Raw genomic sequence first — 115343 nt, 5'->3', positions numbered from 1 at the left:
GACGTGACCGACGCCGAAGCCGTGGCACGGGCGGCGGCCGACCTCGGGGACGTCGACGTGCTCGTCTTCACGGCGGCCACGAACGTGCGCAAACGGGTGCTCGACTACACGGCAGAGGAGTTCGACCGCGTCGTCGGGCTCAACCTGCGCTCCTCCTTCGAGCTCGTGCGCGCGTTCGGTGCCGGCATGGCCGAGCGCGGGCGGGGCAGCATCGTCGGCTTCAGCTCGATCCGTGCGGTGACCGTCGAGCCGGGGCAGGGCGTCTATGCCGCCACCAAGGCCGGTCTCGTCCAGCTGCTGCGTGCGGCCGCAGTCGAGCTGGGGGAGCAGGGGGTGCGCGTCAATGCCGTCGCGCCCGGCATCGTCGACACGCCGCTCACGGCGCAGATCCGTGCGGTGCCGGAGTGGTCCCAGGCCTACGCGAACAAGAGCGCGTTGGGCCGGTGGTCGCGGCCGGACGAGCTGGTGGGCGCGGTCGTCTATCTCGCCTCGGACGCGTCGTCCTTCGTCACCGGGAGCCAGCTCTTCGTCGACGGCGGGTGGACCGTCATCGACGGGCGGTACACGCCGCCGATGTGACGTGCAGCTGCGAGTGGGTCGGCTGCGGTCGGTCCGACGGGGGCGTGTGGACAACGCGCACCGACTGTCACCGGTCGCAGCCATGCTCGACCCATGCACTTCGAGGAACTCCCGCGGGACTGGGCCCAACGACCGATCACCGACCCCGACGTCTTCGAGGGGGTGGTCGACCTCATCGTGCCGGAGCAGTCGCGGTCAGACGGCGCCACCTACCTGCTGCTCTGCCACCCCAACCTCCACCTGCTCCAGCCGATCTGTCTGCCGGACGACCCGCGGCGCCTGGGCGTGGGTGAGGTCCTCGAGGGCGTCCGCCTGCTGCTGACCGAGGTCTCGCGCCATGATGTGCACGACGTCGTCATGGTGATCGCGCGACCGGGCGGCGCGACGCCGACCCCACGAGACCGGGATCTCCGTGCCGCCTTCGAGGGTGCCTGTCGCGAGACGGGTCTCACGTTGCACGCCGTGGCGATCGCGGCGTTGGACGACGTCGCGGTGCTGCCTCCTGAGGGAGACCGCGCAGCGGCCTGAGGGGCAGGGGGACGACACGGCGTGGGGAAGATGCCGTGGCGTTCCCTTGCGCCCCGGGTGCATCGGGGTAGCGTCCAAGTCGTGGTCGCGACTGCGGCTTGGACGTCCGAACCTCGGAGGACCCATGGCCCAGCAGGTCCCCAGCGGTGGGAAGACGGTGAAGCGCGCCTACCGACGCGATGTCGGCGGCGCCTGGTGGACGGCGCTCGTCGTCGTGACGGTGCTGATCGGCTTGATCGGACGCAGCGACAGTGGCTTCTGGAGCGTGTTCCTGTGGAGCATCGTGGGGTTTGTCGTGGGTTCGCTCACGGCGATCGCGGTGGCTGGCCGTGTGGTGGCCGCGAGTTCGGAGGATGAGGCGTTCGCCGGTCTCATCGGGGTCCGGCCGGAGACCGCACGATGAAGTGGCTGCTCCTGGCCGTCGCGTTCGTCCTCGGGGCAGTGACCACGTGGTTCCTCACCGTGAAGCGGGTGACTCGGGTGGTGTCGGCAGAGGACCAGGTGCCGGGGGGCGCCGACGGGCAGGCTGCGGAGGGCACGGGCAGCTCCGCAGACGTCGAGGTCGACGACCTCGAGGACGCAGCGAGCGCTTTCGGTGGGGCTCACACCGCCACGTCCGACGCCTCGGGTGCTGCCGAGGCATGGGATCGCGACGCCGAGGACGAGGATGCGCTCATGTCGGGCCGGGCGGACGATGCTCCTGAGCTGAGCATGCCGCCCGTCGCGGATGCGACACCCAACGGTGACGTGGCGGGCCTCGGCGACCCTGACGGAGTGGCGGCCATCGACGAGCAGGTCGAGCAGCACACCGAGACCCCGAAGACACCGTGACATGAGGACGCCGTAGCGGATTTCCGTCAGTGGTTGACGAGCACTCCCTTGGCCTCACGAACTGTGATGGTCGTCGACGGGCCCGGCACGGTGACGGTCGAGGGGATCTCGTCCCACGTGGAGCCGTCCAGGCTGAAATCGGCCCCGAAGGTCGTGTCGACGCGGACCGGGTACTCGCCCTTCATTCGGTAGACGTGCGTGATGTCTCCGCTGGGGTAGACGCCGCCCGTTGATGTGGTGGGACCCACGGTCGAGCCGTCGCCGAACACGTAGGTGAACCCGACGAGCTTGGGGCGGATCTGCACGGGGATGCCGCGCAGCACGGCCCGGTCGACCTCGCCGGGCTGGAATCCTTCGACGGCCCAGTTGACCTTGTAGAACGTCGTCAGGTTCACGAGGGTCGTGTTGCCGGCCGGCTGGCTCGAGACCTGCGGCTTCGACCACGGCGTCCGCATGAAGGCAGCCTTCAGATCAGCCATCGTCAACGTCGGCCGAGACCCCGGCGCCACGTCGGTGTGACATGTGAGGCCCACACTGTTCCAAGGCTCAACGACTCGCCCGTCCATGACTGCTCGTCTCCATACTCGGGCAAGCGGGCCGACCGTGTTGGGCGGACAAGCCTTTAGCGCTTTGCTGCAAAGGACGTCCTGGTTGGGAGTACCTGGCAGAGCCTCATCGCAATCCGCCAGGGTTCGGTACTCGTAGTTCGGTCGCTTCTCATCCGCTTCTATGACTGTTGCCCCGTCGTCACCTGGGAATTTCGGTAAAGCCTTTAGTTGCTCGCGACTCAGCAGACCGACCGTTGCATAATCATTCGTGGTCTCGCACCCGACAACGTCCTTCCCGCTGCAAGCGAACGCGTCGTCGGGTAGTAGGACGATGGACAGGGCGGCGAGGCACGCTACCAACGCCAAGCGTGCCCTCCTCATGAAGGCCGGCCTAAGTCGGTAATCACCCAATGGTCTTTGTAAGTCACGACGGCCACAAATGCTCCAGAACCGGCCTTTGTAGTGTCAACCCGTTTGCCATGACTATCCACGATGGGCACGGCGAACTGGTCGAGTTTCACTAGGACTTGGCGCTGGCGCGAGTTAAAGATCGTCGCCGAGGAGAACGTGACCTTGAGCGTGTCACCGTCATGATGCTGAGAGGCGGCTTTGAGCTCGCTTGCGGACTTGTGCAGGTCGACACAGATCTTGCATGACGACTCAAAAAGTCCCTCGAGAAGTTCCGGCGACGCATCCTTGAATGAGCGGTTCAATTGCTCAAAATAGAACTCAGAAAAAGCGGCAGCGCCTGCTTGTGTTTCCGGGCGGGCGTTGGCTGGGATTTTCGCGATTACCGGGTCGACGGAGGTCGTTGGGCTGGGGACGGGCGTGGTTGTCGTCGTCGTGGGCGACGCCGACGTGGTTGTGCTTGCCGGGGGAGTCGTCCTGCTCGGTCCGGGGTCTCGGCCCGTGCACGCACCCAGCGTGGCGACCGCAATGAGCGCTGCGGCATACGGAAGGAGCGTGCGGTGTCGGTGCGGTGTGGCGGCTGCGGTCATCGGCGTCCCCTGTTGATCGTCGACCTTCGTGCGGTTGCATCGTCTGACGTGCGTTCACGCCGTCGTCCCTCGTCGGCAACCTACGACGATCGTCTCGCACCCGCATCCCGAGCGTGGTCCGTCATCCACAGGGCCTTCGGATATATGGGCCGTCAGGTCGCAGCCCCAGTGCACCGCTGTCCCGTAGATCACATTCGAATGGGTGGCGGCTGTCCAGAGCGACTACTACGCTGTGTAGTACCGACAGAGAAGCTGCCGGAACACATATCGAGTTCTGGAGTTGAGTTCAATGGGCACCATCCCCCGCGACACGCATGCGCAAGGCACCGCGCCAGTCACCGCGCATGACCCCACCAAGGGCGTCGTCACCTTCCAGGAGGAGGTGGTTCGGTCGTCCCTGGCTCGCAAGTTCCTCGCGGGTCTGCGCATCGTGCTCGGCTTCACCTTCCTCTGGCCCTTCCTCGACAAGATGTTCGGCTTCGGCTACATGACCCCTGCGGCCAAGGCCTGGATCCACGGCGGCGCGCCCGCCCAAGGATTCATGAAGGGTGCTGAGGGTCCGTTCGCCAGTTTCTTCAAGAACATCGCCGGCCCGTGGGCCGACTGGCTGTTCATGGCCGGCCTCCTCGGCATCGGCATCGCCCTCCTCGCCGGCGCCGGCCTCAAGCTCGCAGCCTGGACTGCCGGCCTCCTTCTCGCGCTGATGTACCTCGCCGAGTTCCCCCTCGGCACCACCGGCGCCTACACCAACCCGCTCTTCGACAGCCACTGGATCGAGGCACTGGGCATCGCGGTTCTCGCCACGACGCTCGCCGGGGACACCTGGGGCCTTGGCAAGTGGTGGGGCCGCCACGTCGGTAACGGCTTCCTGCGGTGAGTGGGTCGGTGACCGCGATCCCCTGACACGGTCACCAGCCCGGGCCTCGAGCCCGAGCAGCAAGGCGGTCCTCCTCGGAGGGCCGCCTTCCTGCTGCGCCGGGCGCGCTGGTCAGTCGGGCGTGAAGGCGCAGAACTCGTTGCCGGCGGGGTCGGCCATGACGGTCCAGCCGATGCCGCCGTCGCCCTTCTCCCGGACCGCCGTCGCGCCGGCGACCACGAGGGCCCCCACGTCGTCGGTCGTCACGTCGATGTGGATGCGGTTCTTCGTCGTCTTGTCCTCGGGCACGGGCTGAAAGACGATCGCCTCGAACGGCAGCCCCGACACGTTCTCGACATGGCTCCAGCCCTCATCGCGGACGACGTCGCCGCCGAGGGCCTCGCCCCACCAGCGGGCGAGTCGGTGGGCAGCGTCCTCGTCGCCCGTGACGTCCCAGACGAGCTCGTAGGCAGGCTCGCTGACCGGCCTGTCCCGGACGAAGACGCAGAACTCCTGTCCGTCGGGGTCGAACAGCACCGTCCAGCGCGGCTGCTCGTCGTGGACCACGGCGCCGGCGTCCAGTGCGGGCTGCAGCGAGGCGGCCCGGATGTCCAGGTGGAGACGGTTCTTCGCGGTCTTGGGCTCCGGCACCTGGTTGACCCACACCCGGACCTCGTCACCGACGCGCAGGCACGAGCCGCCGTCGTCGTGCGGGTGTGCCTCCCAGTCCAGGAGCGGGCCCCAGAACGCGGACAGGGCATGCGGGTCGATGGCGTCGATGCACAGGTCCTTGTACGTCGCGAGCGGCATGGGATGACCGTAAACCCATGCGGCACCTGGCCTTCCCATCCTCAGGGACGACACGACGAGGAGCCTGTCGGTGCCGGGCGGCATACTCGGCTCCATGCAGCGCATCGACGGCCACCTCGTCCTGAGTCCCACGGACCTGACGAAGCACGTCGCCTGCGCGCACATCACGACCCTCGATCTCGAGGCGCTCGATGCCGCGCCCGCTCGGGGCGGCAGCCCGCGGGTGGCTGCGACCGGCGCCGACGACTCGCTCAACCTCGTCTTCGCCAAGGGTCTCCAGCACGAACGCGCCTACCTCGACCGACTCGTGGCCGAGGGGCGGGTCGTCGAGAACATCGCGTCGCTCGGGCTGCGCGGTGTCGAGGCCGAGGCTGCGACCGTCGACGCGATGCGCCGCGGCGTCGACGTCATCTACCAGGCGACGTTCTTCGACGGTCACTGGGTGGGGCTTGCCGACTTCCTGCTGCGCGTCGACGAGCCGAGCGACCTGGGTCCCTGGCGCTACGACATCGCCGACACCAAGCTCGCTCGTCGGCTCAAGGTTCCCGCCCTGCTCCAGATGGCGACGTATGCCGCCCGCCTCGAGCTGCTCCAGGGCGTCCCTCCGCAGTGGTTGACCGTCGTCACCGGTGACGCCGAGTCGCACCCGTGGCGTCTCGTCGACGTCGCCCCCTACGCGCGCCGTCGCCGTGCCGAGCTTCACGACGCCATCGCCCAGCCGCGCGAGACCGAGTCGGCGCGGGTGCAGCACTGCGGGCAGTGCCGGTGGAAGGAGCGCTGCGCGCAGGAGTGGCTTGACCGCGACGACCTGATCCAGGTCGCGGGCATGCGTGCGGACCACCGGTCAGCGCTGATCGACCTCGGCATCCCGACCCTGCGGTCGCTGGCGCAGTCGACTGAGGAGCTGCTGGCGCCGGCCCTGTCGATCGCCACGCGACGTCGGCTGCTCCAGCAGGCCCGGCTGCAGCTCGCCGAGCGTGAGACGGGTCAGGCGCAGTACGAGCTGCTCGACCCCGAGCCGGGTCGGGGTCTGCAGATGCTGCCTGAGCCCGACGAGGGCGACGTCTACCTCGACTTCGAGGGCGACCCGTGGGCCGAGGGCGGCGCGGGGCGCGAGTACCTCGCGGGCCTGTGGACCCGTCAGGGAGAGTTCGTCGAGTTCTGGGCGCATGACTTCGCCGAGGAGGGACGTCTGACGGCCGGGCTGCTCGACTGGCTCACCGACCGGTGGCGGCGTCATCCCGACATGCACGTCTACCACTACGCGCCCTACGAGACGACGGCCCTGAAGCGGCTCGTCGGGCAGCACGCCACCCGCGAGGCCGAGCTCGACCAGCTGTTGCGGCACGAGGTGTTCGTCGACCTCTACGCCGTGGTGCGACAGGGCGTGCGCATCAGCAAGGGGTCCTACTCGATCAAGAAGCTCGAGGAGTTCTACTGGGGCCACACGAGATCCGCTGACGGCGCAGGTGTGGCCGACGGTCTCTCGTCCGTCGTCGAGTACGAACGCTGGCTCGCCGGACGGGACGACGGTTCGGCCGACCAGGCCATCCTCGACGACATTCGCCGCTACAACGAGGAGGACGTCCGTTCGACGCTGGCCCTGCACGAGTGGCTCGAGGACCGGCGGGCCGAGCTCGAGCGGTCCGGTCTTGCGTTGACCCGGCCCGTGCCGGAGAAGCTGCGCGAGATCTCCGACGAGGAGCGCGCCGAGATCGCCCTCGCGGACCGGCTCGTCGGCCGCGGGCACGAGCTCCTCGCCGGACTCGTGGGGTGGCATCGGCGCGAGAAGCGCCCGGAGTGGTGGGACTTCTTCCGTTACAAGGAGCTCGAGACCCCTGAGCTCGTCGAGGACGGCACCGCGATCGGTGACCTCGGGGAGCCCGAGGAGATGCGCGTCGTCAAGCTCTCCAAGGTGTGGCGCTACCCGTTCCCACCCCAGGACTGCAAGGTGGCGGTCGGCAAGTACGTCCCCGACGTCGACACCCACGCGCCGGTCGGCAAGGTCGTCGCCATCGACCCGGTCGAGGGCTGGGTCGAGCTGTCGATGAAGAAGTCTCTCGCGCCGCCACGACCACGCGGTCTCGGCGGGCCCGGGCCCGTCATGGACGCCGTGCTGCGCGCCAGCATCGCCCGCACCGCAGAGCTGGTGCTCGCCGGGGGAAGCAACCTCGCGACGCGACTCATCGAGCGTCTCGTCCCGACCGGCGACGTGCTCACGGCTCGCCGCGACGAGACCCCCAAGGACGTCGTCGTCCGGGTCGGACGCACGCTCAAAGGCGAGGTGCTCGCGGTCCAGGGCCCGCCCGGCACGGGCAAGACGTATGCCGGGTCGGCCCTGATTCGCGAGCTGCTCGACGCGGGGCTCCGAGTCGGTGTCACGGCGCAGTCGCACGCCGTCGTGCTCAACCTCCTCGACGAGGTGGCGCGACCCGCATGGCACAAGGACGGCAGCAACGTCGAGGAGGGAGTCGAGCCCGACGATCCCAACGCCCTGATCCATCACACCTCCGACAACGCCGCGATCGCGGCCGCCCTCGCGAGCGGCGAGGCCACGCTCGTCGGTGGCACTGCCTGGCTCTGGTCCCGTGACGACATGGTCGAGGCGGTGGACGTGCTCGTCATCGACGAGGCGGGTCAGTTCTCGCTCGCCAACGCCGTGGCCGTCGCCCCGGCCGCGCGCTCGCTCGTCCTGCTCGGCGACCCCCAGCAGCTGACCCAGCCGACCAAGGCGGTCCACCCGTACGGATCCGGCGTGTCGGCCCTCGACCACCTGCGCACCACGGACGACGGTCTCGTCCACGACGTCATCCCCGCCGACCGGGGCGTCTTCCTCGACCGCACGCACCGCATGCACCCGAGTCTGACGGCGTTCGTCTCCGAGCTCGCCTACGAGGGTCGCCTCGAGTCGGCGCCCGGCCGGGAGCGGCTCTCGGTGGAGGCGCCGGGCGCGCTTTCGGGAGATGGCCTCCGCTGGGTGCCGGTCGAGCACGAGAGCCTCGCCGAGCAGTCGAACGGCCAGGAGGCCGTCGTCGTCCGCGCCCTCGTGGACGACCTGTTGCGCGGCAGCTGGACCACCGCAGAAGGGGACTCACTGCCCATCGAGCTCTCCGACATCCTCATCGTCGCCCCGTACAACGCGCACGTCGCAACGCTGAGCGCCGAACTGCCTGATGGCGCGCGGGTCGGGACGGTCGACAAGTTCCAGGGACAGCAGGGCGCCGTCGTCATCTACTCACTGGCGAGCACGACGGCGGCACTCGCGCCCCGCGGCGTCTCGTTCCTCTACGACCTGCACCGACTCAACGTCGCCATCTCGCGCGCCAAGGCCATGGCCGTCATCGTCGGGAGCCCGCTGCTGACCGACGCGGAGGTCCACACGCCCGAGGAGCTGCGCGCCGTCAACGCGCTCTGCCGTTACGTCGACGAGGCCAAGACCGTCTGACCGCGTCCTCGCCGACGGGACGACCTCACGGACGGCGGGGGAGCGTCGCCAGGTCTGCCTCGACGACCTCGCGGTCCTCGGCGTCGGTGACCCGCATGCAGACCTGCCGGGCCTCGGCCTCGAAGCGGTCGGAAGCGTCGAAGTCGCCGCCGACGGCCGCGGCCCGCGCCGAGGCCTCGAGGGCCGCCGCGAGGTCCCAGTCGTCCACGTCCCCTGCGCGCGAGATCGCCACGTATCGCGCCGCGTGGTAGGCCGCCGTGTCCGCCTGTCCCAGGACGGCGTGTACCCGCGAGCACAGCCAGTGGCCACGGCCGACGTTGGCGGGGCGGACGTCCTCCACCTGGTTCCAGTGGTGGAAGGACGCGTGCGCCCGCGCGATCATCGCGTCGTCGTCCTCGACCGACCGGTCATCCCGGTCGAGCAGCTCCCAGGTCGCGTTGTAGAGGTCCACGCCGAGGCGCCGGTGGTCGATGTCGCTCATGGCGGCAACCTAGCGCGGTGGTCCGGCGTCGGAGAGAGCGTGCGGAAGTGCCTCCCACGAGGTCGGCACGGGCAGCCGCCCTCAGGCGCCGTGGGCGGCGACCTCCCAGAGGCGGCCTTCGCCGCGGATGCCGGGCAAAGCGTCCCGGATGGACCGCTCGGCGAGCTCGGGGGCGACACCGAGGTCGACGGCATACCGCAGGGCAACGGCCGGGGTGCGCTGGACGCCGTGGCGGCAGTGCACGAGCACTCGCTTGCCCTCGGCCCGGAACTGGCGCAGCGCCGACGACGCGTCGTCGAGGACGAAGTCGAGGTGCGGGTTCGTCTCCTCCTGCTCCTCGTCGTTGATCCAGAACTCGATGTGGTCGCGGGCGGTCATCCCGGTCGCCGGGATGTCGTCGAGGCCGAGCGCGCACAGGGAGACGATGGCCTGGACGTCGAGCTCGCGGACCCGGCCGAGGTCCGAGATGGTGCCGAGGACGATGTCCGGGTCGATCGGGTGCGGGATCCCGAGGGTGGGGATCTGTGGGTCGCCCATCGAGGTGACGGACGGCCAGTCGTCATGACGACGGCCACCCACCGAGGTCGAGACGGCAAGCTCGACGAGATCGTGCGCGCGCAGCCCGGGCCAGCCGTGCACCATACGGCGCCACTGGGTCGGGACGGCCGAGGCGCCGTACCGTGCCCCGAGCAGCGCGCCTGCGACGGCTGCGACCGTGTCCGTGTCGTGTCCGGCCCGCACCGCCGCCTGCAGGCCGCGCTGCAGGTGCATGGCGGAGCCGTCGCCCCGGTCGGTCGTCGTGATCGCGGCCCAGGCGTCCTGCAGAGCGGTCACGGTGAAGCCGTTGTCGCCGAACCCGCCCGGCTCCGCTCCGGTCGCAGCCTCGATCCAGTCGCCCCACCGGCCGACGTTGGCGGCGCTGACGAGGTCGAGCCCGGCGGCGAGGTCGAGACGTCCCTCGGTGACCGCGACCCGGATCGCCTCCGACCACAGCACGGCGGAATCCCCGGCCAGCGGGTCCGCGTGGGTCAGCAGGGCGATGGCCCGCGCGGCCCGCGCGGTCGCGTCGCGGTCCTCGAGCGCCGACAGCCCGACGATCGACGTACGCATCAGGGCCCCGTTCCCGGCCGTCAGCCCGGTCCGCGCGTGCAGCGCCTCGCTGGCGCGGGTCAGGCGGTCGTGCGGTGCGCCGGCGAGGTGCTTCGCCTCCGTCAGGACGGAGCGCGTCTGGGTCCCCACGTCCGTGGCGCCCCCGTCGAGCCACGCCGTGAAAGCCTCGGACACGGCGTCCAGTCCCGCGGGCGAGGCGAGGTCGGCGCCCTGGGCTGCCACCCGAGCCACACAGAGCGTCATCTGCGTGTCGTCGCTCCACTCTCCCGGCTCGTACGGGCCGAGGCCACCGCCCTTCATCACGGCCTCACCGACCGGTGGTGCGGCCATCTCGTAGGGCACGCCGAGGGCGTCGCCGCAGGCTTCACCGAGCAGCACCCCCGCCGCACGGTCGACAGCGATGGGGCGGATCGGCACGGCTGCTCCTCGGTGGCGTGGATGACGGTCGGTCACGTTGGGGGTGGCGCGCCTCGGGGGCGGCGCACAGGAAAACTACCGTCCGGCGCGATCCATCCGGACGTGCGGTCCAGCCCTCGACGCCGGTGCGGACGGCGCGGCCCGACCCGTGGCGCCCCAGGGCGACGCCGTAGGCTTCTCGCGTGCTGCAACCCCTGACCGTCGTGCTGCTCGTCGCGAGCGGCGTGCTGGCCCTGATGGCCGCGCACCACCTTCTCCGGGGCCGTCTCGTCGACGACCCGGTCATCGTCGTCGGCGCCGCCATCGAGCTCGCGCTGCTCGTGCAGCTCGTCGTGGGCCTGGCCAAGGCGTCTGCAATCGGCAACGGCGCCGAGCGGGCGACCTTCATCGCCTACCTCTTCACGGTGCTGCTCGTCATCCCGGCCACGATCGTCATCGCCGTCAAGGAGAAGACGCAGTGGGCGATGGGCGTCGTGCTCGGGGGCGCCTTCGTCGTCGCCATCCTCGTCGCCCGTCTGCAGCAGGTCTGGAGCCTCAATGCCTGAGCCGCAACGCCAATCTCCGCCCGACTCCCAGCCGGAGCCGCACGACGAGTCGCAGCACGAGTCCCCGCACACCGGGCACGGCTTCGGTCGTCTCCTCGTCGCGGTCTACGGCCTCCTCGCGCTCGCCGCCACGGGGCGCTCGATCCTGCAGATCAGCGAGTACTTCGACCGGGCCCCGGTGCCCTACATCCTCTCGGCGGTCGCGGCCGTCATCTACCTCGTCGCGACGGTCGGGCTCGCACGGGGTGACCGGGCGTCGGTGCGCCTCGCGACCATCGCCCTGTCCGTCGAGCTGGTCGGCGTCCTCGTCGTCGGGACTGTCTCGGCGCTCAGACCTCAGGCGTTCCCGGACAAGACGGTCTGGTCACACTTCGGGCAGGGCTACGGCTTCGTGCCGCTCCTCCTGCCACTCGTCGGCCTGTGGTGGATCCGCCGCACGGCCCGCGCCAGTGCTGCTTCCGCCGCCGAGGTGGCGCAGTCGGCGGACTGACGCGTCGCCGATAGGGTTGCCGCCATGACCGAGCAGACCCCTGCCCCTGCGCCGACGACGCAGGCGACACCCGTCGCCGGCCCCCTGACGGTTCGCGAGATCAGCGCCGACGAGGCCGTCGAGACCCTCCTCGAGCTCGGCGGCAGCTTCCTCCAGACGCCCGCCTGGGGCCGGGCCAAGGCGGGCTGGCGCCGCACGCACCTCGGCTGGTTCGACGCCTCGGGCCGCCGGGTCGGTGCGGGCCTCGTGCTCTCACGCACCATCCCGCGCCTCTCCCGGTCCTACGCCTACCTGCCGGAGGGCCCCGGCCTGCCCTGGGACGTCGTCGCGACCGACCCGTCGGCCTGGATCGACCCGCTCGTCGCGTGGGCCAGGAGCACCAAGGCCTTCGCGCTGCGCCTCGGCTACCCCGTCGTCTCGCGCATCTGGGACCGCGAGCCGGTCAAGAAGCAGGTCGTCGACAACGGCCTGCTCAGCTTCACGAGCCTCCCCGCCGCTGTCGACAACCCCGCCGCCCGCCGCCTCGAAGCCTGGCTCGACCGCAACCAGTGGCTCGCCCTCGGTGCCGACGGCGTCGCGGTCGGCCAGCCCCGCCTGCTCTGCGTGGTCGACTTGCGCGACCGCACGGACGCGGACCTCCTCAAGGGCATGAACCAGCAGTGGCGCCGCAACGTCAAGAAGGCCGAGAAGGCCGGGGTGCAGGTGCGCACCGTCGGCCCGGAGGGTCTGGACACCTTCCACGCTCTCTACGTCGAGTCGGCCGAGCGCGACCACTTCCTGCCCAGGCCCAAGGCGTACTTCGAGGTCATGGCCAACTCGTTCACGTCCGACGGCGGCAGAGACGGGGCGGCATCGGCGTGCTTCTACGAGGCCCACGTCGACGGCGACGTGCTCGCGTCGGCGCTGATGATCCGGTTCGGCCGCACCTTCTCCTACCTCTACGGGGGCTCGACCGAGCGCAACCGCGACGCCCGCGCCTCGAACGCCCTGCAGTGGCAGGCGATGCGCGACGCCGCGGCAGCCGGGTGCGAGGCCTACGACTTCCGGGGCTTCAACACCTCGCTCGGGGCCACGAGCCCCCTCACCGGGCTGCTGCTCTTCAAGCTCGGCGCCGGCGCCGACGTCGTCGAGATGGTGGGGGAGCGCGAGCTCGTCCTCAGCAGGTTCTGGCACTTCGCCTTCGCCCGCGCCATGGCTGCCCGCATCGCGATCAACAAGCGCCGCAACGGCGCTCGCGCCGCGGAGGACGGCGCCGACATCTGAGCTGCCGCCACCGTCACCGCCGTCTGATGTCGAAGTAGGGGCTGATGGAGCAGGTCGCATAGTCCTGGCCCTGTTGCGCCGTGACGACGACCCCGTCGACCACGATGCGGCACGACACCGCGCCGGTGACCCCGGACCCCGTGGGGTCACTGATCCGGACCCGGAGGCTGAAGTAGTCGTTGTTCGTCGCCCCCGGGTCGACGGGTGTCTCGAAGGCGAGCGGTGCGGCCTGCGCGGGGTAGTCGTAGCGGTGGTGAGCCGCGTCCGAGAGCGACACCTCGATGCGGGCGCCCTTCTCGGCATACGCCTCGAAGCGGATGGTCCGGGCGTTCGCCGGAACGGGTGTGACGGGGATGGCCGGGACCGTGACGCCCCTGGGCAGCGGCATCGTGCCCGACCGGGTCGGCATGGGGGCCGTCGGAAGTGGAGCCGTCCGGGTCGCCGTGGGCCGGTGTCGGGTGACGCCGACGGCGGGCCGGGCCACCGGGTCGAGGTCGTCCGCGAGGCCTGACGCAGCCCAGAAGCCGATGGGCACGATGACTCCGACGACGATCGCCACGACGTGCCACGCCTGGAGGCGTCCGCCGAGCAGCCGGGCCGCGTGACCGCCACCAAGCTCCACCGTGCGAGGGTCGGGGGGCACGGGCGGGCCGGGCTGCGGAGGCACGTGGCCGCGGGGCTGAGCCGCGGAGCGCTGCGGCACCCAGCTGGGCTCGGCTGGCGTCTCCCGCCCGAAAAACGTGTCGTATGCCGGCGGCCCCGCAGGTGCGCCCTGCCCGTAGACATCGTCGGGCGTGTCAGGTGGGTCGACGGGGGGCGCGGCGCCCACAGCCGGCATCGTGCTGGGCGCATCTGTGATGGCTGCGACGGTGGCATCGCGTGTCGGGTCCGGACGGTTGCCCAGTGGTCCTGTGGGCTGTTCTGACACGTCGTCCCCCTGTCTGTTCCTGCAGTCTGCACCGCTGGTCAGCGGGCGTTCTCTCGCGTTGCTCGGCGGCGTCTCGTCACATCTCGGGCGTGCAGGTCACCGTGGCGCCTCCGGTGCTGATGGCCACCAGCCGGCTCCCGGCATACACGCGGCACTGCAGCTGGCCCGTTCCGGACACCACGCTGGCCGTCACGTGAAGGCGCGACGGCCGCTCATTCAGGTGCACCGTTGCGGCGAAGGGGAGCGCACTGGACGACGTGTCGGTGGCGGAGTCGTTGGCAAACGTCTGGACCAGAACGTCCGCCGAAGGGGCGGCATCGGCCGTGGGGAGGCTCACCACCTCGACGCGAAGCGCGGCGGCACCGCCGGGCACCGCCACGGTCTTGGGCTTGCCTGGTAAAGCCGGGAGAACGCCCGACGTGTCGCCCGCCAGCTCGACCGTCACGGGGTCGACCGACATCGGGTCGACCCCGGCCGGCAGGTCTCCGCCCATGGGCACCTCGATGCCGGTGCTGCTGCCACCGGTGTAGGAGTACTCGTCGGAGCCGCTCGAGAAGTGGCCGAGCAGGAGCGGCACGAGCAGCAGCAGCCAGCCCGACCGACGTCGACGGCGAGCCGGCCTGGTCGGTGGCGTGGTGAGCGTCGGCGGCACCGGTGCGGACCATGCCGTCGGCTCGTGCCTCGCGGGGTCCTGACTAGTTGGCTGGGGCGCCCAGGCCTCGGGCGGCAGGGCCGGGCCCGACGGAGCCGGACCGGAGCCCGGCGCACGGTCGGGGGCCCCGTTCGACACATCGTCCGGCGCATCGTCCGGGAAGGAGACGTGCCGGTCCTGCTGCGGGTCCGGGAGGACCGGACGCAGGCGATCTGGATCGGACAACAGTGCCTCGCTTCGACGGGTGGGACCACGGTAGGTCCTCTGGAGCCCCGTCGTCGCACCTCGGACCACTCGGGTCGGCGCGGCGTTCCCATGCCCGCGACCGATCCGCGGCGCCCGGCATCCGGAGACGGTCAGTCGGCACGCGGGATATCGGTTCGGAGCGTGCCGCGTCGCGCGCCTATCCTGTCGACCATGCCCGACGAGCCCGCGAACGCACCCGCGCGCTCGCGGCCACCCCGACGTCGCGGTCGCCGCCGACGGGCCACGGGGGAGACGGCGTCCCAGGCGGCCGCGAGGTCCCAGACGTCCGTGGAGCCGAGCGAGCGTCGCAGCTCCGGTCGCGGCCCGGCTCCGCACCGCCAGGGTGGCCCCAGCCTGACACCGGAGCAGCGGGAGGCCCGCCGCGCCGCGCGGGCGGCCACGGTTCCGCCGATCACGTATCCCGAGCACCTGCCCGTCGTCGACCGGCGTGAGGACATCGCGGCCGCGATCCGCGACCACCAGGTCGTCGTCATCGCCGGAGAGACCGGCTCGGGCAAGACGACCCAGATCCCGAAGATCTGCCTCGAGCTCGGCCGGGGCCTCGACGGCGTCATCGGCCACACCCAGCCGCGGCGCATCGCGGCCCGCGCCGTCGCCGAGCGCCTGTCCGAGGAGCTGGCCGTCGAGCTCGGCACCGCCGTCGGCTACCAGGTCCGGTTCACCGACCAGAGCAGCCGCGACACCCTCGTCAAGGTCATGACCGACGGCATCCTGCTCGCCGAGATGCAGCGCGACCGCGACCTGCGCCGCTACGACACGATCATCATCGACGAGGCCCACGAGCGCAGCCTCAACATCGACTTCATCCTCGGCTACCTCAAGCAGCTGCTCCCTCGGCGCCCGGACCTCAAGGTCATCATCACCTCGGCGACGATCGACCCCCAACGCTTCGCCGAGCACTTCGCCGACCCTGCCACGGGGGAGCCGGCCCCGATCATCGAGGTCTCGGGCCGCACCTTCCCCGTCGAGATCCGTTACCGCCCGCTCGTCGACCCCGACCGTCCCGAGGCCGAGGAGCGCGACATGGTGACCGGCGTCTGCGAGGCCGTCGAGGAGCTGTGGACCGAGCGGCACTCCGGGACGAGCAGCGACATCCTCGTCTTCTTCTCGGGCGAGCGCGAGATCCGCGATGCCGCCGACGCCCTGAACGGGATGAAGTTGCCCGTCACCGAGGTGGTCCCGCTCTACGGACGCCTCTCGGCCGCCGAGCAGCACCGCGTCTTCTCCTCCCACACCGGCCGCCGAATCGTCTTGGCCACCAACGTCGCCGAGACCTCGCTCACGGTCCCGGGCATCCGCTACGTCATCGACACCGGCACGGCGCGCATCAGCCGCTACAGCCAGCGCACCAAGGTCCAGCGACTCCCCATCGAGCCGGTGAGCCAGGCCTCCGCCAACCAACGCTCAGGCCGTTGCGGCCGTGTCTCCGACGGCATCGCGATCCGGCTCTACTCCGAGGACGACTACGCCAGCCGCCCCGAGTTCACCGACCCCGAGATCCTGCGCACCAACCTCGCGTCCGTCATCCTGCAGATGACGAGTCTGGGGCTCGGCGACATCGCCCGCTTCCCGTTCGTCGACCCGCCCGACAGCCGCCAGATCACCGACGGCGTCCGGCTCCTCGAGGAGCTCCAGGCCTTCTCGCCCGAGGACGACCAGCCCGCCGCGGGAGGTCGGCGGCGCCCGGGACGTCGCCTCACGGCATACGGCCGCACCATCGCAGCCCTGCCCATCGACCCCCGCCACGCCCGCATGGTCATCGAGGCCGACAAGCGTGGGGTGCTGCGCGAGGTGCTCGTCATCGTCGCCGCCCTGTCGATCCAGGACCCGCGCGAGCGGCCGCAGGACAAGCAGGAGCTCGCCAACGCCGCGCACAAGCGCTTCGCCGACGAGACGAGCGACTTCGTCACTTGGCTAGGCCTCTGGGCCTACCTCAAGGAGCAGCAGAAGGAGCTGAGCAGCAGCGCCTTCCGCCGGATGTGCAAGGCCGAGTTCCTCCACTACCTGCGCATCCGCGAGTGGCAGGACCTCCACAGCCAGGTGAAGCAGGCGGCCAAGTCGGCCGGGCTCGACGTCAGCCGCGGGACCGTCCACGTCGGCGAGGGCGAGATCGACGCCGACGCGATCCACCAGTCGCTGCTCGCCGGCCTGCTCTCGCACGTCGGCGTCCGCGACGAGCAGAAGCGGGAGTATGCCGGCGCCCGCGGCACGCGGTTCGGCATCAGTCCCGGGTCGGCGCTCTTCCGCAAGCAGCCCCAGTTCGTCATGGCCGAGGAGCTCGTCGAGACGAGTCGCCTGTGGGCCCGGGTCAACGCGCGCATCGACCCGGTCTGGGCCGAGCAGCTGGGCGAGCACCTCGTCAAGCGGCAGTACTCCGAGCCGCGGTGGTCGGGCAAGCGCGGCTCGGCCGTCGCGACCGAACGGGTCACGCTCTACGGGGTGCCGCTCGTCGTCGGACGCGTCGTCGGCCTCGGTCGCGTCGACCCCGAGCTCGCCCGCGACCTCTTCATCCGTCACGCCCTCGTCGAGGGGGACTGGCACACCGAGCACGCCTTCCTCCGCGACAACGCGGCCCTCGTCGAGCGGCTCGGCGAGCTCGAGGCCCGCACGCGAAGGCGCGACATCGTCGTCGACGACAGCACGTTGATCGCGTTCTACGACAAGCGGATTCCCGCCGATGTCGTCTCGGGACGTCACTTCGACACGTGGTGGAAGAAGGCACGGCGCCAGACGCCCGACCTGCTGACCTTCACCGAGGAGCTGCTCCTGCGCGAGAGCGCGGGCAGCATCGCCGACGAGGACCACCCGACGACGTGGACCCAGGGCGAGAACGTCCTGCCGGTCACCTACCAGTTCGAGCCCGGGTCGGCACAGGACGGCGTGACTGTCCACATCCCCGTCGAGCGGCTCAACCAGGTGACGCCCGAGGGCTTCGACTGGCAGGTGCCGGGCTTCCGCGAGGAGCTCGTCACGGCCCTGATCCGCAGTCTCCCCAAGGGGATCCGCCGCAACCTCGTGCCCGCGCCGGACCATGCGCGCGCCGTCCTGCCCGACCTCGACCCGACGTCGGGCCCGCTGCTCGTGGCGCTCGCGACGGTGCTGCGACGCCGGGCCGGGGTGGCCGTCACGCCGGCCGACTTCGAGACCGACCGTGTGCCGCCGCACCTGCAGGTCACCTTCAGCGTCGACGGCGCGGACGGCCGACCCATCGCCACGGGCAAGGACCTCGAGGCCGTTCGCGACACCGCGGCGCCACAGCTGCGTCGTCAGGTGAGCCGGGCGGGGTCCGGCATCGAGCGCCCCGGCCTCACGTCGTTCCCCGACGAAGGGGTGCCCGAGTCCTTCGAGGGCGCTCAGGGCATCCAGGGCTTCCCGGCCCTCGTCGACACCGGGGCTGCCGTCGACCTGCGCGTGCTTCCGACCCGGGCCGAGGCCGACGCCGAGCACCGCCTCGGCGTGCGACGACTGCTCCTGCTCGGCATCAGCCCGCCATGGAAGCAGATCCTCGCCCGCCTGACGAACAGCCAGAAGCTCGCACTCGGGCACAACCCGCACGGCAGCGTCCCGGCACTGCTCGACGACTGCCTGGCCGCCGCCGTCGACGCCATCCGCGACGACGCGGTCACTGATCGCGCCGACCACACCGTGCGCAGCCGCGAGGACTTCGAGTGGGCCCTGTCAGCCGTGCGCACCCACACGAGCGCCAAGGTCGTGCAGGTCGTCGGCCTCGTCGAGCCGATCCTCGCCAAACACCTCGCCCTGACCAACCGCCTCGCCGAGCTCGACCGCTCGAGCAGCCCTGCCATCCGCCCGATGCTCGCCGACGTCCGCGCGCAGCTGCGCGAGCTCGTGCGGCCGGGGTTCGTCGCCGACACGGGCTTGCGCCGGCTCCCTGACCTCGACCGCTACCTGCGGGCGATCGCCCACCGGCTCGACAAGGCACCGGCCAACCTGGCGCGCGACGCACAGGCCCTCGAGCAGGTCGACCTCGTCGAGGGCCGCTACGCCGACCTGCTCGACGCGCTGCGGCCCGCCCAGCGCGGCGCAGCCGACGTCGTCGACATCGGCTGGATGATCGAGGAGCTGCGGGTGTCGCTCTTCGCGCAGACGGTCGGGACGGCATACAGCGTCTCGCCGCAGCGCATCCTCAAGGCGATCGCGAAGGTCCGCGGCTGACCCGTCCCGCGTCCCGCGCCGACGCCCTGCGCTGGGGAATCATGGGATGGAGCGGGGCGTTGCACCCTTCGACCCCGTACGACGAAAGGCCAGACCCGTGCAGGACCCGACCGAGCTCTTCCAGTTCGAGAGCGACACCTCACCCAGCCAGCTCCAGGAGCTGCAGGCATCGGTGCTCGTGGTCGCCCTCGGCGGATTCATCGACGCCGGCCACACCCAGCGACTGATGGCCGACCACATCCTCGAGACGCACGACTCGCGCGTCATCGCCTCCTTCGACGTCGACCAGCTGCTCGACTACCGCGGGCGCCGCCCCGTCATGGTCTTCGACCGCGACCACTGGAGCAGCTACGACGATCCGAGCCTGCTGCTCCACCGCGTCGTCGACAAGGAGGGCGTGCCCTTCCTGCTCCTCGTCGGCCCCGAGCCGGACTACCAGTGGAACCGCATGGTCGAGGCCACGACAGCGCTCATCAGGACGTTCGGTGTCGACCTCACGGTCAGCGTCCACGGCATCCCCATGGCCGTGCCCCACACCCGTCCCCTCGGCGTCACCGCCCACGGCACCAACCCGCGTCTCGTGACCGGCAACGACCCGGCGTTCGGCACGGTCCAGGTGCCGGCGAGCTTCTCGTCCCTGCTCGAGTTCCGGCTCGGTGAGGCGGGTCTCGACGCCATCGGCTTCGCCGTCCACGTGCCGCACTACCTCGGACAGAGCGAGTTCGCCGACGCAGCCGTGCTCGGTCTCGAGCGCGTGCGTGCCGCCACCGGCCTCGACCTCGACCTGCGCGAGCTCGCGGCGACCGCCGGGCTCAACCGCGCCGAGATCAGCCGGCAGATGGAGGAGTCCGACGAGATCACGGCGGTCGTCCGGGCCCTCGAGCAGCAGTACGACACCTTCCTCGAGGGACGCCAGCAGCGCAACCTGCTCGCCACCGACCTGTCCGACCTGCCCACGGCCGACGAGATCGGCGCCGAGTTCGAGGCGTTCCTCAAGGACGTCACCGAGGACGACGAGCAGTAGCAGTCTCCGCTCCCGATCCCACAGGTGGATGGAGGTATCCGGCTACCGGCTCTGGTCGCCGATCACCTCGACCCACTGACCGTCCGGCTGGTCAGGGTTTCGCCTCGCTCCAGCGGCGGATGACGGAGGTGTCGGCGACGAAGCGGACCTCGTCGGTGCCGGCCCAGGTGCGGGCGGCGCTCGTGAGCGTGGCCTCGACGGCGGCTGCGGCGGCTGCGGCTTGCTGCTCGGGCACGTGCACAAGCAGCTCGTCGTGCAGGCACAGCACGATCTGGCCTCCCAGCGGACGCACCGCGTGGCGCACCGTTGCCGCCCAGGCCTTGAAGAGCTCGGCGGCGGATCCCTGGATGATCGCGTTGCGCGCGTAGCGGCCGCGGGCGCCGTCGGCGCCGGTGGCCGCGAACTCGGCGTTGCCTGACGGCTCGGGCGAACCCGGTTCGAGGGCCGGCAGGGGCACGCCGCCGAAGCGGATGAGCCGGCCGCCCCACGTGCGCACCGGTCGACGCGCCACACCGTCGGCGTAGGCGCGGTCGAGCAGCCCCATGGCCACGGGGTAGGCGCGCTCGAGGTCCTTGAGGGCCTCACCCGCCGCCCCCGAACGCTGGCCGTACATCGCCGCGAGCACGGCGACCTTGGCCTTGGGTCGGTCGGCGCCGAGCTTGGCCGCCACCGGGGCATAGAGGTCGTCGGCGCGGGTCGCCTCGGCGAAGGCCCGGTCGGCGCTGACGACCGCAAGCACCCGAGGCTCGATCTGGCCGAGGTCGGCCCGGACGAAGACGTGCCCCGGTGCGGCGCAGATCGCGGGTCTCAAGGGGGCCGGCAGGTTGTGCAGGCCGTTCTGGGCCGTCATGCGGCCGGCCGCGCCGTCGCACGCCGTCCAGCCGCCGCGCAGCCGGTCGTCGGACCCGACGTGGTCGTCCAGCCACCGGTAGCCGTAGGTGGTCGCGATCCGCTCGTCCTTGCGCCAGCGCAGGAGTGCGTCGACGAGTGGGTGCGTGTGCCGGTAGGGCTCGAGCACCCAGGCGCGGGTGTTGGGCACGTCGACGCCGGCGGACAGGAGCAGGTCACGCACCTGCGCGGGGTTGCGCAGGTCGGTGCGCTCGCGGCCGCGAGCGTGTCGCAGCACGAGTGCGTCACGCTCTCGGCGGATGCGTGCGGCGTCCGCGTCGTCGAGCGGTCGGGCTCCTGCGGAGGCGGCGATGAGGTCCTCGGCCGCCGCGCGGTCGACGGGCAGCCCGTCGCGCTCGAGCTCGAGGCAGAGCACGGCGGCCGCGGACTCGGACCACACGGTGCGCTCGAGGCGGGCGACGTGCGAGCCCCCGATGCGACCTAGAGCCTCGCGCTGAGCCCGCTGGCAGTCGAGGGCCAGCAGCGCGAGCTCGCGCAGCCTCGTCTCGTCCGTCGCCCATCCCAGTGCGTCGGCCCTCAGATGGCCGTCGGGGGTGAGCAGGTCCAGGTCGGCACCGGCCGCGACGTCGAAGAGATCGCCGTCGAAGCCGCTCAGGCGCGGTGCACGTGGTGCCGGCACGGCGGCCTCGTCGAGCCCGCGGCAGCCCGCGACGACGTGGCCCGGGGTAGCCCACCAGCCGCCGTGGACGATGCGGTGTGCCTCCGCGAGGTCCCACGTGCGCGACACCTCGACGCCGGCGCCGACGACACCCCGCAGCGTCGACGCGGCCGACCACACGACCCATCGCGGTCCGAGACGCCCCGTGGCCTCGACGAAGCGGCGTGTCACGTCGCCGAGCGGCCACGGCTCGTCGACACCCGGCCCCACGGCATACGCCCCGTGCGGGCCGACGACGAGCGCGACGGGCGGGGGCCCGGGCTCCTCGTCACTCAAGGATGCTCGCGATCCGGCCCACCGCGTCGCGGAGGATCTCGGGTGACGTGGCGTAGTTGACCCGAGCATGTCCGCGCCCACCACAGCCGAAGATGGGCCCGGGGGAGAGCGCGACGCGAGCACGGCGCAGCACCTCACCCGCCGGGTCGTCGCCGAGGCCGACATCGGTGAGGTCGAGCCACGCGAGATAGGTCGACTCGGGCACGACGAGACGGGCGCCGGGCAGCTGCTCAGCGACGAGGTCGGCGAGCAGGTGCCGGTTCGCGTCCAGCTCGTCGACGAGCCGGTGGAGCCAGCCGCGACCGTCTCGGTAGGCCGCCGTCTGGGCGATGACGCCCAGATGGCTCGCGCCGAAGGTGACGAAGGGGTGCAGCCGGCGGACGTCGTCGACGGCCGCGTCGCCGGGCACGATGATCGCCGCCTTGAGTCCCGCGAGGTTCCACGCCTTGGAGGCCGACGTGACGGTGACGCCGCGCTCGGTGCCGGGCACGGTGAGGTAGGGCGTGAAGGTGCTCGTCGGGAGGACGAGCGGCCCGTGGATCTCGTCGGACAGGACGCGCACGCCGTGCTCGTCGGCCACGCGCGCGAGCGCCTCCAGCTCGGCCGGGGTGTGCACCGTGCCCGTCGGGTTGTGCGGGTTGGACAGGAGGTATGCCGTCCGGGCGCCCTCGGCGGTCAGGCCGGCGAAGACCTCGGCGAGCCGTTCGAGGTCGAGGCGGTGGTCGGCCCCGAGGGGCGCTTCGACGACCCGGCGTCCGCACGCCTCGATGACCTCGTAGAAGGCGTTGTAGACCGGCGGGCTGACGACCACCGGGCCCCCTGCGTCGGTGAAGAGGCCGAGGAGGTGGGTCACGCCGGTCAGGACGTCGGCCACGCGGGTGGTCGTCCGCGGATCGAAGTCCCACCCCCACTCGGCGTCCGCGAACGCAGCGACCTGGACGGCATACTCCTCGGTCAACGCGTAGCCGGTGTCACCCCGCGACACGGCGGCACTCACGGCGTCGACGACGGCCGGACACGGGGCACAGTCCATCTCCGCGATCCACATCGGGATGACGTCGGACCCGTGCACGCCCCACTTGACGGACGTGCGGTCACGACGCAGGTCTGCCAGCGACACCCCGAGGATCGGTGGCTGCGTCCTTCTCGTCTCGCCCATGGGGCGACCCTACGAGAGGGGACCGACGCGGTCGCGTGTGGTCCCATGGCGCCGTCGACTGGGTACGAGGGTGCCACGGGCGACGCCGGCGGCTTACGGTGTCGTCGGCGGCGACCGAGCCGCGCAAAAACAGACATCACAGACAGAGGCGGGAACTCGTGAGCATCTTGGGTTGGAGCAGGGACGCGACGATGAAGGCATCGGACGCGACCGCCGCACAGCTGCGCAAGGCGAAGGACGCCGGCGCGCTCGAGCGCGCCGCTCTGCCTGCCGAGGGAGGGCTCACGGGAGCGGCGACCCGACTCGTCGAACGTCTCCTCGACGTCGGCATCGACGGCAAGGGGCCCTTCGACCCCGCCCACGAGGTGGCGGCCAAGGCACTCGAGCAAGCCCATGGCGATCGCGAACAGGCCCTTCGGGTCATCGCCCGCGACCACCGCCAGCTCGGTGCCGTGGGCGGTTTCGCCACCGGCTTGGGCGGGTTCTTCACGATGCCGATCTCGTTGCCCGCCAACGTCCTGGAGTTCTACCTCCTCGCCACCCGCATGACGGCCGCCACGGCCAAGGTGCGGGGCTACGACATCGACCAGCCCGAGATCCGCTCGGCGATCCTGCTCAGTCTCGCCGGTGCCGACAGCGACGACCTGCTCAAGAAGGCCGGCCTGCAAGCCGCCGGAGGCAAGCTGTCGTCGGTCGCCTTCGACCGGCTGCCCGCACCGGCCCTGATGGTCCTCAACAAGGCCGTCGGCTTCCGCCTGCTCGGCCGTATCGGCCAGGGCACGTTCGCCAGGCTCGGGCGGGCCGTGCCCCTCGTCGGCGGACTCATCGGCGCGGCGGTCGACGTCTACATGCTCAGCCGCATCGCCAAGCAGGCCGCCAAGGAGTTCCCGGCCGTCGCGACCTTCGGGCCCTGAGCCCACCGGGTTGGGCGAGCCAGACCTGTGAGGAGAGGGAAGATCACCGTTTCGCAACGCCGTCAGCGCGGGGGAATCGCCCCGGCCACTCGCTCGTTGGGCCGAGCATGAAGACCGCATCCGGCATCAAGATGGCAGCCACCGTCGCATCGGTCGTGCGCGCTTCCACCCGGCCTGGCGCACCGAGCATCCCGGAGCGGGTGCAGGCCGTGCCACGCCTCGTGCGCTGCACCCTGGAGCGGACGTATGCCGGCACGACCCTCAAGCGGCTCGGGCTCGTCGCCGGGGCGGTCGCCTACGTCGCGTCCCCGATCGACCTGCTGCCCGAGGCGATCCTCCCCGTCGTCGGCGCCGCCGACGACGCCGTCGTCATCTCGTGGGCGATCAAGGCGTTCTTCGAGGAGACCGATCGCTTCATCGCCTGGGAGGCCGGCCAGGGCGTGCGCGTGCGCCCGTCACGGCCGCCTCGTGAGAGGGCCGGCGTCCTCCGGCTGACGGCCCGTGCGACGGAGGCAACGACCGGCGGGACCGCTGGTGCGGAGCCGGCCACGAGTGCCGGTCGCGGGGACCGCGTGCGGCTACCCGAGGGCGCGCGGCAGGCGGCCACCGACTACGTCCTCGAGTCGGTGCGCAAGCGTCTGGAGCGCTGAACGGGGTCGAACGACGTCGTCCGGCTGCAGGAGCACTCCTTCACCGGCAGGCTCACGGAGCAGATGGATCCGGGATGGCGAACGCTGCGGGTTCGTGAGGCGAACGCTTGAGGTCATTTTTTGCCAATTTCCCGTGAGATCTTGCCAAAAACCTCCGCCACGGGACAGGGTGTCGGCATGCGCCGATCCACCGTTTTCGCGGCCGCAGTCCTCGCGCCGCTCACCGTCGCCCTCACCGCCTGCTCGTCGGGCTCCGCCGCGGGGAGCGGCAGCGGGGATGGGAACGCCATCACCGTCGCCGCGAGCGGCGACACCAACGTGCAGGAGCTGTGGCAGCAGGTCCTCATCCCGGACTTCCAGAAGGCCAACCCCGGAACGACGGTCAAGCTGACCTTCGACCTGCACGGCAGCAACGACCAGCAGAACTTCGCCCGACTGGCCGCGGCGACCCAGCAGGGCAAGGATCCCGGCGTCGACCTGGTCGCCAGCTTCACCGACAAGGCGGCCGGTGCCGGGCTGCTCGCCGACGTCAGTGCCAGTCAGGTGCCCGGCCTGGCCAGTGTCGACCCCGCGGTCGTGGCCGCCGGTGGCAAGGGCGCCGTCCCCTACCGCGCGTCCTCGGTGCTGCTGGCCTACAACCCGGGCAAGGTCCCCGACCCGCCGACGACCCTCGATGCCCTGCTCGCATGGATCAAGGCGCACCCCGGGCGCTTCACCTACAACTCTCCCAAGAGCGGGGGATCGGGGCAGGCCTTCGTCGTCACCGTCCTCGACAAGACGACCCCGCAGGCAGACCGCGACCAGATGACGACCGGCTACCACAAGGACCTCGAGAAGGACTGGGACGCCGGCTGGAAGACCCTCTCCGACCTGACCCCGTCGGTCTACCAGAAGGGGGTCTACCCCAACGGCAACAACCAGGTGCTGCAACTGCTCTCGTCGGGACAGATCGACCTGGCACCGGTGTGGTCCGACCAGTTCATCTCCGGTCAGGCGGCCGGCACCATCCCGAAGACGATGAAGGCCCAGCAGATCAAGGACCCGGCCTTCACCGGCGGGGCGGCCTACGTCGGTGTGACCAAGGCGTCGAAGAACCAGGCCTTGGCCTACAAGCTCGTCGACTTCATGCTCCAGCCCGACGAGCAGGCAAAGATCGCTGACAAGATCGCGGGCTACCCCGCCATCTCGATGAGCAAGATGAGCCAGGCGATCCAGGAGAAGTTCGCGGCGGCCGACGCAAACACGCTACGGCCCGGATACAACCCCGACCACAGCAGCGACATCAACAACCTGTGGGACCAGAACGTCCCGGGGCAATGACCCTTCCCCCGGTGACCGTCCCGGCTGCGACCGTCACCCCTGACACCGTCCCGTCCGGGGCGGTGACCCCCGGGAGCGTCCCGCCCGGAACCGCCTCCTCAGGGCGCCCGACCCGGCGCCACCGGCTGACCGGTCTCCTGCTCGCGAGCCCGCCCCTGCTGCTGGTCGCGGTCTTCGTCGGCTTCCCGATTCTCGTCGCCGTCGCCTACAGCCTCGGACACACCGGTGGCCCCAACGCCACCGTCAGCCTGATCGCCAAGGACCAGGTGAAGGTGGACGCCTGGTGGAAGCAGAGCTTCGGTGCCTACACCCAGCTCTTCGCGGACGACCGCTTCCGCCGCGACCTCGTCGTCACCGTCGTGGTCGCGCTGCTCACGACGGTGATCGTGCTCGTGCTCGCCTGGGTCATCGCCCTCTACGTGCGGCTCACCGACACGTGGGCCTCCAGGATGCTCTCGGCGCTCGCGGTCGTGCCGATGTTCATCCCCGTCGTCATTGCGTCGTGGGCGATCCTCACCTTCTACTCCAGCGATGGCTTCGTGCGCTCCGTCGCCTCGCACGTCGGCCTCACTGCGCCGGTTTGGGGCTACACCACCACCGCCGTGGTCATCGGGCTCGTCTGGACCCACCTGCCGTTCGCCACGCTCATGATCGTGTCGGGGGTGCAGGGCGTGCCCGACGCCCTCATCGAGGCGGGCCGTGACGCGGGTGCGTCCATACCTCGGGTCGTCTGGAACGTCGTCGCGCCCATGGCGCTCGTGCCGACCGTCATAGCTGGCACCTTCACCGCGATCGGCACGCTGGGGTCGTTCACCGTGCCCTACTTCACCGGGCCGAACGCGCCGAAGATGCTCGGGGTCGACATGGCCGACTACTTCACCTCCTACAACCTGCCCCAGGCCTCGGTGGTGATGGCCGTCGTCGTCTTCGTCGTGGCCGCCGGCTTCGGGGTGGTCTACGTGTGGGCCAACTACCGCGGGGCCTCGGACCCCGCGGCGACGGAACCGTCGTGAGGCGCGCGAGCGGGCAGACGCTGACCGCGGTTCTGCTCGCCGTGCTCGGCGTCTTCATCCTCGGACCCCTGATCTGGCTCGGTGTCCGCGCCTTCGCCACGAGCTGGAGCTACCCGTCGCTCGGCCCGGACGGCTGGACGCTGTCGTGGTGGCAGGCGGTCTTCGACGACCCCAACCTCAAGGGGTCGGTGGTGCTGTCCTTCGAGTTCGCCCTGGTCACGATGGCGGTGTCGGCGCTGATCTGTCTACCGGCCGCCTACGCCTTCGCGAGATTCGACTTCCCGGGAAGACGGTTCTTCCTCATCGGCCTGTTCGCCACCAACGCGTTCCCCAAGATGGGGCTCTTCGTCGCCCTGGCCTCGTTGTTCTACACGCTGGGTCTGATGTCGACCTTCTCCGGTGTCGTGATCATCCACCTGCTGGGCACCGTCGTCTTCATGACGTGGATCCCGGCAGCGGCTTTCGCGGCCGTCCCCCGCGCCTACGAGGAGGCGGCCCGTGACGCCGGGGCGGGGCGCATCACGGTGCTACGCACGGTCACCCTCCCGCTCGCCGCCCCCGGCATCGTCGTCGCGCTCATCATGAGCTTCCTCGCCTCCTTCGACGAGGCGCAGGGCACCTACCTGGTCGGTAACCCCGACTACGTGACGATGCCGACCCAGATGTACTCCCTCGTCCTCAACTACCCGCCACAGGTGTCCGCCGTGTTCTCCATCCTCCTGGCCATCCCGTCGGCGGCACTGCTCCTGCTCGTCCGCAAGCACGTCATGGGCGGTCAGCTCGCCGAAGGGTTCCAGATCAGATGACCTCGACCACCCGCCCCCACACCGCCGAGGCGGCCGCCGTGCCGGAGGCCGCGACCGACGGTCTCGTCCTGCGTGGGGTCAGCAAGGTGCTGGGGGGCAAGACCATCGTCGACGACCTCGATCTGCGGGTCGCGAAGGGCGAGCTGGTCTGCCTGCTCGGGCCCTCGGGCTGCGGCAAGACGACCACGCTGCGCATGGTCGCGGGCTTCCTCGGGCCCGATGCGGGGGCGGTGACCATCGAGGGTCGTGACGTCACCGGTCTGCCCCCCGAGCGGCGGCCCACCGCGATGGTCTTCCAGAACTACGCGCTGTGGCCGCACATGTCGGTGTTCGACAACGTCGCCTTCCCGCTCCGGCTGCGAAAGCTGCCCAAGGTGGAGATCCGCACCCAGGTCGAGGAGGTGCTCGAGCTGGTCGGCCTCACCCACCACGTGCGCTCGCGGCCGGCGCGCATCTCCGGTGGCGAGCAGCAGCGGGTCGCCCTTGCGCGGGCGCTCGTGCAGCGGCCGCAGGTGCTCCTGCTCGACGAGCCGCTCTCCAACCTCGACGCCAAGCTGCGGGTGCGTGTGCGCGAGGACATCCGCGAGATCCAGCAGCGGCTCGGCATCACGACCGTCGTCGTCACGCACGACCAGGACGAGGCGCTCTCGATGTCGGACCGGGTTGCGGTGATGAACGCCGGGCGGATCGAGCAGTACGCCGCCCCCGCTGAGCTCTACCGCACGCCGGCCACGACCTTCGTCGGCGGTTTCGTCGGCGCGACCAACACGGTGCGCGGCCGACTCGAGGGCGATGCCGCGGGGCCGGTCGTCGTCCTCAGCGTCGACTCGGGCGAACTGCGGGTGCCGGTGGGATCGACCAACCTCCGGCAGGGGGTCTCGAGCGCTGCCGACGACATCCTCACCGTGCGGCCTGAGGACGTGGTCGTCACGGGTCTCGTCGGGAACGCTGGGGTCTCGGCGGTCGTCGACCGGATCATCCCCCGCGGCCACTTCACCGAGGTCGTGCTGTCGGTCGCCGGGTCGACGCTCCGGGCCTACGTCGACGCGGACGCCGCCGCCGTCGCGCAGCCGCGGGGACAGGTGAGGATCGGCCTGCGACGGGTGCTGGTCTACCGCGACGGGCGTCTGCTGTGACCATCGACCCGCGAGCCGGTGGCGGCCGTGCCCTCGCCGTCGCCCACCGTGGCGACCCGGTCACCCACCGGGAGAACACCCTTCCGGCCGTACTGCGCGCCATCGACGCCGGTGCCGACCTCGTCGAGATCGACGTCAAGACGACGGCCGACGGGGTGAGCGTCGTCCTGCACGACGACAACCTCGCCCGGCTGTGGGAGGTCGAGCACGACATCCGCGAGCTGACGGTGCACGAGGTGGACGCGGTCGGTGCCGCCCCCGGTATGGGGTCGATGCGGATCCCGCAGCTCCAGCAGGTGCTGCGCGCCGTATCCAGCACGGGTGTCGGCCTGCTCATCGACATGGATTCCGGGGAGTGGGCCTCGGCTGCCCTCTCGACGGTGGCGCGGGCCGCGTCAGCGGGTGAGGTGCGGCCGAGCCAGGTCGTCTGGTGCGGGCACGTCGACGCCCTCCGCGCCGTGCGCCTAGCCGATCCGAACGCCCGGATCTTCCTCTCGTGGGGCGAGCAGCTTCGAGACGGGCTGCCCTCCGACGAGCTCGTGGACGAGTTGCGGCCCGAGGCGTTCAACCCGCACTGGGAGGCCTTGGGCGGCCCGGTCCGCGACTGGGCGTCCGACCACGGGCTGGCGCTGTGCTGCTGGACGGTCGATGACCGCGACACCATCGCGACGGTGCTGCAGGAGGGGGCCGACGCGGTGATCAGCAACGAGGTCGACCTCGTCGTGCAGGAGGTGGCCCGGTGGAACCAGACGCTGGCGCGGTGAGCGCAGCGGCTGCCGCGGCGGCATACGGCATCGACATGGAGCACGCGCTCGAGGTGGCTGTGGAGTGCGCCGAGCTCGCGGCGCACGTGATGCGCGACGTGCCACGGGGGGTCGTGCGCACGAAGGCGCACCCCGCTGACGTCGTCACCGACATCGACGTGGCCACGGAGGAGGCGGTGCGGGCGCTGCTGGCGCAGGCGTTTCCCGACCACGTTGTCGTGGGGGAGGAGCTCGGGGGGAGCACCGACCTCGACGGCGGCGGCCCTACCTGGTGGTGCGACCCCGTCGACGGCACGACCAACCTGGCGTCGGGACTGCCGTGGACCTCCTTCTCCCTCGCGCTCTCGGTGGGTCGCGTTCCGCTCGTGGGCGTCGTCGGCGATCCCTGGCGTCATGAGGTGCTGACGGCCCGGGCAGACGGAGGGGCGCACCGGCGCCTGCCCGACGGCAGTGTCGTGGCAGTGCGGGCCTCACCCGTGACGACTCCGGAGGGGCAGGTGGTTCTCACCGAATGGGCGTCGTACGTGCCGTGGCCCGGGATGCTCGAGCTGCTCGAGGGACTGGCCGGGCAGCACTGCACGAGCCGCGTGATGGGCTCGGGGACGCTGGCCATCGCGTCGGTGGGTGCCGGCCGGGCGGCCGGTGCGGTGATCGGGGAGTTCCAACCGGAGGACCACCTCGCGGCGCTCCTGCTGTCGGCGGAAGCCGGCGCCGTGGTTCGCGACGTCGCCGGTCGGGAGACTCGGTGGCCGGTGCCGGGGCCCTTCTCCGTTGCTGCCCCGGGGGTGGATGCCGCCCTGGGTGGCCTCCTTCGCCCACGACCTCGCCTGCCCTGACCGGAGGGGACCGGCCCAGGGTGGTTGTGGTCACCCCGGACTGCGTGAGCGAGGGCACGTTGACGTCAGGATGCGGTGAACCCTCGCGGCGCTCGATCCACACCTCCTCGGCGTGACAGGCGCTCGTCCACAGGCCAGCCGACGGGCCTGTCCCCGGCGGAAGGCGGGGGCGAGGCTCGGTGCATGCCGAAGATCTCACTGTCCGGGCCGGCCGAGCTGCTGACCATCATCCCCTTCCACCTGGGCTTCCAGCCGGCACGCAGCGTCGTCGTGGTCTGCTTCCACGGCAAACGACTCGGACTGGTGGCCCGCCTCGATCTCGTCGACGCGCAGTTGGCCGAGGAGGCAGCTGAGCAGACCGTGCCGACCCTGCTCCAGGGGGCGCCTTCGTCCGTGGCCCTCGTGGGCTTCGAGGACATGCCCGACGAGTCCCTTCCCCTGCTCGAGGCCATCGCCGACAGCATCTCCGCCGATCGAGTCATGGTCCGGGAGCGCCTCGTCGTCCGCGACGGCCGTTGGCGTTCCGTCGGGTGCGACTGCTGCCCCGACGAGGGCTGGCTCCTGCCCGAGCAGGCCGACGTGCCTGCCGTTGCGAGCTACGTGGCACTCGGGCACGCGGTGCTCCCGGACCGCGACGAGCTGGCCCGACTCGTCGAGCCGCTCGCACCGTCCGAGCCCCGGCACGACCTGGCCCTGGCGGCCATCGAGGACTGGCAGCGCCGCTACCGGGCCGCTGGAGGGTCGGTGAGCGACCTGCCGGGCCCAGCCGGCAGGCGCCGTCGGTTCCCGCGGCGCGCGAGCTCTGCGAGCACCGGGCTCGGAGTGCTGGAGGGCGGCGACCCGTCCGCGCGCCAGTTCCTCGTCAACGACTCACTGGTCGCTTGGGGTGGGGTGCTGAACGGTGACATCGAGGGCTACGGCATCGAGCACTGGCTGCCGTCCCTCGTGGGGCCGCTCCGCGACGTCGAGGTCCGGGACGCCCTCATCGGATGGCTGTGCCCGGGCACGGTGCCGCTCGACACGTTCCCTGACGACCTCGTCGTCATGCTGGACGTGCTTCTCGGTCCGGAGCTGCGACTCGCCCCGACGGCCGGCGACGCAGGACTCGATTCAGCGCGTGACTCGGCCTGGGGCCAAGCAGGCGACGTCACGGGCGACGGCGGCGGGACGGGTGGCGACGTCGCGTCGCGGCTCACCGCTTCGGATCGCGAGGCGCTGCGGGCCCTCCACGAGCTGCTCGACCTCGGGTCGGCGCCTGCGCCCGGCGGCGTCCCGGGAGTGGAGTCCGACGCCCCGGCGGGTGACGCCGCCGACCGGCCCGCCGGCCCCGACGGAGTCCGCGGACGCGAGACCGGTGAGAGCTGGGAGGACTGGGACGAGGCCACGTTGCCGCGCCTGGTGCTCGGACGCCTCGAGCCCGTGTGCCGACTCACCCCGGCTGTGCACGCAGCACCGCTGCTCTCGGTCGTCGCGGCGCTCGCGTGGTGGTGTGGCGACGGGGCGCGGGCCGGAGTGGCGGTCGACCATGCGCTCGACCTCGAGCCCGACCACCGGCTGAGCCGACTGGTGCGCCGGTCGCTCGACCACGGCCTCCGGCCGTCCCGCTGCGCGTGACCCCTCGGCGCACCCGGCCCGCGGGGGCGTCCATGTCGTGGACCGGCCGATCTCCTCCGGGGGGCGTCTCGCGTATGGTTTGACCAGGTCACGAGTACCAGCGACAAGCCCCGGCTCGCTGGTCGGCAACCCTCCTACGCGGTGGGGTGCCCCGGGTGAGGACCTGGCCGCGCTCGTCCCGGGTGCGTGCAAGCGCGAGGACCGAGGAGTACCCCGATGACCGTCACCCACCGGAAGCCGAGCTCGCGTCGTCCCGCGCGGCACGCTGCCGCTGGCACTGCGCCGTCCGAGGGCGTCGCCCCGCCGTCGTCCGGTCACGCAACGGCTGGGCCGAGGACGGCGGACCGGGGCGACGAGACCACGGTGCCTGCACGGCGCGAACCGGACGGTGCCTGGCGCGACGGCGATCCCGTGGGTGCGCGGCAGTTCGTCCACATCGGTGACGTGGAGCTCGAGCGCGGAGGTGTGCTGCCAGACGTCCGCATCGCCTACGAGACGTGGGGCCGGCTCAACGACGCGGGCGACAACGTCGTGCTCGTCGAGCACGCGCTGACCGGCGACAGCCACGTCGTCGGTGAGGCGGGGCCGGGGCACCCATCACCCGGATGGTGGAACTCCCTGGTCGCCGAGGGCGGCCCGGTCGACCCCGACGAGTGGTTCGTCATCGCCTCCAACGTCCTCGGCGGCTGCCAGGGCAGCACCGGCCCGTCGACTCCCGCCCCGGACGGCCAACCCTGGGGGAGTCGGTTCCCCTACGTCACCGTCCGTGACCAGGTCACAGCCGAGCGTCTGCTCCTCGACCACCTGGGCATCCGCCGGGTCGCTGCCGTCGTGGGCGGCTCGATGGGCGGCATGCGAGCGATCGAGTGGGCGGTCACGCATCCTGACGACGTCGACCGGTGCATCGTCCTCGCCTCGACCGCCCGCGCCACCGCCGACCAGATCGCCTGGTGCCAGCCGCAGCTGCTGGCCATCCGTCACGATCCCGACTTCGCGGGCGGGGACTACTACTCGAGCGACCGCCGCCCGGACACCGGCCTGGGTCTCGCGCGTCGCATCGCCCACATCACCTACCGCACGGAGTCCGAGCTCGACGAGCGCTTCGGGCGCTCCGCCCAGCTCGGCGAGGACCCGTTGCGCGCCGGTGACCGAGGTCGCTTTGCCGTCGAGTCCTACCTCGACCACCACGCCGGCAAGCTGGCGCGACGTTTCGACGCGAACTCCTATGTCGTCCTGACCGAGGCGATGAACTCCCACGACGTGGGCCGGGACCGGGGCGGTCTGCCGGCAGCCCTGGGCCGCGTCAGCGCCGACTGCACCATCGTGTCGGTCGACACCGACCGCCTCTACCCACCGCGCCTCTCGGACGAGCTGCACGCCGCCCTGCCCTTCTCCGAGCGTGCGCACATCGTCTCCGACTTCGGCCACGACGGATTCCTCATCGAGGAGGAGCAGGTGGGCCGGATCATCCGAGGCGCGCTGGACCGCCGCCGCGGCTGAACCCGGCTGGGCACGTCTGCGCGGTGCGCGCGGGACGCACCGGACGTGCCTCGATATCGGGTACGGTGCGAGCACTGGTTGTTTCCGTCCCAAGGAGGTCCGGGAAAGTGGCCATCGTCGTTGGTTATGTCGCCACCAAAGAAGGTCGCGCGGCGCTCAAGCGAGCCGCCGAGGAATGCGTCCTGCGCGGTGCGAAGCTCGTCGTCATCAGCTCCCACCGTGGAGGCAAGGACTTTGACGCGGACGAGGCCAGGGAGTTCGAGAGCGAGCTTGCCCGCGTGCAGGCGATCCTCGAGGAGAAGGGGCTCGAGCACGAGGTGCGGCAGCTGGTCCGGGGCAACGACCCCGCCGAGGACCTCATCTCCGTCGCCGAGGAGGAGAAGGCCGACTTCATCGTCATCGGGCTTCGGCGCCGCAGCCCGGTGGGCAAGCTCATCCTCGGCTCCAACGCGCAGCGGATCCTGCTCGACGCGAGCTGTCCCGTCCTGGCGGTCAAGGGCGAGTGACGCGTCGGGGGTCGCCTGTGGGCGGGTCCCATCGGCCTCGTCAGCCGATCAGCGCCGTGCGCGGGTTCGCCGTCCGTTCGCTCAGATGGCGTGTGCCGTTTTATAATGTCGGAGTACCGGATCGCACCAGGCGCACCGAGAGCTCGAGACAGGGATCGACTCCGACAGGCCACGCCCTCCCGGCACCAAACCCCATTCTTCTTCGTTGTGATGATGCATGCCCGAAACCGGGGTGATCAACCGACGAGGCCTGCGACGAAAGGCGACTGCATCCGTGCCCAAGGCAACAACCGCTGGAGCTCCGAAGACCCTGCCGAAGGTGTTCCAGCACGAGGCGATCATGCAGCTCCTGGTCAAGGGCAGCACTGACGGCACCATCACCGGAACGGAGATCGCCCGCGCCCAGGTCGATGCCGGTCTGGACCTGAAGCAGATGAAGCCGGTCCTCACCACGCTCGAGGCCCACGACATCGAGATCGTCGTCGACGCGCCCCACGCCAGCACGACGAAGAAGACCCGAACAGGGACCAAGGGAGGCACTGTGGCCACCGCACGCACCAGCACGGCCGCGGCGACGAAGTCCGCGACACGGACGACGACCGCGACCGCGGCGACGAAGACCGCCGCCAAGAAGACCACCACCAAGAAGGCTGCGACCAACGTCGGCGTCGCCAAGGCGGCTGCCAAGCCGGTCGCGAAGAAGACGGCGGCGAAGAAGACCGCGGCGAGCAAGGCCGCGACGCCGGCCGACGGCGTCGTCGTCGAGGCTGACAGCCCCGACGACGCCGAGCCCACGGACGCCCCGGTCGGCGAGCTCGAGGACGTCGTCGTCGAGCCCGTCGACGCCGACGAGGACTCCGAGGACGGCGTCGTCCCTGCCGTGGCCGCCAAGACCGAGGAGACCGAGGAGTCCGGCTTCGTCATCCGCGACGACGACGAGGACGACGCCCCGGCCCAGCAGGTCGTCACGGCCGGCGCCACGGCCGACCCGGTCAAGGACTACCTCAAGCAGATCGGCAAGGTCGCCCTCCTCAACGCCGAGCAGGAGGTCGAGCTCGCCAAGCGCATCGAGGCGGGCCTGTTCGCCGAGGAGAAGCTCAACTCCGGCGACAAGATCGACATGAAGCTCAAGCGTGAGCTGTGGTGGATCGCCCAGGACGGCAAGAAGGCCAAGAACCACCTGCTCGAGGCCAACCTGCGACTGGTGGTCTCCCTCGCCAAGCGTTACACCGGTCGCGGCATGCTCTTCCTCGACCTCATCCAGGAGGGCAACCTCGGCCTCATCCGTGCCGTCGAGAAGTTCGACTACACCAAGGGCTACAAGTTCTCGACCTACGCGACGTGGTGGATCCGCCAGGCCATCACGCGTGCCATGGCCGACCAGGCCCGCACCATCCGCATCCCGGTCCACATGGTCGAGGTCATCAACAAGCTCGCCCGTGTGCAGCGGCAGATGCTCCAGGACCTGGGCCGCGAGCCCACCCCGGAGGAGCTCGCCAAGGAGCTCGACATGACCCCGGAGAAGGTCGTCGAGGTCCAGAAGTACGGCCGCGAGCCCATCTCGCTGCACACCCCGCTCGGCGAGGACGGCGACAGCGAGTTCGGTGACCTCATCGAGGACTCCGAGGCCGTCGTCCCGGCCGACGCCGTGAGCTTCACGCTCCTGCAGGAGCAGCTGCACTCGGTGCTCGACACGCTCTCAGAGCGTGAGGCCGGCGTCGTGTCGATGCGTTTCGGCCTGACCGACGGCCAGCCGAAGACGCTGGACGAGATCGGCAAGGTCTACGGCGTGACGCGCGAGCGCATCCGGCAGATCGAGTCCAAGACGATGAGCAAGCTGCGTCATCCGAGCCGCAGCCAGGTGCTGCGCGACTACCTCGACTGACGGGCAGCGCTTCCGTCGCGGTCCAGCGGGTCAGGTGCCCTTTCGGGTACCTGACCCGCTGTCGTCCGCGCCCCCGCGCCGGGCACGAGGGGGACGGTCTCCGGCATGGCGGCGTCGATGCCAACCGATGGGATCCGTGCCGGTGAGGGGCCCTTCGAGAACGCCGGACGGCGGGGCCGGCCGCCGGTAGGCTCGGATCGTGCCTGTTCTCCGAGCTGGACGAGAGCACTCGGGCGCTGGCCGACCCCAACTCGGCCCGCGCCCCAAGATCGTCGGCTGACCATGGCCGAGCTCGCCGACCGACCTGACGTCGGGCCGCGCGAGTGGGCGGAGCGCGTTCCGGGCTTGCGTCTGGCCCGCTCCTATGAGCCCTCGTGGCTCCCGAAGGACATCGTCGCGGGGCTGGTCCTGTCCGCGCTGCTGGTGCCGCAGGGGATGGCGTATGCGCAGCTGGCCGGGCTGCCGCCCGTCACGGGTCTCTACACCTCGATCCTGTGTCTGATCGGGTATGCGGTGTTCGGCCCCTCCCGCGTGCTCGTGCTGGGACCGGACTCGTCCCTGGGCCCCATGATCGCGGCGACGATCGCCCCCCTGCTGCTGTCGGGCGGAGACCCCACGCGCGCCGTTGCGCTCGCATCGATGCTGGCCGTCATCGTCGGCGTCGTCATGGTCGTCGCGGGCCTGTCAGGGTTCGGGTTCGTCGCCGACCTGTTGTCGAAGCCGACACAGATCGGCTACATGAACGGGCTCGCGCTGACCATCATCATCGGCCAGCTGCCCAAGCTCTTCGGCTTCTCCACCGATGCCAACGGTCTGGTCGCCGAGACGAGCGCCTTCCTGTCTGGCCTGTTCGCCGGTGAGGCCAACCGTACGGCCGCCCTCATCGGACTCACCGCGCTCGCAGGCATCCTGCTCCTGAACAGGTTCATCCCCAAGGTCCCGAGCGTCCTCGTGGTCGTGGCCCTGACTGCCGTGGCGGTGAACCTCTTCGACCTCGAGGCCCACGGGGTCGACACGATCGGTGTGCTGCCGCAGGGCCTCCCCGCCTTCACGGTCCCGCACGTCACCTGGGGAGATCTCCCGCCGCTGGTGCTGGGCGCCCTCGCCATCGCCGTCGTCGCGCTCGCCGACACGATGTCCACGGCCTCGAGCTTCGCCGCCCGCAAGGGCGTCCGGGTCGAGGGCAACCAGGAGATGATCGGCATCGGGGCCGCCAACATCGCCGCCGGCGCCTTTCAGGGTTTCCCGGTCAGCACCAGCGGATCGCGCACTGCGGTCGCGGACCAGGCCGGCTCGCGGACCCAGGTCACGGGGATCGTGGGGGCCGTCGTGATCGCCGTCGTCCTGCTCTTCGCCAACTCGCTCATGCGGTACGTGCCCCAACCGACCTTGGGTGCCGTCGTCATCGCGGCCGCCGTGTCGCTGACCGACGTCGCCGGGGTGCGTCGGCTCTGGCTGCAGCGCCGGACGGAGTTCCTCCTGTCCCTCATCGCCCTGCTCGGCGTGGCCCTGCTGGGCGTCCTACCCGGCATCCTCGTCGCGGTGGGGCTGTCCATCCTCAACGTGTTCCGCCGCACCTGGTGGCCGCACCAGGCCGAGCTCGGCCGCGTGGAGGGGATCGCTGGGATGCACGACACCGAGAGCTATCCCGATGCGGCGCGGTTGCCCGGGCTGGTGGTCTACCGATTCGACGCCCCGCTCATCTTCGCCAATGCCCGGAGCTTCGGCGAGACCGTCCGCGAGATGGCTGAACGCGATCCGACCTTGCGCTGGATCGTCGTCGCCGCGGAGCCGATCACCGACGTCGACACCACGGCCGCGGACATGCTGGAGGAGCTCGACACCTGGCTGAACGCGCGCGACGTGTCCCTGGTCTTCGCGGAGATGAAGGACCCGGTTCGAGCGAAGATCGAGCGGTACGGCTTGACCCGCACCATCGCGCCAGAGCATTTCCTCCCGACTGTGGACGAGGCCGTGGCCGAGTACAAGCGCCGAACCGGCGTGAGCTGGGGAGACCCGAAGGAGCCGACATGACGACATCCGATCCGGCCGCCGCACCCGGCGCGGGCCCCACCCCGATGCGCAGGGCCTCGGCAGCACTTGCGCTGACAGCGTTGGCGGCGGCGTTGCTCTTCGTCGTCGTCGTCTCCATCCGCCGATGGGACGTCCTGCTGGTGAGCGTGCTCTCGCTCGGGCTCGCGGTGGTGGCCGCCTGGTACGTGGTGTCGCGCCGAGGACTCGTCCGAGCCGCTGCTGCTGCGCTCGTGGTGGGTGCGCTCGTCGTCTTCGTCGTGGTGATCCTCGCGAGCGAGAGCGGTCGCGTGCTGGCGGTCGGGCTGGGTCTCGCCGCCATCTCCGCAGTGGCGGCCGGCTACGCACTACCCCGGACCGCGCAGCCCGACGCCGCCGACGCCGCACGCAGGGCCAAACACGCGGTCCTGATCATGAACCCGCGGTCAGGGGGAGGCAAGGTCGCGCGGTTCGGGCTGGTCGAGCTCTGTCGGCAGCGGGGCGTCGAGGCCCATGTGCTCACCCCTGGCGAGGACCTACGAGCAGTGGCCGAGGCCGCCGTGGCCGAGGGGGCGGACCTGCTCGGTATGGCTGGGGGTGACGGATCGCTGGCGATCGTCGCCTCCGTCGCGAGCCGACACGACCTGCCCTTCGTCGTGGTGCCGGCCGGCACGCGCAACCACTTTGCCCTCGACCTTGGAATCGATCGCGAGGACGTCCCGGGCGCGATGGATGCCTTCGACGACGGAGTCGACCGGCGGGTGGACCTGGCCGAGATCAACGGGCGGGTGTTCGTCAACAACGCATCGATGGGGGTGTACGCCAAGGTCGTCCAGTCGGCGGACTACCGGGATGCCAAGGTGCAGACCGCCTCGGCCCTCCTGCCGGACATGCTGGGTCCCGGAGCCAGACCCCTCGACCTGCACTACAGGCTGGCGTCCGGGGAGGAGGCCGTCCCCGGCCAGCTCCTGCTGGTGTCGAACAACCGCTACGACCTGGCGCACCTGCGCGGCGGAGGGACGCGCGACCGCCTCGACGCCGGGGTGCTGGGAATCGTCGCACTACGGGTCAGCTCTGCTGCGGATGCGGAAAAGGTGACTCTCCTGGAGATGGCGGGCCAGGTGCAGCACTTCGCCGGGTGGAACGAGTGGACCGCGTCCCAGTTCGAGGTGGACTCGTCCGGGCCCGTCGAGGTGGGCGTCGACGGCGAGGCCCTCGTCCTGGATCCACCGCTGCGCTTCGTCATCCGGCCGGGGGCCGTCACCATCAGGCTTCCGCGTGCGGCGCTGCAGAGGGCGCGCGACAGCCACCCGGCGCGGATGACCCTGAGGTCGACCCCGGTCGAGCTCTGGCAGACGGCGACCGGCGCCGGTGCGAGGGCCGGATGAGGCCAGTGAGCGGTCCGACCCCTCCCGAGTCCGTCGAGGCCCGGCTTGCCGAGCGCTTCTCGGCTCGTGACGATCCCCGGCTGTCGAGGGTGGTGCGGATGTTGCGCTCCTTGGACTCGGTCGACCGGGATGTCTACCGGGCTGTGGCGCGGCTGCCCACGGCGTGGCTCGACACACCGCTGCGCCGAAGCTCGGACTTCGCCGACTTCTCCAAGCCCTGGCTCCTGACGGCGGCCGTCCTGGCCGCGGTCGGGGGAGCGAGAGGGCGCCGAGCCGCCCTGACGGGCGTGGCCGCGATCGGGGTGACGTCGTTCCTGGTCAACCAGCCGATGAAGCTGGCAGCCCGTCGCCGTCCCCACCGTTCGCGGCTGGGCGTGCCGCAGACGCGGTGGGTCGGTATGCCGTCGTCCGCCTCGTTTCCCTCCGGCCACTCCGCGTCGGCCGCGGCGTTCTGCGTCGCGGTCAGCCGGGCAGTTCCCGAGCTGCGCTGGCCACTGCGGGCGGCGGCAGGGGTCGTGGCGTTCTCACGCGTGTACACCGGGGTCCACTACCCGGGGGACGTCGTGGTCGGCGCCACTGTTGGTGCCGGCTTGGGACAGCTGGCATCGATGGTGGCCTTGCGGCTGGGCGACCGTCAGTCGGGGGCTTCGCCACCGTCACCGGTGCGCGCCGCCGGGTCGACGACGTACGCGGCGAGCAGCCCGACCCCGAGTCCGAGGGCGTAGCCGGCAACGACCTCCGTCAGGGTGTGCACGCCGAGCATGAGCCGATCGAGACCTACGACGAGCGCCACCAGCACCCCGACCACCAGGACGAGCCGCCGGCGCGCGCGTAGCCGCACGAACAGGGCCGACAGGACGCACGCCACCGTGACCGCCGCTGCGATGTTCGACGCGTGGCCGCTCGGCATCGCGCTCGAGGTGTACTGGAGGATCGGGTCGACCACCACGGGCCGCGCCAGACCGACGTACTGCTTGAGTGCGCTGGTGACCAATGAGGTGACAGCGATCGCCAGCACGACGTAGGCGGCTGCCCGGCGCTGCCCCTTGATCAACAGCAGACCGGCCACCACGGCGGTCACGATCGCGCTGGCCACGGTGCCGAAGGCGGAGGACACCCACACCAGCGGACGCTCGAGCCACGGCGCCGAGGGCCGCCACCGGTCTGGACCGAGCATCAGGACGTGGTCCCACTGGGTGAGGACCGACGGCCGGTGCGCCGCCACGACACACAGTGCCAGGCAGGTCACGGTGCCGGCAGACCCCCAGACGAGGAATCGTCGGCGCGTGCGCTGGGTGAAGGCCACCTGCGCGGTCAGCCGGTGGTGGCCTACGCCGCGGTCGGGTCGGACGTTGTCCTCCGGTCGTGCGCCCGCCGAAGGCGAAGGATGACCTTGTACAGCTCGCCGAGGAGCAACAGCACGACACCGGGCACGAGGACGATGGCCCACTGCCGGCCATCGAGGGGCGTGGTGTGGAACAGGTCTTGCAGGACGCGCATCTGCGTGATCAGCATCGCCCCGACGAACGCCCAGGCGAAGGCCCACAACAGCTTCGGGTTGGAGAGGGTCGCGCTGCCGAAGGCGCTGTCCTCGGGGAAACGGAGGTTGAGCGCGAGGAAGATGTTCATGAGCGACAGGCCGACCAGGGCCATGGTCTGCCCCACCTCGAGCGAGTTGTAGGTGGTCTTGCCGATCTGGACCAGCACCAGCGTCGCAGCAGCCATGAACAGGCCGTCGACGAACAGGCGCACCATCATGGACCTGACGATGATGGCCTGGTTGAACGGACGGGGCTTGCGCCGCATGATCCCCGGGCTGGCGATGTCCAGACCCATGACGGCGCCCAGCGGCGCCACCACGGCCATGTGGATCCACAGCACCTGAGAAGGGATCAGCAGCGCTGTGCCGGCGATCTGGAACGCACTCGAGCCGAGGAAGGCGAGGACGAACATGAACAGGTTGGCGATCTGGATCCGCAGGAACTTCTGCAGGTTGTCATAGACCGACCGTCCTTCTTCGACGGCGGCGACGATGGTGGCGAAGTTGTCGTCGGTCAGGATCATCTTGGCCGCGCCCTTGGCGACATCCGTTCCGGTGATGCCCATGGCGATGCCGATGTCTGCAGCGCCGATGGCGGGCGCGTCGTTCACCCCGTCGCCGGTCATCGCGACGATGTGGCCGTTGCGCTTGAGCACCTCGACCAGCCTGACCTTGTGCTCGGGGGCCACCCGGGCGATCACGCCGATCTCGTCGACCTGCTTGGCCGCCTGCTCGTCGTCGAGTGCGGCGAACTCGGCGCCGGTGATGGCCCGCCCCTCGATGCCCAGCTCACCGGCGATCGCGGCCGCGGTGACGGCGTGGTCACCGGTGATCATGCGGACCCTGATCCCAGCTTGCCTGGCCTCGGCGATGGCCCGCATCGCCTCGGCCCTGGGCGGGTCGACCTCGCCGACGAGCGCAGCCATCTCGAGGTCCTGCATGAGTTCCATCAGGTCGGCGGACGGGTCGAAGGTGGCAGGGTCGAACTCGCGTTGGGCGAACGCGAGGACGCGCCGCCCCTGGCTGGCGATGCGCTCGTTCTCGGCCAGGACCTTCTCGCGCATCTCTGCGGTGAGCTCCACGCTCACGCCTCCGGGCATCCGGGCCCGACTCGACCGGTCCAGGACCACGTCCGGCGCGCCCTTGACGTAGGCCCGTACGACAGGTTGCCCGTCGGCCCCGGGCATCGTGTGGAAGGTGGCCATGAACTTGTAGTCGGAGTCGAAGGGCACCGCTGCGATGCGCGGGTGGTTCAGGCGGAACTGCCGGACGTCGATGCCGCCCTTCTGGGCGAGCACGTAGAGCGCCCCCTCCGTCGGGTCGCCGACGACGGCGCCGTCCTGGATGTCGGCGTCGTCGCAGAGCGCGCACGGGAAGAAGACGTAGTCCAGGTCGGCCTCGGCTTCACCCGTCGTCCGTTGCACCTGGCCGTCGAAGCTGTAGCCCTCACCGCTGACGGTGTAGTGATGAGCCACGGTCGTGAACTCCCGGACGGTCATCTGGTTCAGGGTGAGGGTGCCGGTCTTGTCGGAGTTGATCGCCGAGGTCGAGCCCAGCGTCTCCACGGCGGGGAGGACCTTCATGATCGCGTTCTTCTTGGCCATGTTGACCGAGCCCACCGACAGGATCGTGGTCACGACTGCCGGGAGGGCGTCCGGGATGGAGCCGACGGCCAGGGCGACACCGATGCCGAAGAGGACGGTGAAGGACTCACCCTGGGCGAGACCCATGATCAGGATGGCGATGAAGGCGAAGAGGGCGGCGCCGATGATGAAGACCGTGAGCCGGTCGACCTGCTTGGTCAGGGGAGTCTTCTCCACCTTCTGCCCGGCGAGCAGGTGCGCGATGTGCCCGACCTCGGAGCCCATCCCCGTCGTCGTCACGAGGATCTCCCCGTGGCCACGCGTGACGTTGGTGTTCATGAACGCCATGCACGTCCGATCGCCGATCGCCACGTCAGTCGTGCCGAGCGGCTCGGTCGTCTTCTCGACTGCGACGCTCTCGCCGGTCAGAGCGCCTTCTTCGACCTGGAGCGTGGCGGCGACGATGACCCGGCCATCGGCAGGCACCCGGTCACCGGCGTCGACGAGGACGATGTCACCGGGCACGATCTCCGTCGCGGGGATCTCGAGGATCGAGCCGTCGCGCCGCACCTTGGCGACCGCCTCCAGCATCGCCCCGAGGGCCGCCGCTGCCGCGTGGGCCTTGCCCTCCTGGTGGTACCCCAACCAGGCGTTGAACAGGGTGAGCAGCGCCAGTCCGACCGCCGTCCCCCATTCACCGATCAGCAGGCTGACGATCGCCGCGACGACGAGCACGATCTGCATGTAGTCGCGGTAGTGCTTCAGGAACTGCTTCCAGACCGGTTCCGGCGCCTCCTCGGCTATCGCGTTCGGACCTGACGCCCCGAGCCGCCGCTCCGCCTCCAGCTCGGTCAGGCCCCTGACCGGATCGACAGCCAGCCGCGTGGTCACCTCGTCCACCGGGAGGGCCCACCACGCGACGGCGTGCTCCCGCCGAGCAGTCTCGGTCGGAGCGGTGACCTTCTGGGACATGGTGTCCTCCCTGGGAGACGCGGTCAGCCGTGAAGAGGTCTCGCCTTCAGAACGGAGTGGGGATGAAGTGCGGAGGCAGGGTCGGGGACTGGTAGCCCTCGGGAGCCTGACGCGAGGGCAGCTCGACGTCCCTGACCTTCAGCGGTTCGTAGGGCACCTGGCTCAGCAGGTGACTGATGATGTTCAGCCGGCCGCGCCTCTTGCTGTCGGTGTGCGCGACGAACCACGGGGCCCACGGGGTGTCGGAGGCCGCGAACATCGCGTCTCGGGCACGGGAGTAGTCGTACCAGCGGCTGTAGGACTCCAGGTCCATGTCCGAGAGCTTCCACACCTTCCGGGGGTCGTGGATCCGGTTCTCGATCCGGCGCGTCTGCTCGTCGGGGCCGACCTCGAGCCAGTACTTGACCAGGATGATCCCCGAGTCGACCATGGCCTTCTCGACACCGGCGATCTGCTCGAGGAAGTGCTCGGTCTGGGCTGGCGTGCAGAAGCCCATCACCCGCTCGACCCCGGTGCGGTTGTACCAGCTGCGGTCGAAGATCACCACCTCACCGGCGGCCGGGAAGTGGCTGATGTACCGCTGGATGTACATCTGCGACCTCTCCCGATCGGTCGGTGCCGGCAACGCGACCACTCGGAACACCCGCGGGCTGACGCGCTCGACGATTCGCTTGATCGTGCCGCCCTTGCCTGCCGTGTCCCGCCCCTCGAAGACCACGCAGACCTTGGCCCCGGACGACTTCACCCACTCCTGCATGGCCACGAGCTCTGCCTGCAGGGGTTCGAGCTCCGCCTCGTAGGTCTTGCGACGCAGCTTCGAGCAGTCCGAGGGCTCGTCCCACGTCCCTGCCGCACCGACCGGGGAGTCCTCGGTTGCGCTCGCCTTCTTGGCCTTCTTCTTGCTCATCGCCGGCCTCCTGCACGACTCGCGTCGCGTCAGCGGTTGCGGTCCACGGAAGCGCTCGCCGCTTTCGTAGGCTAACTCGCGTGGGCGTAGCGCGTCCGACCTTCCCGCAACGTCAGCGGCGGCGGGGGAGGCGGCGACCGGGAAGCGAGCGCCAGAACGAGACGCCGGCCTCGGGCCAGAAGAAGGACCGCGCTCGGGCCTGCCACGCACGGGTGCGCCCCACCTGACGCCGGATCGACCGGATGTCATCGTGCAGCTGGGATGCCTCCTGCGGCGTCGTTCGCTCGGGCCGGTCGTAGCGCGACTTCTCGAGGGTCGCCGTGACTCGCCGCATCGCGGTGGCATTCGCCTCGTCGAGATGGCCACTCACGACGTAACGCTCGCGCAGCTGGCGCAGCGTCACCCCTTCCGGTGTGCCGATGCCCAGGTCGCCGAGGTGCGAGGTGAGGTCGTCCCACTCGACCTCGATGAGGTCCCGTTGGGTCACGGCTCGCCGTCGCCGTCGCCAACGCAGGAGCCAGGCCGTGATCGGCATGGCGAAGGCTGCGAGCAGGCCGACCAGCACCGCGACGACGAGGACGACGTTGCGCAGGGTGAACAGCGCGCCCAGCGAGGCGAGGAAGCCCTGCTGCTGCGGCACCGGCGCGGCGGTTGCCTCGGTCGTCGTCGGGACCGGCCGTCCCGTCGAGGCGCCTCGTGAACCCGACTCGGTGACCTGGCGGCCGCCCCCGGTGGCGCCGGAGCCGGCGCCGAGCACGGCATACGGCGGCGGGGTGCCTGCCCGGGCACCCGGTGTCGGCTCGAACCGCAGCCACCCGTAGCCCTGGAAGTAGAGCTCGGGCCACGCGTGGGCGTCGCTGGCGCGGACGACGTAGTGCTCGCCCGAGAGCTGCCCGGGCAGGAAGCCGATGGCCATGCGGGCCGGGATGCCCTGCGCCCGCGCCATCATGATCATCGCCGTCGCGAACTGCACGCAGTACCCGCGTCGGGTCTCGTAGAAGTTCTGGATCGGCTCGAGCAGGCGTCCCTGGCTGTCCCGCAGCGGCTCGCCGAGGTCGAGCGTGTAGGTGTAGCGGCTCGTGTCGCGCAGGTGGTCCTGGATGGCGATGGCCTTGTCGAGCGCGTTGGTCTGGCCCCGGGTGACCTCGTCGGACCAACGTTGCACGAGGTCGCGTGAGCGGTCCGGGAGGGTCAGGTCGTCGTCGGTGATGTCAGGGGAGTCCGGTGGGCCGGCCTCACGCAGCTGCGGCGGCGACGGGGCGAGGTCGGCATAGGTGATGCGGTAGCTGCTCACGGCACGTCCGACGCGAACGTCGCGGGTGACGGGGTCGATCGTCCACGGCGTGCCATCCATCGCCACGGCGACGACGGGGTAGGGCGCAGCGATGCGCGGCGCGGCCAGGGTGTTGTCCGAGACGGTGATGACGTAGTCGCGTCGCTTGTCCTGCGGCGGCAGGGGCGCCGGGCTGTCCGGCCGGGGGCCGGTCGTGCTGGCGACGGTCCACAGACCCCGCGAGTAGTACGACGTGGCGAGCACGCGGAGCGGAGCGCGCGTGAACGCCGTCGTCGTGTAGGTGAGGATGGGCGTCTGGTCCTGGTTGTTCAGGCTTCGCGACAGGTCGAGCGTGTCGTTGAAGCCGACCGAGCCCTCGCCGCCGCCGTCGCCGCTTCGCCCGAGGCCCTCGGTGAGGTAGCGCGGAGGGAAGTGCGGGATGACGGCGGGGACGACGACGGCGACGACGACGGCGATGGCGCCGAGCTTGAGCGCACCGGCCGTGAAGGAGCGCAGGGCGTCCCGGTCGTGCTCGGCCACCTCGACCTCGGTGTCCCCGGTCGGGTTGGCCGTGCCCCAACGGCCGAACTGGGCGCGCGCCGTGGTGTGCAGCATGACCAGCCACACCGCGACCGGCACGACGAAGTACCGAAGGGCCAGTGCCGTGTCACCGTTGGCGGCCGTGATGAGGTAGGCGGTGAGCAGCGGCAACCCGGCAGCCGCCGGGCTGCGCCAGGTGGCCGCCAGGGCGTCGACGGCGATCGCGACGAGCCCGACCAGCACGACGAGGCAGAAGGTGATCCCCTCGTTGAGCGGGGCCGGCGCGGAGTAGCGGTTGATCGTCTCGAGCGCCTGCACAGCGAGGGAGTTGGCGGCCTCGAGGGTCGCCGGCGTGGGCACGAGCAGCGCGAAGGTCGCCCCGGTCGAGCGGGCGAGGATGACGTAGGCGGTGACGAGCACCTGGGTCAGGACGACGAGTCCGCGCGAGCGGGTGAGTCCCCGCCCGACGAGACCGAGCCCGGCCACGAGGATGATGACGAAGAACGCCTGCGGCAGCCACGTCGTCTCCATGAAGAGGCTGGTGATGGGGTAGATGGCGCTCAGCGTCGCGAGCGCGCCGAGCACAGTGATCCTCCAGCGACGACGGGTCATCGGCTGCCTCCCACGGTCGCGGCCGTCAGCAGGGCCCAGACCTGCGCGATGTCCTCGTCGCGCTGGACGGCGACGGCGCGCCATCCGGCGAGACGAAGGGCGTCGACGTGCGGCTCGGCCGCCTCGGCGTCGCTCGTGCCGAAGCTGCGTGCCTCGAGGACGAGAGCCAGCCCCGTCGTCCCGGGCTGGCGCAGGCTGGCGACCCGGGAGGTGACGTCACGGCCCGACGGCCCGACGATGGCCACGAGGAACCCGCCCGCAGCGGCGAGCGCCTGCGCGGCGCGGAGGATCTCGTCCTCCCCGGTGTCCTCGCGCAGGGTCGCCACGGCGAGCACGTCGAGGATCTCGTCAGGCGTCATGGTCTCGGCCGCGCGTGTGGTCTCGACCGTCTCGGCGCAGACGAGGTGGACGGCATACCCCGAGTCGCAGAGGTGGACCGCCACTGACGCGGCAGCGGTCACCGCCCACTCGAACGAGCTGCTCGCGCCCGAGCCGCCGTGCGCCGACGGGCGGGGGTCGATGAGCACCACCGCACGTCGCTGGGCGGGGCGGTCCTCCTGGCGCACCATGAGGTCACCGGTGCGGGCCGTTGCCGGCCAGTGGATGCGGCGCAGGTCGTCGCCGTCGCGGTACTCACGGATCGTCACGTCGTCCTCGCCGTGCAGGGCGATGAGCTGGGCCTGCTCGCCCTCCGATCCCACGCCCGCGCTGGGACGGCGGTTCGACGAGAGCGGGTGCACCTGGGGCAGCACGACGAGGTCTGCGGTCCCCTCCAGCACGGCATTGCGGTTGGCGAGGCCGAAGGGGTCTTGCACCTGCACCCCGAGGGGGCCGAGGTGGTGGCGTCCGCGCAGGTGGGAGCGGACGGCATAGTCGATCGAGCGCACGCGTCCCGAGGGGATGCGGCCGACGACGAACCGCGGCCGGTCGCCGAGGACGTACGCGAGGCGCTCCTCGGCGAGGAAGATCGGGGTCGTCGCGGTCGAGACGTTCTCGAACGACAGCGTGACGTGGGCGTCCTGGCCGACGCTGATCCGCTCGGGGTGGGTGTGTCGCTCGATGCGCATCCGGGTCTTGCGGGTGCGCACGAGCACCGCCGAGATGAGCGGGAGGGCCACGAGGAGAACGCCGAAGCGGGTGAGGTCGCGGAAGCCGAAGATGACACCGGCGAGCACGAGGACGGTCCCCGAGCCGATGAAGGCCCGGCCCCTCGTCGTCAGGACGCTGCGCAGCGAGCGCATGGACGCGCCCCCGCTCAGCGGGCTGCGGGCGGCACCGGCACCTGGTGCAGCAGGTCGGTGACCACCTCAGCGGTGGTGCGCCGGGCGAGCTGGGTCTCGCTCGACGGCATGAGACGGTGCGCGAGGACGGGCCCGGCCAGCATCTGCACGTCGTCCGGGATCACGTGGTCGCGACCCTCGAGCGCGGCGTAGGCTCTCGACGCCCGGAGCAGGTGGAGGGCCGCCCGGGGAGAGGCTCCGAGACGCAGCGCCGGGGTCGCCCGCGACCGCGTCACGAGGTCGACGATGTACTGGCCCACCGCCGGGCTGGCGTGGACTCGGCTGACCGACTGCACGACCCGGTTGATGGTCGCGGCATCGGTGACGGGGGTCAGGGCGTCGAGCGGCGAGCTCGAGCCATGGGTCGCGAGCAGGTCGAGCTCCGCACGCGGCGCGGGGTATCCCATCGAGATGCGGGCCATGAACCGGTCCCGCTGGGCCTCGGGCAGAGGGTAGGTGCCCTCCATCTCGATGGGGTTCTGGGTGGCCATGACGATGAACGGGGCCTGCAGCGTGTAGGTCGTCCCGTCGACGGTGACCTGGCGCTCCTCCATGGACTCGAGCAGCGCCGACTGCGTCTTGGGCGACGCGCGGTTGATCTCGTCGCCCACGACGACGTTGGCGAAGATGGCGCCCGGCCGGAACTCGAAGCGGCGGGCGTCCTGGTTGAAGATGCTGACGCCGGTCACGTCGCTCGGCAGCAGGTCCGGAGTGAACTGGATCCGCCGCACGGTGGCGTCGATGGAGCGCGCCAGCGTCTTGGCGAGCATCGTCTTGCCGACGCCGGGGACGTCCTCGATGAGCAGGTGCCCTCCGGCGAAGAGGACGGTCACGGTGGTGCGGACGACGTCTGCCTTGCCCTCGATGACGCTGGTCATCGCCCCCATGAGGCGCTCGGCGACCTCGTGGATGAGGCCGAGGTCGGCGCCGTCACCGCTGGCGCCCGCGGGTGAGCCGGCGGATGCCGTGGTCTCGATCCCCGTGTCCGTCGTGGTCACACTGTCCTCCGTCTGTCGTCCCCATGTCGTGGCCCGCCCGCACGTCGCGGGATGAGCCACCCGTTCCGTGATCTTCTCCCATGGACCCTCTTCACGGTAGGGGCGCCTCACTCGTGACCGGATGGAGACCCGTCGCGAGCCAGGGTCCTGGACCCTGCGGCCTCAGCACCACTTTCCTCCACCTGCGACGTCCGGGGGAGTCGTTCGGTTCGTTCGGGGCGGTTCACGACGGTTGGGGGCGGTTCCCCCGGCCCAGCCGGGCTTGCGTATGCCGTCTCGCCGGGTCGATGCCCTCCACTTCCCTCCACCGTCGCTGACCTGCGCAAACGCGAGACTCGCCGGCGACAAATAGCCCAAACATGATTGACGGTGGAGCAGAGTGGAGTATCGTGGTGCATCAAGGTAGTGAATGGGTGCGCCCGAGGGTCGACAAAGGGGAGGTGGCGGACCATGTTTCTCGGGACGCACACACCCCGGCTCGACGAGAAGGGTCGGCTGTTCCTGCCTGCGAAGTACCGCGAGCGGATGGCCGGCGGCCTGGTCGTCACCCGCGGCCAGGAGCGCAGCCTGTTCATCTACCCCATGGACGAGTTCGTCCGGGTCGCCGACCAGATGCGTCAGGCCCCCACGACGAGCAAGGTCGCCCGTGACTACATGCGCGTCTTCCTCTCCGGCGCCTCGGACGAGATCCCCGACAAGCAGGGCCGCTTCACCATCCCTGCCAACCTGCGCCAGTACGCCGGCCTCGACCGCGAGGTCACGGTCATCGGTGCCGGCTCGCGCCTCGAGGTCTGGGACAGCGCGGTCTGGAACACCTACCTCGAGCAGACCGAGCAGAGCTTCGCCGACACGGCCGAGGAGGTCATTCCCGGCCTGTTCTGACCCACCCAGCACCACCCAGCACGACCCAGCACCTCCAGCACCGACCAGCACCACCTGAGCGCCGGCCTCCAGCCGCTTCGCTCCCGGGACGACTTCCCCCGTCCCGGGCGACGTAGCGGATGGGGACCAGCCCCCAGGTGACGCAGCACCACCACCGGCCCGGCCCCACCCCAGCACCACCCGAGCACGAAGGACGCAGCATGACCGACCGAGGACCGGCGCAGGGACGACACGTCCCCGTGATGCGCGACCGGATCCTCGACCTGCTCGCTCCTGCCCTCGAGCAGCCCGGGGCAGTCCACGTCGACGCCACCTTGGGGATGGGTGGTCATGCCGAGGGCGTGCTGGAGCGGTTCCCGGAGAGCACCGTCGTCGGCATCGACCGCGACCGCGAGGCCCTGGCGCTGGCGGGGGAGCGCCTGGCGCGGTTCGGCGACCGTTTCCGTCCCGTCCACGCGGTGTACGACGAGATCAAGGACGTCGTCGCCGACCTCCACCTGCCGGCCGTGGACGGCATCCTCTTCGACCTGGGGGTCAGCTCCCTCCAGCTCGACGAGGCGGACCGCGGCTTCGCCTACCGCGTCGACGCTCCGCTCGACATGCGGATGGACCAGTCGACGGGCCAGACGGCGGCGGACGTCCTCAACACCTACTCCGTGGACGACCTGACGCGGATCCTGCGCGACTACGGCGAGGAGCGCTTCGCCCGGAAGATCGCCAAGGCCGTCGTGCACGACCGAGCCGTCGAGCCCTACACCTCGTCCGGCCGGCTCGTCGAGATGCTGCGCCGTGTCATCCCGGCCGCCTCGCAGCGCCAGAGCGGCCACCCGGCCAAGCGGACCTTCCAGGCCCTGCGCATCGAGGTCAACGACGAGCTCGAGGTCTGGCGCCGCGCCATCGACGAGGCGATCGACGTCCTCGCCGTCGGTGGACGGATCGCGGTCCTGTCGTACCACTCCCTCGAGGACCGCGCCACGAAACGCGCGTTCGCCGCGGGGGCGACGTCGAGCACCCCGCCCGGACTTCCCGTCGAGCTGCCCGAGCACGCGGCATACCTCTCCCTCGTCACCCGGGGCGCCGAGATGCCGGACGACGCGGAGGTCACGGCCAACCCGCGGGCAGCTTCGGCCCGCCTCCGCGTGGCCGAGCGCGTTCGCGACACCCACAGCAGCACCAGCAGCGCCAGCAGCACGGACAGCACCACCGACAGCAGGACCAGGAAGGGAACCCCCCGATGAGCCAGATGACCGCCACGGCCCGGCCGCTCCGCGCGCCGCGGCGCGGGCCCGCCCCGACACCACTACGGGTCATCCCGAGCAGCATCACCCGCACCGGCACGGGCACCTTCGCCACGACGTGCATCGGGCTGCTCATCGCGGGCCTCATCGCCCTGCTGCTGCTCAACACCGCCCTGGCGCAGGGCTCCCTCGCGCTCGGAGACCTGCAGCGCGAGTCGGCGCGCCTCAGCGACACCGCCGGCAACCTCCAGGAGGAGATCGACCGGGCCTCGGCGACCGGCTCGCTCGCCCGCAGTGCGGCCGAGATCGGGATGGTGCGGATGAACACGCGGGGCTACATCGACCTGTCCAAGGGCACCGTCTCGGGTGCGCCCGAGCCGGCGACGCAGAACAACGCCTTCCCGATCGTCACGAGCCCGACGCCGCCCGCGGTCACGGCCACGGTCAAGAAGGTGCTCTCCTCGGCCGCCCAGGTGGGGGCGGCCGCGTCGTCCACGTCATCCGCGCCCGCACAGGCCGCGCCCGCACAGGCCGCCACGCCGACGGAGTCCGGTACCGGCGTCGCGACCCCCGCAGCACCCACACTGGGTACGACGCCCGGCGCGTCGACGGGGCAGGCCACGGGCGGCGCCGCGTCGAACCCTGGCGGGCAGGCCCAGCAGACGACGGTGAGGTGACTTCGTGACGCAGACCCGAGGGACCGATCCACAACGGACCGGTCGGGGACCTGCGCCCGCACGAGAGACCCGCCGCGAGTCCTCCGCGGGCACGGCCCGAGGAGGACAAGCTCGCGCCGGCCGGGCAGGTCCGGCCCGGCAGGGCGCTCCTGCGCGTGCGGCGAGCCCCAAGCCCGACTCCACGGCGCGCGCGAGCGCCACCCGACGGGGCCCCGCTCCAGCTGGCAGCGGTGGGCGTGAGCGAACCGGTGGCAGCGCCGGCGCACGCACCAACACGCGCACCGGCTCGGCACGGACCAATGCGGCGCCGTCGCGGGGGCGGGGACCGGCGCCGAAGCAGGCCGCCGCTCGTCGGGGTCCGGTCGGACCTCGAGGACCGCGGGGACCTCGGGGACCCGGGCGTCCGCTCACGCTCTCGCGAGCCAACCCGCGCCGTCGCGCGCGGGTCATGTTCGTCGCCATCCTCTTCGTCTTCACCATCTTCGCCGGGCAGCTGCTGCGCATCCAGGCCTTCGACGCGTCGGCGACGCAGCAGGCCGCGCTCTTCAAGCGGTCCGTGAGGACCGTCACGCCGGCCATGCGCGGACAGATCCTCGACACGAACGGCCAGGTCCTGGCCGACTCGGTCGAGCGCTTCACCATCGCGGCCGACCCGACGGTCATCCCCGAGTACGCCGTGAAGGTCGACGGCGTGCACACCAAGGTCGGCGTCACCCGTGCCGCGGCCGACCTCGCACCCCTGCTCCAGATGTCGCCGGCGGACCTGACCGCGCTCTTCACCCGCTCGGGCACCCGCTACGTCGTGATCAAGAAGGAGGTCAACCCGGCGATCTACCGCGAGATCCGGGCCCTCGGCATTCCCGGCATCAGCGGCGAGCGCACCGCCCAGCGGATCTACCCCACGTCGATGGCCCTGGGCCAGCTCGTCGGCTTCGTCCGGCCGGGTGACCAGAGCGGCGCGGGCGGCATCGAGCAGATGCTCGACAAGGAGCTGAGTGGCACTCCCGGGGTCAGCGTCGCCGAGCGGGCCCGCGACGGCTACATCATCCCGGGCTCCCAGCGCGTCGACACCCCGGTCGCCAACGGCCGGGACGTCAAGCTGACCATCGACGCCGACCTGCAGTGGTACGCCCAGAACGCCCTCGCCAAGCAGGTCACCGCGGTCGGCGCGGAGTCGGGCACGGCCGTCGTCATGGAGGTGGCCACCGGGAAGATCCGGGCGGCCGCCAGCTACCCGACGTTCGACCCCAACGACCTCGCCGCAGCCAAGCAGGCAGCCCTGGGCAACTACGCCTTCAACGACGCCTTCGAGCCCGGCTCGACCGGCAAGCTCATGACGATGTCGGCCGCCCTCGAGCAGAAGGTCATCACCCCCGACACCGGTGTCATCGTGCCCCCTCGGCTGCCTCGCGCCGGAACGTCGTTCAAGGACAACGAGCCGCACGGCGTCGAGAACATGACGGCCACGGGGGTGCTCGCCAAGTCGTCCAACATGGGCACCATCATGATCGGTGAGCGGGTCCCGCCCGCCGTCATGGAGGGCTACTACCGCAAGTTCGGCATCGGCTCGAAGACGCCCGTCGGCTTCCCCGGCGAGTCGGCCGGCCTGCTGGCCGGTGCGAAGGACTGGGTGTCCACGCGCCGCTACACGATCCTCTTCGGGCAGGGCTACTCCGTCACGGCCATCCAGCAGGCGGGCGTCTTCCAGACCATCGCCAACAAGGGCGTACGCGTGCCGCCGTCCCTCGTCGAGGGCACCGTCAACGACAGCGGGACGCTGATCCCGTCGACGCCCACGACGCCGCTCCGGGTCGTGAGCGAGGACACCGCGACGAAGGTGTCGCGCATGATGGAAGAGGTCACCGGCAAGGACGGCACCGCCAGCGCGGCCCGCATCAAGGGCTACCGCGTCGCCGGCAAGACCGGAACTGCCGACCGCTACGACGACAAGCTCAAGCGCTACAACGGCTTCACGGCATCCTTCATCGGTTTCGCGCCGGCCGAAGCCCCGAAGTACGTCGTCGCCGTCTTCATCCAGAAGCCGAGCGCCGGCATGTTCGGCGGCGCCCTGGCCGGACCCGTCTTCAACCAGGTCATGTCCTACCTGCTCGAGCGCACCGCCGCTCCGCCCAGCCCGAAGTCGCCCCTGAACTACCACGTGTGGGCCGACAAGCCCCTGTCGTCGGACGACCCGACGGTCATCAGCGATGCACGGGCGAAGCGGGATGGCCTGTAAGTTGGGATGACGTGTCACCTACCCCCCTTCGACCCGCCGCGTCCGGCGTGCTCCTGCGCGACCTGACGGCCCGGATCGGGACCGGCTCGCCCCTGCGCACGTCAGGGCCTGACGCCGGCGAGCTGTTGGTCACCGGCGTGACGCTCGACAGCCGCGCCGTGGTCCCCGGCGACGTGTACGCCGCCCTGCCCGGTTTCAACGTGCACGGAGCCCGCTTCGTCGCGGACGCCGTCGCTGCCGGCGCCGTTGCGGTCCTCACCGACGACACCGGCCTGGCGGAGCTGGCGGAGCGGGCAGCGGACGTCCCGGTCCTCGTCGCCGACGACCCCCGCGGTGTCCTCGGAGCGGTCGCGGCCGAGGTCTACGGGCACCCGTCCGAGGGCCTGACGATGATCGGCATCACCGGCACCAACGGGAAGACGACGACCGCCTACCTCGTCGAGTCAGCGCTGCGCGCCCACGGGCAGCGGACCGGGCTGATCGGCACCGTCGAGACGCGGATCGGCGACGAGCGCATCGAGTCGGTGCGCACGACCCCGGAGGCGACCGACCTGCACGCGCTGCTCGGCCTCATGCACGACCGGGGCCTCGACGCGTGCGTCATGGAGGTGTCGAGTCATGCCCTCGCCCTGCACCGCGTCGACGGCGTCGTCTACGACGTGGCCCTCTTCACCAACCTCTCCCAGGACCACCTCGACTTCCACGCCTCGATGGAGGACTACTTCGGCGCCAAGGCGTCCCTCTTCACGCCGCAGCGCTCCCGCACGGCGGTCGTGTGCGTCGACGACGCCTGGGGTCGCCGTCTCGCAGCCGAGGCCACCGTGCCGACGACCACGCTCGCCACGACGACCGCCGGCGCAGACGGCGCAGACGGCGCGGACTGGGTCGCCGCGGCGGCCGCCCAGGGCGACGCCGGCGGCGCCGGTGCGTTCACGCTCCTCGAGCGCGCGACCGGTCGGACGCTGCGACTCGTCTCACACCTGCCTGGCCACTTCAACGTCGCCAACACCGCGATCGCCGCCCTGGCGCTGCTGCACATCGGGCTCGCGCCGTCCGAGATCGAGGCCGCGATGTCCGTGGCCCCTGACGTGCCGGGCCGGATGGAGGTCGTCGCACCCGGCGGTCCCGAGGGACCGCGGTGCGTCGTCGACTTCGCCCACACGCCCGACGCCGTCGACGCTGCCCTCGCAGCCCTCCGCGGCTCGACCGCAGGCCGGCTCATCGCCGTCCTCGGCGCCGGGGGCGACAGGGACCGCGGCAAGCGTCCCGCGATGGGCGCCGCCGCAGCGCGCCAGGCCGACGTCGTGGTGGTCACGGATGACAACCCCCGCTCCGAGGACCCGGCCGAGATCCGGTCGGCGGTCATCGCAGGGGCACGAGAGGCGGTCCGCGACGACGCGCCGCCGGTGACCGAGATCATCGACGGTGGGCCGCGTTCGAGCGCCATCGCCGAGGCCATCGCGCTCGCGGTGGTCGGCACGGGGGAGGACCGCCCTGTCGACACCGTCGTGGTGCTCGGCAAGGGACACGAGAAGGGTCAGGAGATCCACGGAGTGAAGCACCCGTTCGACGACCGCGACGCCGTGCGCGCCGCCCTCGCAGCCGTCAGCTCGTCGGGGGTGACGCCGTGATCGCCTTGTCTCTCAGCGAGATCCGAGATCTCACAGGTGGGGTGGTCCACGGCACCGAGGTGCCCGAGACCGTGGTCATCGACGGCCCGGTCACGACCGACTCGCGGGACTGCGGCCCGGGCAGCCTCTACGTCGCGCGGGTCGGCGAGACCGCCGACGGCCACGACTTCGTCGCGTCGGCGGTCTCCGCCGGCGCCGTGGCGGCGCTCGCGTCGCGTCCCGTCGAAGGGGTCCCGTGCGTGCTCGTCGACGACGTCCAGACCGCCTTCGGCCGCGTCGCGCGAGCCGTCGTCGACCGCTCGCCCGAGCTTCGCATCGTGGGCGTCACCGGGTCGTCGGGCAAGACGAGCGTCAAGGACCTCCTCGCGTCGGTGCTGTCGTCGGTCGCCGAGACCGTGGCGCCCGTCAACTCGCTCAACGGCGAGATCGGTGTGCCGCTCACCGTCTGCCGCGTCACCCCGACGACCCGCTTCCTCGTCGCCGAGATGGGCGCCCGCGGCATCGGCCACATCGACTACCTGACCCGGATCGCGCCTCCCCAGGTCGCCATCGTGCTCAACGTCGGCAGTGCCCATGTCGGTGAGTTCGGCTCTCGCGAGAACATCGCCCGCGCCAAGTCAGAGCTGCCCCGCGCCGTCCCGGCCGAGGGCCTGTCCATCCTCAACGCCGACGACCCCGTCGTCGCCGCCATGGCCTCGGGCCTCGCCTCCAGGGTGCAGCTCTTCGGGCTCGCGCCCGAGGCGGACGTGCGCGCCGTGGACGTCTCCCTCGATGAGCGCGGCAGGGCCGCATACACCCTCGTGTGCCCGCAAGGGACGGCGCGAGTCTCGCTGCAGCAGAGCGGCGCCCACCACGTCGGCAACTCGCTTGCCGTCGCTGCCGCCTCCCTCGAGCTGGGCCTGTCGCTCGACCAGGTGGTCGCGGGTCTGGGGGCAGCCGTGGCGGTGAGCCGCTGGCGCATGGAGATCACCGACCGCCCCGACGGGGTGGTCGTCGTCAACGACGCCTACAACGCGAACCCCGAGTCCATGCGTGCAGCGCTCGACGCCGTCGCCGCGATGCGCGTGACGGGGGAGCGCTGGGCGGTGCTCGGCTCCATGCTCGAGCTCGGCCCCGACGGCGACGCCGAGCACGCGGCCGTCGGGTCGTATGCCGCGTCGCTCGCCTTCGACCACGTCGTGGCCGTCGGCGAGGGTGCCCGGCCGCTCGCCGACGCGTTCCCCGGTTCGCAGTGGGTGCCCGACACCGACGCGGCCCACGACCTGCTCGCGCCGCGACTGCGCGCGGGCGACGTCGTCCTGCTCAAGTCGAGCCGGGACAGCGGGCTGCGCTGGCTCGGCGACCGGCTCGCGTCCGAGGGCGGCGATCTTGCTTCGACACCGGCCGCCGCCACCACCGGAGAGGCGGCCGCTCGGTGAAGGGCGTCCTGCTGGCAGCGTCGTTCTCGCTGCTCATCTCCTTGTTCGGCACCCCGCTGTTCATCAAGTTCCTCGTCAAGCGCGGCTACGGCCAGTTCATCCGCGACGACGGACCCACCTCGCACCACACGAAGCGAGGCACGCCCACGATGGGCGGCGCCATCATCCTCGCGGCCATGCTGGGTGCCTACTTCTTCTCGCACCTCTTCACGCTCAACCCCCCGACGGCGAGCGGGCTCCTCGTGCTCTTCCTCGCCGCCGGCCTGGGCTTCGTCGGCTTCCTCGACGACTTCATCAAGATCAGCAAGCAGCGCAGCCTCGGGCTCCGGTCGAAGCAGAAGCTCGTCGGTCAGGCCCTCGTCGGCATCATCTTCGCCGGGCTGGCCCTGCAGTTCCCCAACGAGCAGTACCGCACGCCCGCGTCCCTGCTCGTGTCGTTCGTGCGCGACACGAACATCAGCCTCGCCCTCGGGGGCAGCACCGTCGTCGGCGTGATCCTCTTCGTCATCTTCGCCAACGTCATGATCGCCGGCGCGTCGAACGGGGTGAACCTCACCGACGGTCTCGACGGGCTCGCGACCGGTGTCTCCACGATGGTCTTCGGCGCGTACGTCCTCATCAGCATCTGGACGTACAACCAGAACTGCCAGACCAACCCGGGGATCAAGTGCTACGAGGTGCGCGACTCGCACGACCTCGCTCTCGTCGCGGCGGCCGGGATGGGTGCCTGCTTCGGGTTCCTCTGGTGGAACGCCACGCCGGCCAAGATCTTCATGGGCGACACCGGCTCGCTCGCGCTCGGTGGCGCCTTGGCGGGTCTCGCGATCACCACCCACACCGAGCTCCTCCTCATCATCCTCGGCGGGATGTTCGTCCTCGAGACGCTGTCTGTCGTCGCGCAGGTCGCCTCGTTCAAGACCACGGGCAGACGGGTGCTGAGGATGGCGCCGCTCCACCACCACTTCGAGATGGTCGGGTGGAACGAGGTGACGGTCGTGGTCCGCTTCTGGATCATCGCCGGACTCTTCGCCGCCTTCGGCCTCGGTGTCTTCTACGCGGAATGGGTGGTGGGGTCCCAGTGAGCTTCGACCCGCTCTACGAACCCCGCGAGGGGCTGACCCACCGCGACGCGGACTGGTCGGGCATCCACGTCCTCGTCGTCGGCCTCGGCGTGTCTGGCTTCGCGGCCGCCGACGCACTGGCCGACCGCGGCGCGCACGTCGTCGCGGTCTCCCGCGACGAGACCGAGGCGATCCGCGAGCGCGCGACGATCCTCGAGATCCTCGACGTCGACGTCCGTCTCGGTCCGGAGCACGTGGTCGAACCCCCGGCGGGGACCGAGCTCGTCGTCACCTCTCCCGGGGTCCCGCCGCACGACCCGCTCATGCTCGCAGCGGCGACGGCCGGCATACCCGTGTGGGGAGAGGTCGAGCTCGCCTGGCGCATGCGGGCCCGCGAGGGTGCCGCCCCGTGGCTCACCGTCACCGGCACGAACGGCAAGACGACGACCGTCAACATGCTCGCCTCGATCCTGCGCCACGCCGGGCTGCGCGCCACCTCGGCGGGCAACGTCGGCACCCCGCTCCTCGAGGCGGTGCTCCACCCCGAGCCGTACGACGTCCTCGCCGTCGAGCTCTCGAGCTTCCAGCTGCACTGGCAGCGGTCGATCTCGGCCGTCGCCTCCGCCGTCCTCAACGTCGCGCCCGACCACCTCGACTGGCACGGCAGCTACGCCGAGTACCTCAGGGCCAAGGGCAAGATCTACGAGAACACCCACCTGGCCTGCGTCTACAACGTCGACGACATCCAGACCGAGCAGCTCGTCATGGAGGCCAACGTCGTCGAGGGCTGCCGGGCCATCGGATTCACGACCGGCATCCCGGCGCCGTCGATGGTCGGCGTCGTCGAGGACGTGCTCGCCGACCGCGCGTTCATCGAGCAGCGCCAGCGCTCGGCTGCCGAGCTGTGCACCCTGGCCGACCTGCGGGGCGACGCGCCGTCAGTGGCGCCGCACTACGTCGCCAACGCGCTCGCGGCCGCGGCCCTGGCCCGCGCGTACGGCGTCGGGCCCCTCGCGGTCCGGGACGGCCTGCGCGCCTTCCGTCCGGACCGGCACCGCATCGCCGAGATCGCGACGGTCAAGGGGGTCCGGTTCGTCAACGACTCCAAGGCCACCAACCCGCACGCAGCCGCAGCGGCGATCCGCTCGTTCGACTCGGTCGTGTGGGTCGCTGGAGGCCTGCTCAAGGGCGCCGACGTCGACAGCCTCGTCGAGGAGATGGCCTCGCGTCTGCGCGGCGTCGTCCTCATCGGGGCCGACCGCGACCAGATCGCCCAGGCCCTTTCCCGACACGCGCCGGATGTCCCGGTCGTGGACCTGTCCGAGACGGACACTGGAGTCATGGACCGAGTCGTCAGGGAGGCCGCGCGTCTCGCCCAGCCGGGCGACGTCGTGCTGCTGGCGCCCGCTGCCGCGTCCATGGACATGTTCACGAACTACGGAGCACGCGGAGACGCCTTCGAGGAGGCGGTCCGGCGGCATCTGGAGGCACACGGGGGGCTGGAGTGAGCACGACGACCGCTGGCGACAAGGCGGGGACGTCTGGCACGTCGAGCACCGGGGCTGGGTCCCGGTCCCTTCCCGTCATCGGCAAGCTCGAGTCGCCGCTGACGACCTACTACCTCATCCTCGGGGCCACCTCGACGCTCGTCGTCTTCGGCCTGATCATGGTGTTCTCGGCCTCCAGCGTCGAGGCCCTCCTCGCCGACGAGGCGTCCTACACGGTCTTCCTCCGCCAGCTCCTCTTCGCCGTCGTCGGCGCGGTCGCGGCCGGTTTCGCCAGTCGCCTGGACGTGCGGTGGTGGAAGCGCCTCGCCTTCCCGATGGTCGCCCTGTCGATCCTGCTGCTCGCGGCCGTCATCCCGTTCGGTCGCAGCGTCAACGGCAACCAGAACTGGCTCGCGATCGGGCCGATCCAGTTCCAGCCGTCGGAGTTCGCGAAACTGGGACTCATCCTGGTCGGGGCAGTGGTCTTCGCCAACAAGTCGGCGCGCATCACGAGTGTCGTGCACGTCGCCCTGCCCTTCCTCGTGCCGATCAGCGCCTTCGTCGTCGGCCTGATCCTCGCGGGGAAAGACCTCGGCACGGCCATGGTCGTGATCGTCATCATCGCCGCGGTCCTGCTGGTCGCCGGCGCTCCCATGCGTGTCTTCGCCGCGGGAGGCGCGCTGGCCGCCGTCGGGGTCGGCCTGCTCGTGACGGGCAGCAGCAACCGCACGAGCCGCATCACGGACTTCCTCGACCCGACGTGCAACACCAACCCCGACGGGTGGTGCGGGCAGTCGGTGCACGGCCTCTACGCGCTGGCCGACGGCGGCTGGTGGGGCGTCGGGCTCGGCGCCTCCAAGGAGAAGTGGGCCTGGCTCTCCGAGGCCCACAACGACTTCATCTTCGCCATCATCGGTGAGGAGCTCGGCCTGCCCGGCACCCTGATGATCCTGGTGCTCTTCGGCATCCTCGCGTGGGCCTGCTTCCGACTCGTCAGCCGCACCCAGGACCGCTTCGTCCGTGTCGCCGGCGCCGGCATCATGACGTGGCTGCTCGGGCAGGCCATCATCAACATCGGCGCGGTCATCGGTCTCTTCCCCGTCATCGGGGTGCCGCTTCCGCTCGTCTCGGCCGGAGGATCGTCCCTCGTCACGACCTTGGTCGGCCTCGGCATCCTGCTGTCCTTCGCGCGCAACGAACCCGGTTGCAGGGCGCTGCTCGACGCCCGCCCGAACCTCGTCCGTCGTTCCCTCGCGGTGCTGCCGTCCCGCGTCCGATCCGTCCCGCAACGTCGTAGAAGCCGGTGATCCCGCTGTCCTCGCCCACCTCCGTCCTGCTCGCCGGGGGAGGCAGTGCCGGTCATGTGTCCCCACTGCTGGCCCTCGCCGACGCCCTGCGTCGACGTCACCCCGACCTCCGGGTGACGGCGCTCGGCACGAAGGAGGGGCTGGAGGCGCGCCTGGTGCCGGCGCGTGGCTATGACCTGAGGTTCGTGCCGAAGGTGCCCCTTCCGCGGCGTCCGAGCCTGGACCTGCTGCGCCTGCCGGGTCGGCTCAAGGCCGCGGTCGACGCCGCCGGCGCCGCCATCGACGAGTCGGGCGCCGAGGTGGTCGTCGGCTTCGGTGGCTACGTCAGCACGCCCGCCTACCTCGCCGCCCGGCGCCGCCGCGTGCCGATCGTCATCCACGAGCAGAACACGACGGCCGGCCTCGCCAACCGCCTCGGGTCCCGCTGGGCCACCGCGGTCGCGACGACGTTCGCGAGCACGTCGCTGCGAGGAGCCCGGCGCATCGGGATGCCGCTGCGGCACGAGGTTGCCACCCTGGACCGGGCCGCTCGTCGGGACGAAGCGCTGGCGCACTTCGGGCTCGAGCCCTCGCGGCCGACGCTGCTCGTCACCGGCGGCTCCCTCGGAGCCCAACGCCTCAACGACACCCTGCGGGCGCGCGTCGAGGCCTTGAGCCGGGCCGGGGTACAGGTGCTCCACGTGACCGGCCTCGGCAAGGAGTTCCCGGTCGAGACGCCCGCCGGCGGGGCGCCGTACGTCGTCGTCCCCTACGCCGACCGCATGGAGCTGGCGTATGCCGCGTCCGACCTCGTCGTCGCCCGCGCGGGCGCCAACACGGTCTGCGAGCTGACGGCCGTGGGTCTTCCTGCCGTGTACGTCCCGCTCCCCGTCGGCAACGGTGAGCAGCGGCTCAACGCCTCCGAGGTCGTCGCGGCCGGAGGCGGTCTCCTCGTCGACGACGCGGCCTTCACGCCTGACTGGGTCGATGCCCAGCTGCTGCCCCTCGCGGCGGACACCGCGCGTCTCGGCGCCATGGCTGCTGCCGCCCGTGCGCTCGGTGAGCCGGCCGCCGACGAGGCCCTGGCCGACCTGGTCGACGAAGCAGCACGAGGCAGGAAGAGTCTGTGAACGAGACACCGCGCACCCCCACCGTCGACGACCCGTTCGCCGCGGCGCGCTTCGACTTCCGGGCGCCCGTGCCGAGTGCCGCCGAGCTGGGCCGCGTGCACTTCCTCGCCATCGGGGGGGCCGGGATGTCGGGCGTGGCACGCATCATGCTGGCCCGCGGCATCCAGGTCACCGGTAGCGACGCCAAGGACGTGCCCGTCCTCAAGGCCCTCGAGAGCGAGGGCGCCGGCGTCTGGGTCGGGTTCCACGAGGCACACCAGGAGCGAGCCGACGCCATCGTCATGAGCAGCTCGATCCGTGACGACAACGTGGAGCTCGTCGCCGCCCGCGAGCGGGGAGTGCCGGTGCTCCACCGGGCCCAGGGCCTCGCGGCACTCATGCAGGGCCGGCGGCCGGTCGCCGTGGCGGGAGCCAACGGCAAGACGACGACGACGTCGATGCTCACCGTGGCGCTGCAGGGCTGCGGCCTCGACCCGTCCTTCGCGGTCGGCGGCGAGCTGGCCAAGCACGGCACGAACGCCCACGACGGCGCCGACGACATCTTCGTCGTGGAGGCCGACGAGAGCGACGGATCGTTCGTGGTCTACGGCCCCGAGGTCGCGATCGTCACGAACGTCCAGCCAGATCACCTCGACTTCTACTCGAACTTCAAGGTTGTGCAGGCTGCCTACGACGCGTTCGTCGCCACGATCCGCCCGGGTGGGCTGCTCGTCACGTGCGCGGACGACGCCGGCGCCGTGGCACTGGCGCAGCGAGCCCGGGCAGCCGGCACGCGTGTGCTCACCTATGGCTTCGACCCGTCGTCCGACGTCGTGCTGGATGACCACCGTCAGGACGGCGTCACCTCCTCGGCCACCCTGCGCGACGCGGGCGTCGAGCGCCGGATGACGCTCGGCGTCCCCGGTCGCCACAACGCGCTCAACGCCGCGGCCGCCTATGCCGCGGCCGTCCACGGACTCGGCCAGGATCCCGACCGCGTCATCGCCGGCCTGGCGTCCTTCACCGGCACGCGACGACGGTTCGAGCCGAAGGGCGAAGCGGGGGGAGTCGTCGTCGTCGACGACTACGCCCACAACGCCGGCAAGGTCGCTGCGGTCGTCGAGACCGCCAAGGACCTCGTCGGGGACAGCGGGCGCCTCGTCGTCGTCTTCCAGCCGCATCTCTACAGTCGGACGCGTGACTTCGCCGCCGAGCTGGGGACGGGTCTCGCACCCGCGGACGTCGTGGTGGTCATGGACGTCTACGCCGCCCGGGAGGACCCCCTGCCAGGGGTGTCCGGCCGGCTCGTCGCCGACGCGGTCACAGTCGCCCGGCCAGAGGTGGACGTCCACTACGTGCCCTCGTGGTCGGCCGTCGCCGCGACGGTGGCGGCCCTCGCCCGACCCGGTGACCTCGTGCTGACGGTCGGCGCGGGCGACGTGACGATGGTCGGCCCGGAGGTGCTGCGGGTCCTCGGTGGTGGGTCGCCGTGATGCTCGAGCGCGGCTCGTCCCGCCGCCGTGTCGCTGGCACCGGACTCGCCTCCGCACGCACGCGCTTCGAGCGCCGTGCTGCGGCAGCCCGGCGGCGGCCCCGCCTGGTCGCCGGCGTCCTCGTGGCCGTGCTGCTCCTCGGGGGCCTCGTCGCCTGGCTCGGATGGTTCAGCGGTGTCCTGACGGCCTCGAAGGTGGAGGTCCACGGGGTCGGTGCCCCCGCGTCGGTTCGGGTGCGCACCGTGGCCAAGGTGCCCCTCGGTGGACCGCTCATGCGGGTCGACACCGACGCCGTCACCGCGCGGCTGCTCGCGGACCGGGCCTGGAGCAGCGTCGCGGTGAGCCGGAGCCTTCCCGACACCGTCGTCATCACGGTCACCCCGCGCGTCGCGGTGCTCGCGGTGCGCAACCCTCGAGGTGAGGTTGACGTCGTGGATCGCGACGGCTTCACCTTCCGGACCGTCGGCAGCGCACCAGCGGACGTGCCGCTCGTCAGCTCGGGAGCCGCCCAGGTGACCAAGGCGGGTGTGGACGCGGCGCTGGGGGCCCTCGGGTCGCTCGAGCCGTCGCTGCGGGCCGACGTCTCCGGGGTGTCCGTGTCGACCGCCGACCAGGTCTCCTTCACCGTCACGGCGAAGGGGGGCGCACCCAAGACCGTCGTCTGGGGCGGCGCCGGCGACGGCAAGCGCAAGGCGCAGCTCGTGAAGATCCTGATGGGGGAGCCTGGGTCGACGATCGATGTCAGCGTCCCGTCGTCACCCGTGACGCGCTGACCCGTCGCAGTCGGGCCGGGACCCGGATTCTCGGGCGCGGGCCGGCGCGTGGGAGAGTGGTCCCCGGCGGTCCGGACCTCGTGTCCGGTGGTGCTGGTGTGACGCGTGGGGCCCCGTTCCTGGAATTGGGGGAATCCCCGCGGCGACACGCCGTCCCGTGGGTTGAACGACCCTGTGGCTCGTCATACCGTCGGGGCACCAGTTCGTGACCAAACCGTAACCTTTATCTTCACGTTGAGGGTTGAGGGGTAAAAGGCTCCAGTCGAACCGGACCCACCACGCACGTCCCATCCCCAGACCACCCGGCAGCACGGCATCACCAGTCAGGAAGGCCCACTCTCGTGGCAGCAGCACCGCAGAACTACTTGGCCGTCATCAAGGTCGTCGGCATCGGCGGCGGCGGCGTCAATGCCATCAATCGCATGATCGAGGTCGGCCTCAAGGGCGTCGAGTTCATCGCCATCAACACAGACGCCCAGGCGCTGCTCATGAGTGACGCCGACGTCAAGCTCGACGTCGGCCGCGAGCTCACCCGGGGCCTCGGCGCAGGCGCCGACCCGGAGGTCGGCAAGAAGGCGGCCGAGGACCACGCGGAGGAGATCGAGGAGGTCCTCAAGGGGGCCGACATGGTCTTCGTCACCGCTGGCGAGGGTGGTGGCACCGGAACCGGTGGCGCGCCCGTCGTGGCACGCATCGCCCGTCAGCTCGGCGCCCTGACCATCGGTGTCGTCACGCGTCCGTTCACCTTCGAGGGCCGCCGCCGAGCCAACCAGGCCGAGTCGGGAATCGGGAGCCTCCGTGAGGAGGTCGACACCCTGATCGTCATCCCTAACGACCGGCTGCTCTCGATCAGCGACCGCAACGTCTCGATGATGGACGCCTTCCGCTCGGCCGACCAGGTTCTGCTCTCCGGTGTCCAGGGCATCACCGACCTCATCACGACGCCGGGCCTGATCAACCTCGACTTCGCCGACGTCAAGTCGGTCATGCAGGGCGCCGGCTCGGCCCTCATGGGCATCGGCTCCGCCCGCGGCGAGGACCGTGCCGTCCAGGCCGCCGAGCTGGCCATCAGCAGCCCGCTGCTCGAGGCGTCCATCGACGGTGCCCACGGCGTGCTCCTGTCCATCCAGGGTGGATCCGACCTCGGTCTCTTCGAGATCAACGAGGCGGCGCGTCTCGTCCAGGAGGCCGCGCACCCCGAGGCCAACATCATCTTCGGGGCGGTCATCGACGACGCGCTCGGCGACGAGGTCCGCGTCACGGTCATCGCGGCCGGGTTCGACAGCGGCGGTCCCACCCAGCGTCACGACGACCGTGCGCTCGGACAGGTCATGGGACGCCCGCAGCAGGCCCAGCAGCAGCGGGCGGCCTCGCCGGCGCCCCAGCAGCCGCAGCCGGCGCACTCCAACGGTGCTGCGCAGCCCGTCTCCCAGCAGGCTCAGCAGCCGGCGCACCAGCTGCCCACGCAGCAGTCCACCCAGCAGTCCACCCAGCAGGCCGCCCAGCAGCAGCCGCAGCACCACGCTCCGGTCTCGGCAGCGCCGCCGGTGCAGCAGCCGCCCCGCCAGGTGACCTTCGACGAGGGCGACGACCTCGACGTCCCTGACTTCCTCAAGTAGGCCGTCGTAGGGTCGGCTCGTGTTCTACTGGCGCACGACCGTCGAGACCGATCAGGACGACCGCCCCGCCGACGCCGTCGAGATGGCCTTCACCGGCCGGTCGGCTGGTCGCGGCGGCGGGGCGTATGCCGGCCTGAACCTCGGCGGCCACGTCGGTGACGCTGTCGCTGACGTCGAGGCCAACCGTGAGGCCCTGGCGCACGAGGTCGACCTTGCGCGCGAGCGGCTCGTCTTCATGAACCAGGTGCACGGCAGCGACATCGCCGAGGTCGACGCACCGTGGGACGGTGAGGCGCCGGCTGTCGACGGGATCGTCACTCGTGCCACGGACCTTGCTCTCGCCGTGCTGGTGGCCGACTGCGTCCCCGTCCTGCTGCACGACGTCCGGGCCGGGGTGGTCGGCGCCGTCCACGCGGGTCGCCCCGGCATGGTGGGTGGCATCGTCGGGCGCGCCGTGACCGCGATGCGCGACCTGGGTGCGACCTCCCTGTCCGCGACGGTGGGGCCGTCGGTCTGCGGGCGCTGCTACGAGGTCCCTGCCGCCATGGCCCGCGCCGCGGCGCAGACGGCGCCGGCGTCTGCGGCGCGCTCGTGGACCGGGACTCCCGCGATCGACGTCGCCGCCGGAGTGGTCGAACAGCTGGCCGCGGCCGACGTTGCGGTGCAATGGGTCCCGGGCTGCACGCGGGAGAGCGGTGACCTCTACTCCTACCGGCGAGACGGCCGGACCGGCCGCTTCGCGGGCGTGGTCGTGCGGCGCGCGGTCTCCGCATGACGGCTGGCGCGCAACCGCGACTGGAACAGTTGCGTGACAACCTCGCAGGCGTCCACGACCGCATCGCCCGCGGCTGCGGGGAGGCGGGCCGCGACCCCGAGGACGTGACCCTTGTCGTCGTCACGAAGTACTTCCCGGCCTCCGACGTCCTCCTCCTCCACCAGCTGGGAGTCCGCCACTTCGGCGAGAACCGCGACCAGGAGGCGAGCGAGAAGTTCCGCGAGGTGCGGCGCGCGCTCTCGGAGGCCGGCGGGGATGACCTCACACTGCACTTCATCGGGCAGCTCCAGAGCAACAAGGCCGCCCACGTCGCCGGCTACGCCGATGTCGTCGAGTCCGTCGATCGAGCTAAGCTCGTGTCCCCCCTTGCCAAGGGCGCGCACGCCGCCGAACGGCGCCTGGAGGTGCTCGTCCAGGTGAGCCTCGATGGCGCGACCTCACGCGGCGGCGCGCTCCCGCACGACGCCGACACCCTCGCGGACGCCGTTGCGGCCGCGGGGGCCCTCGAGCTGCGCGGCGTCATGGCCGTCGCACCGCTCGGCGCCGACCCCGACGAGGCCTTCGCCCGCCTGCACGACGTCGCTGACGGCATACGTGGTCGGCACCCGCGGGCGGACTGGATCTCCGCCGGCATGAGCGCCGATCTCGAGGCGGCTTTGCGCCACGGCGCGACACACCTGCGTGTCGGGACGGCAATCCTCGGTTCGCGCCCGTCACTTCTGTAACGTCGGCAACGATCACAATTCGACGTTTGGGAGCTGGCCATGGCAGGGGCACTGCGCAAGACGATGGTGTACCTCGGACTGAGCGAGGAGGACCAGCGTCATGAGCGTTACGACGAGTACGACGCCTATGACGACTCCGACCGCTACGACGACACCGAGCACACCGCAGCGGTGACCCAGCTGCCCACCAAGCGACCCGTGGCCGCGGTCGTGCGCGACGTCGAGGTCGGCTCGCTCAACCGCATCACGACGATCCACCCGCGGACCTACAACGAGGCCAAGAACATCGGCGAGTGGTTCCGCGACCAGGTGCCGGTCATCATGAACCTCAGTGACATGGACGACGCCGACGCCAAGCGTCTCGTCGACTTCGCGGCCGGGTTGGTCTTCGGCCTCCACGGCACGATCGAGCGCGTCACCTCCAAGGTGTTCCTCCTGTCGCCGGCTCACGTCGAGATCTCCGCCGACGAGGCTGAGACCCCCGCGGTCGCCAACCGCGGTTTCTTCAACCAGAGCTGAGCTCCCGGTCCCCACCAGGAGCGTTCGGCCGGGTCGTCCTGACGTCGACGTGCACCCCGGTTATCACTCCTGCCGCTAGATCAGGGACACTGACGGACATGGACGCGTTCTGGACCATCTACGGGGTGGTGGTCTTCACCTTCTTCATCGCCCTCATCGGTCGCTTCGTCATCGACTGGGTGCAGGTGCTGGCTCGGTCCTGGCGCCCCTCCGGGGTCGTCCTCGTCGTGGCCGAGGCTGTCTACACCGTGACCGACCCGCCCTTGCGCGCCCTGCGCAAGGTGATCCCGTCGCCGAACCTCGGCGGCGTCCGACTTGATCTCAGCTTCCTCGTCCTGATGTTGCTGACCTCTCTCGCTCTCAACGTGCCGAGCTTCTTCTGACCGGCAGGTGGGCACCTCGTGCCCGCTGCGGGGGCGCAGGTGCCGACAGCCCCACCGGTGAGCCTGGCTTTGGTTCGCGCCCGGAACGTTGGATAGCGTTGACCCGAACCATTACGTCTGCATCGAGGTGACACATGGCGCTTACGCCTGAACAGGTGCTCAACAAGCATTTCCAGACCACGCAGTTCCGTCGTGGCTACGAGGAGCGGGACGTCGACGACTTCCTCGATGAGATCGTGGCGGAGATGCGGTCGCTCATCGAGCAGCGTGACGACTACCTGAAGCAGCTCAACGACTGCCGCGCGAGCAAGAACCAGTCGGCGGTCCGTGCTGACGGCGCGACCGCGGCCATGCCCGCCGTGGGCCGGCCCGGCGACGAGGCCAAGCTCGGCGGCCTGACCGCCAAGATCCAGGATGCCGAGCGCGCCTTCAAGGCCGCGGCGGATCGAGCTGCCAAGGCCAAGGCCGACGCCGAGAACGCCGAGCGGGCCGCCAAGGAGCGCATCGAGCGCGCCAAGGCGGAGGCCGAGCGTGCCGAGGTCGCGGCCAAGTCCGCCGTGGACTCGCAGGCCCTGGACGACGCGCAGGCCAAGCTCAACGGCCTCAACTCCCAGGTGGCCGACGCCGAGGCCAAGCTCACCAAGGCCCAGGAGAACGCCCGCGCCTCCGAGGAGCGTGCCGCAAAGGCGCAGGCCGACGCGGACGCGGCCGCGGCTGAGGCAGCACGCCTCCGTGACGAGGCCGCCAAGGGCGCACAGGCCCCCGCTGCAGCTGCTGTCGCGGCGGCAGCGGCCCCCGCCGCCGCGTCGGGCAACCTCGACGCTGCCGGGGTCATCGCCCTCGCGCAGCGCCTCCACGACGAGCACGTGGCTGCTGGTGAGAGCCGCCGCGACGAGCTCATCTCCGAGGCCGAGGGCCGCCACCGCGAGATGATCGCTGCGGCCCAGGCCCGGCACGACGAGCTGATCAGCATCGGTCAGAACCGCCACGACGAGGCGTCCCACCAGGCGGAGCAGATCTCGGCCGCCGCCGCCGCCCAGCGCGACCAGATGATCGCCGAGGCGACCTCGCAGCGCGACCACATGATCGCCGAGGCCACGTCGCAGCGCGACGAGATGCTGGCCGAGGCCACCCACAAGCGCGACGAGATGCTCACCGAGGCGCGCGAGCGCGCCACCGGCATGGTCGCGGAGGCCCAGCAGCGGAAGGCTGCCGTCCTCGAGGAGCTCGACAAGCAGAAGGGTCTGCTCGATCGCAAGATCGCCGAGCTGCGCGGGTTCGAGAAGAACTACCGGTCGAACCTCAAGTCGTACATCGAGGGGCAGCTGCACGATCTCGACTCCAGCGCCCAGGAGCCGGCCCACGCCGAGGCCGGAGACGGCCACCAGGGCTGAGGCCCACCTCGAACAGACGTGCGCAGGCCGTCCGGGAGCCCTCCCGGACGGCTTGCGTCGTCCGTGGACGAGGAACACTTCGCCCACGTGAGCGTTTCGCGTTTGTGCACGACTCGTGCGGGGCTTATTGTCAGCCCCACTTGTCAGCGTCGACGGCATGAACGACGGAGGGTCTGATGGCGGCGAAGAAGATGGCAGCGGCGACCGCCGCGGCCCAGCGGTCACCCGCGAGGACGACGTCCGCGACGAAGGCCGCCCCGGCGAAGAAGGCGTCAACCGCGAAGAAGACGCCGCCGACGACGAAGACCGCCCCGGCGAGGCAGGCCACACCTGCGAAGAAGACGACGCCGACGACCAGGACGGCAACCCCGACCAAGGTTGCACCGGCGAAGAAGGTGACGTCCGCGACGAAGGCGGCAGCCACCAAGAAGGCGTCACCCGCGAAGAAGACGACGCCGCCGACGAAGAAGACGGCGCCTGCCAAGACGGCGCCTGCCAAGACGGCGCCTGCCAAGACGGCGACGCCGGCGACGAAGAAGACGGCGCCTGCCAAGACGGCAACGCCGGCGACGAAGAAGGCGACGGCGGCGACGAAGGCGCCGGCGACGAAGAAGACCACCTCCACCACCACCCGAGCAGGTGCCGCGAGCGCGAAGTCCGCCGCCAAGGCGCCTGCGACACGAACCAAGAGGGCAGCTGTGACGACGAGCTCCACCGCAGGACCCCGCGCGGCGACGAAGAAGGCCGCGGGCAGCACGACCAGAGCCAGTGCCAGCAAGATCGCCGAACGTCTCCGGGTCAAGGACGACGAGAGCCCGTGGAGCGTGGAGGAGATCGGCGAGGTTCGCGGTGTCCTCCTCGAGGAGATCGAGCAGCACCGGGTCGAGCTCAAGCTCGCCGAGGACGAGCTCGACGACCTCCTGCGCGCCTCGGGCGACGGCTCGGGCGACGACCAGGCTGACGCGGGCGCCAAGACGGCCGAGCGCGAGCACGAGATCTCCGTGGCTGCTAACGCGCGCGCGAGCCTGCGCCAGGCCGAGCACGCGCTCGAGCAGCTGGATGCCGGGACGTACGGCATCTGCGAGAACTGTGGCAACCCGATCGGCAAGCTTCGACTTCAGGCCCGTCCTCGTGCGACCCTGTGCATGACATGCCAGGAGAAGCAGGACCGCCACTGACGCCCGACCACGCCACGTCGACCCCCCGAGCGGGGGTCGACGGCGTGTCCACCACTACGACCGATACGACCGATACGACCACCGGGACCGTGAGCTCGAGAACCGCCGAGGAGAATCGCCCGAGGCCTGACCGGCGGGGGCGCCTGTTCGTCGTCCTCGGTGTCGTCGCGGTCCTCGCCTACCTCACCGACCAGCTGAGCAAGATCGTCGCCCTCGACGTGCTCGCCGACGGTGAACCACGACCTTTCGTCGGGGAGCTCATCCGCTTCAAGCTCATCGGCAACCCCGGGGCCGCCCTGTCGCTCGGTGCGAGCAACACGTGGGTCATGACGGGAATCGCGCTCGCGGTTCTCGTTGCGATCGTCGTCGTGGCGCGCCAGCTGGGGTCCCGAGCCTGGGCGGTCGCGCTCGGTCTGCTGCTCGGTGCCGCGATCGGCAATCTCACCGACAGGTTCGTCCGACCGCCTGGAGGTGGTCAGGGGCACGTCGTCGACTTCATCGACTACAACCGCTGGTTCATCGGCAACGTGGCTGACATCTGGATCGTCTCGGCAGCTGGGCTCATCATCATCCTCGCGCTGCTGGGGATCGGGGTCGACGGCCGTCGCGACCACGGCCGTGGTGCCTCACCCGACGCCACCCACGACGAGACCACCCACGAGACCACCCACGAGATCACCGACCAGACCGATGACCAGGAGGGCCACCGTGCCTGACGTGCGCACCGTGCTCGTGCCCGACGGCCTCGAGGGCGAGCGTGTCGACGCCGGTGTCGCCCGGCTCTTCGGGGTCTCGCGCACCAAGGCCGCCGACCTGGCCGCAGACGGCCACGTCGTGCTCGACGGCAAGTCCGTGGTCAAGTCCGAGCGGCTCTCCGCCGGCTCGATGCTCGAGGTCTCGCTGCCCCGCCCCGAGGAGAGCCCGAGTCTGCAGATCATCGCCGAGCCCGTGCCCGGCATGTCCATCGTCCACGACGACGACGACATCGTCGTCGTCGACAAGCCCGTGGGCGTGGCAGCCCACCCGAGTGTGGGGTGGAGCGGGCCCGACGTCGTGTCGGGGCTCGCGGCGGCCGGCTACCGCATCTCGACCTCCGGGGCCCCGGAGCGCCAGGGCGTCGTGAGCCGACTCGACGTCGGCACCTCGGGACTCATGGTCGTGGCGAAGAGCGAGTACGCATACTCCCGGCTCAAGGAGGCGTTCCGAAGCCGCACGGTCGACAAGACGTACCACGCCCTCGTGCAGGGGCTCCCCGATCCCGTCGTCGGCACCGTCGACGCCCCCATCGGGCGCCACCCCGGCCACGACTACAAGTTCGCCGTGATGAAGAGCGGCAAGCCGTCGGTCACGCACTACGAGGTCATCGAGGCCTTCCGGCACGCCAGCCTGCTCGACATCCACCTGGAGACGGGCCGGACCCACCAGATCCGCGTGCACTTCGCGGCGTTGCACCACCCGTGCTGTGGTGACCTCACCTACGGGGCCGACCCGAAGCTCGCGGCACGACTGAAGCTCGACCGCCAGTGGCTGCACGCCGTCGGGCTCGGGTTCGAGCACCCCGGCACGGGGGAGTACGTCCACTTCGAGAGCCGCTACCCGGAGGATCTCCAGCGCGCTCTCGACATCGTCGCGACGTTCTGAGACCTGCACCTTCGACCTGAGGGTGAAGCCTGACGACGTATGCCGTCCGGTCGGCTCGAAGGGCCCGTGTGCGGCGGATGCCCGGGGTCGGTGACACCCGGCCCCGACACGCGAGGAGTGTCCGCGCGGAGGCTTAGACTCGTCCACGATGTCGACCGAAGCCGCCCCGCGAAACGATCCGAACTTCGTGCACCTCCACGTGCACACGGAGTACTCCATGCTGGACGGGGCCGCCCGCATCGGCGACCTCTTCAGCGAGGCGGCGCGGATGGGCATGCCGGCCCTCGCGACGACCGACCACGGCTACGTCTTCGGCGCCTACGAGTTCTGGAAGAAGGCGCAGGGCACCGGGGTCAAGCCGATCATCGGCGTCGAGGCCTACATCACGCCGGGCACGCACCGCACCGACCGCACGAAGGTCAGCTGGGGCGACGGTGGCCGTGACGACGTCTCCGGCAGCGGCGCCTACACCCACATGACGATGCTCGCCCAGAACAACCAGGGCATGCACAACCTCTTCCGGATGAGCTCCATCGCGAGCCTCGACCAGGTCTACACGAAGTGGCCGCGCATCGACCGCGACCTGCTCGGGGCGTATGGCAAGGGCCTCATCGTCACGACCGGCTGCCCCTCGAGCGAGATCCAGACCAAGCTCCGGTTCGGGATGTACGACGAGGCGCGCGAGGTGGCCGCCGAGCTGCGCGACATCTTCGGCAACGAGAACGTCTACGTCGAGCTCATGGACCACGGCCTCGACATCGAGCGCCGGACCCAGAAGGACCTCATCCGGCTGGCCCGCGACCTCAAGCTGCCGCTCGTCGCGACGAACGACCTGCACTACACCCGCGCCGAGGACGCCAAGGCGCACGCGGCGCTCCTCTGCGTCCAGTCCGGCTCGACGCTGATGGACCCCAACCGGTTCAAGTTCGACGCCGACGACTTCTACCTCAAGTCCGCGGCCGAGATGCGCCACCTGTGGCGTGAGCTGCCCGAAGCGTGCGACAACACCCTGCTCATCGCCGAGCGGTGCGAGGTGTCCTTCACGGAGGGGGAGGGGCGCTTCATGCCCCGGTTCCCCTGCCCCGAGGGCGAGGACGAGACGTCGTGGTTCATCAAGGAGGTCGAGACGGGCCTCTCGCGCCGGTTCCCCGACGGGGTGCCGGACTACGCCCGCAAGCAGGCGGCCTTCGAGGAGGACGTCATCGTCTCCAAGGGCTACCCGGGCTACTTCCTCGTCGTCGCCGACTTCATCAACTGGGCCAAGCGCAACGGCATCCGGGTCGGCCCCGGCCGTGGTTCGGGCGCGGGCTCGATGTGCGCCTACGCCATGGGCATCACCGATCTCGACCCGGTGCCGCACGGTCTGATCTTCGAGCGCTTCCTCAACCCCGAGCGCATGTCGATGCCCGACTTCGATGTCGACTTCGACGAGCGCCGGCGCGGTGAGGTGATCCGCTACGTCACCGAGAAGTACGGCGAGGAGCGCGTCGCCCAGATCGTCACCTACGGCACGATCAAGGCGAAGCAGGCCCTCAAGGACGCCAGCCGCGTGCTCGGGCACCCGTTCGCGATGGGTGAGAAGCTCACCAAGGCGATGCCGCCCGACGTCATGGGCAAGGGCATGCCGCTCGCCGACGTCTTCAAGCCGGACTCCAAGCGCTACAACGAGGCCGGCGACTTCCGCGTCGTCCACGACGAGGACCCGCAGGCCCAGGAGGTCGTCGCGACGGCCCTCGGCCTCGAGGGCCTGAAGCGGCAGTGGGGCGTGCACGCCGCCGGCGTCATCATGAGCAGCGAGCCGCTCGTCGACGTCATCCCGATCATGCGCCGCCTGCAGGACGGCCAGATCATCACGCAGTTCGACTACCCCAGCTGCGAGTCGCTGGGCCTGGTCAAGATGGACTTCCTCGGCCTGCGCAACCTGACGATCCTCGACGACGCCATCGAGAACATCAAGCTCAACCGCGACGAGGACATCGACCTCGACGAGCTGTCCAAGACCCTCGACGACCGCGCCACCTACGACCTGCTCGGCCGTGGCGACACCCTCGGCGTCTTCCAGCTCGACGGCGGCGGCATGCGCTCGCTGCTGCGCCTCATGCAGCCGGACAACTTCGAGGACATCTCGGCCGCCCTCGCGCTCTACCGGCCCGGACCGATGGGCGTCAACGCGCACACGAACTTCGCGCTGCGCAAGAACGGCAAGCAGGAGGTCGTCCCGCTCGACCCCCAGCTGAAGGGCAAGCTCCAGCAGGAGATGATCGACGCGCTCGACCCGATCCTCGGGATGACCTACGGCCTGGTCATCTACCAGGAGCAGGTCATGGAGATCGCCCAGAAGCTCGCCGGCTACACGCTCGGCAACGCCGACCTGCTCCGACGGGCCATGGGCAAGAAGAAGAAGGAGGTCCTCGACGCCGAGTACGTCCCCTTCTCCGAGGGCATGAAGTCCCAGGGCTTCAACGAGGCCTCGATCGCGGCGCTGTGGGGCGTCCTCGTCCCCTTCTCGGACTACGCGTTCAACAAGGCGCACACGGCGGCATACGGCCTCGTGTCGTACTGGACGGGCTACCTCAAGGCCAACTACCCGGCCGAGTACATGGCGGCGCTGCTGACGAGCGTGCGCGACGACAAGGACAAGTCCGCGCTCTACCTCAACGAGTGCCGGCACATGGGCATCAAGGTGCTGCCCCCCGACGTCAACGAGTCGATCGCCAACTTCGCGGCCGTCGGCACCGACATCCGCTTCGGCCTCGCCGCCATCCGCAACGTCGGCCTGCCCGTCGTCCAGGCGATCATCAAGGCCCGCGAGGAGAAGGGCGCCTTCGCCTCCTTCAAGGACTTCCTTTCCAAGGTGCCAGCGGTCGTCTGCAACAAGCGCACCATCGAGTCGCTCATCAAGGGTGGCGCGTTCGACTCGCTCGGTGAGAGCCGCCGCGGCATGGTCGAGGTCCACGAGCGCTACATCGACGCACTCGTCGAGGTCAAGAAGCAGGAGGCCATCGGCCAGGACAGCCTGTTCGGCAGCTTCGGCGACGACACGGACGGCGGCAGCCAGGACGGGCCGGGCGCCTTCGACGGCCTGCCCCCGGTGCCGACGCTGGAGTGGGACAAGGCCAGCCTGCTCTCGTTCGAGCGCGAGATGCTCGGCCTCTACGTCAGCGACCACCCACTGTTCGGCATCGAGCACATCCTCGCCACGCACGCCGACACCTCGATCGCCTCGCTCATGGGCGATGACCCCAAGGCGGACGGCACGCCGGTCACCGTGGCCGGGCTCATCACGAGCCTGCAGCTCAAGCGGACCAAGAAGGGCGACCTCTGGGCCATCGCGACCGTCGAGGACCTCGACGGCGCCATCGAGTGCCTCTTCTTCCCGTCGGCCTACATGACCTACTCCACGATGCTCGCGCAGGACACCGTGTGCGCCGTGAAGGGTCGCATCTCCGCCCGCGACGACTCGATCTCGATCTTCGCCCAGGAGCTGACGATCCCTGACATCAAGGAGGGGCCACGCGGCCCGGTCGTGCTGACGCTGCCGCTCGGTCGCGCGACGCCTGCCGTGGCCGAGAGCCTCAAGCGCGTGCTGGGTGAGCACCCGGGGGCGACCGAGGTGCAGGTGAAGCTGACCCAGCCCGGCCGGTCCGTGCTCATGTCCCTCGACGACTCGCTCCGCGTCACCGCCACCTCCGCCCTCTTCGGCGACCTCAAGGCGCTGCTCGGTCCGGCCTGCCTCAGCTGATGCGCGAGGCGGACCGCCGGCGGATGCGCCGGGCGCGGATGGCCGCGCTCGGCCTGACGCCGACCCTCGGCTCTCCTTCGTCCCCCGTGTCGGCGCTCGCGGTCGCCCGCAGACTCGGGGCCCTGCAGGCCCAGGACTACGCGAGCGGCGCGTGGTCCCTGGGGTTGCGCTCGGGGCTGACCCTCGCCCAGGTCGAGCAAGCCGTGCACGACCGGGAGGTGGTGCGCACGTGGCCGATGCGCGGCACGATCCACTGGGTGCCGGCCGAGGACGCCCGCTGGATGTGCGAGCTGCTCGCGGCGCCGCGCAGCACGACGCTCGCCACCCGGTTCGCCCAGCTCGGCATCTCCGAGGCTGACGTCGAGCTGTCCGGCCGGGTCTTCGAGGAGCACCTGCGCGAGCCCATGAGGCGGCCCGACGTGGCGGCCCTGCTCGTGGAGCACGGCATCGACCCGACCGGCCAGCGCAACTACCACCTCATCGGCTACCACTGCATGAGTGGTCTCCTCTGCCAAGGTCCGATCATCGCCAAGCAGCCGAGCTTCGTTCTCATGGACACGTGGGTTCCCCACTCCCGCAACCCTTCCCGCGAGGAGGGCCTGGCGACGATGGCCGAGCGCTACGTCCGCAGCCACGGGCCCGTCACCGAGAAGGACCTCGCCGGCTGGCTGCTGAAGCCGCTCGGGCTGACCCGTGAGGCGCTCGCGCTCGTCGACGACCGGATCCTGCGCGAGGAGCTCGACGGGCAGACGTGGCTGACGCACGTCGACGCCCGAGACGTCCCTGCCGGTCCCGGCGGCGTGCACCTGCTACCGCAGTGGGACGAGTTCCTCCTCGGCTACAAGTCGCGCGACGTGACCCTGCCGGGGGAGCACTTCGTCAAGGTCGTGCCGGGTCGCAACATGGTCTTCAAGCCGACCCTCGTCGTCGACGGCGAGGTCGCGGGCACGTGGCGCCGCGTCCAGAAGCGCGAGCACGTCGTCGTCGAGGTGTCGCCCTTCGCCGAGCTGTCGACCCGCCGCTGGCGCGAGGTCGAAGCGGCCGCCGCGAACTACGGCGCCTTTCTCGGCACCGAGGCCGAGGTCGTCCGCCTCGGTCCTGCCGGTGGGAGCGGCTGAGTGGCTCGCGGACCCATCCCGCCCTCGCCGCTCCCACCACGCCACGGCGTGGACGCCCAGCGCTTCCGTATGCCGCAGGCCGGCCCCTGGACGTCGCTGCGGGACCACCTCGTCGAGCGGCTCTCACCCGGCCTCGACGCCGACGACGTCGACCGTATGCTCCGGGCCGGCGAGTTCGTCGATGCTTCGGGCACGCCCGTGCGTCCGGACGCGCCGTTCGTGGCGCAGTCGGCCGTCTGGGCGCACCGTGACCTCCCCGGTGAGGTGGCGCATCCGGAGGAGCCCGTCGTGCTGCACCGCGACGAGCGAATCGTCGTCGTCGACAAGCCGCACGACATGGCGACGATGCCACGCGGGCGGCACGTCGTGCAGAGCGCGCTGGCTCGCACGCGTGTGCTGACGGGCGAGCACCGGCTCACTCCGGCGCATCGCCTCGACCGCCCGACGGCGGGGGTGCTGATGTTCACGACCGAGCAGCGGTGGCGCGGGGCATACCAGCGCGTCTTCGCCGACGGGCTCGCGCACAAGGAGTACCTCGCGGTCGCGCCGGTCAGGGCTGGGCTGGACCTGCCGCTCGTGCGGCGCACGCACCTCGTCAAGGAGCACGGCACGCACCAGGCCCACGAGGTCGAGGGCGGCGAACCCAATGCCGAGACGCTCGTGGAGCTGCTCGAGACCGTGACCGGCCGTGGGCCCGCGGGGGAGACCCTCGGGCTCTACCGGCTCACTCCGAGGACGGGGCGCACCCACCAGCTGAGGTGCCAGCTGGACGGGCTCGGCATCCCCATCCTCGACGACCCGCTCTACCCCGTGGAGCGCGAGGTGCCCCTCGACGACTTCAGCGCGCCCCTGCAGCTGCTCGCGGCCGTCCTCGCCTTCGACGACCCGATCGACGGGCGGCCGCGCCGCTTCGTCACGCGGCGCCGCCTCTCCGGGTGGCCCGGCCCCTGGCCGGCGACCTGACCAGGGGGCGCCCGTCCGGGGCGTCCGCGGAGCCGTCCCCGGCCCACCGGGGAACTGACAGCCGGCGGTCACCCAGCGTTCAGGAAGGTGTGGCGTTCTCGACGCGCGAGGACGACGACCGCGGTCTAGGGTGACGCGCAGACCGCGCGGAGGAGCCGGTCCCAGGGAGGAACTCATGCGTCAATCTCGTCCTGCCCTGCGTCGGGTCGCCGCGGTCACCACCGCCGCGCTCGCCGTGGGCGTCACCCCCTTCGTCGCGGCCGCACCGGCCTCGGCGGCGACCCCGACGGAGCTGTTCGTCAGCGAGTACGTCGAGGGCTCGAGCAACAACAAGGCGCTCGAGATCTACAACGGCACCGGAGCGACCGTCGACCTCGGCGCAGCCGGCTACAACATCCAGGTCTTCGCCAACGGCCAGACCACCTCGAGCACGACGAACCTCACCGGCTCGGTCGCGTCCGGCGACGTCTTCGTCTACGCGAACAGCTCGGCGGGCGCGGCGATCAAGGCCGCCACCGACCAGGCGAGCGGGAACGCCAACTGGAACGGCAACGACGCCGTCGTGCTCCGCAAGGGCTCGACCGTCCTCGACGTCGTGGGCCAGGTGGGCAACGACCCCGGCGCCGCCGGCTGGGGCACGGACCCCACGAACACGAGCGACAACACGATCAGGCGCAAGCCGTCCGTCACGGCAGGTGACGCGAACGGAGCCGACGCCTTCGACCCCGCCGTCCAGTGGGACGGCTTCGCCATCGACACGTTCGACGGTCTGGGCAGCCACACGATCGACGGCGGCCCGGCGACGGACGTCGCCCCCAGCGTCACCTCGACCACGCCGGCCGACGGCGCCTCGAACGTCGCCGTCGACGCGAACCCGACCGTCACCTTCTCGGAGCCGGTCAACGCCGCAGCCGGGGCGTTCTCGCTCTCGTGCTCGATCTCCGGAGCCAAGACCCTCGCCGTCACCGAGGGTCCCACGACCTTCACGCTCGACCCGTCCGCTGACTTCGCCCTCGGCGACGCCTGCACCCTCACCGTGTCGGCTGCTGCCGTCACCGACCAGGACGCCATCGACCCGCCGGACCATCCCGCGAGCGACGTCACCGTGCGCTTCTCGGTCCCCGCGACCAACCCCTGCGAGGCCAGCGCCACCCCCGTGCCTGCCATCCAGGGCAGCGGCGACACCGCCGCCGTCACGGGCTCCGTCACGACACGCGGTGTCGTCGTCGGCGACTACGAGGGTCCGTCGCCGGCGTTGCGCGGCTTCTTCATCCAGGACCCGAAGGGCGACAACGACCCCGCGACCTCCGACGGCATCTTCGTCTTCGAGGGGAGCAACGCCGACAGCGTCGAGCTCGGTGACCTCGTCACGGTGACGGGCAACGCCGGCGAGAACCAGGGCCAGACCCAGGTCAGCGCCAGCACCATCACGGTCTGCGGCACCGGCACGGTCGCCCCGACCGAGGTGCGCTTTCCCGTCGCCAGCGGCACAGCCCTCGAACGCTACGAGGGCATGCTCGTGACGCTCCCGCAGGCCATGTCGGTGACCGAGCACTTCCAGCTCGGCCGCTTCGGCCAGGTCACGCTCTCGCAGGGCGGCCGGCTCGAGCAGCCCACGAACGTCGTCGCCCCGGGCGCCGATGCGGCAGCGCTCCAGACATCGAACAACCTGCGCAAGATCATCCTCGACGACACCACGCAGGCCCAGAACGTCGACCCGATCGTCTTCGGGCGGGGCGGTCAGCCGCTCACGGCGTCCAACACCCTGCGTGGCGGCGACACCGTCACCGGTCTGACGGGTGTCCTCAACTACACGTGGGGCGGCAACGCCTCCAGCGCCAACGCCTACCGCATCCGCCCGGTCTCACCTGCTGCCACGGTCGACTTCCAGCCGACCAACCCGCGGCCGGCGGGCCCGCCCGCAGTCGGAGGTGACACGCGCGTCGTTGGGATGAACCTGCTCAACTTCTTCAACACGCTCGACACGACCGGCAACAACTGCCGGGGCGGGCTCACCGGCGCGGTCATGGACTGCCGCGGTGCCAACACCGCCGCAGAGTTCGACCGCCAGTGGCGCAAGACGGTCGCAGCGGTCTCGGGCACGCAGGCCGACGTCGTCGCGTTCATGGAGATGGAGAACGACGGCTACGGGGCCGACAGCGCAGAGCAGTTCCTCGTCGGCAAGCTCAACGAGAAGGACGGCGCGGGCACGTGGGCGTTCATCGACGCCGACGCCCGCACCGGCCACCCCGATGCGATGGGCAACGACGCGATCAAGGTCGGCATGCTCTACAAGCCGGGCGCCGTGACGCCGGTCGGCACGACCGCGGCCCTCAACACCCTCGACTTCGTCAACGGTGGGGACTCGGGCCCGCGCAACCGTCCCTCTCTCGCGCAGGCGTTCCGCGACAACTCGAGCGGTGGCACGTTCATCGCCGTGGCCAACCACCTCAAGAGCAAGGGCAGCGCCTGCGACGCCCCCGACGCCGGTGACGGCCAGGGCAACTGCAACGCGGTCCGGGTCCGGTCGGCGAAGCTCCTCGCGAGCTGGCTGGCGAGCGACCCCACGGGCACGGGTGACCCCGACGTCCTCATCCTCGGCGACATGAACTCCTACGCCAAGGAGGACCCGATCACGACGCTCGAGACGGCCGGCTTCGCCAACCTCATCGAGCAGCGCAACGGGCGCGAGGCATACTCCTACGCGTTCGACGGGCAGTGGGGCTACCTCGACCACGCGCTCGGCTCGGCGTCGATCAGCAGCCAGGTGACGGGGGTCGGCGACTGGCACGTCAACGCCGACGAGCCGTCGATCCTCGACTACAACACCGAGTTCAAGACGCCGGCGCAGGTCTCGAGCCTCTACGCGCCCGACCAGTTCCGCATCTCGGACCACGACCCGGTGGTCGTCGGGCTGAACCTGACGAACGCCGCCCCGGTCGTCGGCGAGGTCACCGGACCGTCGAGGGCCACCTCGGTGGGCTCGCCGGTCACGGTGAGCGCACCGTTCACCGATGCCGACCCGCTCGACACCCACACGGCGTCGATCTCGTGGGGTGACGGCAGGACCTCGGGCGGAACCGTGACCGGGAACACCGTCAGCGGCGACCACGTCTACACCGCTTCAGGCGTCTACACCGTCACCGTGACGGTCACCGACCAGTGGGGCAACACCGGCACCGGCACGACGACCGTGGTTGTCTTCGACCGTGCTGGCGGGTTCCTCACGGGCGGAGGCTGGTTCGTCTCTCCCGCGGGAGCGGTGGCCGGCGATCCGTCGGCGAACGGCAAGGCGCAGTTCTCCGTGTCGGCCAAGTATGCGGCAGGTGCGAGCCGCCCGGACGGTTCGCTGACCCTGTCGACGCCGGGCCTGACGCTCGCGTCCTCGGGGCTCGACTGGCTCGTCGTCACCGGTGACACCGCCCGCCTCGCGGGGCCCGCCACCGTCGGCGGTGCGCCCGGCTACCGGTTCGAGGCGACGGCCACCGACGCTGCGACCGACACGATGCGCGTCGTCGTGCGCGACGCGTCCGGCGCCGTCGTCTACGACAGCGGCACCCAGCGCGTCCAGGGCCAGGTCAAGCTCCACTGACGTGTCAGTGACCTGCAGCTGACCAGCACGACGGACCGGCGTCCGGTGGGGGAGGATCCCACCGGACGTCGGTCCGTGTCAGGTCCGAGAGTCGGTTCGTCGCGTCGCGTCCGCCCGCGTGGTCGCGGATCGGGTCCGTAGACTGCGCGGAATGCAGCAACCCCCGATTGCCCGGCGCGAGCCGACCACCCGCGAGCACCACGGCGACCGCTTCGACGACCACTACGCGTGGATGGCCGACCGCGACTCGGACGAGCTGCGTGAGCTCCTGGCCGCCGAGAACGCCTACGCCACCGAGCGCACCGAGCACCTGCGTCCGATGGCCGACCAAGTCTTCGAGGAGTTCCGCTCGCGCATCGAGGAGACCGACCTCTCGGTGCCTGTGCGGCACGACCGCTGGTGGTACTACTCGCGCACCATCGAGGGGGAGCAGTACGCCGTGGAGGCGCGGGTGCTGGTCGCTGATCATCCCGAGCGCCCGGCCCTCAGCGGAGGACGTCCGCCCGCGGGAGAGCAGGTGATCCTCGACCACAACGAGGAGGGGCGCGACCACGAGTTCTTCGCCGTCGGCGCGAGCGAGGTGTCACCGACCGGTGACCTGCTCGCGTATGCCGTCGACGTCGTCGGCGACGAACGCTACGACGTGCGCGTGCGCCGCATCGAGGACGGCGTCGTGCTCGATGACACCGTGCGCCAGACCGGGGGATCCCTCGCGTGGTCCGTCGATGCCCGACACCTCTTCTACACACGCGTCGACGACGCCTGGCGACCCCACCAGGTGTGGCGTCATGAGGTCGGCACTCCGGCCGAGGACGACGCGCTCGTCCACGAGGAGACCGACGAGCGCTTCTTCGTGGGGGTGGGCAGCTCGCGAGACGACCGCCTCATCCTCATCGCGATCGGGTCCAAGACCACGAGCGAGTTCCGCCTGCTCGATGCCGACGACCCGCTGGGCACGCCGCGTGTCGTGGCCGAGCGGCGGCAGGGCGTCGAGTACGACATCGAGCCGTTCGGGGACCAGATGCTCGTCACCCACAACGCCAACCGGGTCAACTTCGAGCTCGCGGTGGCGGCAGTGACGAGCACGACGGCCGACGACTGGGTGCCACTGGGTGTCACGAGCGAAGACGAGTACGTCACGGGGGCAGAGGGATTCGACGACTTCATCGCGGTGTCGCTGCGACGTGAGGGCGGCACCGGCGTGCGTGTCGTGCTGCGCGACCCGGCCGCACCGAACGGCTTGGGGCAGGCGCACGACATCGCCGTCGGGGAGCCGATCGGCACCCTGCACGTCGGCGTCAACCCCGAGGCGTCCACGTCGACGCTGCAGATCGTCCACGAGTCACTCGTCACTCCGCGGACCGTCGAGGACTACGACGTCCGCTCGCGCGCCTTCACCCTGCTCAAGCAGCAGCACGTGCGGGGCGACGTCGACCTGACGCAGTACCGCCAGCGCCGCGAGTGGGCCACGGCGGCCGACGGCACCCGGATCCCGATCTCCGTCGTGCACCGCCACGACGTGACGGCGGACGGCACCGCGCCCGGCCTGCTCAACGCGTACGGCGCCTACGGCATCTCGAGCGACCCCTGGTTCTCCGTGCTGCGGCTCTCGCTGCTCGACCGGGGGTGGGTCTTCGCCATCGCGCACGTCCGGGGCGGGTCCGAGATGGGACGCTCGTGGTACGACGACGGCAAGCTCGAGGCCAAGCCCAACACCTTCACCGACTTCATCGCCTGCGCCGACCACCTCGTCGAGACGGGCGTCGTCGCGCCGAACCGCCTTGCAGCAGAAGGTGGGTCGGCAGGGGGCCTGCTCATGGGGGCCGTGGTCAACCTCGCGCCGGAGCGCTTCCGCTTCGTCCACGCGCAGGTGCCCTTCGTCGATGCCCTGACGACGGTGCTCGACCCGAGCCTGCCGCTCACGGTCGTCGAGTGGGAGGAGTGGGGCAACCCGCTCGAGGACCCGGCGGCCTACGCCCTCATGAAGTCCTACGCGCCCTACGAGAACGTGCGTCCGACCCGGCACCCGAGCCTGCTCGTCACGGCCGGGCTCGACGACACGCGGGTCTACGTCACCGAGCCGGCCAAGTGGGTCGCGGCGCTGCGGCATGCCGACCTCGAGGTGGACGGGGCGGCCCAGATCCTCTTCCGCACCGAGATGGCCGCCGGACACGGAGGCCGGTCGGGTCGCTACGACCTGTGGCGCCAATGGGCCTGGGAGACGGCCGTGCTCATCGACCAGACGTCGTGAGCCGGCCGTCCCGTCAAGCCTGCAGCCGGATCAGGGGCCGTAGATCGCGCTGACCCACTCCGGGTGGTCGATGAAGGGGTTCCGGTTGTGCTGCCACGTGTCGAAGATGACCTGGTTGCGGCGCTTCTCGAAGGCGTCCGGGGGGTCCTGGAGGTTCCACTGCTTGAGCACCGACATCTTGCCGATGGCGGGCGCGGTGCCGTTGCCGACGTGGTCGTCTGGCTCGAGGTCGGCGAACCCGTCGCCGCCGTCCCAGCGCACCGCCATGTAGAAGATCATCCGGGCGACGTCGCCCTTGACGGCATCCCGAGGTTCGAACGAGTCGCCGTCGCTGAGGCAGCCGGCGCACTGGGCCACCGCCGAGCCGCCGTTGTCGAAGTCGAGGTTGCCGCGGGTGCTGTTGACGGTGACGTCCTCGGGACGCAGGTGGTGCACGTCCGTCCCGGGCCCGTTGACGGTGCCGAAGTCGCCGTGGCTCTTGGCCCAGACGTGCTCGCGGTTCCACTGGTCGACGCCGCCGCCGTTGTCGGACTTGGCGATCGAGCGGCCCGAGTAGACCTCGATGACGTCGTTGCTGTTGCCCGGGTCCTGGTCGGTGTCCTTGAGGGCGGTCCAGACCTGGTCGTAGGTGAGGGTCGTGACACCGCTGGAGATGATCCGGTGCAGCTCCGTGTGCAGCGCCGGTCCCGTCTTGCCGATGGCGGAGGCGTAGTAGGTCGAGTCGTACGGACCGGTGGTGCCGGTCGGGGCGGGCGTCGTGCTCGTCGGCGGCGGGGGGCTCGTCGACGTCCCGCTGCTGAAGGCGAAGGCGCTCGTCGACGTCATGCCGGGGTGGGAGAAGTACGCCGACAGGGCTCCGGTGACGTCCAGCTGGCGGCCCATGAGCGAGGGATTGCTCTTCAGGCCCCACGCGGATCGGAACGACGAGGGGATCTGGACGTAGAGCATCCTGCTCGTCGACGTCTCTGCAGCCGAGTCGGCGATGGCGAGGGCGTAGTCGCTGGGGAAGCCGGAGCGCACCACGGTGCTCGTGGCGGTGGGCTGGCCAACGACGTAGCCGCGGACGGTGGCGCTCTGCCCCGTCTGGGAGGCGACCGCCTGCGAGACGGTGAGGGGTGCGGCGGCGAGCGCGGGCGCCGGTGCGGCGGCCGCTCGAGGCAGCGGCAGTGATCCGGCCGGGGACCCGGCTGCGCTGGTGAGCGCGAGGCTCGGCGGGACGAGGGCGACGGCCAGTCCGGTGAGGACGGCGGCGATGCGGCGCCGGGGGACGACGACGGGCACGGGTGCTCCTGTGGGGGCCGGGGGAGTCGGGTGTGGTCACGCACCCACCGCCCGCGGCGGGCGGCGGCTCCACGAGCGTGGCGGACCGGCCGTCGACGCCGGGTCAGTCGTTGGTCTCACCTTTGTCTGCGCGGCGCCAAGATTCGGCAGGCGGTCACCGGGGGAGTCGCCAGACGAGTCGCGGGCGAGCCGTCGCGGCCTCCGCACGCTGAGACCGTGGTCCGGGCCGCCCACAGCGCCTTCTAGACTGGTGACCCATGATGTCCTCCCTCGACCTGCGCGGCCGCACGCTCGACGTGCGCTTCCTGCGCCGGGCCCTTCCCCGAGCCGAGTTCGACGTCACGGCCGCCCTCGAGCAGGTGCGGCCGATCTGCGAGGACGTCGAGCATCGCGGAGCCGCCGCGCTGCGTGATCTCGGAGAGCGCTTCGACGGCGTGCGACCGACCCATCTGCGGGTGCCGCGCGCGCTGCTGCAGTCCGCCCTCGACCAGCTCGACCCCGACCTCCGCGCCGCGCTCGAGGAGTCCATCCGTCGTGCCCGCATCGTGCACGCCGACCAGCGCCGCACCGACACGACGACGCAGGTCGTCCCCGGCGGCACCGTGACGGAGCGGTGGGTGCCCGTCGACCGCGTCGGCCTCTACGTGCCCGGCGGCCTGGCCGTCTACCCGAGCAGCGTCATCATGAACGTCGTCCCCGCCCAGCTCGCCGAGGTCGGCTCGCTCGCCGTGGCGTCGCCGCCGCAGCGCGAGAACGTCGGTGAGTTCGCGGGCTACCCCAACCCGACCATCCTCGCGGCGTGCGCCCTGCTCGGCGTCGACGAGGTGTATGCCGTGGGCGGGGCCCAGGCGGTGGCCATGTTCGCGCACGGCTTCGTCGACGACGACCCCCAGTGGGGCGAGGTCGACGGGGAGACGGTCGTGTGCGACCCCGTGTCGCTCGTCACCGGGCCCGGCAACATCTGGGTCGTCGCCGCCAAGCGCCTCCTCAAGGGGCTCATCGGCATCGACGCCGAGGCCGGACCCACCGAGATCGCCATCCTCGCCGACGACTCCGCCGACCCTGACCACGTCGCGGCCGACCTCGTCAGCCAGGCCGAGCACGACCCGCTCGCCGCATCGGTGCTCGTCACCGACAGCGAGGAGCTCGCCGAGGCCACCCGACGGTCGCTCGCGCGACGCGTCCCGGCCACGAAGCACTCCGAACGCGTCACCGAGGCCCTCGAGGGCACGCAGTCGCGCATCGTCCTCGTCGACGACGTCGACGCGGGCCTCGACGTCGTCAACGCGTATGCCGCCGAGCACCTTGAGATCCAGACCCGCGACGCCTCCGACGTCGCCGCCCGCGTGCGCAACGCGGGTGCCGTCTTCGTCGGTCCGCACAGCCCGGTCAGCCTCGGCGACTATGCCGCCGGCTCCAACCACGTGCTACCTACCGCAGGGTGCGCGTGCCACAGCAGCGGCCTGTCGGTGCAGTCCTTCCTCCGCGGCATCCACGTCGTCGACTACGACGAGCCCGCGCTGCGCGGTGTCGCCCGCCACGTCGTGACGCTCGCGCAGGCAGAGGACCTCCCGGCGCACGGCGAGGCCGTGACGGCGCGCTTCGGCGACGAGGTCCCCCGGTGACCGGGGGAGTCTCGGCCGCGTCAGAGGTCCAGCGCCTGCTGCGTCCCGACCTGCGCGGCCGCACGCCGTACGGCGCGCCGCAGCTCGACGTGCCGGTGCGCCTCAACACCAACGAGAACTCCTACCCCGTGCCGCCGGTCGTCGTCGACGCCGTCGTCGCGGCGCTCGCCGACGACGTGGCCTCGCTCAACCGCTACCCCGACCGCGAGTTCACCGACCTGCGCAAGGCGTTGACGGCATACATCGAGAAGCAGTCCGGGGTCACGGTCACGCCCGAGCAGGTGTGGGCGGGCAACGGCTCCAACGAGGTGCTCTCGCACGTCGTCCAGGCCTTCGGTGGGCACGGTCGTGTCGCCCTCGGGTTCACCCCGAGCTACTCGATGCACCCGATCATCACCGAGACGAACGGCACGACGTGGGTCGATGGACTCCGTTCCGCCGCAACCGAACCCGACGCGTTCGACCTGACGCCCGAGTCGGCCGCTGAGCAGGCACGCGAGCACCACCCGTCGATCGTCTTCCTCTGCTCCCCGAACAACCCGACCGGCACCGCGTTGCCGTTCGAGGTCATCGGTGCGGTCCTCGACGCGGCGCCGAACGCGATCGTCGTCGTCGACGAGGCCTACGCCGAGTTCGCCCGGCCCGGAACTCGATCCGCGCTGACGCTCCTGGCCGAGCACCCACGTCTCGTGGTGACGCGGACCATGAGCAAGGCCTTCGCCTTCGCCGGAGGACGGCTCGGCTACCTCGTCGCGGCACCTGAGCTCGTCGACGCGCTGCGCCTCGTCCGGCTGCCCTACCACCTGAGCAGCCCGACCCAGACGATCGCCCGCATCGCCCTCGAGCACGCCGACGTCATGCTGGGCACCGTCGAGGTCATCAAGCACCAGCGCGACCGCATCGTCGAGCGGCTCACGGAGCTCGGCGCACGCCCCGTCGCCAGCGACAGCAACTTCGTCCTCTTCGGTGGCCTCCGCGACGAGAAGGCCACGTGGCAGGCCCTGCTCGACGAGGGCGTACTGGTCCGCGACATGGGTATCGCCCACCACCTGCGGGTCACGGCGGGCGACCCCGACGAGACGACCGCGTTCCTTACGGCAATGGCCCGTCTCGCCCCCACGCACGTGCTCGCCCCCCGCGCCGACCAGCAGGAGTCCCCCGCATGAGCCGCACCGCGAAGATCACCCGCGCCACGTCCGAGTCGTCCGTCGAGCTCTGGCTCGACCTGGACGGCACCGGCACGTCCGACATCTCGACCGGCGTCCCGTTCTACGACCACATGCTCCACTCGTTGAGCAAGCACTCCCTCATCGACCTGACGGTCAAGGCGACCGGCGACGTCGACGTCGACGTGCACCACACGGTCGAGGACACCGCGATCGTGCTCGGGCAGGCGCTCCGTGAAGCCCTGGGCGACAAGTCAGGCATCTCCCGCTTCGGTGACGCCACGGTGCCCCTCGACGAGGCCCTGTGCCACGCCGTCGTCGACGTGGCCGGACGGCCCTACGTCGTGCACGAGGGGGAGCCTGAAGGGCAGCAGTACGCCCTCATCGGCGGTCACTTCACCGGTTCGATGACCCGCCACGTGCTCGAGTCCTTCGCCTACAACGCCGGGCTGTGCCTCCACGTCCGCGTGCTCGCCGGCCGGGACCCGCACCACATCGTCGAGGCCCAGTTCAAGGCGGTGGCGCGGGCGCTGCGGTCCGCCGTCGCTCCCGACCCCCGGGTCGTCGGGATCCCGAGCGCCAAGGGAGCGCTCTGACGATGGTGGGGGCTCGATGAGTGCCGACGTCGTCGTCCTCGACTACGGCAGCGGCAACGTCCGATCGGCCGTGCGCGCACTGGAGCGCGTCGGCGCGACGGTGACCCTGACGTCCGACCCACACCGTGCCCTCGAGTGCGACGGGCTCTTCGTCCCCGGCGTCGGCAACTTCCACGCCTGCATGGCTGGTCTGGCGGCAGCGCACGGACCTCGCATCATCGGCCGGCGCATCAGCGGCGGCCGGGCGGTGCTCGGCGTCTGCGTCGGCATGCAGGTGCTCTTCGACGGCTCGACCGAGCCGTCCGAGCACCCGCTCGAGGGGCTCGCCGAGTGGCCGGGGACGGTGGAGCGTCTCCCGGCCGACGTCGTGCCGCACATGGGCTGGTCGGAGGTCGAGGCCGCCGACGGGTCACGCCTGTTCGCCGGCGTCGAGCACGAGCGCTTCTACTTCGTCCACTCGTATGCCGTGCAGCAGTGGACCCTCGAGGCGACCGGCGCCTTCGCGCGGGTCGCCCCGCGGGTCACGTGGGCGCGTCACGGTGCGAAGTTCGTCGCCGCGGTCGAGAATGGCCCCCTGAGCGCGACCCAGTTCCACCCCGAGAAGTCCGGCGACGCCGGGCTGCAGCTGCTCGAGAACTGGGTCCGCGGCCTGTGACCGTGCCGCCCCCTGCCCGCCTGGGCTGAAGGGGTGTCGGCCTCGACGAGGAGGGGACCGTGGCGACGAGGAAGCCGGCTGCCAGCTCCAGCACGAAGCGGCGGAGCCGCACCACGAGCCGCACCACGAGCCGCACCACGAGGCGGACCTCGTCCGGCGCCCTCTACCCGCGGCGGCGGCGCAGCCGGCCCGGACTCCCGACGACGGTGGGCACGGCGCTCGGCGCACTCGTCGTGACGACCCTGCTCGACCTGTCCTGGCCGTTGCGCATCGCGCTCCTTGCCGTCGTCCTCGTCGTGGGGCTGGCCTACGTCCTGTGGCGCCACCGTGGCGAGATCGCAGCCGGCGAGGCCCCCGGCGCTGCCGAAGACACCCCGGCAGGCCCCGTCGCGAACTGAGCACTCGACCGGGCGGGGAGTCGAGTGCGCCTCCCGGCCCACGGCGTGGGCCACCGGGCCGTGGTCCTCGGGCCCACGGCATACTCGAGTGGCCAGGTCCCGACCCCGAGGAGCGCACGACTCATGACCGACCAGCCTCGCCTCGAGCTGCTGCCCGCCGTCGACATCGCGGGCGGTCGCGCCGTGCAGCTGGTCCAGGGCGTCGCCGGGAGCGGCGGGGAGTTCGGTGACCCGTGGGAGGCGGCGCTGCGCTGGCAGGAGCAGGGTGCCGAGTGGATCCACCTCGTCGACCTGGACGCAGCCTTCGGGCGCGGCAGCAACCGCGACCTCATCGCCTCGATCGTCGGCCGTCTGGACCTGCAGGTCGAGCTCTCGGGCGGGATCCGTGACACCGAGTCGCTCGACGCGGCGCTCGCGACCGGCTGCCGCCGGGTCAACATCGGCACCGCCGCCCTCGAGGACCCCGACTGGACGGCCTCGATCATCGCCGACCACGGCGACCGCGTCGCCATCGGTCTCGACGTCCGCGGCACCACGCTCGCGGCGCGCGGCTGGACCCGCGAGGGTGGCGACCTGTGGGAGACCCTCGAGCGTCTCGACGCCGAGGGCTGCGCTCGGTACGTCGTCACCGACGTCAACAAGGACGGCATGCTCCAGGGGGCCAACGTCGACCTGCTCCGTGACGTGTGCGCGCGCACCGACCGCCCGGTCGTCGCGAGCGGCGGCGTCTCCACGCTCGAGGACATCGCCACGATCCGCGGGCTCGTCGGCGTCGGTGTCGAGGGGGCCATCGTCGGCTCGGCGCTCTACCGCGGCGCGTTCACCCTGCCCGAGGCCCTCGACGTCGCCGGGCGGCCAGGATCGTGACCGCACCCGCCTCCGGTCACGCTGGACAGTCAGGCCACCACGACGGGCAGGGCCGTCCCGCGGACTCCGCCGGTCAGGCGTGGCAGGGCAAGTCGATCCCCTCGCACGGCTTCTCGGGCGACACCGGAGCGGCTGACGACGCACTCCTCGCCGCTCTCGCGGCGGCGCACGAGAGCCCGGGCGACGACGCAGAGGTCGCCGTGATGGAGCACACGGCCCAGGCGCGCTGGCTCGTCCCCGTCGTCGCGGTCGCCGCGGAGGTCGACGAGTCCGGACCGCACACCGTCGACACCCGCAGCGACATGGCCGCCGTGACCCTGACGTCCCCGGACGGCTCCCGGGCCCTGCCGATGTTCACCTCCCTGGCGAGCCTTGCCGCGTGGGACCCGACGGCCAGGCCGGTTCCAGTCCGTGCGGCAGCCGCGGCGCAGGCGGCGATCAGCGAAGAGTGCCAGGTGCTGGTCGTCGACGTCGCGTCGAGCCACGCGACGGTGTTGCGTCCGAGCATGCTGTGGGCACTCGCCCAGGAGCGCGCGTGGGAGCCGAGCCACCGTGACCCCCACGTCGCAGCTGCCGTACGCGCCGCCGTCGAGTCCGAGCCCCTGGTGTCGGCGCATCGCGTCGAGGCCGGCGAACCCGTCGGCGCCGGCGTCCTGCGCGTCGTGCTGGCGCTCGAGCCCGGCCTCGACGCCGACCAGGTCGGGGCCATCGCCACTCGGATCGGGGAGCGCATCGCGACCGACGGCGAGACCCGTGCGAGGATCGATGCTCTGACCTTCGCGCTCGAAGCGGCGCGCTGAGCACATCACGAGCGGAGGTGCCGGACGTGGACACCACACCCCAGGCGACCCGGGAGCACGATCCCGAGGCGCCCGCTGCAGCAGGTGACGTCGCGGGCACGCCTGCCCGGCACGGACGGAGGACCGGTTCGGGCGCGCCCAGTGGCCCCCTCGGCTTCATCGTCGACCCGGCTCTCGACGCGCAGCGCCGCCGGGACCTGCGGCAGATGCGTCTCGTGGCGACCGGGCTGCTCGTGTTCGCCGCCATCGTCTACGTCCTGACGCGCGGGCACGACGACGGCGTCCTCGGTTTCGTCAACGCGGGCGCCGAGGCCTCGATGGTCGGTGCCTGTGCCGACTGGTTCGCCGTCACGGCCATCTTCCGGCACCCGCTCGGTCTGCCGATCCCGCACACGGCCCTCATCCCACGCAAGAAGGAGATGATCGGGCGCAGCCTGGAGGAGTTCGTCAGCGAGAACTTCATGCGCGAGGACATCATCCGCGAGCGGGTGCTCGACGCCGAGCCCACGCGACGGGCCGCCGAGTGGGCCCTCGCGCCGGGTCACGCGAAGCGACTCGTCGACGAGGTGGCCACGGTCACCGTCCACGCACTGCACCGCATCCCGGACGAGGACGTCCGCGCGATCATCGAGCAGGCCGTGCTGCCACGTCTCGCCCAGGAGCCGATCAGCTCGCTGGCTGGAGGGCTGCTCGACCAGGTGGTCCGCGACGAGGCGCACGTCGGCCTCGTCGACCTCGCGCTCGACGAGGTCCGCGGCTGGCTCGTCGACAACGAGGACCTCTTCGAGTCGCTCATCACGCAGCGGGCGCCGGCGTGGGTGCCCGCCGCGATCAACGACCTCGTGGCGCGCAAGATCCATGTCGAGGCGCTGAAGTGGCTGGCCGACATCCGCAACGACCCGCGGCACGACGTGCGCCTCGCGCTCGACAAGCTGCTCATCGACCTGGCCGACGACCTGCAGCACGACCCCGTCACCCAGGCCAAGGCCGAGCGGCTCAAGGAGCGCGTGCTCGCGCACCCGCAGGTGGCCGACACGGCGATGTCGCTGTGGGCGTCGTTCCGGGCCGTCGTCATCGCCGCACTCGAGGACGAGGGTGGGCCGGTCCGGGCCCGAGCCGTCCGCGAGGTGACGGCACTCGCCGAACGGCTGCTCGCCGACGCCGCGCTCCGTGCGCGCATCGACACCCGCATCTGCGACGCGACGATCTATGCCATCGACCGCTACGGCACCGAGCTGACGCGCATCATCAGTGACACAGTCGACCGCTGGGACGGCAAGGAGACCGCCGAGCGGGTGGAGCTCCAGGTCGGCCGCGACCTGCAGTTCATCCGCATCAACGGCACCCTGGTCGGCGGCCTCATCGGCATGCTCATCCACGCCGTCTCGATCCTGCTCCCGAGCTGAGCCCCGGCTCGCGGCGTACGCGTCGCCGGTCAGCCGTGGGCGTCGAGCCGCTCGGTCACCTGCCGCAGCGTCCGGTGCAGGTCGAGCAGCTCCTGGCGTGTCAGGCCGCTGCGCACCGCGATCTGGTGCGGCAGGTCGCCGAGGCCGGCGAGGCGCTCCCGGCCTGCGGCCGTGGCCGAGACGAGGACGCGGCGCTCGTCCTCGGAGTCGCGGGCCCGCCCCACGAGGCCGGCCGACTCCATCCGCTTGAGCAGCGGCGAGAGCGTGCCGGAGTCGAGCCGCATCAGCTCGCCGAGTCGGCTCACGGTCAGCGGGCCGTGCTCCACGACACCCATGAGCGCGATGTACTGCGGGTAGGAGAGCCCGTGCTCCGCCAGCAGCTCGCGGTAGACGCCGTCGAAAGCGCGCACGGTCGTGTGCATCGCGTAGCAGATCTGCTGCTCGAGGCTGAGGGGGCTCGGGGCTGCGGCGGCGGGATTGGACGGGCTCATGACCCAAGCGTACTATCAAATTGCGCACAACTTAATTGTCAGCAATTTGAGGAGCCTGATGAGCACCACCACCCAGACCGCCCAGTACGTCGCCTCGGCCACCGCCTCCGGGCGTGAGGGTCGCGCCGTCACCTCCGACGGCCGGCTCGACGTCACGCTCGCCGCCCCGCGCGAGCTCGGTGGCAGCGGCGAGGGCACGAACCCCGAGCAGCTCTTCGCCGCCGGGTATGCGGCGTGCTTCGCGAGCGCCCTCGGCCTGGTCGCCCGCAAGCGCCGGGTCGAGGACTTCGACGTCGCGGTGACCGCCGACGTCAGCCTCTCCGGGTCCTCGAGCACCGGGTTCGGTCTCGGCGTCGTCCTGCACGTCGAGCTGCCCGAGGGCATCGACCCGCAGCTCGGCCGCGAGCTCGTCGACACCGCGCACCAGGTGTGCCCCTACTCCAACGCGACGCGCGGCAACATCCCGGTCGAGATCGTCGTCGACTGACCCACGCGCTCTCGCGTCCACCCACGATTCCGAAACCCCCTGACACCCAAGGAGACCCGATGACCAACCCCCGTGAGGTCCAGCTCAAGAGCCGCCCCGTCGGCTGGCCCACCCCCGACGACTTCGAGCTCGTCGCGAGCGCCCACGTCGACCTCGCCGACGGCCAGGTCCGCGTCCGCAACAAGGTCATGTCGGTCGACCCCTACATGCGCGGCCGGATGAGCGACGCCAAGTCGTACGCCGAGCCGTATGCGCTCGGCGAGGCCATGAACGGCGGTGCCGTGGGCGTCGTCACCGAGTCGAACGCCGAGGGGGTCGCCGTGGGCGACCACGTGCTGCACGGTCTCGGCTGGCGCGAGGAGGCCGTCGTCGACGGCACAGGCGTCCGCGTGGTCGACACGTCGGTGGCCCCGGCGTCCGCCTACCTCGGCGTGCTCGGCATGACCGGCCTCACGGCATACGCCGGCCTGACCCGCGTCGCGGGACTCAAGGAGGGCGACGTCGTCTTCGTGTCCGGCGCCGCCGGCGCCGTCGGCAGCGTCGTCGGTCAGGTCGCCAAGGCCTTGGGCGCGAGCCGCGTCATCGGCAGCGCCGGATCGCAGGAGAAGGTCGACCACCTCCTGAACGACCTCGGCTTCGACGCGGCCTTCAACTACAAGGACGCGCGCGTCTCCGACCTGCTGCGGGAGGCCGCTCCTGACGGCATCGACGTCTACTTCGACAACGTCGGCGGCGACCACCTCGAGGCCGCGATCGGTTCGCTCCGCCTCGGCGGGCGCATCGCGATCTGCGGCGCGATCTCGGTCTACAACAACACCGAGCCGGCGCCCGGGCCGCGCAACCTCGCGCGCCTCATCCAGACCCGCGGCACCATCACGGGCTTCCTCGTCGGGGACCACTGGGACCTCGCGGGCGAGTACGCCCAGCGCGCGGCCGGCTGGATCGCCGACGGCACCCTGACCTCGCGCGAGACGTTCAGCGACGGGATCGACCACGCCGTCGACGCCTTCCTCGGGGTCCTGCGCGGCGAGAACGTCGGCAAGATGCTCGTCCGCCTCTGACGGATCGAAAGAGCGATCCGTCCGCTCCCTCCTGATCGACAGAGCGATCCGTCCGCGCACCTTGCGGACGGATCGCTCTTTCGATTGTGTGCGGACGGATCGCTCTTTCGATTGTGTGCGGACGGATCGCTCTTTCGATCGCGTCAGGTGCCCAGCAGGTCCTTGGCCTTGTCGGCGGGCAGCAGGTCGTGCCGCAGCGGTTCGCGCACGAAGGACCCGGTGCCGTGCGACACCGACCGCAGGTCGATGGGGTAGCGCGACAGCTCCGCCGACGGCACCTCGGCGTGCACGACGGTCCACGCTCCGTCCGGGCCCATCCCGTCCGCCGGCTCCGTGCCGAGCACCTGGCCGCGCCGACCGCGCAGGTCCGACATGACGGCGCCGAGGTACTCGTCGGCGATGGTGATGTCGACGCGGTCGATCGGCTCGAGCAGCGCCATCGTCGAGGCGTTGGCGGCCTCCTTGAGCGCGAGGGCTGCAGCGGTCTGGAAGGCGACGTCGGAGGAGTCGACCGAGTGCGCCTTGCCGTCGGTGAGTGTGACGCGGACGTCGACGACCGGGTGGCCCGTGAGCAGGCCCTTCTCGAGCTGGAGCCGGGTGCCCTTCTCCACCGACGGGATGAACTGGCGCGGCACGGCGCCCCCAACGACCTTGTCGACGAACTCGAAGCCGCCCCCTCGCGGCAGGGGTTCGATCTCGATCGAGCACACGGCATACTGCCCATGACCGCCCGACTGCTTGACGTGGCGGCCCTGCACCGAGCAGCGCCGGACGAACGTCTCCCGGAGCGCGGTGCGATAGGGCTCGGCCACCACGGTCACGCCGTAGCGGTCCGCCAGGCGGCCGATGAGGTCGTCGACGTGGGCCTGGCCCATGGTCCACAGCACGACCTGGTCGGTCTCGCTCGAGTGCTCCATCCGCATCGTCACGTCCTCGGCGACGAGGCGCTGGAGCGCGGCCCCGAGCTTGTCGTCGTCGGACTTCGTCGCAGCCCGGATCGCGACGGGCAGCTGGGGCTCCGGCAGCAGCCACGGTGCGACGACCGCGGGCCGCTCCGGCGAGGAGAGGGTGTCCGACGTCTCGGCCCGGGTCAGCTTCGACACGAGGGCGATGTCACCGGCGATGGCGGTGCCACGAGGCCGGTGCGTGTCGACGAACGGCGATGCGAGCGGTCCGACGCGTTCGTCGTCGTCGTGCGCCGGGTGGCCGGCGACCTCGTGCCCGACGAAGTCGCCGAGGTGTCCCGACACGTGCACGGGCTCGTCGACGCGCAGGGTGCCGGAGAACACGCGCACGAGTGACAGGCGACCGACGTAGGGGTCCGTCGTCGTGCGCACGACCTCGGCGACGAGCGGCTGCGACGGGTCGCACGTGACGCCGTTGACGGAACCGCCCACGGGCGAGGTGACCGCGGGGAGCGGGTGGATGGTTGGGTCGGGGAAGGCCCGCTCGACGATCCCGAGCAGCTCCTCGACACCCGTGCCGGTCAGCGGCGAGACGGGGACGATGGGGAAGAACGTGCCGTGCGCGATGGCCGTGCGCAGGTCGGCGAGCAACGACTCGGTGTCGATGCTCTCGCCCTCGAGGTAGCGGTCGAGCAGGGTCGCGTCCTCGGACTCCTCGATGACGGACTCGATGAGCGCCGCCCGGGCGTCCTCGTGCTCCCCGGCGGTCTCGCCCGTCAGCAGGCCGACGACTCCCGTGACCGAGCCGCCCTCGACGACGGGCCAGTGCGTGGCCCGGGCGTCACCGAACGTGCGACGACACGTCTCGACGGTCGTGGCGAAGTCGGCGCGGGGCTGGTCCAGATGGGTCACGACGACGGCGCGGGGCATGCCGACGGCTGCGCACTCACGCCAGAGCAGCGACACGGGCCGGTCGATGTCGTCGGCGCCCGAGACGACGAAGATCGCGGCGTCGGCGGCGCGCAGCCCGGCCCTGAGGTCACCGACGAAGTCGGGGTAGCCGGGGGTGTCGAGGAGGTTGAGGGTGACCGGTCCGGACGGGAACGATGCGGCGGTGAGGGTCGTCGTGCGGACGTGGTCGCCGCTGCCGGTGCGCTGACCGGGCACGCGGGCCGCGATGAGTGCCTCGAAGAGTGCGGTCTTGCCGGCCCCGCCGGGTCCGACCAGCACGACGTTGCGGATGTCCTGCGGCGAGGCGGGGTTGGGGGCCGCAGGAAGGTCTGATCTGCCGGGCGTCTTTGCCATGCCCCCCACAATTCTCCTGTCGCACGGCCGTCACAAGACCTCTGGCGTATGCCGCCCGCCACCGTCAGCGTGCGCGTGTCGGGTGTGCATCGGGCCGTGCATCGGACGACCGTCCGGCCCGCGAATGCGGATGCGGACCGTCGGTGGCGGGTGACAGGCTGGAGACATGGATCTGGGGGCCTACCGGCCGGTGCTGGCCAACCGCGACACTCGCCAGGCGCTGCTGCTCGGGTTCCTCATCCGCGTTCCCATGTGGGCGGGTGCGGTGATCCTCACGCTGCACGTCGTGACGTCGCTCGGGCGCAGCTACGGCGAGGCCGGCCTCGTCACGGCTGCGTCCACCGTGGCGGTCGCCGTCTCCGGCCCGTGGCGCGGCCGGCTGCTCGACCGCATCGGCCTGCGTCGCACCGTCGGGCCCTCGCTCGTCGTCCAGGTCGTGTGCTGGTCGATCGCCCCGTGGGTGGGTTACGCCCCGCTCATCGGCTTCGCGGCGCTCGCCGGGCTCTTCGTCGTCCCGACCTTCTCGATCCTGCGGCAGGTCATCATCCGCTCGGTGCCGAGCGACCAGCGCCGCACGGCGCTCTCGCTCGACTCGTCGGCGACCGAGCTGTCCTTCATGGCGGGTCCGGCCATCGGCGTGTGGCTGGCCACCTCGTGGGACACCGGCTGGGCCCTGCTCGTGTGCGAGCTGACCTCCGTCGCGGCGGGGTTCGTGCTGTGGCTGGTCAACCCGCCGCTCACCTCCGAGTCCGCCGAGAGCGAGCCCGCTCGCGACACGACCGGGGAGCAGGTTGCCGGTGACGAGCCGGGCGAGGCGGCGCGGGCCGAGGCCATCGCCGCGAGCACCAACGGTGTCGGTGCCGACGACGTCGCCCCGGGCCGCGCGATCCGCGGCTTCATCACGTTCCCGGTCGCGGCGGTCTATCTTGCCGCCGCCTGCTCCACGCTCGTCCTCAGCGGAACCGACGTCTCGATCGTGGCGGCCCTGCGCTCCTTCGAGGCGACCGGCTCGATCGGGTGGGTCCTCGCCCTCTGGGGCGCGGGTTCGCTGGTCGGTGGCCTGCTCTACGGCGCGTGGCACCGGTCCTTCTCGGTCTTCTGGCTGCTGGGCGGCCTAGCCGCCACCACTGCCCCCGTCGCCCTCGCCGTCGGGGTGCCGAGCTTCGCCGTGCTCATCACGGTGTCGGGGTTCCTCTGCGCCCCGACGATCACGGCCACCGTCGAGCAGCTGAGCCGCCAGGTGTCCGAACGGTTCCGCGGGGAGATGATGGGCTGGCACGGATCGGCGATGACCGCCGGCTCGGCGGTGGGGGCTCCGATCGCGGGTTTCGCCATCGACCACGGCGGCTGGCAGTCGGGGTTCGTCGTCGTGTCCGCGCTCGGCGTCGTCATCGCGGGGGCGGGCCTCGTCGGCTCGCGCGTGGGCCGGCGCCGGGTCGGCCGGACCGCCGCCACCGATTCGGAGCACGGGGTCACGGCTGCTAACATGGAGCACTGACCAGCCGTCACCAGGCTCCCGCTCCGGCGGAGGCCCGGTGGCGACGTGCAAGAGAAGCTCGCTTCCACCCGCGTCAACCTCACGGTTGCCGGGTCAAGGTCTGCTCGACCGGATGCCGTTCGCGGCACACGTGTCGAGCCGTGTGACGCGACGGCGACCGTCCGGCATACGTGACCCTTGGGCTCCTCGTGCACACACGGGGAGCCCTTTTCTCGTTGTGGTCGCAGCAGGACGGACAACACCCCGTCTGGTCACCCATTTCTCGAAACTTAGGAGCACCACATCAGCGAGCCTCGCATCAACGAGCGCATCCGGGTCCCGGAAGTGCGCTTGGTTGGCCCCAACGGCGAGCAGGTCGGCATCGTCCGCGTCGAGGACGCGCTGCGTCTGGCCGAGGAGGCGAACCTCGACCTCGTCGAGGTGGCCCCCATGGCCAAGCCGCCGGTCGCCAAGCTCATGGACTTCGGCAAGTTCAAGTACGAAGCCGCCATGAAGGCACGGGAAGCGCGCAAGAACCAGGTCAACACCGTCATCAAGGAGATCAAGCTCCGTCCGAAGATCGACCCGCACGACTACGGCACCAAGAAGGGCCACGTCGAGCGGTTCCTCAAGGCCGGTGACAAGGTCAAGGTGACGATCATGTTCCGTGGCCGCGAGCAGAGCCGTCCCGAGCTGGGTCGTCGTCTGCTCGAGCGCCTCGCCGAGGACATCGCCGAGCTCGGCTTCGTCGAGTCGGCCCCGAAGCAGGACGGCCGCAACATGATCATGGTGATCGGCCCGACCAAGAAGAAGGCCGAGGCCAAGGCCGAGCAGCGTCGCTCCCGCGAGCAGCACGACCAGCACGAGCAGCACGAGCAGCACGAGCGGCGCGAGCAGCGCGAGCAGCACGCGGCCGACCAGACGGCCCCGGCCCACGAGCAGCCCGAGGCGCACGCCCAGGCCCCGCAGACCGACGAGGCCACCGCCGCCGCCGAGTGATCGGCCGGCAGTGACCCGCCGGAGGCGCGAGCCCCCGGCACGACAGACCACGTGCGTCCACTGACGCGCGCAACACGAAGGAGATCGGCCCCCATGCCGAAGATGAAGACGCACAGCGGTGCGAAGAAGCGTTTCCGCCTCACGGGCACCGGCAAGGTCATGCGCGAGCAGGCCGGCGGTCGCCACTTGCTCGAGCACAAGTCGAGCAAGAAGATGCGTTCCATCGCGAACGACGTCGAGCTCGCCAAGCCGGACGCCAAGAAGGCCAAGAAGCTCCTCGGCAAGTGAGCCGGGACCCCCACCCATCAGCACTTCGCTGAGCAGCCGGGACCCCGGTAGGCCAGCAGCAGCAAGCACTGCGTCAAGCAGAGAAGGAGTATTCACGTGGCACGCGTGAAGCGGGCGGTCAACGCCCAGAAGAAGCGTCGCGTCGTTCTCGAGCGCGCCAGCGGTTACCGCGGTCAGCGTTCGCGTCTGTACCGCAAGGCCAAGGAGCAGGTCACCCACTCGCTGGGTTACGCCTACCGTGACCGCCGCGCCAAGAAGGGCGACTTCCGTCGCCTCTGGATCCAGCGCATCAACGCTGCGGCCCGCGCCAACGGCATGACCTACAACCGGTTCATGCAGGGCCTCAAGGCCGCCGGGGTCGAGGTCGACCGCAAGATCCTCGCGGACCTCGCCGTCAACGACGCGCCGGCCTTCGCCACGCTCGTCGAGCTCTCCCGCGCCAACGTCCCTGCCCAGGCAGCGGCGAAGGTCGCCGGCGACGCCGCCTGAGCGTCGCCCGAACGCACATCACACCCCTCGAGCGCCGGGACGCCCCGTGCTGACCAACCCCCGATCCGATCGGGTCAAGGCAGTGCGGTCGCTGTCCCGGCGCTCGGTGCGTGCTCGCACCGGTGAGTTCCTCGCGGAGGGGCCCCAGGCCGTCCGCGAGGCGGTCGCCTTCCGGCCCGACCTCGTCCGCGACATCTACGTCACCACCGAGGCGGCAGGGCGTCACGCGACCATCGTCACGGCCGCCCGCGAGGCCGACCTCTGGGTGCACGAGGTGACGTCCGACGTCCTGGCCGCCATGAGCGACACCGAGTCGCCGCAGGGCATCGCGGCCGTATGCCGGGTGCTGGACCGCCCCCTGCACGACGTCCTCGCGGGCCTGCCGACCGATGCGCTCGTGTGCGTCCTGACGAACGTCCGCGACCCGGGCAACGCCGGCACGGTCATCCGCGGCGCCGACGCGGCTGGCGCCGACGCGGTCATCGTCAGCGATGCGAGCGTCGACGTCTACAACAGCAAGGTCGTCCGCTCGACGGTCGGATCGCTGTGGCACGTGCCCCTTGTCGTCGGCTCCAGCGTGCCGGAGATCCTCCAGGCACTGCGCGAGCGCGGGGTGCGGCTGCTCGCGGCCGACGGCGCCGGCACCACGCTCCTGCCAGACGCCGACCTCACCGGGGCTCACGCCTGGGTGATGGGCAACGAGGCATGGGGCCTGCCGCTGGAGGTGCGTGACCTCTGCGACGACGTCGTCCGGGTCCCCATCCACGGTCACGCCGAGTCGCTCAACCTCGCCATGGCGGCGACGATCTGTCTCTACGCCTCGGCAGAGGCCCGCCGCGCGAGCCGCTGACAGCGCTCTCCCGGCGCTCATGACTATTCTTCGGCCATGACCTCCGTGGACGGGACCGGTGCACCGCGGCCCGTTTCGGCGTCGGTGGCCGAGCCCTTCGCCCTGACGGGCGAGCTGCTGCCCGACGGACTCGTCATCGTCGGGCGTGACCGACGGATCCACTTCGCCAACGCGGAGGCCCTGCGCATCCTCGACTGCGACGAGTCGGACCTCGTGGGCCGGGCCCTGTCCGAGGGCCTTCCGCTCACCGACAAGTACGGCCGCGACTGGTGGGCGCACACGGACCCGTGGAACGGTCTGGCCAGCCGCCCCGGTCACCGCGAGAAGCTCCTGGTGGCGCCGAAGGGGCAGGACGTCCTGGTCACCGCCCGCTACGTCCGGGCCGACGGTGACCACACCGTCGAACGGGTCATCCTCGGGCTGCGCGACGCCGAGGCCCGGCAGCGTGCCGAGCGCGACCAGGCGACGGTGCTGTCGACGGTGGCGCACGAGCTGCGGGCCCCCCTGACGTCGGTCACGGGTTTCACGAGCAGCCTGCTCCGGCGCTGGGACCGCTTCAGCGACGAACAGAAGCGCCTCATGATCGAGACCATCGAGGCCGACGCGACGCGCCTGACGCGCCTGATCACCGAGCTGCTCGACATCTCGCGCCTCGACTCGGACAGCCTCAACCTCCGGCTGGGTCCCGTCGACCTGCATGCCCTGCTGACGACGCACGTCGTCCGCTACGAGCTGGGTCGCTCGACAGGCACGGTCGACCTGCGGCTGGGGGAGGCGGCCCGCGAGCGGGGACTGCCGCAGATGTGGGCCGACACCGACCGGCTCGAGCAGATCTTCTTCAACCTCATCGAGAACGGTCTGCTGCACGGCGCCGGCAAGGTCACGGTGACGCTCGACCGCGGAGGCGTCCTCGGTGACGCGCCCGAGTCGGTGGTCGTGGAGATCGACGACGAGGGTGACGGCATACCCCCCTCCGACCGCGAGAAGATCTTCGGCCGCTTCTGGCACGGTCCCTCGAACGCGAGCACGGGTCTGGGCCTCTACGTCGTCCGGGGGCTCGTCGAGGCCCACGGGGGCACGGTGCTCGTCACCGACCGCGACGGGGGCGGCGCGCGCTTCGTCGTGACCCTGCCCGCCGGCCTGCCGGATGTCGTCGGCAGCTGACCCACCCACGGGACGGTCGGCGGCCCGCTTCGCCGCCGCCCCTAGACTGGGCAACCGCACGACAGCCACCCCGACAGCCACCGAGAACCCGAGCGAGAGCAGCGAACGCACGCCGATGTCCGGACCCAACACGAACTACGACCCCGTCGAGGTCTCCGCGCTCGACCCGGCGAACGTCGACGCAGCGGTGCTGGACGCGCTCACGGCGATCGCCGCAGCGGCGTCCCTCGACGACCTCAAGGCCGTGCGCATCGCGCACCAGGGGGAGAAGAGCCCGCTCGCCCTCGCCAACCGCGAGATCGGTGCGCTGCCGCCGAGCGCCAAGGCCGAGGCCGGCAAGCGCGTCGGCCAGGCCCGGGGCCGCGTCGGGCAGGCCCTGACGGCTCGCCAGGCCGAGCTCGAGGCCGAGCGCGACGAGCGCATCCTCGTCGACGAGCGCGTCGACGTCACGATGCCCGCGCTGCGGCACACCCCCGGCGCACGCCACCCCATCGAGCTCGTCGAGCAGCGCCTCGTCGACGCCTTCGTCGGGATGGGCTGGGAGGTCGCGGAGGGTCCGGAGCTCGAGAGCGAGTGGCTCAACTTCGACGCGCTCAACCTCGGGCCCGACCATCCTGCGCGGCAGATGCAGGACACCTTCTTCCTCGACCCCGTCGACTCGGGCCTCGTGCTGCGCACGCAGACCTCGCCGGTCCAGATCCGGACGATGCTCGAGAAGGAGCCGCCGATCTACATCGTGGCGCCGGGCAAGGTCTTCCGCACCGACGACCTCGACGCGACGCACACCCCGGTCTTCCACCAGATCGAGTGCCTCGCCATCGACAAGGGCCTGACGATGGCCCACCTGCGCGGCGCGCTCGACGCGTTCGTCCGCATCATGTTCGGCGAGGAGACGCGCACCCGCGTCCGGGCCAACTACTTCCCGTTCACCGAGCCGAGCATGGAGACCGACTTTCTCTGCTTCGCCTGCCACGGCGAGGAGACCTGGGGTAGCGCCGAGCCGTGCCGAACGTGCGGCGGCTCGGGCTGGATCGAGCTCGGAGGCTCCGGCATGGTCAACCGCAAGGTGCTGCGCACGTGCGGCATCGACCCCGACGTCTACTCCGGTTTCGCGTTCGGGCTCGGCATCGAGCGGGCGCTCCAGCTGCGCCACGGGGTCCAGGGGATGCACGAGATCGTCGAGGGCGACGTCCGCTTCTCGCAGCAGTTCGGGATGGGGGTCTGACATGCGTATGCCGCTCAGCTGGCTCGCCGAGTACACCGACCTCGCGCCCGGGGCCCGGGGCGCCGACGTGGCCGCCAGCCTCGTGCGCGTGGGGCTCGAGGAGGAGGACCTCCACGGTGGCGACATCACGGGTCCGCTCGTCGTGGGCCGCGTCCTGTCCTTCGAGCTCGAGCCGCAGAAGAACGGCAAGACGATCCGCTGGTGCACCGTCGACGTCGGCCAGAACGGCCAGATGCTGACCGAGGGCAAGCACCAGGAGATCGTCTGCGGCGCCCACAACTTCGAGGTCGGTGACCTCGTCGTCTGCGTCCTGCCCGGCGCCGTGCTGCCCGGAGGGTTCGAGATCGCCGCACGCAAGACGTACGGCCACGTCTCCAACGGGATGATCTGCGCCGAGGACGAGATCGGCCTCGGTCACGACCACGAGGGCATCATCGTCCTGCGCCGCCTGCTCGGCGACGAGAAGGCCGCCACGGTCCAGCCCGGCGACGACGCGATCGCCCTGCTCGGGCTCGGTGAGGAGACCGTCGAGACCAACGTGACGCCCGACCGTGGCTACTGCTTCTCGGTCCGCGGCCTGGCCCGCGAGTACTGGCACGCCCAAGGCAGTCCCGAGGGCGGCTACCGCGACCCGGCCGACATCCTGACGCCGCAGCCCAACACGAACGGCTACGCCGTCGAGCTCAAGGACGAGTCTCCGATCGAGGGCAACGACGGGTGCGACCGCTACGTCGCGCGGATCGTGCGGGGCCTCGACCCGACGCGTCCGTCGCCGGCGTGGATGAGCAAGCGCCTGACGCAGATGGGCATGCGTCCCATCTCGCTCGCCGTCGACGTCACCAACTACGTCATGCTCGCCCTCGGTCAGCCGCTCCACGCCTTCGACGTCGACCGGCTGTCCGGCTCGATCGTCGTGCGACGGGCCCGCGGTGGCGAGAGGCTGACGACGCTCGACGACGTCGAGCGCACCCTGCACCCCGACGACCTGCTCATCACCGACGGCGGCGAGCAGCCGCTCGCCATCGCCGGCGTCATGGGCGGTGCGTCCTCGGAGGTGTCCGACTCGACGACCGACGTCCTCATCGAGGCCGCGCACTTCGACCCGACGACCGTGGCGCGTTCGTCGCGTCGGCACCGTCTCATCACGGAGGCCTCCAAGCGCTTCGAGCGGGGCGTCGACCCGAAGGTCACCGCGGCCGCCGCGCAGCTCGCCGTCGACCTGCTCGTCGAGCACGGTGGCGGCACCGTCGACGACGGCGTGACCGACGTCGACCGGACGACGGAGCGCACGGCATACCTCCTCGACGTCACCGAGCCCGCGCGCATCGTGGGCGTGCACTACCCCCGTGAGCGCGTCGTCGGCATCCTGCGTGACCTCGGCTGCCGGGTCGACGAGGCCGGCGAGGGCACCGACGACACGCACGTGCTCGTGACCCCGCCGTCCTGGCGTCCCGACCTCGTCGACGCGCCCGACTACGCCGAGGAGGTCGCGCGGATCGACGGCTACAACAACATCCCGTCGATCACGCCGACCCCGAGCGACGGCCGCGGCCTGACCCACGAGCAGAAGGCGCGCCGGGTCGTCGCCGACGCGCTGGCCGGGGCCGGGCTGACCGAGGTCCTCAGCTACCCGTTCGTGTCGGAGGATCTCGCCGACCAGCTCATGCTGCCCGCCGACGACGACCGTCGTCACGCGGTCCGGCTGGCCAACCCGCTGTCCGAGGAGAGGCCGCTGCTGCGCACGTCGATCCTCGCGAGCCTCGTCGACACGCTGCGGCGCAACGTCGCGCGCGGCCACAAGGACGTCGCGATCTACGAGATCGGTCTCGTCTTCCGTCCGGGCGGTGCGCTCGGCACGGCGCCGATCCCGGGCGTGGCCTCTCGACCCGACGCCGACACCCTCGAGCAGCTGTATGCCGCAGTGCCCGCCCAGCCGCGCCGCGCCGGCATCCTCGCGACCGGCCAGGCCGAGCAGGCCGGGTGGTGGGGCCCCGGCCGGGCCGCCGACTGGAGCGACATGGTCGCCGCCGTGCAGACCGTGGCCGCCGCCCTCGCCGTCCCGGTCGTCGTCGCCAACGACCCCGGCCACGCCCCGTGGCACCCGGGACGGTGCGCGCGGATCACGCTCGCCGACGGCACGCTCGTCGGGCACGCGGGCGAGCTGCACCCCAAGGTCGTCGCGGCGCTCGACCTGCCGCCGCGCACCGTGGCGGCGGAGTTCGACGTCGACGTGCTCGTCGCCGCGAGCGCGGAACCGGTCCAGGCCCGCGCGTTCTCGACCTTCCCGCCGGCGATGACCGACATCGCGCTGCTCGTCGCGTCCGACGTGGCCGCTGCCGACGTCGAGGCCGCCCTGCGCTCCGGCGCGGGGGAGTCGCTCGAGTCGGTCGTCCTCTTCGACGTCTACGAGGGCGAGCGCATCGAGGCGGGGCACCGGTCCCTGGCCTACCGCCTCACCTTCCGGGCGCCGGACCGGACCCTGACGACCGACGAGGTCAACGGTTTCCGCGACGCAGCGGTCGCAGTCGCGGCAGCGGCGACGGGGGCCGTGCAGCGCTGATCCCTGAATGCACGAATATGCATTAGCGTGTATAGTCATGCATTGTGATCAGGGCAGCAGTGGCGGGGGCGAGCGGCTACGCCGGAGGAGAGATCCTCCGGCTGCTGCTCGCCCACCCGCAGTTCGAGGTCGGTGCCGTCACGGCGGCCAGCAGTGCGGGTGAACGACTCGGGGGCGTCCACCCGCACCTGGTCCCGCTCGCGGATCGCGTCATCGAGCCGACCACCGTCGAAACCCTGGCCGGCCATGACGTCGTCTTCCTCGCCCTGCCGCACGGGCACTCCGGCGCGCTCGCCGCGCAGCTGCCCGACCCGGTCGTCGTCATCGACTGCGGGGCCGACTTCCGCCTCGAGTCCGAGACGGCCTGGACCAACTTCTACGACACGGCGTATGCCGGCTCGTGGCCCTACGGACTGCCCGAGCTCCCCGGGCCGGCGGGCTCCGTGCAGCGCGAGCGGCTCGCCGGGGCGCGCCGCATCGCGGTGCCCGGGTGCTACCCGACGGGCATCTCGCTCGCACTCGCGCCCGGCTTCGCGGCCGGACTGCTCGAGGCCCAGGACGTCGTCGTCGTGGCAGCCTCCGGCACGTCCGGGGCCGGCAGGTCCCTCAAGCCCCATCTGCTGGGCAGCGAGGTGATGGGCTCGATGTCGCCCTACGGCGTCGGCGGCGGCCACCGGCACACGCCCGAGATCGAGCAGAACCTCTCGCGCGCAGCGGGGGAGCCCGTCACGGTCTCGTTCACGCCGACCCTCGCGCCGATGCCCCGCGGCATCCTCGCCACCTGCACGGCGCGTCTGCGTCCCGGCACCGACCCGGCAACCGTGCGCGCTGCCTGGGAGAGGGCCTACGCCGACGAGCCCTTCGTGCACGTGCTGCCCGAGGGCTCGTGGCCTGCGACGGCGTCCGTCGTCGGGAGCAACCACGTGCAGCTCCAGGCCGCCGTCGACGAGCGGCTCGGCCGGGTCGTCGTCGTGTCGGCCATCGACAACCTCACCAAGGGCACCGCCGGTGCAGCCGTGCAGTGCGCCAACCTCGCCCTCGGTCTCGAGGAGACCCTCGGCCTCCCGATCGCAGGAGTCGCCCCGTGAGCGCTCGTCCGACCGTCCAGCTCCCCGCCGGCTTCCGGGCGTCCGGTGTCACCGCCGGGCTCAAGACGAGCGGCACCCCCGACCTCGCCCTCGTCGTCAACGACGGTCCCGACCACCATGCCGCGGCGGTCTTCACGACCAACCGCGTCGAGGCGGCCCCGGTGACGTGGTCCCGCCAGGTCGTCGCCGACGGACGCGTCGACGCGGTCGTCCTCAACTCGGGAGGCGCCAACGCCTGCACGGGCACGCAGGGCTTCCTCGACACGCACCGCACCGCGGAGCACGTCGCCGACGTCCTCGGCGTCTCGGCCGGTGACGTCGTCGTCTGCTCGACGGGTCTCATCGGCGAGCTGCTGCCGATGGACAAGATCACCTCCGGTGTCGACGCAGCGGCGGCAGCGCTCTCCCCGGAGGGCCACGAGGCCGCGGCGGTCGCGATCAAGACGACCGACACGGTGCACAAGGTGGCCGGGCACGCCGGCGCGGGATGGTCGGTCTCCGGCATGGCCAAGGGCGCGGGCATGCTCGCCCCGGCCCTCGCGACGATGCTCGTCGTCCTGACCACGGACGCCGTCGTCGACCCGGCTGACCTCACTGCCGCACTGCGGGCAGCGACAGCCGTCTCGTTCGACCGCATCGACTCCGACGCCTGCATGTCGACCAACGACACGGTCGTCGTGCTTGCCTCAGGTGCCTCGGGCGTGACCGTCGACCGGGGCGGCCTGACGGAGGCGCTGACCGCCGTCTGCTCCGACCTCGCGCGCCAGCTCATCGCCGACGCGGAGGGTGCCGCCCACGACATCGCCATCGAGGTGGCCGGCGCCGCGAGCGTCGACGACGCCCTCGAGGTGGCCCGCGCCGTGGCCCGCAACAACCTCTTCAAGTGCGCGATCTTCGGCAACGACCCCAACTGGGGACGTGTCCTGGCGGCCGTCGGCACGACCCGGGCCGCCTTCGAGCCAGCAGCCCTGGACGTGACGATGAACGGCGTCCAGGTGTGCCGCTCCGGCGGGGTCGGCGAGGACCGGGCCCTCGTGGACCTCACGGCGCGAGAGGTGCACGTCCTCGTCGACCTGCATGCCGGCGCGGATTCGGCCACCGTCTGGACCAACGACCTGACCCATGACTACGTCCACGAGAACTCGGCCTACAGCACATGAGCGACATCACCGAACCGTCCCCGACGGGCTTCCCCCCGTCCTTCCCGTCAGCCGGTGACCCACCCGCCAACGTGCGCGGGCTCATCGACGCAGCCGCGATCCGCGTCGCCGCCGGCAAGGCCTCGACGCTCGTTGAGGCGTTGCCGTGGCTCGAGCGCTTCCGCGGCGCCCTCGTCGTCGTCAAGTACGGCGGCAACGCCATGGTGGACGACGCCCTCAAGGCCGCCTTCGCCGAGGACGTCGCCTTCCTTCGGTATGCCGGACTGCGGCCCGTCGTCGTGCACGGCGGCGGCCCGCAGATCAAGGCGATGCTCGAGCGGGTGGGCATCGAGAGCGAGTTCAAGGGCGGGTTCCGCGTGACGACGCCCGAGGCCATGGACGTCGTGCGCATGGTGCTGACCGGCCAGGTCGGGCGCGAGCTCGTCGGCCTGCTCAACCAGCACGGGCCCATCGCCGTGGGCCTGTCTGGCGAGGACGCGGCCCTGCTCGGCGCCCGGCGCCGCGGCACCGTCGTCGACGGCGAGGAGATCGACCTCGGCCTCGTCGGTGACGTCGAGAGCGTCAACCCCTCGGCCATCCTCGACATCCTCGACGCGGGCCGTGTGCCGGTCGTCTCCACCGTCGCGCCCGACCTCGACGTCGACGGCCAGGTCCTCAACGTCAACGCCGACACCGCAGCCGCCGCGATCGCCGTCGCGCTCGGCGCCGAGAAGCTCGTCGTGCTCACCGACGTCGAGGGGATCTACGCCGACTGGCCCGATCGTCGCTCCCTGCTCTCCACGATCACCGTCAGCGCAGCCCGCGAGCTGCTCACCCGGGTCGACCACGGCATGGTGCCCAAGCTCGAGGCGTGCATCCGGGCCGTCGAAGGGGGCGTGCCGCAGACGCACGTGGTCGACGGCCGCAAGCCCCACTCGATCCTGCTGGAGATCTTCACCGACGAGGGGATCGGCACCATGGTGCTGCCCGACATCACCGGTTCCAAGCCGGTCCCGGCCCCCACGCCAACCGCCGCCCCGACCGCGACACCCGAGGAGAACCCATGACCGTGGGCAGTGATCTGCTGGGGCGCTACGCCAGCGCGATGGTCCAGGTCTTCGGCACACCGCAGCTGGTCCTCGCCTCGGGTCATGGCTGCTGGGTCACCGACGTCGACGGCAAGCGCTACCTCGACCTGCTGTCCGGCATCGCCGTCAACGCGCTCGGCCACGGTCACCCCGCGCTCGTGCAGGCGGTCGCCAAGCAGGCCGAGTCGGCGATCCACCTCTCCAACTTCTTCACCTCGGAGCCGGCGATCACCCTCGCCGAGCGGCTGTTGTCGATCGCGGCGGCCCCGAGCGGGTCGGGCGTCTTCTTCGCCAACTCGGGGACGGAGGCGACCGAGGCCGCGATCAAGCTCTCGCGGCGCACCGGGCGCACGCGCATCGTGGCCCTGCAGGGCTCCTTCCACGGGCGCTCCACGGGCGCCCTCGCCCTGACCCACAAGGCCGCCTACCGCGAGCCCTTCGAGCCGCTGATCCCCGAGGTCGTCTTCGTCCCACCGAACGACGCCGATGCGCTCCGTGCCGCCGTCGACGACACGACGGCGGCCCTCTTCGTCGAGCCGATCCAGGGCGAGGCCGGCGTGCGCGAGCTGTCGTCCGACTACCTGCGTCTGGCCCGGGAGCTGACGGGCGCCCACGGCGCGCTGCTCGTCGTCGACGAGATCCAGACCGGGATCGGTCGCACCGGCGACTGGTTCGCCCACCAGGCCTCGGGCATCGTGCCGGACGCGATGACCCTCGCCAAGGGTCTCGGCGGCGGGGTCCCGATCGGTGCCCTCGTGACGTTCGGTTCCGACGTCACGGCCATGCTGACCGCGGGCCAGCACGGCACGACGTTCGGCGGCAACCCCCTCGCGTGCGCCGCCGGGCTCGCCGTCCTCGACACCATCGAGCGCGATCACCTGCTCGAGCACGCGCGGCACGTCGGCGCCCTGCTCGACCACGTCGACATCGAAGGCGTGGTCAGCACGCGGGGTCGCGGGCTGCTGCGCGCGATCGAGCTGGACGGCATACCTGCTCCTGTGGTCATGGCGGCCGCTCGCGATGCCGGCTTCATCGTCAATGCGGTGACGCCGACAGCCCTTCGTCTCGCGCCGCCGCTCGTCATCACCGAGGAAGAGCTCCAGGGCTTCCTCGACGCGCTGCCGGCGATCCTCGACGCTGCCCGCGCGACGGGGGAGGCGACGCCGTGAGCCGCACCCAGCGCCAGCGGCGCATCGTCGAGCTGCTCGGGTCCCACGAGGTGCACAGCCAGGGTGAGCTCTCCGACCTGCTCGTCGCCGAGGGCACCGAGGTGACGCAGGCGACCCTCTCGCGCGACCTCGTCGAGCTCGGCGCGGTCAAGGTGCGGCGCGGACGCGCCCTCGTGTATGCCGTCCCGGGCGAGGGCGGTGAGGTGGCCGCCGTCGGCTCGATCGGCGACGCAGCCTCGGCCCGGCTGCGACGCACGTGCGAGGAGCTGCTCGTGTCAGCAGCCGCCGCGGTCAACGTCGTGGTGCTGCGCACGCCACCGGGGGCTGCCAACTACCTCGCCTCGGCGATCGACCAGGCCCGCGACCCCGAGGTGGTCGGCACCATCGCGGGCGACGACACGATCCTGCTCGTCGCCGGCAGCGCCGAGCAGGCGGCCGCGGTGGCCGAACGTCTCCAGTCCCTCGCCGGCACGCGAGACTGAACCCACCTCGGCGGCACCCGCTGCAGCCGACACCGGACACCATGCCGACCCACGCTGATCACCCACGAGGAGAACCCGCGATGACCGATCCCACCCGCACGAGCGCCGCCGACGGCAGCGAGGGCGCCCCGGGCGCCCCGGCCGCCCGAGTGAGCCTCTGGGGCGGACGCTTCGCCGGCGGTCCCGACCAGGCGCTCGCCGCACTGTCGAAGAGCACCCACTTCGACTGGCGTCTCGCACCGCACGACATCGCCGGCTCGCGCGCCCACGCCCGAGTCCTCCACGCCGCGGGGCTCCTCTCCGAGGAACACCTCGCTGGGATGATCGAGGGCCTCGACCGCCTCGAGGCCGACGTGCTCTCCGGAGCGTTCACGCCCGCCGAGGACGACGAGGACGTCCACACGGCGCTCGAGCGTGGCCTCATCGAGCGGGTCGGCACCGACCTCGGCGGTCGCCTGCGCGCCGGCCGCTCGCGCAACGACCAGGTCGCGACGCTCTTCCGGATGTACCTCCGCGAGCACGCGCGCGTCGTGGGCGGTCTCGTGCTGGATGTCGTCGATGCCCTTGTCGCCCAGGCAGATCGACACCTCGGGGTCGCGATGCCGGGGCGCACCCACCTCCAGCACGCGCAGCCCGTCCTGCTCTCGCACCACCTGCTCGCCCACGCGTGGGCACTGCTGCGCGACGTCGACCGACTGCGCGACTGGGACGAGCGCGCGAACGCGTCGCCCTACGGCTCCGGCGCGCTTGCCGGCTCGTCGCTCGGTCTCGACCCGGAGGCCGTCGCGCACGACCTCGGTTTCGCCCACGCGGTGGAGAACTCCATCGACGGCACCGCCTCGCGCGACTTCGTCGCGGAGTTCTCGTTCGTGTCCGCCATGACGGCCGTCGACATCTCGCGCATCGCCGAGGAGGTCGTGCTGTGGGCGACGAAGGAGTTCTCGTTCGTCACGCTGCACGACTCCTACTCGACGGGGTCGAGCATCATGCCGCAGAAGAAGAACCCCGACGTGGCGGAGCTCGCGCGTGGCAAGGCCGGTCGCCTCGTCGGTGACCTCGCCGGTCTGCTCACGACGCTCAAGGCCCTGCCACTGGCCTACAACCGCGACCTCCAGGAGGACAAGGAGCCGGTCTTCGACGCCGTGGACACCCTCGAGGTGCTCCTACCGGCGTTCTCGGGCATGGTTGACACGCTGACCTTCAACACCGAGAGGCTCGAGTCGCTGGCGCCGCAGGGCTTCGCTCTCGCCACTGACATCGCGGAATGGCTGGTGCGTCAAGGGGTTCCGTTCCGAGTCGCCCACGAGGTCGCCGGCGCCTGCGTCCGCGAGTGCGAGCCGCGCGGCATCGAGCTCTGGGATCTGACCGACGAGGACTTCGCGCACATCAGCGAGCACCTGACGCCCGAGGTGCGGTCCGTGCTGTCCGTCGAAGGGTCCCTGGCGTCACGGGACGCTGTCGGCGGCACCGCCCCGGCCCGGGTCAGCGAGCAGCTCGCGGCTGCCCGCGACCGTCTCGCCGCCGCCCGCGGCTGGACGTCGGCGGCTGTCTGACGGGGCGGTTAGCGTGTCGTCGGTGAGCCCCGTCGAGACCCGGCTGTCCCGCGAGTTCTTCGCCCGCCCGTCCGTCGAGGTCGCGCCCGACCTGCTAGGGCGCCACCTGTCGTTCGGTGGGGTCGTGCTGCGCCTGACCGAGCTGGAGGCGTATGCCGGTGAGGTCGATCCCGGGTCGCACGCCTTCCGGGGGGAGACGCCGCGGACCCGGCCGATGTTCGGGCCTCCCGGCTTCACCTACGTCTACTTCACCTACGGGCACCACTGGTGCGTCAACCTCGTCGTCGGCGAGGAGGGGTCGGCCTCGGCGGTGCTCGTGCGTGCCGGAGAGGTCGTGGCCGGCGGCGACCTCGTCCGGGCGCGACGTGGGCCCGTGCGTGAGAGGGACTGGGCCCGCGGCCCGGGCCGGCTCGGGCAGGCGCTCGCCATGACCAAGGAGCACACCGGTCGGGACTTCTGCCGCCCCCCGCTCGGCGAGCCCATCGACCTCGTCGTGTCCCAGGGCGACCCGGCCCCGCCGGAGCGCGTGCGCGTCGGTCCTCGGGTCGGTGTCAGCGGACCCGGGGGTGACGGGACGGCCTACCCGTGGCGCTTCTGGGTCGAGGGCGAGCCGAGCGTGTCGACCTACCGTCCGGGAGTCGTGCGCCGCCGGAGGTGATGCCCGCCATGCGGGACCGGGAGGTACTCGTTGGCCCGCGCGCGACGGCATACGGCAGGCTGTGTCCGGGTGGGCAGGGAGCCCGCTGGACCGAAAGGACACCGATACCCGTGACCGACATCTTCGACGAGCTGCAGTGGCGTGGCCTGGTGGCACAGACCACCGACGAGGCGGCGCTGCGCGAGGCACTCGCCGAGGGGCCGATCACGCTGTATTGCGGCTTCGACCCGAGCGCCCCCTCGCTGCACTTCGGCAACTTCGTCCAGCTGTCCGTCATGCGCCGCATGCAGGCTGCCGGGCACCGGGTGATCTGTCTGGTGGGCGGGTCGACGGGGCTCATCGGCGACCCGAAACCTGATGCCGAGCGCGTGCTGCAGGACAAGGACACCATCGCGACGGCAGTGAGCCGCATCCAGCAGCTCGTCGGGCCGCTGCTCGACTTCGAGGGCGACAACGCGGCCGTGCTCGTCAACAACCTGGACTGGACGGCCCCGCTGAGCGCGCTCGACTTCCTGCGCGACGTCGGCCGGCACTTCCGCGTCAACCAGATGATCCGGAAGGAGGCCGTCGCTCGTCGCCTCGAGAGCGACCAGGGCATCTCCTACACCGAGTTCAGCTACCAGATGCTCCAGGCGCTCGACTACCTCGAGCTCTACCGGAGCCGTGGCTGCACGCTGCAGATCGGGGGCAGCGACCAGTGGGGCAACATCACCGCCGGCGTCGACCTGGTGCACCGGGTCGAGGGCAGGTCGGTGCACGCGCTCGCGACGCCGCTGCTCGTCGACTCGACGGGGCGCAAGTTCGGCAAGTCGGAGGGCAACGCCGTCTGGCTCAGCGCTGACATGACGAGCCCGTACGTCTTCTACCAGTACTTCCTCAACGTGGAGGATGCCTCCGTCGTCAGCATGCTCAAGGCGCTGTCGGACCGGACGCGCGAGGAGATCCTCGAGCTCGAGCGGCAGGTGGCCGAGGAGCCGTTCCGTCGGGCGGCTCAGAAGGCCTTGGCGGCCGACGTCACCACGCTCGTGCACGGTGCCGACGCGACGGCGTCGGTCCAGGCCGCCTCGGAGGCGTTGTTCGGCAAGGGGGACCTCGGTGGGCTCGACGCCGAGACCCTCGGTGACGCGACGTCCGAGCTCCCGGGGGCCCAGGTGCCCGTCGGGACGTCCGTCGTGGATGCCCTCGTGGCGGTCGGACTCGTCGACTCCCGCAACAGCGCGAGGCGTGCGATCGGCGAGGGCGGAGCGTCCCTCAACAACGTGAAGCTGACCGATCCCGAGCGGGTGCTCGGCGAGGAGGACTTCCTGCACGGCACGGTCGCTGTCATCAAGCGTGGCCGCCGCAACCTGGCGGCCGCGCGACGTGCGTGAGTCGCGCCGGCCCGGACGTGGCACACGGCCGTTGTAGAGCGAAAGTCGGCGTCTGAAGCGGCGGATCCCGTTGCAGGACAACGGGATCCGCCGCTTCTCGCGGTCACCGGGGTGCAGGGGAAGGCGGATTTGTGTTTCTCCGGAGGGCCGGGTTAATGTTCTCTTCGTCAGCCCGACAGGGAGGAACGGACGCCACCGCGGAGCGAGTCATCGCGAGCGAAGTTGGCCGGTCCCGGGGTTGGCGAGATGGTCCGAGGCGCCTGACGGAGTCGGGTAGCCTCGGAGTGCAGGAACCGCTCGTTCCGAGCTGGTCGCCTGGGTCGCCCCGATGGGGCGGACCGCGGGTTTGACTGGTCAGGATCCGGCGGGTAAGTTTGAAGGGTTGCCCCGGATGCCTTCTCGTTGAGGTGGTTGATGGTGTGTGTCCGATTCTTGAGAACTCAACAGCGTGTCAAAAATCGATGCCAATTACCTCGTCCCGGGGTCTGGCTCGGATTCATCCATGAGGGTGGT

At 71.1% G+C, this 115343-nt stretch carries 97 protein-coding genes, 1 pseudogene and 1 riboswitch (1 of these 99 running past the window's edge); of the genes and pseudogenes, 78 read left to right on the top strand and 20 right to left on the bottom strand.

What is annotated here, in order from left to right; translation table 11 throughout:
• From AB4030_RS14520 to arfC, 4 genes are all read left to right on the top strand, one after another.
• Positions 1–579: the 3' portion of an SDR family NAD(P)-dependent oxidoreductase gene (locus AB4030_RS14520; RefSeq protein WP_442279914.1), read on the top strand. 231 nt of this gene lie to the left of the window's left edge; 579 of the gene's 810 nt are visible here — the last part of the coding sequence; the start codon falls outside the window, past its left edge; its stop codon occupies positions 577–579.
• Between the two features lie 93 nt (positions 580–672).
• Positions 673–1107 carry a hypothetical protein gene (locus tag AB4030_RS14515; RefSeq protein ID WP_442279913.1) on the top strand — a complete coding sequence of 145 codons (435 nt, stop codon included), beginning with the start codon at positions 673–675 and terminating at the stop codon, positions 1105–1107.
• Between the two features lie 124 nt (positions 1108–1231).
• Positions 1232–1510 (top strand): hypothetical protein, encoded by a 279-nt coding sequence (locus tag AB4030_RS14510; protein WP_442279912.1) that lies wholly within the window; start codon positions 1232–1234, stop codon positions 1508–1510.
• Entirely contained in the window at positions 1507–1938 is a 432-nt protein-coding gene (arfC, locus tag AB4030_RS14505) for a channel accessory protein ArfC (RefSeq protein WP_442279911.1), read from the top strand. Before AB4030_RS14510 ends, arfC begins: the two co-directional genes overlap by 4 nt.
• Before the next feature lie 26 nt (positions 1939–1964).
• On the opposite strand, the gene AB4030_RS14500 is transcribed toward arfC, so the two are convergent.
• Both AB4030_RS14500 and AB4030_RS14495 read right to left on the bottom strand, forming a co-directional pair.
• Entirely contained in the window at positions 1965–2417 is a 453-nt protein-coding gene (locus AB4030_RS14500; RefSeq protein WP_442279910.1) for a hypothetical protein, read from the bottom strand.
• A 446-nt stretch (positions 2418–2863) separates the two neighbouring features.
• Entirely contained in the window at positions 2864–3484 is a 621-nt protein-coding gene (locus AB4030_RS14495; protein ID WP_442279909.1) for a DUF6318 family protein, read from the bottom strand.
• A gap of 289 nt (positions 3485–3773) precedes the next feature.
• Here AB4030_RS14495 and AB4030_RS14490 point away from each other — a divergent pair, with 289 nt between their 5' ends.
• Positions 3774–4361 carry a DoxX family protein gene (locus tag AB4030_RS14490; protein ID WP_442279908.1) on the top strand — a complete coding sequence of 196 codons (588 nt, stop codon included), beginning with the start codon at positions 3774–3776 and terminating at the stop codon, positions 4359–4361.
• A gap of 111 nt (positions 4362–4472) precedes the next feature.
• Here the strand turns inward: AB4030_RS14490 and AB4030_RS14485 are convergent, their stop codons facing one another.
• Complete coding sequence (locus AB4030_RS14485) at positions 4473–5150, bottom strand: VOC family protein (RefSeq protein ID WP_442279907.1); 678 nt, start codon at positions 5148–5150, stop codon at positions 4473–4475.
• Between the two features lie 94 nt (positions 5151–5244).
• On the opposite strand from AB4030_RS14485, the gene AB4030_RS14480 reads away from it, so the two are divergent.
• On the top strand, positions 5245–8595 hold the full coding sequence (locus AB4030_RS14480) for a TM0106 family RecB-like putative nuclease (RefSeq protein WP_442279906.1): 3351 nt from the start codon (positions 5245–5247) through the stop codon (positions 8593–8595).
• A gap of 25 nt (positions 8596–8620) precedes the next feature.
• Here AB4030_RS14480 and AB4030_RS14475 read toward each other — a convergent pair whose 3' ends face one another.
• Both AB4030_RS14475 and AB4030_RS14470 read right to left on the bottom strand, forming a co-directional pair.
• Entirely contained in the window at positions 8621–9076 is a 456-nt protein-coding gene (locus AB4030_RS14475) for a hypothetical protein (protein WP_442279905.1), read from the bottom strand.
• 81 nt (positions 9077–9157) lie between these two features.
• Positions 9158–10603: an ADP-ribosylglycohydrolase family protein gene (locus tag AB4030_RS14470; protein WP_442279904.1), complete on the bottom strand. Its 1446-nt coding sequence runs from the start codon at positions 10601–10603 to the stop codon at positions 9158–9160.
• Positions 10604–10785: 182 nt separating this feature from the next.
• Here AB4030_RS14470 and AB4030_RS14465 point away from each other — a divergent pair, with 182 nt between their 5' ends.
• The 3 genes from AB4030_RS14465 to AB4030_RS14455 are packed head-to-tail and all read left to right on the top strand — an operon-like array spanning position 10786 to position 12901.
• Positions 10786–11148 carry a hypothetical protein gene (locus tag AB4030_RS14465; protein ID WP_442279903.1) on the top strand — a complete coding sequence of 121 codons (363 nt, stop codon included), beginning with the start codon at positions 10786–10788 and terminating at the stop codon, positions 11146–11148.
• Positions 11141–11638, top strand: a complete 498-nt coding sequence (locus AB4030_RS14460) for a hypothetical protein (protein WP_442279902.1) — start codon at positions 11141–11143, stop codon at positions 11636–11638. Before AB4030_RS14465 ends, AB4030_RS14460 begins: the two co-directional genes overlap by 8 nt.
• Positions 11639–11662: 24 nt before the next feature.
• Positions 11663–12901 (top strand): lipid II:glycine glycyltransferase FemX, encoded by a 1239-nt coding sequence (locus AB4030_RS14455; protein ID WP_442279901.1) that lies wholly within the window; start codon positions 11663–11665, stop codon positions 12899–12901.
• A gap of 13 nt (positions 12902–12914) precedes the next feature.
• On the opposite strand, the gene AB4030_RS14450 is transcribed toward AB4030_RS14455, so the two are convergent.
• Positions 12915–13523 carry a hypothetical protein gene (locus tag AB4030_RS14450; protein ID WP_442279900.1) on the bottom strand — a complete coding sequence of 203 codons (609 nt, stop codon included), beginning with the start codon at positions 13521–13523 and terminating at the stop codon, positions 12915–12917.
• Between the two features lie 382 nt (positions 13524–13905).
• Positions 13906–14706: a hypothetical protein gene (locus AB4030_RS14445; RefSeq protein WP_442279899.1), complete on the bottom strand. Its 801-nt coding sequence runs from the start codon at positions 14704–14706 to the stop codon at positions 13906–13908.
• Between the two features lie 192 nt (positions 14707–14898).
• On the opposite strand from AB4030_RS14445, the gene hrpA reads away from it, so the two are divergent.
• Positions 14899–18924: an ATP-dependent RNA helicase HrpA gene (gene hrpA / locus AB4030_RS14440; RefSeq protein WP_442279898.1), complete on the top strand. Its 4026-nt coding sequence runs from the start codon at positions 14899–14901 to the stop codon at positions 18922–18924.
• Positions 18925–19021: 97 nt separating this feature from the next.
• Entirely contained in the window at positions 19022–19948 is a 927-nt protein-coding gene (locus tag AB4030_RS14435) for a proteasome assembly chaperone family protein (protein WP_442279897.1), read from the top strand.
• Between the two features lie 91 nt (positions 19949–20039).
• Here the strand turns inward: AB4030_RS14435 and AB4030_RS14430 are convergent, their stop codons facing one another.
• Both AB4030_RS14430 and AB4030_RS14425 read right to left on the bottom strand, forming a co-directional pair.
• Positions 20040–21791: a DNA polymerase gene (locus tag AB4030_RS14430; RefSeq protein WP_442279896.1), complete on the bottom strand. Its 1752-nt coding sequence runs from the start codon at positions 21789–21791 to the stop codon at positions 20040–20042.
• On the bottom strand, positions 21784–22950 hold the full coding sequence (locus AB4030_RS14425; RefSeq protein WP_442279895.1) for a MalY/PatB family protein: 1167 nt from the start codon (positions 22948–22950) through the stop codon (positions 21784–21786). The genes AB4030_RS14430 and AB4030_RS14425 overlap by 8 nt, the downstream gene beginning before the upstream one ends.
• A 191-nt stretch (positions 22951–23141) precedes the next feature.
• Here AB4030_RS14425 and AB4030_RS14420 point away from each other — a divergent pair, with 191 nt between their 5' ends.
• The 15 genes from AB4030_RS14420 (at position 23142) to AB4030_RS14350 (ending at position 40017) form a co-directional block, all read left to right on the top strand.
• Positions 23142–23864, top strand: a complete 723-nt coding sequence (locus AB4030_RS14420; protein WP_442279894.1) for an EcsC family protein — start codon at positions 23142–23144, stop codon at positions 23862–23864.
• A 107-nt stretch (positions 23865–23971) separates the two neighbouring features.
• Complete coding sequence (locus AB4030_RS14415; RefSeq protein WP_442279893.1) at positions 23972–24514, top strand: YkvA family protein; 543 nt, start codon at positions 23972–23974, stop codon at positions 24512–24514.
• A 177-nt stretch (positions 24515–24691) separates the two neighbouring features.
• Entirely contained in the window at positions 24692–25834 is a 1143-nt protein-coding gene (locus AB4030_RS14410; RefSeq protein ID WP_442279892.1) for an extracellular solute-binding protein, read from the top strand.
• Positions 25831–26847 (top strand): ABC transporter permease, encoded by a 1017-nt coding sequence (locus tag AB4030_RS14405; RefSeq protein ID WP_442279891.1) that lies wholly within the window; start codon positions 25831–25833, stop codon positions 26845–26847. The genes AB4030_RS14410 and AB4030_RS14405 overlap by 4 nt, the downstream gene beginning before the upstream one ends.
• Positions 26844–27653, top strand: coding sequence for an ABC transporter permease (locus tag AB4030_RS14400; RefSeq protein WP_442279890.1), 810 nt, complete (start codon positions 26844–26846; stop codon positions 27651–27653). The genes AB4030_RS14405 and AB4030_RS14400 overlap by 4 nt, the downstream gene beginning before the upstream one ends.
• Entirely contained in the window at positions 27650–28789 is a 1140-nt protein-coding gene (locus tag AB4030_RS14395) for an ABC transporter ATP-binding protein (RefSeq protein WP_442279889.1), read from the top strand. The genes AB4030_RS14400 and AB4030_RS14395 overlap by 4 nt, the downstream gene beginning before the upstream one ends.
• Positions 28786–29553, top strand: coding sequence for a glycerophosphodiester phosphodiesterase (locus AB4030_RS14390; protein ID WP_442279888.1), 768 nt, complete (start codon positions 28786–28788; stop codon positions 29551–29553). The genes AB4030_RS14395 and AB4030_RS14390 overlap by 4 nt, the downstream gene beginning before the upstream one ends.
• Entirely contained in the window at positions 29529–30389 is an 861-nt protein-coding gene (locus AB4030_RS14385) for an inositol monophosphatase family protein (RefSeq protein WP_442279887.1), read from the top strand. The genes AB4030_RS14390 and AB4030_RS14385 overlap by 25 nt, the downstream gene beginning before the upstream one ends.
• 183 nt (positions 30390–30572) lie before the next feature.
• Entirely contained in the window at positions 30573–32003 is a 1431-nt protein-coding gene (locus AB4030_RS14380) for a DUF4192 family protein (RefSeq protein ID WP_442279886.1), read from the top strand.
• 86 nt (positions 32004–32089) lie between these two features.
• Positions 32090–32204, top strand: a riboswitch (SAM riboswitch).
• Positions 32205–32219: 15 nt separating this feature from the next.
• Positions 32220–33503 (top strand): homoserine O-acetyltransferase MetX, encoded by a 1284-nt coding sequence (metX, locus tag AB4030_RS14375; protein ID WP_442279885.1) that lies wholly within the window; start codon positions 32220–32222, stop codon positions 33501–33503.
• Between the two features lie 107 nt (positions 33504–33610).
• Complete coding sequence (locus AB4030_RS14370; protein WP_442279884.1) at positions 33611–34009, top strand: universal stress protein; 399 nt, start codon at positions 33611–33613, stop codon at positions 34007–34009.
• A 340-nt stretch (positions 34010–34349) separates the two neighbouring features.
• Positions 34350–35894 (top strand): RNA polymerase sigma factor, encoded by a 1545-nt coding sequence (locus AB4030_RS14365; RefSeq protein ID WP_442279927.1) that lies wholly within the window; start codon positions 34350–34352, stop codon positions 35892–35894.
• A gap of 282 nt (positions 35895–36176) precedes the next feature.
• On the top strand, positions 36177–37928 hold the full coding sequence (locus tag AB4030_RS14360; protein WP_442279883.1) for a SulP family inorganic anion transporter: 1752 nt from the start codon (positions 36177–36179) through the stop codon (positions 37926–37928).
• Positions 37925–39292, top strand: coding sequence for a diacylglycerol/lipid kinase family protein (locus tag AB4030_RS14355; protein ID WP_442279882.1), 1368 nt, complete (start codon positions 37925–37927; stop codon positions 39290–39292). Before AB4030_RS14360 ends, AB4030_RS14355 begins: the two co-directional genes overlap by 4 nt.
• A 5-nt stretch (positions 39293–39297) precedes the next feature.
• On the top strand, positions 39298–40017 hold the full coding sequence (locus AB4030_RS14350; protein WP_442279881.1) for a phosphatase PAP2 family protein: 720 nt from the start codon (positions 39298–39300) through the stop codon (positions 40015–40017).
• Here the strand turns inward: AB4030_RS14350 and AB4030_RS14345 are convergent.
• From AB4030_RS14345 to AB4030_RS14315, 7 genes and pseudogenes are all read right to left on the bottom strand, one after another.
• Complete coding sequence (locus AB4030_RS14345) at positions 39927–40598, bottom strand: phosphatase PAP2 family protein (RefSeq protein ID WP_442279880.1); 672 nt, start codon at positions 40596–40598, stop codon at positions 39927–39929. The genes AB4030_RS14350 and AB4030_RS14345 overlap by 91 nt on opposite strands.
• A 23-nt stretch (positions 40599–40621) precedes the next feature.
• Positions 40622–43387, bottom strand: a complete 2766-nt coding sequence (locus AB4030_RS14340; protein WP_442279879.1) for a cation-translocating P-type ATPase — start codon at positions 43385–43387, stop codon at positions 40622–40624.
• A 46-nt stretch (positions 43388–43433) separates the two neighbouring features.
• Entirely contained in the window at positions 43434–44294 is an 861-nt protein-coding gene (gene ppk2, locus AB4030_RS14335) for a polyphosphate kinase 2 (protein ID WP_442279878.1), read from the bottom strand.
• 112 nt (positions 44295–44406) lie between these two features.
• Positions 44407–45396 carry a transglutaminase-like domain-containing protein gene (locus AB4030_RS14330; protein ID WP_442279926.1) on the bottom strand — a complete coding sequence of 330 codons (990 nt, stop codon included), beginning with the start codon at positions 45394–45396 and terminating at the stop codon, positions 44407–44409.
• A 177-nt stretch (positions 45397–45573) separates the two neighbouring features.
• Positions 45574–46719, bottom strand: a pseudogene (locus AB4030_RS14325) (DUF3488 domain-containing protein); the annotation flags it as partial.
• Positions 46716–47960 carry a DUF58 domain-containing protein gene (locus AB4030_RS14320; RefSeq protein ID WP_442279877.1) on the bottom strand — a complete coding sequence of 415 codons (1245 nt, stop codon included), beginning with the start codon at positions 47958–47960 and terminating at the stop codon, positions 46716–46718. The gene AB4030_RS14320 and the pseudogene AB4030_RS14325, both read right to left, overlap by 4 nt.
• 14 nt (positions 47961–47974) lie before the next feature.
• Complete coding sequence (locus AB4030_RS14315; protein ID WP_442279876.1) at positions 47975–48997, bottom strand: AAA family ATPase; 1023 nt, start codon at positions 48995–48997, stop codon at positions 47975–47977.
• Positions 48998–49447: 450 nt separating this feature from the next.
• On the opposite strand from AB4030_RS14315, the gene mraZ reads away from it, so the two are divergent.
• The 18 genes from mraZ to AB4030_RS14225 all read left to right on the top strand — a co-directional run bounded on the left by mraZ (position 49448) and on the right by AB4030_RS14225 (position 69703).
• Positions 49448–49879, top strand: coding sequence for a division/cell wall cluster transcriptional repressor MraZ (gene mraZ, locus AB4030_RS14310; RefSeq protein WP_442279875.1), 432 nt, complete (start codon positions 49448–49450; stop codon positions 49877–49879).
• A 200-nt stretch (positions 49880–50079) separates the two neighbouring features.
• A complete protein-coding gene (rsmH, locus tag AB4030_RS14305; protein ID WP_442279874.1) occupies positions 50080–51117 on the top strand; it encodes a 16S rRNA (cytosine(1402)-N(4))-methyltransferase RsmH in 1038 nt (345 codons plus the stop codon).
• Positions 51114–51794, top strand: coding sequence for a hypothetical protein (locus AB4030_RS14300; protein ID WP_442279873.1), 681 nt, complete (start codon positions 51114–51116; stop codon positions 51792–51794). The genes rsmH and AB4030_RS14300 overlap by 4 nt, the downstream gene beginning before the upstream one ends.
• Before the next feature lie 448 nt (positions 51795–52242).
• Positions 52243–54030: a peptidoglycan D,D-transpeptidase FtsI family protein gene (locus AB4030_RS14295; RefSeq protein ID WP_442279872.1), complete on the top strand. Its 1788-nt coding sequence runs from the start codon at positions 52243–52245 to the stop codon at positions 54028–54030.
• A gap of 11 nt (positions 54031–54041) precedes the next feature.
• The gene (locus AB4030_RS14290; RefSeq protein WP_442279871.1) at positions 54042–55661 is read left to right on the top strand and encodes a UDP-N-acetylmuramoyl-L-alanyl-D-glutamate--2,6-diaminopimelate ligase; all 1620 of its coding nucleotides are present in this window, start codon (positions 54042–54044) and stop codon (positions 55659–55661) included.
• Complete coding sequence (locus tag AB4030_RS14285; protein WP_442279870.1) at positions 55658–57079, top strand: UDP-N-acetylmuramoyl-tripeptide--D-alanyl-D-alanine ligase; 1422 nt, start codon at positions 55658–55660, stop codon at positions 57077–57079. Before AB4030_RS14290 ends, AB4030_RS14285 begins: the two co-directional genes overlap by 4 nt.
• Positions 57076–58161 (top strand): phospho-N-acetylmuramoyl-pentapeptide-transferase, encoded by a 1086-nt coding sequence (gene mraY / locus AB4030_RS14280; protein WP_442279869.1) that lies wholly within the window; start codon positions 57076–57078, stop codon positions 58159–58161. The genes AB4030_RS14285 and mraY overlap by 4 nt, the downstream gene beginning before the upstream one ends.
• Positions 58140–59648 (top strand): UDP-N-acetylmuramoyl-L-alanine--D-glutamate ligase, encoded by a 1509-nt coding sequence (gene murD, locus AB4030_RS14275; protein ID WP_442279868.1) that lies wholly within the window; start codon positions 58140–58142, stop codon positions 59646–59648. The genes mraY and murD overlap by 22 nt, the downstream gene beginning before the upstream one ends.
• Positions 59645–60934, top strand: coding sequence for a putative lipid II flippase FtsW (gene ftsW, locus AB4030_RS14270; protein ID WP_442279867.1), 1290 nt, complete (start codon positions 59645–59647; stop codon positions 60932–60934). Before murD ends, ftsW begins: the two co-directional genes overlap by 4 nt.
• Positions 60931–62043 carry an undecaprenyldiphospho-muramoylpentapeptide beta-N-acetylglucosaminyltransferase gene (gene murG / locus AB4030_RS14265; RefSeq protein WP_442279866.1) on the top strand — a complete coding sequence of 371 codons (1113 nt, stop codon included), beginning with the start codon at positions 60931–60933 and terminating at the stop codon, positions 62041–62043. Before ftsW ends, murG begins: the two co-directional genes overlap by 4 nt.
• Positions 62040–63515 (top strand): UDP-N-acetylmuramate--L-alanine ligase, encoded by a 1476-nt coding sequence (gene murC, locus AB4030_RS14260; RefSeq protein ID WP_442279865.1) that lies wholly within the window; start codon positions 62040–62042, stop codon positions 63513–63515. The genes murG and murC overlap by 4 nt, the downstream gene beginning before the upstream one ends.
• Positions 63515–64288, top strand: a complete 774-nt coding sequence (locus AB4030_RS14255) for a cell division protein FtsQ/DivIB (protein ID WP_442279925.1) — start codon at positions 63515–63517, stop codon at positions 64286–64288. The genes murC and AB4030_RS14255 overlap by 1 nt, the downstream gene beginning before the upstream one ends.
• 341 nt (positions 64289–64629) lie before the next feature.
• Positions 64630–65907, top strand: coding sequence for a cell division protein FtsZ (gene ftsZ, locus AB4030_RS14250; RefSeq protein WP_442279864.1), 1278 nt, complete (start codon positions 64630–64632; stop codon positions 65905–65907).
• 19 nt (positions 65908–65926) lie between these two features.
• On the top strand, positions 65927–66682 hold the full coding sequence (gene pgeF / locus AB4030_RS14245) for a peptidoglycan editing factor PgeF (protein ID WP_442279863.1): 756 nt from the start codon (positions 65927–65929) through the stop codon (positions 66680–66682).
• On the top strand, positions 66679–67407 hold the full coding sequence (locus AB4030_RS14240) for a YggS family pyridoxal phosphate-dependent enzyme (protein ID WP_442279862.1): 729 nt from the start codon (positions 66679–66681) through the stop codon (positions 67405–67407). The genes pgeF and AB4030_RS14240 overlap by 4 nt, the downstream gene beginning before the upstream one ends.
• 39 nt (positions 67408–67446) lie before the next feature.
• Positions 67447–67926: a cell division protein SepF gene (locus AB4030_RS14235; RefSeq protein ID WP_442279861.1), complete on the top strand. Its 480-nt coding sequence runs from the start codon at positions 67447–67449 to the stop codon at positions 67924–67926.
• A 98-nt stretch (positions 67927–68024) separates the two neighbouring features.
• A complete protein-coding gene (locus AB4030_RS14230) occupies positions 68025–68309 on the top strand; it encodes a YggT family protein (RefSeq protein WP_442279860.1) in 285 nt (94 codons plus the stop codon).
• 134 nt (positions 68310–68443) lie between these two features.
• The gene (locus AB4030_RS14225) at positions 68444–69703 is read left to right on the top strand and encodes a DivIVA domain-containing protein (protein ID WP_442279859.1); all 1260 of its coding nucleotides are present in this window, start codon (positions 68444–68446) and stop codon (positions 69701–69703) included.
• A gap of 130 nt (positions 69704–69833) precedes the next feature.
• Here AB4030_RS14225 and AB4030_RS14220 read toward each other — a convergent pair whose 3' ends face one another.
• Entirely contained in the window at positions 69834–70418 is a 585-nt protein-coding gene (locus AB4030_RS14220; protein ID WP_442279858.1) for a hypothetical protein, read from the bottom strand.
• On the opposite strand from AB4030_RS14220, the gene AB4030_RS14215 reads away from it, so the two are divergent.
• The 8 genes from AB4030_RS14215 to AB4030_RS14180 all read left to right on the top strand — a co-directional run bounded on the left by AB4030_RS14215 (position 70402) and on the right by AB4030_RS14180 (position 84188).
• A complete protein-coding gene (locus AB4030_RS14215) occupies positions 70402–70881 on the top strand; it encodes a TraR/DksA family transcriptional regulator (RefSeq protein ID WP_442279857.1) in 480 nt (159 codons plus the stop codon). The genes AB4030_RS14220 and AB4030_RS14215 overlap by 17 nt on opposite strands.
• 89 nt (positions 70882–70970) lie before the next feature.
• Positions 70971–71597: a signal peptidase II gene (locus AB4030_RS14210; protein WP_442279856.1), complete on the top strand. Its 627-nt coding sequence runs from the start codon at positions 70971–70973 to the stop codon at positions 71595–71597.
• Positions 71590–72522, top strand: coding sequence for an RluA family pseudouridine synthase (locus tag AB4030_RS14205; RefSeq protein WP_442279855.1), 933 nt, complete (start codon positions 71590–71592; stop codon positions 72520–72522). Before AB4030_RS14210 ends, AB4030_RS14205 begins: the two co-directional genes overlap by 8 nt.
• Before the next feature lie 148 nt (positions 72523–72670).
• The gene (dnaE, locus tag AB4030_RS14200) at positions 72671–76264 is read left to right on the top strand and encodes a DNA polymerase III subunit alpha (RefSeq protein WP_442279854.1); all 3594 of its coding nucleotides are present in this window, start codon (positions 72671–72673) and stop codon (positions 76262–76264) included.
• A complete protein-coding gene (locus AB4030_RS14195; RefSeq protein ID WP_442279853.1) occupies positions 76264–77382 on the top strand; it encodes a winged helix DNA-binding domain-containing protein in 1119 nt (372 codons plus the stop codon). Before dnaE ends, AB4030_RS14195 begins: the two co-directional genes overlap by 1 nt.
• Positions 77383–78345 (top strand): pseudouridine synthase, encoded by a 963-nt coding sequence (locus tag AB4030_RS14190; RefSeq protein ID WP_442279852.1) that lies wholly within the window; start codon positions 77383–77385, stop codon positions 78343–78345.
• A gap of 175 nt (positions 78346–78520) precedes the next feature.
• On the top strand, positions 78521–81937 hold the full coding sequence (locus AB4030_RS14185) for an ExeM/NucH family extracellular endonuclease (protein ID WP_442279851.1): 3417 nt from the start codon (positions 78521–78523) through the stop codon (positions 81935–81937).
• A gap of 151 nt (positions 81938–82088) precedes the next feature.
• Positions 82089–84188, top strand: coding sequence for a S9 family peptidase (locus AB4030_RS14180; RefSeq protein WP_442279850.1), 2100 nt, complete (start codon positions 82089–82091; stop codon positions 84186–84188).
• Positions 84189–84218: 30 nt separating this feature from the next.
• Here AB4030_RS14180 and AB4030_RS14175 read toward each other — a convergent pair whose 3' ends face one another.
• Positions 84219–85469, bottom strand: coding sequence for an endonuclease (locus tag AB4030_RS14175; protein WP_442279849.1), 1251 nt, complete (start codon positions 85467–85469; stop codon positions 84219–84221).
• 257 nt (positions 85470–85726) lie between these two features.
• Here AB4030_RS14175 and hisD point away from each other — a divergent pair, with 257 nt between their 5' ends.
• From hisD to AB4030_RS14135, 8 genes are all read left to right on the top strand, one after another.
• A complete protein-coding gene (hisD, locus tag AB4030_RS14170) occupies positions 85727–87094 on the top strand; it encodes a histidinol dehydrogenase (RefSeq protein ID WP_442279848.1) in 1368 nt (455 codons plus the stop codon).
• Positions 87091–88260 carry a histidinol-phosphate transaminase gene (locus AB4030_RS14165; protein ID WP_442279847.1) on the top strand — a complete coding sequence of 390 codons (1170 nt, stop codon included), beginning with the start codon at positions 87091–87093 and terminating at the stop codon, positions 88258–88260. Before hisD ends, AB4030_RS14165 begins: the two co-directional genes overlap by 4 nt.
• Complete coding sequence (gene hisB, locus AB4030_RS14160; protein WP_442279846.1) at positions 88257–88856, top strand: imidazoleglycerol-phosphate dehydratase HisB; 600 nt, start codon at positions 88257–88259, stop codon at positions 88854–88856. The genes AB4030_RS14165 and hisB overlap by 4 nt, the downstream gene beginning before the upstream one ends.
• 16 nt (positions 88857–88872) lie before the next feature.
• On the top strand, positions 88873–89511 hold the full coding sequence (hisH, locus tag AB4030_RS14155; RefSeq protein ID WP_442279845.1) for an imidazole glycerol phosphate synthase subunit HisH: 639 nt from the start codon (positions 88873–88875) through the stop codon (positions 89509–89511).
• Between the two features lie 59 nt (positions 89512–89570).
• Complete coding sequence (locus AB4030_RS14150) at positions 89571–89909, top strand: hypothetical protein (protein ID WP_442279844.1); 339 nt, start codon at positions 89571–89573, stop codon at positions 89907–89909.
• 123 nt (positions 89910–90032) lie between these two features.
• The gene (gene priA, locus AB4030_RS14145; RefSeq protein WP_442279843.1) at positions 90033–90776 is read left to right on the top strand and encodes a bifunctional 1-(5-phosphoribosyl)-5-((5-phosphoribosylamino)methylideneamino)imidazole-4-carboxamide isomerase/phosphoribosylanthranilate isomerase PriA; all 744 of its coding nucleotides are present in this window, start codon (positions 90033–90035) and stop codon (positions 90774–90776) included.
• Positions 90773–91576 carry an SseB family protein gene (locus AB4030_RS14140; RefSeq protein ID WP_442279842.1) on the top strand — a complete coding sequence of 268 codons (804 nt, stop codon included), beginning with the start codon at positions 90773–90775 and terminating at the stop codon, positions 91574–91576. Before priA ends, AB4030_RS14140 begins: the two co-directional genes overlap by 4 nt.
• Positions 91577–91602: 26 nt before the next feature.
• A complete protein-coding gene (locus tag AB4030_RS14135) occupies positions 91603–92982 on the top strand; it encodes a DUF445 domain-containing protein (protein ID WP_442279841.1) in 1380 nt (459 codons plus the stop codon).
• Between the two features lie 29 nt (positions 92983–93011).
• On the opposite strand, the gene AB4030_RS14130 is transcribed toward AB4030_RS14135, so the two are convergent.
• The gene (locus AB4030_RS14130; protein WP_442279840.1) at positions 93012–93473 is read right to left on the bottom strand and encodes a MarR family winged helix-turn-helix transcriptional regulator; all 462 of its coding nucleotides are present in this window, start codon (positions 93471–93473) and stop codon (positions 93012–93014) included.
• 58 nt (positions 93474–93531) lie between these two features.
• Between AB4030_RS14130 and AB4030_RS14125 the strand changes: the two genes are divergently transcribed.
• Together AB4030_RS14125 and AB4030_RS14120 are read left to right on the top strand one after the other, a co-directional pair.
• Complete coding sequence (locus tag AB4030_RS14125) at positions 93532–93960, top strand: organic hydroperoxide resistance protein (RefSeq protein ID WP_442279839.1); 429 nt, start codon at positions 93532–93534, stop codon at positions 93958–93960.
• A 59-nt stretch (positions 93961–94019) separates the two neighbouring features.
• The gene (locus AB4030_RS14120; RefSeq protein WP_442279838.1) at positions 94020–95021 is read left to right on the top strand and encodes an NADP-dependent oxidoreductase; all 1002 of its coding nucleotides are present in this window, start codon (positions 94020–94022) and stop codon (positions 95019–95021) included.
• 143 nt (positions 95022–95164) lie between these two features.
• Here the strand turns inward: AB4030_RS14120 and AB4030_RS14115 are convergent, their stop codons facing one another.
• On the bottom strand, positions 95165–97231 hold the full coding sequence (locus AB4030_RS14115; protein WP_442279837.1) for an elongation factor G-like protein EF-G2: 2067 nt from the start codon (positions 97229–97231) through the stop codon (positions 95165–95167).
• Positions 97232–97397: 166 nt separating this feature from the next.
• Here AB4030_RS14115 and AB4030_RS14110 point away from each other — a divergent pair, with 166 nt between their 5' ends.
• The 16 genes from AB4030_RS14110 (at position 97398) to tyrS (ending at position 114830) form a co-directional block, all read left to right on the top strand.
• Positions 97398–98729 carry an MFS transporter gene (locus AB4030_RS14110; protein WP_442279836.1) on the top strand — a complete coding sequence of 444 codons (1332 nt, stop codon included), beginning with the start codon at positions 97398–97400 and terminating at the stop codon, positions 98727–98729.
• Between the two features lie 324 nt (positions 98730–99053).
• Positions 99054–99707: a translation initiation factor IF-3 gene (gene infC, locus AB4030_RS14105; RefSeq protein WP_442279835.1), complete on the top strand. Its 654-nt coding sequence runs from the start codon at positions 99054–99056 to the stop codon at positions 99705–99707.
• 93 nt (positions 99708–99800) lie between these two features.
• Positions 99801–99995, top strand: coding sequence for a 50S ribosomal protein L35 (rpmI, locus tag AB4030_RS14100; protein ID WP_020144695.1), 195 nt, complete (start codon positions 99801–99803; stop codon positions 99993–99995).
• 96 nt (positions 99996–100091) lie between these two features.
• Complete coding sequence (gene rplT, locus AB4030_RS14095) at positions 100092–100484, top strand: 50S ribosomal protein L20 (protein ID WP_345508599.1); 393 nt, start codon at positions 100092–100094, stop codon at positions 100482–100484.
• 46 nt (positions 100485–100530) lie between these two features.
• Entirely contained in the window at positions 100531–101334 is an 804-nt protein-coding gene (locus AB4030_RS14090) for a TrmH family RNA methyltransferase (RefSeq protein WP_442279834.1), read from the top strand.
• 36 nt (positions 101335–101370) lie between these two features.
• A complete protein-coding gene (locus AB4030_RS14085; RefSeq protein ID WP_442279833.1) occupies positions 101371–102498 on the top strand; it encodes an ATP-binding protein in 1128 nt (375 codons plus the stop codon).
• A gap of 115 nt (positions 102499–102613) precedes the next feature.
• Complete coding sequence (gene pheS / locus AB4030_RS14080; protein ID WP_442279832.1) at positions 102614–103723, top strand: phenylalanine--tRNA ligase subunit alpha; 1110 nt, start codon at positions 102614–102616, stop codon at positions 103721–103723.
• 1 nt (position 103724) lies between these two features.
• Positions 103725–106283 (top strand): phenylalanine--tRNA ligase subunit beta, encoded by a 2559-nt coding sequence (gene pheT, locus AB4030_RS14075; protein WP_442279831.1) that lies wholly within the window; start codon positions 103725–103727, stop codon positions 106281–106283.
• Positions 106284–106327: 44 nt separating this feature from the next.
• The gene (gene argC / locus AB4030_RS14070) at positions 106328–107371 is read left to right on the top strand and encodes an N-acetyl-gamma-glutamyl-phosphate reductase (RefSeq protein WP_442279830.1); all 1044 of its coding nucleotides are present in this window, start codon (positions 106328–106330) and stop codon (positions 107369–107371) included.
• A complete protein-coding gene (gene argJ, locus AB4030_RS14065; protein WP_442279829.1) occupies positions 107368–108531 on the top strand; it encodes a bifunctional glutamate N-acetyltransferase/amino-acid acetyltransferase ArgJ in 1164 nt (387 codons plus the stop codon). The genes argC and argJ overlap by 4 nt, the downstream gene beginning before the upstream one ends.
• Positions 108528–109577 carry an acetylglutamate kinase gene (argB, locus tag AB4030_RS14060; protein WP_442279828.1) on the top strand — a complete coding sequence of 350 codons (1050 nt, stop codon included), beginning with the start codon at positions 108528–108530 and terminating at the stop codon, positions 109575–109577. The genes argJ and argB overlap by 4 nt, the downstream gene beginning before the upstream one ends.
• Complete coding sequence (locus tag AB4030_RS14055) at positions 109574–110767, top strand: acetylornithine transaminase (RefSeq protein WP_442279827.1); 1194 nt, start codon at positions 109574–109576, stop codon at positions 110765–110767. Before argB ends, AB4030_RS14055 begins: the two co-directional genes overlap by 4 nt.
• The gene (gene argR / locus AB4030_RS14050; protein ID WP_442279826.1) at positions 110764–111249 is read left to right on the top strand and encodes an arginine repressor; all 486 of its coding nucleotides are present in this window, start codon (positions 110764–110766) and stop codon (positions 111247–111249) included. Before AB4030_RS14055 ends, argR begins: the two co-directional genes overlap by 4 nt.
• An 80-nt stretch (positions 111250–111329) precedes the next feature.
• Positions 111330–112802, top strand: coding sequence for an argininosuccinate lyase (gene argH, locus AB4030_RS14045; protein ID WP_442279825.1), 1473 nt, complete (start codon positions 111330–111332; stop codon positions 112800–112802).
• 22 nt (positions 112803–112824) lie between these two features.
• Positions 112825–113460 (top strand): DNA-3-methyladenine glycosylase, encoded by a 636-nt coding sequence (locus AB4030_RS14040; protein ID WP_442279824.1) that lies wholly within the window; start codon positions 112825–112827, stop codon positions 113458–113460.
• A 110-nt stretch (positions 113461–113570) separates the two neighbouring features.
• Positions 113571–114830 carry a tyrosine--tRNA ligase gene (gene tyrS, locus AB4030_RS14035; protein WP_442279823.1) on the top strand — a complete coding sequence of 420 codons (1260 nt, stop codon included), beginning with the start codon at positions 113571–113573 and terminating at the stop codon, positions 114828–114830.
• Positions 114831–115343: the final 513 nt, after the last annotated feature.

This window comes from Terrabacter sp. 2YAF2, assembly GCF_052114705.1.
In the GTDB taxonomy this organism is placed as follows: domain Bacteria; phylum Actinomycetota; class Actinomycetes; order Actinomycetales; family Dermatophilaceae; genus Terrabacter.
This window is presented reverse-complemented; position numbering and strand designations above follow the sequence as displayed.

Bases quoted from the DNA above. Each gene is read 5' to 3' on its own strand.
- argH (WP_442279825.1), top strand. From the start codon at position 111,330: ATGACCGATCCCACCCGCACGAGCGCCGCCGACGGCAGCGAGGGCGCC.
- AB4030_RS14255 (WP_442279925.1), top strand. From the start codon at position 63,515: ATGCTCGAGCGCGGCTCGTCCCGCCGCCGTGTCGCTGGCACCGGACTC.
- AB4030_RS14295 (WP_442279872.1), top strand. From the start codon at position 52,243: ATGTTCGTCGCCATCCTCTTCGTCTTCACCATCTTCGCCGGGCAGCTG.
- AB4030_RS14380 (WP_442279886.1), top strand. From the start codon at position 30,573: ATGCCGAAGATCTCACTGTCCGGGCCGGCCGAGCTGCTGACCATCATC.
- AB4030_RS14515 (WP_442279913.1), top strand. From the start codon at position 673: ATGCACTTCGAGGAACTCCCGCGGGACTGGGCCCAACGACCGATCACC.
- AB4030_RS14495 (WP_442279909.1), bottom strand. From the start codon at position 3,484: ATGACCGCAGCCGCCACACCGCACCGACACCGCACGCTCCTTCCGTAT.
- pheT (WP_442279831.1), top strand. From the start codon at position 103,725: ATGCGTATGCCGCTCAGCTGGCTCGCCGAGTACACCGACCTCGCGCCC.
- AB4030_RS14340 (WP_442279879.1), bottom strand. From the start codon at position 43,387: ATGTCCCAGAAGGTCACCGCTCCGACCGAGACTGCTCGGCGGGAGCAC.
- AB4030_RS14240 (WP_442279862.1), top strand. From the start codon at position 66,679: ATGACGGCTGGCGCGCAACCGCGACTGGAACAGTTGCGTGACAACCTC.
- AB4030_RS14130 (WP_442279840.1), bottom strand. From the start codon at position 93,473: ATGAGCCCGTCCAATCCCGCCGCCGCAGCCCCGAGCCCCCTCAGCCTC.
- AB4030_RS14235 (WP_442279861.1), top strand. From the start codon at position 67,447: ATGGCAGGGGCACTGCGCAAGACGATGGTGTACCTCGGACTGAGCGAG.
- priA (WP_442279843.1), top strand. From the start codon at position 90,033: ATGACCGACCAGCCTCGCCTCGAGCTGCTGCCCGCCGTCGACATCGCG.
- AB4030_RS14490 (WP_442279908.1), top strand. From the start codon at position 3,774: ATGGGCACCATCCCCCGCGACACGCATGCGCAAGGCACCGCGCCAGTC.
- hisD (WP_442279848.1), top strand. From the start codon at position 85,727: ATGATGTCCTCCCTCGACCTGCGCGGCCGCACGCTCGACGTGCGCTTC.
- AB4030_RS14355 (WP_442279882.1), top strand. From the start codon at position 37,925: ATGACGACATCCGATCCGGCCGCCGCACCCGGCGCGGGCCCCACCCCG.
- murD (WP_442279868.1), top strand. From the start codon at position 58,140: ATGGGTGGTGGGGTCCCAGTGAGCTTCGACCCGCTCTACGAACCCCGC.
- AB4030_RS14410 (WP_442279892.1), top strand. From the start codon at position 24,692: ATGCGCCGATCCACCGTTTTCGCGGCCGCAGTCCTCGCGCCGCTCACC.
- AB4030_RS14110 (WP_442279836.1), top strand. From the start codon at position 97,398: ATGGATCTGGGGGCCTACCGGCCGGTGCTGGCCAACCGCGACACTCGC.
- AB4030_RS14180 (WP_442279850.1), top strand. From the start codon at position 82,089: ATGCAGCAACCCCCGATTGCCCGGCGCGAGCCGACCACCCGCGAGCAC.
- AB4030_RS14225 (WP_442279859.1), top strand. From the start codon at position 68,444: ATGGCGCTTACGCCTGAACAGGTGCTCAACAAGCATTTCCAGACCACG.
- AB4030_RS14300 (WP_442279873.1), top strand. From the start codon at position 51,114: ATGAGCCAGATGACCGCCACGGCCCGGCCGCTCCGCGCGCCGCGGCGC.
- rsmH (WP_442279874.1), top strand. From the start codon at position 50,080: ATGACCGACCGAGGACCGGCGCAGGGACGACACGTCCCCGTGATGCGC.
- AB4030_RS14405 (WP_442279891.1), top strand. From the start codon at position 25,831: ATGACCCTTCCCCCGGTGACCGTCCCGGCTGCGACCGTCACCCCTGAC.
- hrpA (WP_442279898.1), top strand. From the start codon at position 14,899: ATGCCCGACGAGCCCGCGAACGCACCCGCGCGCTCGCGGCCACCCCGA.
- pheS (WP_442279832.1), top strand. From the start codon at position 102,614: ATGTCCGGACCCAACACGAACTACGACCCCGTCGAGGTCTCCGCGCTC.
- AB4030_RS14475 (WP_442279905.1), bottom strand. From the start codon at position 9,076: ATGAGCGACATCGACCACCGGCGCCTCGGCGTGGACCTCTACAACGCG.
- argB (WP_442279828.1), top strand. From the start codon at position 108,528: ATGAGCGACATCACCGAACCGTCCCCGACGGGCTTCCCCCCGTCCTTC.
- AB4030_RS14455 (WP_442279901.1), top strand. From the start codon at position 11,663: ATGACCGAGCAGACCCCTGCCCCTGCGCCGACGACGCAGGCGACACCC.
- AB4030_RS14125 (WP_442279839.1), top strand. From the start codon at position 93,532: ATGAGCACCACCACCCAGACCGCCCAGTACGTCGCCTCGGCCACCGCC.
- AB4030_RS14460 (WP_442279902.1), top strand. From the start codon at position 11,141: ATGCCTGAGCCGCAACGCCAATCTCCGCCCGACTCCCAGCCGGAGCCG.
- mraZ (WP_442279875.1), top strand. From the start codon at position 49,448: ATGTTTCTCGGGACGCACACACCCCGGCTCGACGAGAAGGGTCGGCTG.
- AB4030_RS14420 (WP_442279894.1), top strand. From the start codon at position 23,142: ATGAAGGCATCGGACGCGACCGCCGCACAGCTGCGCAAGGCGAAGGAC.
- metX (WP_442279885.1), top strand. From the start codon at position 32,220: ATGACCGTCACCCACCGGAAGCCGAGCTCGCGTCGTCCCGCGCGGCAC.
- AB4030_RS14320 (WP_442279877.1), bottom strand. From the start codon at position 47,960: ATGCGCTCGCTGCGCAGCGTCCTGACGACGAGGGGCCGGGCCTTCATC.
- AB4030_RS14500 (WP_442279910.1), bottom strand. From the start codon at position 2,417: ATGGCTGATCTGAAGGCTGCCTTCATGCGGACGCCGTGGTCGAAGCCG.
- dnaE (WP_442279854.1), top strand. From the start codon at position 72,671: ATGTCGACCGAAGCCGCCCCGCGAAACGATCCGAACTTCGTGCACCTC.
- AB4030_RS14485 (WP_442279907.1), bottom strand. From the start codon at position 5,150: ATGCCGCTCGCGACGTACAAGGACCTGTGCATCGACGCCATCGACCCG.
- AB4030_RS14415 (WP_442279893.1), top strand. From the start codon at position 23,972: ATGAAGACCGCATCCGGCATCAAGATGGCAGCCACCGTCGCATCGGTC.
- AB4030_RS14230 (WP_442279860.1), top strand. From the start codon at position 68,025: ATGGACGCGTTCTGGACCATCTACGGGGTGGTGGTCTTCACCTTCTTC.
- hisB (WP_442279846.1), top strand. From the start codon at position 88,257: ATGAGCCGCACCGCGAAGATCACCCGCGCCACGTCCGAGTCGTCCGTC.
- AB4030_RS14115 (WP_442279837.1), bottom strand. From the start codon at position 97,231: ATGGCAAAGACGCCCGGCAGATCAGACCTTCCTGCGGCCCCCAACCCC.
- AB4030_RS14360 (WP_442279883.1), top strand. From the start codon at position 36,177: ATGGCCGAGCTCGCCGACCGACCTGACGTCGGGCCGCGCGAGTGGGCG.
- AB4030_RS14120 (WP_442279838.1), top strand. From the start codon at position 94,020: ATGACCAACCCCCGTGAGGTCCAGCTCAAGAGCCGCCCCGTCGGCTGG.
- AB4030_RS14365 (WP_442279927.1), top strand. From the start codon at position 34,350: ATGCAGCTCCTGGTCAAGGGCAGCACTGACGGCACCATCACCGGAACG.
- AB4030_RS14085 (WP_442279833.1), top strand. From the start codon at position 101,371: ATGACCTCCGTGGACGGGACCGGTGCACCGCGGCCCGTTTCGGCGTCG.
- arfC (WP_442279911.1), top strand. From the start codon at position 1,507: ATGAAGTGGCTGCTCCTGGCCGTCGCGTTCGTCCTCGGGGCAGTGACC.
- AB4030_RS14425 (WP_442279895.1), bottom strand. From the start codon at position 22,950: ATGGGCGAGACGAGAAGGACGCAGCCACCGATCCTCGGGGTGTCGCTG.
- hisH (WP_442279845.1), top strand. From the start codon at position 88,873: ATGAGTGCCGACGTCGTCGTCCTCGACTACGGCAGCGGCAACGTCCGA.
- AB4030_RS14185 (WP_442279851.1), top strand. From the start codon at position 78,521: ATGCGTCAATCTCGTCCTGCCCTGCGTCGGGTCGCCGCGGTCACCACC.
- rpmI (WP_020144695.1), top strand. From the start codon at position 99,801: ATGCCGAAGATGAAGACGCACAGCGGTGCGAAGAAGCGTTTCCGCCTC.
- AB4030_RS14480 (WP_442279906.1), top strand. From the start codon at position 5,245: ATGCAGCGCATCGACGGCCACCTCGTCCTGAGTCCCACGGACCTGACG.
- AB4030_RS14510 (WP_442279912.1), top strand. From the start codon at position 1,232: ATGGCCCAGCAGGTCCCCAGCGGTGGGAAGACGGTGAAGCGCGCCTAC.
- AB4030_RS14395 (WP_442279889.1), top strand. From the start codon at position 27,650: ATGACCTCGACCACCCGCCCCCACACCGCCGAGGCGGCCGCCGTGCCG.
- AB4030_RS14055 (WP_442279827.1), top strand. From the start codon at position 109,574: ATGACCGTGGGCAGTGATCTGCTGGGGCGCTACGCCAGCGCGATGGTC.
- ppk2 (WP_442279878.1), bottom strand. From the start codon at position 44,294: ATGAGCAAGAAGAAGGCCAAGAAGGCGAGCGCAACCGAGGACTCCCCG.
- AB4030_RS14195 (WP_442279853.1), top strand. From the start codon at position 76,264: ATGCGCGAGGCGGACCGCCGGCGGATGCGCCGGGCGCGGATGGCCGCG.